This window comes from Flavobacterium sp., assembly GCF_039930565.1.
GTDB lineage: Bacteria > Bacteroidota > Bacteroidia > Flavobacteriales > Flavobacteriaceae > Flavobacterium.
Window position 1 is genome coordinate 1 of record NZ_JBDTTP010000008.1, and the last position, 88,837, is coordinate 88,837.

An 88,837-nucleotide genomic window follows, 5' to 3' on the forward strand; every position below is an offset into this window, starting at 1 on the left:
CCGACCCCCTCGGTGTAAACGAGGTGCTCTGAACCAGCTGAGCTAATCGCCCTATCGGGTTGCAATGTCTTGCGTTATTGCGAGTGCAAATATACGTTAGTTTTTTAGTTCTCCAAAGAAATTGCATTAATAATTTATTTTATTTGAATTAAAATCTATAGTTTATTGGAATTGAATCCATTATAAAAGTAAATTTTTAAGCTTTTTTGATGATAAGTTGGGTTTATTTAACCCAACGGCAGCTCCGCTACAACAAAAGTGCTTCCGCCAACATAAATAAAGTCATTTTGGTTAGCATTTTCTTTAGCTGCTGTAAAGGCATATTCAACAGAGTCATATTTTTCACCAATTAAGCCATGTTTTTCAGCAGCTTCTTTCAGTATTTCAGTTGACAGGCCACGTGATGAATCCGGTCTGCAGAAATAATAGTGTGCTTTTTTAGGAAAAAGAGGCAAAATTGAATCCAGGTCTTTATCATTTACAACTCCCAAAACAATATGAAGATTCTCAAAATTTTCTTTCTGAATCTGATTCATCACAATTGCAAGACCATGCTTGTTGTGTGCCGTGTCACAGATTGTTTTCGGATTTTCTCCCAGTTGCTGCCATCTTCCTTGTAAACCGGTATTTTTGGAAACGTTTAGTAATCCTTTTTTTAAGTCCTCATACGAAACTTTAAATTCATTTTGACTGTTTAAAACGGCGATAGTCTGCTGAACCGTTTTTTTATTGTGAAACTGATAATCTCCAATTAGATCAGATGAAAAAACTTCAGTAATTAAATCGGATGCAAAATAAATAGATGCCTTATTTTCTTCGGCTTTAGCCAAAAAAACAGGCTGTGTTTCCGGAGTATATTCACCAATAACAACTGGAACGTAGGGTTTAATAATTCCAGCTTTTTCGCCCGCAATTGCAACCGGTGTATTTCCTAAAAACTGTGTATGATCTAAATCTATGTTAGTAATTACAGAAACTAAAGGGGTAATAATATTAGTAGCGTCTAATCTTCCTCCCAAACCGACTTCAATAATGGCAATTTCAACTTTTTCCGAAACAAAATAATCAAACGCCAAACCAACAGACATTTCAAAAAAACTCATGTCATTGGATTCAAAAAAAGTTTTGTGTTTAGTGATAAATTTAACAACAAAATCTTCTGAAATTTCCTGACCGTCAATTTTAATCCTTTCCCTGAAATCCTTTAGATGGGGTGATGTATAGAGTCCAACTTTATATCCCGCTTCCTGCAAAACCGACGCCAGCATATGCGAAGTAGAACCTTTTCCATTTGTTCCTGCAACATGGATACACTTTAATTGAACGTGCGGATTACCAAGATGTTCAGCCAACATTTTAATATTAGTCAAATCTTCCTTGTAAGCCGAAGCGCCCTGAAGCTGGTACATCGGTAATTGGTTAAACATCCAATTGGTGGTTTCCTGATAGTTCATTTTTGATTAAAATAGCGGTTAATTGAAATAATTTTCAATTTTATTAGTTTACTATTATAGCGAAAATTATCTTTATTGCAAATTTGAAATATTTTTTAGAATTAATTATTATAAACCAGAATTAATATATGTTTAGCTTCATACAATTACAAACAGATACCATTGCAAACGCATCTAACGTAGTTATCGAAAAAATTGCTCCCGAAACCGAAATTTCCGTTTTAGGGTTCATTTTAAAAGGAGGTTTCTTCCTTATTCCAATAGCAATCTTATTATTTTATACTTTTTACCTGATTATAGAACGTTATTTATACATTACGAAAGCCTCAAAAATTGACAATCGTTTAATGATGGATGTAGGCGATAAGCTTAATTCCGGAAATATTGAATTAGCCAGAACAATTGTAGAAAGAAGTGATACTTCGGCTGCGAATATCCTGAAAGAAGGTGTTTTGGTTATTGGAAGGCCTATTGCAGAAATCGAATCCAACATGGACCGTGCCGCCGATATCGAAATTGCTCAAATGGAAAGCAAACTGGGACATCTGGGTCTAATTGCCGGTATTGCACCAACCCTTGGGTTTGTTGGAACTATTTCTGGGGTAATCAAGATTTTCTACAGCATTTCGGTTACAGAAAACATTAGTATCGGAAACATTTCCGGAGGATTGTACGAAAAAATGATCAGTAGTGGCGCAGGACTTATTGTAGGTATTATTGCCTATAGCGCTTACCACATCCTCAACGGTAAAATTGATGATTTTGCCTTGAAAATCCAGAAACAAATATTAGCTTTTGTCAATATAATTCAAAGAGCATAACGTATGTCTATTAAAAGAAAAAGGAGATTTCATGCTGAGGTGGCGACCTCCTCATTAAGTGATATTATGTTTTTCCTGCTGTTGTTTTTCTTAATTATATCAACACTTGCAAATCCTAATGTCATCAAAATGACGTTACCGAAAGCTAAGGCCAATGAAAAAACGAACAAACAATTAATAAGCTTGTCAGTTACAGAAGATAAAAAATTCTACATCGACAAAGAAGCGGTAGATTTTGAAAACCTCGAAGCACAGCTAATGTCTAAAATTGGAGATGATAAAGAGCAGACAGTTGTCGTTCGTATTCCGTTCAATTTGCAGGTACAGGATTTGGTTGATGTATTGCAGATAGGGGTAAAGAACAATCTGAAATTCGTAATTGCCACAAGTCCAAAATAAAACATTCATTTGGGCGTGACCACAATAAACAAAATGGGCTAATCAGCAAGGTGTTGACTGGCCCATTTTTTTATTCTGGTCGGGCTATACGCGCTACTTCGGTAGCCAGCTGCTATCCCTCACGCGGAAAAAAAGAGAGAGTAGAAGAAAGAGCAAAGAAGAAAGAGGGATGCAGGAAGATAAAAGAATAAGTAGCCATAAAGTATGTCATTTCGACGGGAGAAATCACACTAGAAACTCGCAATTAAAATCGTCAATCTTTGTCGAGTTACGAGTGTGATTTCTCTCTTCGATCGAAATGGCAAACTAGACCAAAAGAGCGAATAAAAAAGGCTTTCTGAAAATCTCCAGAAAGCCTTTTTTATAGTATAAATTTATGTTTTTAATTCAAACTAAAATTATACACAATTTTACCAACCTGTTTTGCAGCAGCATTGCTATCAGGAGACCATTTAGTATTCATTGCAGCTATTTTAGCTTGTTCCAGTAAACAGCTTGCCGTATTAGTCGTTCCTTTTACTCCCGGAGTTGCGCTTATTGTTTTTCCGTTTTGGTCGACTGTAACTTCTACAACTACTTTTCCTTCTTCATTACAGGTGTATTTTGGCGCGGGTTTCGATAATGCTTTTCGGTTGCCTAATGAATATCCTGATCCGCCACCAGAACCTCCTCCGCTTCCGGCTCCGTAACCGCTTCCGGTACCAATGCCGTTTCCGGTACCGTTGCCTCCTCCAGTTCCGCCACCGGAACCTCCAGTGCCATAATAGTCTTTAGAGCTTAAGTTTCCGCCTGCTTTTCCTTTATTGCCTGCTGTTTTATCATCACCATCCCCGCCTTTGTTGGATCCTTTTAAAATGCTGGATAAAGCATCATTGGTAGAATTCGAAACTTTTGGCTTTTGAGGAGCTGGTTTTTCTTCCGGCTTTACAACGGGAGTATTTTTTTTAGGCTTTTCTTTTGCGGGAATTACTATTCTGTCATCGTCAGCTGCTGTATTTTCCTGGGTAAGAATTGCTTCTTCCGGAGTTGCTTTGGCAGTCGCTTGTTTAGCATTATTTTTTACATCCAGTACTTCACTTTTATAATTGGCTCCAGATCCAAAATCACTGTCTCCAAAATTCACGGTTACGCCACCACCGCCACCGCCTGCTGCAAGTGCCGAATTGTTTTCAGGATTATAAGGAGGCCAAAAACGGATAAAAAACAGGAGCAGCAATAATACAGCATAAATAGCTGTAGAGATTAATAATGATTTCCTTTTATCTGAAGAATCGGTAGAATTCATTTGATTCTGAATTTGTAATTGTATTTTAATAAAAACGTTTAAAAGTACTAAAAATTGTTTAGAATGAAAGGAGTGTTGTGATTTTATAGAAGTAGTTTTCTGCCAGATTAGTACTAAATCAGGACAAAAAAAAACGAGCCAAATAAAATTAGCTCGTTAGAAAAGGCGTATAAAAATTATACTAATTGTTTCAGTGCAATCTCAAAAGCAGTTGCACTTATATTTGTTTTCGACGAATTCAAAGCATGAGCTTTTACAATCGCATTTTTTATAATTTCAGATGTATCGTTAAAAATAGCCTCATCAGTCATTTGTACTTTTTTCTCCATAAAATAAGCAAACACTCTCGCCATTCCGCAATTGGATATAAAATCAGGAATCAGGCTTACTTTATGATCCACTTCTTCCATAATAGGACCGAAGAAAATTTCCTTGTCTGCAAAAGGAACGTTGGCACCGCACGAAATAACTTCTAGTCCGTTCACAATCAAACTATCAATTTGTGATTGTTTTACCAATCTTGAAGCAGCACAAGGCGTAAAAATTTCAGCACCAATTGTCCAGATTTTCGAATTGATTTCATCAAACGGAATCATATTTTCGGAGACTAATTTGTTTCCGTCCTTATTTAAAAACAGCGTTCTGATTTCCTCAAAAGAAAACCCTTCTTCATTAATTAATCCGCCGTCACGATCGATTATTCCAATTACTTTGGCTCCCATTTCAGCCAGATAAAAAGCAGCTGCAGAGCCAACATTGCCAAATCCCTGAACAATTGCTTTTTTACCTTTTATATCTCCGCCATAAATTGCATAATAATGACGAACAGCCTCGGCAACCCCAAAACCGGTAATCATATCGGCAACAGTATATTTTCTGGTAACGTCCGGTGAAAACTTAGGATTCTCAATTACCTTGATAACCCCCTGACGTAATTGTCCGATTCTATTGATTTTATCAGCTTCCGTAGGTTTAAAATGCCCGTTGAAAACGCCTTCCTGAGGATGCCATACGCCACATTCTTCTGTCATCGGGATAACTTCGTGAATCTCATCTACATTCAAATCGCCGCCTGTTCCGTAATAACTTTTCAATAAAGGGGAAACCGCTTTGTACCAACGTTGTAATACTCCTTTTTTACGAGGATCATTAGGGTCAAAGTTTATTCCGGATTTCGCGCCTCCAATTGCAGGACCCGAAACCGAAAATTTGACTTCCATGGTTTTAGCCAATGACAATACTTCATTCATATCAAGACCTTTTCTCATTCTGGTGCCTCCGCCCGCAGCTCCTCCACGAAGTGAATTAATTACAGTCCATCCTTCAGCTTCTGTTTCAGAATCTTTCCAGTTAAAAACAATTTCAGGTTCTTTATTTTCAAATTGTTGCAATAAATCTTTCATATTGTTGTGATATATTTATTTTAAACAAATATATAAAAGCTTTTATGAGAAATGTGTATTATGTCTTTTTTTTTATAATTACAGCAGATGAAGGCATCAACTATGACAACTGCTATAAGATTTTGATGAAAACAAAGGAATTGGCATCACAGATTTTTAAATAATTTAGTTCAGTATTCAATCAAACTTCCTGAAAAAAATTTTGTACTATAAACAAAAACGACAGCAGTAAAGATGTTTTTTCTGCTGTCGTTTAATAATTTTTAGTTGAACCTCCTTTTAATAAATACTATAATAGGATTGTATTAATTATACTAAGGAATGTCCCAAAATACTCTTGTTGTTAAAACATCTCCTCCAATGGCAGCAGAAGCATCAGCGAAATTTTTTGAGTTTCTTGACGCTTCAACATCCGGATACGAAAATCTGCGTATAAAACCGCCGTTAAGATTATTGTTATAGCTATTAGGTGCAAGCGCTGGAATTCCAGTTCTTCTAAAGTTTGCAAATGCTTCCATTGAATATCCAAAATTGGATATCCAATATTGCGTATTAATCAAGGTGAGTGCATTAGCAGTATTGTAAGTTACGTTAGGTTGTGCTATATAAGTATTTTGGTCTGCAACTGAAATAGCACCATAACCACCAGGATAAAGCGAATATTGATTCATGCTGGCTATAATTCCAGCCTCATAAAGTGATTGGGCAGTACCTTCTGATGTAATCCAGCCCCTTGCAGTTGCCTCAGCCAAAAGTAATTTGGTTTGAGAATTTGTAACTAAGAATATAGGAGCCAGAGCACTTGCAATGGCATTATAATTTAACTGTGAATAGTTTAGACCACTTCCACTTGTACCTCTGTAATTAGGATTTGTTTTAATGGATTCTGAATCAAATCCAACAGGAAAACCGAACTGATTGGGAATTGCTGTATCAGGATTAGTTGCTAAAACTAAATTTGGATCAGCATATTTGCCTACAAGATACGTTGATCTTGGGTCACTAGTTGCTTTAAACTGATTGACAATTGGTTCAGCAGCATAATATGTGTAGGGGTTTTGGGCTCTGATAGATTCGTTCGGAGGTGTAATAAATAAGGCATTGAATTTTAAAATTGCGTCATCGGCATTAGACTGCATAACACCGCCGGCAATTGCTTCAATGACAATGCTTTTTGCTTTATTTGGATCTAATTTTGAATAGCGCATTCCTAATCTCAATAAAATAGAATTGCCTAATTTTTTCCATTTTGCAATGTCACCTTTGTAAAAAAGGTCGGAAGTAACAATATCTCCTGACGGATTCAATGCTGCTGTAGCAGATTTTATTTCGGTATACAAATCAGCATAAATAGCTGCATCATCATCGTATACCGGAGCATAGTTTCCTTCTAAGTAAGCTTTTCCAGCTTGTGTGTAAGGAACATCTCCATAAGAATCTGCCAAATTCATAAAAACATAAGATCTCCATATACGAAGCATATTGTATAAATTGGCACGTTCTGGCTTACCTTCAATATTAGCAATACTTTGAGTAATTAATTTAATAGATTCAGTGTAAGCATCCCAGGTATCATTGTTTAAGTTATCAGTATCATCATTAAAATTAGCGCCAGATGTAGCCCCGGTATCGTAGGCAAGCACAAACTGCTGCACAATGGTACTTTCTCCGGTCCAGGTACCAACAGGAGTTAGTCTTTGCGATTCTGCAAATAAAAGCGAAGGATCAAGAGTGGTTACAGCGTAAGGATTGGTGTTTAGTTCTTCAAAACCATCATCGCAGCCTGTCATCGCAAAAAATAAAGAACCTATAAGAATAGTTATTTTTATCGTTTTCATAGCAATTACTTTTTAAAATTTAACGTTTAAATTTATACTAAAATTTCTAGTTGTTGGTAGTGTAGCTTGCTCATAACCAACTCTATAATCTCCAGAAGAAGCAAATGCCTCAGGGTCTAAGTCTGGTAGGTCACTTGCAATAAGAAGTACATTGTGACAGGACGCTGCCAGAGTAAGGCCCTGAATAAAATTATTATTTTGTTTTATAAGACTGGTGAGGTCATAGGTAAACGTAATAGTTCGCAACTTAACGAAATCAGATTTATAAATAAAGGGATCTCCAATTTGTCCATTTCTATGATCCGTCCAATACGATCTTGTATCTAATATATTTGTATTGGGCTGGCCCGTACTTTCAATTATACCATCAAGGACAACATTGCCTTCCCGACCATATAAAGACAATTTATTGAGTCCTTGTCTTGCACCGTTTAAAGCCGTAGATGAAATAACTTTTCCTCCTAATTTATAATCAAAAAACACTAAGAGACTCATGTTTTTATAAGAGAAAGTATTGGTCCAGCCACCTGTCCATTTTGGTAATGCACTACCAAAATTCACATATTCAGTTGATGCCTGAACACGTCCGCTGCTGTCAAGAAGAAGCTTGCCATTAGCATCTCTCTTATATGTTTTTGCGGAAAGCTGGTTAAGAGGTTGTCCAACCTGATAAACCAATTGACCTAAGAATTCATTTCCGCCATAACTTTGTACTACCAAATTATTGATACCCGGAGCTAATTCCAATACTTCTGTTTCAACAAAAGTACTATTGAAAGTACTGCCCCATCTAAAGTTATTTGTCTTTACTGGTATAACTTCAAGCATAAATTCGACACCACGATTTTGTAAGGATGCTAGGTTTTGTGGAGTAGAGGTATAGCCAGAAGTGCTTGAGATTTGAACATTTAAAATTTGATCTGTAGTTGTTTTTTCAAACGCAGCAATATCCAAATTTACTCTGCTTTTAAACATTTTTAATTCTAGTCCTACTTCTTTTTCTGCCACTGTAAATGGTTTTAGGTTTTGATTAGGGGAACTTCCATCACCGGCAATAGATCCTAAAACCTGACCATTAAATTGATTTTGGTTGATGCTATAGTTTAGGTTTCCATTAAATGCTCCAATACCATTAGAACTTCCAACTTCTGCATAAGAGGCTCTTATCTTGCCATAACTCAGCCAATCGCTGTTTTTCATTAATTCTGAAAAAATAAAACTACCACCCACAGACGGGTATAAGTAACTATTGTTTTTTGGGTTCAATACAGAATACCAGTCATTTCTGGCAGTTACATTTAAAAAAAACAAGCTTTTATAGCCAAAGTCGGCAAAAGTATATAAGGAATTCACCTGCGATCTTCCGATGCCATAGCTCTGATTTTTAGTAATACCATTTTCTATGGAATAGAGATCTCGCACTGTAAAATCGGTTACAAATTGTCTGGAGTCTGAAGATTTGGTTTTATATATATTGCCCCCGACACTTAAATCAACAGAAAAATCTCCAAATGTCTTATTTGCACCGATTAAGAAATCAGCATTTAAATCTGTGCCTCTGAAATTTCGTATTTCATATGTGCCATTATAACCTGTATTTGCACCATTTCTGGGTGTCGACGAACCTCTTCCGGTAGGAGTATTAAATTCTCTTTCATTATCTGAATAATCATAGTTAATTCTACCCTGAGCATATAACCAATCGGTTAATTCGTATTTTAAAGAAGCTGTCATAAGGAAACGGTCCCTAACATCATTAAAGAATTGGCGTCCCAAATTGTAGTAGGGGTTTATTACGGTGCTTTGAAACCCGGAATTTCTCCATTCCGTTGTTGTTGCGGGGTCTACTACGCTGGTTTTAAAAGCCACTAAAGGAATAGATCCTGCCATCCTGTAAAGAAAGTTCGGAGCTCCTGCCCCCTGAGCACCTACTTCCGGAGGATTAATATTATCTTCATGAGTGTAGTTTAAATTTACTGCTACACTAAGTTTTTTAGAAAGGTTATGGTTTAAACCTAAATTAGCAATTTTTTTAGTGTATTCATTGTCGGGTTGAATACCATCGGCATGCGAATGAGAAAAGGAGGCTCTAAAACTGCCATTTTCACCACCGCCAGAAAAAGCAACTGTGTTGGAAAATAACAGACCAGTTCTGTAAAACCCCTTAATCCTGTTGTTATCATAAGAATATGGGCGTAAAACACCATCGTAATTAAAGGTTGGTAAGCCATCTAATTTAGCTCCAAAACCGTACTGCCCATTTGAAGCGGCATCTGCTGCCGAGGTTGGTTTATTTCCACCAACACCCTGACCATATACTTTTTGAAAATCGGAATAATCTAAAACAGACTGACTTGTAAAATTAGTGGTAAATTCGACCCCTATTCCCTGATTTTTTTTCCCGCTTTTAGTAGTAATGATTATAGCTCCATTTGCAGCCCGATATCCATATAACGCCGCTGCAGTAGCTCCTTTTAAGACCGTCATGCTTTCGATGTCATCTGGATTTATACCTTGTAAATTATCCCCTAAATCGCGTGAATCGTTTCCATTCGCGCCACGGGCATTTTGATCCATAGGAAGACCATTGATCACAATAAGGGGTGAATTGCTTGCTCCGGCAAATGCTGATTGACCACGCAAACGAATTTTTGCACTTGCACCTGCACCTGCAGAAGGAGGTGAAATATCCAAACCCGCAACCTTGCCTTCAAGAGATGCCATCATGTTGGCATTTCTGTTTTTCTGAAGATCATCATTGTTGACAGTTTCAACAGAATATCCTAGTTTTTTTGATTCTTTTTTAATTCCCAATGCAGTAACTACCACTTCGTCCAGAGCAGATTCGCTTTGAGTAAGAGTTACATTTACAACTGTTTTACCAGCAACTAAGACTTCTTTTTCTTTGTATCCCAGATAATTAAATAGCAAAGTTGCATTACTTTGATTGCCAATAGAAATTTCGAATTTTCCATCCAGATCTGTAGAAATACCAGTTTTTGTGTTTTTTAATACAACGTTTACACCGAATAATGGTTCTCCTTTATCATCTGAAACAATACCTTTAACGGTTTGGGCTTGTGTTTGATTAAAAATGCCAAACATAGTGATCATAAAAATAGCTGTTCGAAGGCTATATACTTGTTGCAGAAGATGTTTCGGTTTGCAATAAATTTTAATTTTACTCTTCATAATTGACTTGTTTATTTGATTTGTTTAATAAAAAAGTTGGGGTTAACAAAGCAAATAAATAAATAAAAATCAAAATCAAAATAAAAAGAACAAAAAAATTAATGCATTATAATTTTATTTTCATTGTTATTTTTATGATATGTAAAAAAAAATCAGTCATTTTTTTAGTAATTAATTATTTTTTGCTCATTTGTTCTTAAATTGGGATTTGACCAGAGAGATGATGCAAATGCTAATAAATACGCAGGATTTGGATATTTTTTATTTTTTTTAACAAGTATATATAATTACTCAATCAGCATTAGTATTTTATTTTTTTCTTAAAAAAACAACCTTTAAAAAAATAAAAAACACACCAAAATATTTTTAATTTTTAATAGTATTTAACTTATTTTATTTTTTAATACGTGTGTTTTTTACATTTTTAAATTTTAAAAATTAACACATATAACTCTGATTTTTAATAACATACAATTTGCATTTTGAAACATTTTGATTATGATAAAATAATTTTATTATCTTTTCGAAAAAATTTAATCATAAAGCATATGAAATTTAGAGTAATCATCATAGCCATTTTTGTTATTTTTATTAATTGCAAAAGACATAATTTAGAAAATGACAAACAATCAACTTTAACCTTAAAAGAGTCTTTTAAAAATGAATTTTTAATTGGGATTGCCATAAATGAAGAAATCTCATCCGGAAAAGACTCCGTTTCTCAAAATATTATTCTGAAACAATTTAACTCCATCACTCCGGAAAATGTAATGAAAGCGGAAAGGATAAATCCAAAACCAGGAGTTTATAATTTCACACCTGCAGATGACTTTGTGGAGTTTGGCAAAAAAAATAAAATGTTTGTAATTGGACATACTTTAATATGGCACAATCAAACACCGGATTGGTTTTTTAAGGATAAAAATGGAAAACCTAATACAAAGGAAGCTCAAATGGAACAAATGAGAAAGCATATTGAGGCTATTGCAGGGAGGTATGCCGGTAAGGTACAAGCCTGGGATGTTGTAAATGAAGTGCTTGACGAAAATGGCTCTTATCGCCCAACAACCTGGGTCAATAGTATTGGTAATGGTGATACTTTAGTGAAAAATGCATTTAAATTCACCAGTAAATATGCACCCAACACAGAATTATATTATAACGATTTTAACGTCTGGCGGCCAACTAAAAGAGATGGTATCATGCGTATGGTAAGAATGCTGAAAAAAGAAGGTGTGAGAATTGATGGTATTGGTATCCAGGGGCATTGGGGACTGAATTATCCAAAAAAAGAATATATTGAAGCGGCAATAGACTCCTTTGCTTCATTAGGCGTAAAAGTAATGATTACGGAATTGGATATTGACGTATTGCCATTAACAAAAGAAGGGCAAATTATAGGTACCGGATTATTGCACCCCCAATACGAATTAGAAGAATTTAAAGCATTTCTAGACCCCTATAAAAATGGTTTACCAACAGATATACAACAACAATTAGCCAACAGATATGCGGAATTGTTTGAAATATTTTATAAAAAGCGTGATAAGATAGACCGCGTTACTTTCTGGGGATTACATGATGGGATGTCATGGAAAAATGATTATCCTATTGCAAACAGAACTAATTATCCATTACTATATGATCGCAATAAAAAGCCTAAGCCTGCCTTAAAAGCGATCCTGAATATAAAAAAGAATTAGAAAAAGGCTCTTGTTTAAAACTGCTTTTTCATTTTGATATAAGAATATTTATAATATATTTGTTTAAAAAAGCAATCGATTGCGTAAAAAATAAAAATAATTAATCATCAGTAAATCAATGAATAATAAAAAAAAACTCCGTAGTCAGGAATGGTTTGGCGGGAACGACAAAATGGGATTTGTACACCGTTCCTGGCTTCGCAACCAAGGATATCCAGACGATTATTTTGAAGGAAAACCTGTCATAGGAATTTGCAATACATGGTCAGAATTAACACCTTGTAACGGACATCTTAGAGATGTTGCAGAAATTGTAAAAAGAGGGATTCTTGAAGCGGGAGGTTTTCCATTGGAATTTCCAGTGATGTCACTTGGGGAAACCATAATGCGGCCAACTACCATGCTGTTTCGAAATTTAGCGAGTATGGATGTAGAAGAATCTATTCGTGCCAATCCTTTAGATGGTATTGTGTTGTTAACAGGCTGTGATAAAACAACTCCTTCCACTATTATGGGAGCTTGCAGTGTTGATTTGCCTACTATCGTAGTTCCAGGAGGACCGATGCTGAATGGTCGTTTTAGAGGAGGTACTATAGGATCGGGGTCATTTAACTGGATGATAAAAGAAAAACAAAAAACAGAGGAATTTGATGCTGAAGATATGCGCGAAGCCGAAATTTGTGCGGCACGTAGTATTGGACATTGCAATACCATGGGAACCGCTTCAACTATGGCTACAATGGCCGAGGCACTTGGATTAACGCTTCCTGGGTTTTCATCAATTCCTGCAGCAGATTCCCGAAAAAAAGTAATGCAGCAACTTTCTGGTCGTCGTATTGTAGAGATGGTAAAAGAAGATTTAACCATGTCTAAAATCCTGACAAGAAAGGCTTTTGAGAATGCTATTGTTACCAATGCAGCGGTTGGGGGATCGACCAATTTAATCATTCACTTAATTGCCATTGCACGTCGCATAGGAGTTGATTTAAAATTGGAGGATTTTGATTCTGTTGGCAGTCATATTCCATTATTGGTAAATTTAATGCCTTCTGGAAAATTCCTTATGGAGGATTTCTTTTATGCCGGAGGCTTACCAGTTGTTATGAAAGAATTAGGGAATTTATTACACCAGGATATCATTACAGCAAATGGAAAAACGTTTAGAGAAAACTACGTAAAAGCCAAATGTTATGATGAGGAAGTGATAGCCAAAATAGACACTCCTTTACAAAAAAATGCAGGAATAGCAGTATTGAAGGGGAATTTGTGTGAGAATGGCTCTGTTATAAAACCTTCTGCCGCTACTCCAAGACTTATGAAACATACAGGAAGAGCCGTAGTTTTTGAAAGCATGGAAGATTATCATGAACGTATTGATACACCCGATTTGGATATTGATGAAAATTGTGTAATTGTACTCAAAGGAGTAGGTCCAAAAGGATATCCAGGAATGCCTGAAGTTGGTAATGTGGATCTTCCCGAAAAACTGATTATGAAAGGAATTAAGGATATGATTCGTATTTCGGATGGCCGCATGAGTGGAACAGCTTATGGAACTGTTGTACTTCATGTTTCTCCAGAGTCAACAATAGGCGGAACATTAGCCATTGTTCAAAACGGCGATATGATTACTTTGGATGTGGAGAAAAGATTGCTTCAACTGAATATTTCAGATGAAGAAATTGCCAAAAGAAAATCAGCATGGAAAGCTCCGGAGCCTATGGCAACAAGAGGTTATGTGCGTTTGTATTTAGATCATGTTGAAGGTGCTGAACTTGGTGCTGATTTAGATGTTTTAGTGGGAGGTTCAGGCTCACAAGTAGATAGAGATTTACACTAAAAAATATGATAGTATTTTATCTGTTATTATCCGTTTTGCTTATCATTTTGCTAACAGCTAAATGGAAGGTGCATCCCTTTGTAGCTTTACTTTTAGTAGCTATTTGTTATGGTATTGCTGTTGGCATGCCTTTAAATCAAATCATAGATTCCGTAAACAAAGGTTTTGGAAACACTTTAGGAAGCATTGGAATGATTATTATTTTAGGTGTCATCATTGGAGCTTTTCTGGAAAATTCCGGAGGCGCTTATGCTTTAGCCGAAAAAGTCCTAAAATTTACAGGAAAGAAAAAAATTCCTTTTGCAATGGGAATTATCGGATGGTTTGTTTCTATCCCTGTTTTTGCCGATAGTGGTTTTATGTTATTGGCACCACTAAATAAAAGTTTATCAAAAAAAGCAGGTATCTCATTGTCAGGAACAGCTATTGCGCTGGCACTTGGCTTAACAGCATCGCATACCTTAATACCACCTACTCCCGGACCGGTAGCGGCAGCTCATTACTTAAATGCAGATTTAGGTTTAGTGATGTTGTTAGGAATTCCTATTAGCGTATTTGCTTTAATGATCAGTTTAATATTTATTAATAAAGTTGTTTCAAAAACATATATAGACCCGGATCCGGAAATTACAGATGAAGAAATTACAGAACGCTTAAAAACGGCACCAAGTGCCTATAAAGCAACTATTCCAATTTTTGCACCAATAATCTTAATCGTTATAAAATCATTATTGACCACGGTTTTAGGCTACAAAACGGATGATTATGAATCATTTCCAGCCTTTATAAAAATACTATATTTTTTAGGTGAACCTTTCATTGCTTTATTAATAGGTTGTTTTTTATCTTTTACACTTCCAAAAAAATTGAACAGCGATATGTTTTCAACATCAGGTTGGATTGGTAGTGCCCTGGAAGGTGCGTCATCCATTTTACTGATTACAGGAGCTGGAGGAATATTTGGACAAGTACTTAGGGATTCAGGAATTGCAATTACTTTAGGCGAAGCTTTATCAAACATAAACATTAGTATTTGGTTGCCGTTTTTATTAGCAGCAGCTATAAAAACAGCTCAGGGATCATCAACAGTAGCGTTAATTACAACTGCATCAATTATAGCTCCCATGATGGCTACTCTAGGTTTTGAAACCGAATTGCAAAAAGCTATGGTTGTTATTGCTATTGGCGCAGGTTCTTCTGTGATTTCTCACGCAAATGACAGTTTCTTTTGGGTAGTAACAAGGCTTTCCGGAATGGATATAAAAATGGGTTACCGTTTCCATAGTTTAGGAACATTTATTTTAGGAACATCATCAGCACTATTACTATACATATTATATTTAATTTTAACATAGATGAAAATTTACAACACATCAAAAGGTATTTTAATCGAATCAGAAAATATGTTTTATCTCCATACTAAAAATTGGGATGAATTAATTAATGATGACAACTTATTCGAGAATTTAAAAAGCTTTGTAATCACCAGTACTTCAATAGCTAATGCTCAGAATTTGATTGATAATTATTTAAAAGCACCATTAGAAAATCAAGAAATCTGGGCTAGTGGGGTTACCTATTTTAACAGCAAAATGGCACGACAGGAAGAAAGTAAAGATGCAGGAGGTGCTGACTTTTACGAACGTGTATATCATGCCGACAGACCCGAATTGTTCTTTAAAGCGACAGCACAACGTTCGGTCCCTTCTGGAGGAAAAGTAAATATTAGAAAAGATTCTAGTTGGGATGTTCCGGAACCCGAATTAACATTAGTTATTACTTCAAGCGGAAAAATTATAGGTTACACCGTTGGAAACGACATGAGTTCAAGAAGTATTGAAGGTGAAAACCCTCTGTATTTACCACAGGCCAAAACATTTGATGCCTGTGCGGGTGTAGGTCCTTGCATTCTGGTAACCGAAAAACCGTTACCTTTAGATACCGAAATCCATTTAAAAGTAATTAGAGACTCGGAAGTTATTTTTAACGAAACGACTAGCATTAATAAAATCAAAAGGAAACTTCAAGAATTGGTTGATTACCTTTTTAGAGAATGTACTTTTCCACATGGATGTTTATTGATGACGGGTACGGGTATTGTGCCAACAACTGATTTTACTTTGAAAAGTAATGACGAAATTCAAATTACAATCGATCACATCGGTACATTAATCAATTATGTACGATGATATTAAAAGGTGTTGTTTTTCTTGTCTAATGAAAGCGGACTATAGATTCTCTTGTGAACATATATCCTATGAATTTAGTTAATAGCAACATATTAGAAAAAAGATGGGCGCCCTGACAAAGTTTAAAATAGATTTAGTCAGCTAAAAAATAATAAAAAAACAGAAAAAATGGATTTGACAGGAGGAAATTATATCGCAGGATTATTATCATCAGAAGGGAAAAGTACGTTTAAAGCAGTTAATCCATTTGACGCTTCAGAGTTGCCAACAGATTTTCATGAAGCGACTATAGAAGAGGTAAATAAAGCAGCTACAAAAGCGAATGAAGCATTTGCTGTTTATGGAAAAAAAAGTGGTACTGAAAAGGCTGGTTTTTTAGAGACAATAGCCGATGAAATTTTAAATTTAGGAGATGCTTTAATAGAGTGTTGTTGTGCTGAATCAGGTTTGCCTGTTGGAAGAATCACGGGAGAGCGTGGCAGGACGATGGGACAATTAAAATTATTTGCATCATTACTACGTGAGGGTTCATGGGTAGATGCCCGTATCGATAATGCTATTCCAAATCGGGAACCATTGCCAAAAGTGGATATTCGCTCTATGCAAAAACCATTGGGAGCAGTAGGTATTTTTGGAGCAAGTAATTTTCCTTTAGCTTTTTCGGTTGCAGGAGGTGATACCGCTTCGGCACTGGCAAGTGGGTGTACAATTGTTGTAAAAGGACACCCGTCACATCCTGGAACTTGCGAAATGATTGCTTTTGCGATTAATAAAGCTGCTGAAAAATGCAATATGCCAAAAGGGGTTTTCTCATTAGTTCAAGGACAATCTGTTGCCATTGGTATGGCTATTGTAAATCATCCTTTAATTAAAGCGATTGGTTTTACAGGTTCTAATAAAGGTGGAAAAGCAATTTTTGATGCCGCAAATAATAGGCCGGAACCAATTCCTGTATATGCCGAAATGGGAAGCAGTAACCCTGTTTTTATTTTGCCACAAGCGTTAAAACAAAATGGCAACGAAATTGCACAGGGATTAACAAATTCTGTTACACTGGGTGTAGGTCAGTTTTGTACCAATCCGGGAATTGTATTTTTAGAAAATGCAGAAGTTTTGTCTGGTTTTAAACAAGCTGTTTCTGAACATTTTGAGCAGGTTGAAGCCAATACGATGCTGAATGGCGGAATTAAAAAGGCATTTGATGAAGGCATCGCTTTTTTGAATAGTAAAAATGGAGTGAATTTATTAGCAAAAGGCAAAGTTAATGATGAAGGCTACAAAGGAACATCTTATGTTTTTGAAACTTCGGCAAAAAATTTCATTAAAGAAAATTATTTAGAAGAAGAAAATTTTGGACCTTCAACAATAACTATTACAGCAGATTCTAGAGAAGAATTATTAGCATCAGCCAATAAACTACAAGGACATTTAACCGCAACAATTTTTGGGACCGAAGAAGATCTGAACAATTATACAGATTTAATTCAGATTTTGGAGCAAAAAGTAGGCAGGCTAATCCTCAATAATTATCCAACGGGAGTTGAGGTGTGTCATTCTATGGTTCATGGCGGGCCATTTCCATCAACAACAAATAGTCGTTCCACATCAGTTGGTACAGGTGCAATTTCAAGATTTACAAGACCTTTTTGTTACCAAAATTTCCCTAATCATTTATTGCCAAACGAATTAAAAAATGAAAACCCATTGCAAATTTTTAGAATTGTAGATGGTGAAATAACAAAATAATTCAATTCGAAGATTGTAAGTTAAAAAAATGAGGTTAGAAAAAAAGGAATGTTGCTTCTTTGAGTATATTAAAATGCCAGGTTAATTGATTTACCTGGCATTTTAATTAGGATCTCTTTCAAGAACAAGATTGCATTTAGCACTAACATCTATATATTAAGAATTGTATAAGAAATCATTCATAGACGAGTTCTGTCTTGTTGATTAGTTGTTTTTGCCCAATAATTCTTCCTTCAAATCTTTATCTACAGGATTTTCTGAAAGCCAAATACCAAAGAATGCTTTTTTAAATTCGAAGCTTTCAATTTTTCCTTCGTATTTGTCATTTTTATAAATCCATAATGATCTGTCTAAAGGATTGTAGATTAAGTTAAAACTATCACCTGCTTTTGTAATTTCACGACCTATTAAGGCTTCTAGTTGATCTACTTCCTTTATTAACTTTAACATTCCTTCTTCCCCAACGGATTTTTCCATTCCTTTTGCCAGTGCTTTGGATAATTTTTTAGAAGTAACCAAAGATGATGTTATCTGAATTCTGATTGCCATTTCTATATCACTTTCTAAAATAAGATTTGCATCTTGTGTTAATTGTGATAAATATAAGGCTTGCACATACAATTCTGTAAACATTTTAGAACGTTGCCCAACACCATTTAAGGTCAATGTTTTTCCTTTAAAATCAAGCGTTCTTGGTATAGTAACACCGCCTACTTCCAATTTCTTCTGCGCATTAATTGTAGTGAATTGTAAACTTAAAATAAATGTAAATAGTAGAATCTTTTTCATGGTCTTTCGGATTTTTTGTTTTTGCAAAATTAATGCTAATTTGTTAAAAGAACGCTCTTTAGCCTAATGTTTTTTGTGATATTTTTTATATTTTTAAAATGTATTCGTTTTTAAATCAAAATAGTAAGATTTGGTTTACGTAAATATACGTGTATTTGCAAGCCTTGGTTTTCAGTATTATATAAATTATTAAAGGTTTATGCAGTACTCTTTTTTATCTATAATTTTACTCTTAAATTTTAAAGAAAATGTATTAGTTTTCATCTTTACCAAACTTAAATTCAAAATAATTACGAAAACGTTATAGTATTTTTTAATTAAAACTTAAAATACTATGCATGCATTGTTATTTAATATTTAAAATTTATCTTTGGAAAGCTTTTTTAAACTAAACAGACAGTAGAAAAGCCTTAATAATTAAAAAAATTACTATGGATTTTAATCTTACCGAGGAACATTTAATGATTCAGCAAGCTGCCAGGGATTTTGCGCAAAATGAATTGTTGGAAGGAGTAATTGAACGTGATGAAAAGCAAATTTTTCCAACAGAACAAGTAAAAAAAATGGGAGAACTTGGATTTATGGGAATGATGGTTGATCCTAAATACGGCGGAAGTGGTCTTGATACCATATCTTACGTGATTGCTATGGAAGAAATTTCCAAGGTAGATGCATCTGCTTCTGTAGTAATGTCTGTAAATAATTCATTGGTTTGTTGGGGAATACAGGAATTTGGAACTGAAGAACAAAAACAAAAATATTTGCCGGGTCTGGCATCGGGTGAAATTCATGGTGCTTTCTGTTTAAGCGAACCGGAGGCAGGAAGTGATGCAACCTCTCAAAAAACTTCAGCAATAGATATGGGAGATCATTATTTGGTAAACGGAACAAAAAACTGGATTACAAATGGAAATACAGCATCAGTTTATTTGGTAATTGCCCAAACCCATGCCGAATTAAAACATAAAGGAATCAACGCCTTAATCATGACCAAAGACATGCCGGGGTTTTCAGTAGGTCCAAAAGAGCAAAAAATGGGTATTCGTGGTTCTGATACACATTCATTAATGTTTAATGATGTAAAAGTTCCTAAAGAAAATAGAATTGGAGAAGATGGTTTCGGATTCAAATTTGCCATGAAAACACTTGCTGGAGGTCGTATCGGGATTGCATCTCAGGCGTTGGGAATCGCTTCAGGAGCGTATGAGCTGGCTTTGAAATATTCTAAAGAACGTAAAGCCTTTGGAACAGAGATTTGCAATCATCAGGCTATTGCTTTTAAACTTGCTGATATGGCTGTGAATATTGAGGCGGCACGTCATCTTTGTATGAAAGCTGCCTGGGACAAAGACCAGCATAAAAATTATGATGTAAGTGGTGCAATGGCGAAATTATTTGCATCGCAGGTAGCTATGGATACCGCGGTAGAAGCTGTGCAAATTCATGGAGGAAACGGTTACGTAAAAGAATATCACGTAGAACGTTTTATGCGCGATGCCAAAATTACTCAGATTTACGAAGGGACTTCAGAAATTCAGAAAATTGTAATTTCAAGAGCTGTTATTGCAGGATAAATTAATCAAAAATATAGGATTAAACCCTTTCAGACACTTGTTTGAAAGGGTTTTTTATTTGCTCCTTAAAATTATTACATTTACACAAAGCAATTTGTATGTATGAAGATTTAAAATATTGGTATTTAAGGGATCATAAATTGTTTAGAACTTTGAGTTATAGTCAAATTAAGCAATTGTGCATTATCACAGGTTTTAAAAAAGCATCAAAAGGGGAAATAATTTATTTTTCCTCTTCAGACCTGCCTCGTATATTTTTACTTAAAAAAGGGAATATTAAAATTGTTGCAGTTGATGATGATGGTAACGAAACGATAAAAGATATCATCCAGAAAGGAGATTTATTTGGAGAATTGACTTTGGAAAGTGATTTTAAAAATGAAGAATACGCAAAAGTCCTTTCAGATGATGTTGCAATTTGCAGCTTTCTATTATCCGATTTCGAAGATTTATTACTTAAGAATCCAACTTTGGCTCTTTCTTACACTAAGTTTGTTGGTTTAAAGATGAAACGAATCAAAAACAGTTACGCCAATTTAATTTCTAAGGATGCCAAAACCAGATTATATCAATTCCTTAGAGACTGGGCTGAGCAGGAAGGTATTCGCAACGAAAATGTAGTAAAATTAGAGAACTATCTAACGCAAAATGATATCGCACAAATAATTTGTACTTCAAGACAAACGGCCACACAATTGCTTAATGAAATGGAAAATAATTATCTTTTAACTTACAGCAGAAAAGAAATTATCATTCAGGATATCACCAAAATATAATTATTTTTAACAAAGTGTAAATCAGCTGACATTTTGATTTTTCACAATAAAATAATTTTACATTATCAAATAAGATATAAAATTAAAATTATGAAAAAGCTAATTTTTATTGTTTTTGTCGGTATAACGATGTTCGCCAATGCACAAAACACAATTCCCAAAAACGCAAATGATATTTCTCCGTTACTAATAGGAGAGAAGATTCCAAGCTTTATTTTAAAATCAACTGATAATACAGATGTAAAAGTTTATGATTTGCTAAAAAAGAAAAAAACAGTTCTGGTTTTTTACAGGGGCGGCTGGTGCCCTTATTGCAACATGCATTTGCAGGCATTAGCTGAAGCCGAAAAACAAATTCTGGATTTGGGATATCAAATTATTGCAGTAAGTCCTGATGCTTCTGAAAATTTAAAGATTACAGAAGAAAAAGATAAAGTAAAATACACTTTGCTTTCTGATTCAAAAGGAGAACTAATTAAAGCAATTGGAATTGCTTTTGAAGCTCCTGAAAACTATAAATCGATAATTAACGTAAATTCTAATGGAGCCAATAGCAACATTTTGCCCGTTCCCTCTGTTTTTATTGTAGATACAAATTCCGACATTTTGTTCGAATATATTTCGCCCGATTTTAAACATCGTATTTCATCCCAATTGTTGATTTCAATATTAAAAAACTTAAATTAAACTAAAATGAAAAAAGCAGTAGTATTTTTATTTATACTTGTTTCCGTTGTTTTATATGGTCAAAATGATTCAAAAAGGATAAGTCATTATAATTTAGAAAATAAAATAGCAATTCAGGGATTTGATCCGGTAGCTTATTTTACTAACGGGAAAGCAGTAAAAGGAAAAAAAGAAGTTTCTGCCTCGTATCAGGGAGTAATTTATAAGTTTTCTTCCAACCAGAATAAAGAGGCTTTTTTAAAGAAACCTTCAGAATATGAACCTCAATATGGAGGATGGTGTGCGTATGCAATGGGAAGCACAGGTGATAAAATTGAAATAAATCCTGAAACTTTTAAAATTATTAATGGGAAATTATATTTATTTTACAATGCTTATTTTAACAACACGTTAAAAAGCTGGAACAAAAATGAAACAGTTTTAAAAGTAAAAGCAGATAGTAACTGGAAAAATATAATCAAATAGCGTTATGATAAAAAAGAAATTCATAATCTGGATTTTAAGAATAATAGCTGCAGCTATTTTGTTGCAAACTTTGTTTTTTAAATTTAACGGAGCAGAAGAAAGTATTTATATTTTTTCAACTTTAGGAGTAGAACCTTATGGAAGAATTGGAACAGGAATTGCGGAGTTAATTGTTGTTATTCTGATTTTAATTCCAAGAACAACATGGATTGGGGCATTATGTGGTTTAGTAATAATGACAGGTGCCATTTTTTCACATTTATTGGTTTTAGGAATACAGATTAAAGGTGATGGAGGTTTGCTCTTTGGTCTTGCTGTAATTGTGTTTGTATGTTGTTTAGGATTGCTGCATCATTACAGGAAAATATTTTTTAACTTTCTAAAAATAAAATAATCATGTTAGTAAAATCAATATGCCAGAGTTTGGATGAATTAATTTATATTTTAGATCAGTTATCTGATAATGAATATTCGAAATATTGCAAAGCTTTAAGTAATGCAACAATTGGCGAACATACAAGACATATTATCGAAATGTTTCAATGTCTGGATAATGGTTATGAATTAGGAATTCTAAATTATGATAGTCGAAAAAGAAACGAAAAAATTCAAACAGAAACTACAATTGCTAAAGAATGTATTAACGAAATAAAAACAGGGTTGCGGACAGAAAACAAAAAAATGTACGTAGAACAAGTGGTGAATGGACTTGCGATCCGGATTCAAAGCAGCTATTATAGAGAGTTACTTTATAATCTGGAACATTGTATTCATCATCAGGCACTGATTAAAGTGGCTGTTTTGCAAATGGAAAACATTTCGATTAATGAAAATTTTGGCGTAGCCCGCTCAACCATAGAATATAGAAATAAGTGTGTACAGTAAGTTTTGTAAATAATAATGGAGAAGTCATTTTAACTTCTAACCGGGATGAAAAAGTAATTCGTCCAGGCGCTATTGAGCCAAAAAATTATTTGTTGAACGGTAAAAATATTGTGTATCCAAAAGATCCAAAAGCTGGTGGAACATGGTTTGCAATGGACGAAAACGGAACTGTATTGGTACTATTGAATGGAGGAATTGTAAAACACAATCCTTTATTTTCGTATAGAAAAAGTCGAGGATTAATTGCGTTGGATATTATTTCCGATCAATCACCCAAGGATTTTTGGTCACAAATTAATTTAAGCAATATTGAACCTTTTACATTGGTTTTGTATCAGAGTAGAAAATTATACGAGTTGATATGGGACGGTTTTGAGAAAACAATGAAACAATTGAATGAATTTCAAAACCACATTTGGTCTTCTGTTACGTTATATTCTGATGAAATGAGAAAAAAAAGGGCTTTCTGGTTTCATGATTTTTTAAGAAACAAAAATGAAGTTTCAGCACGGGAAATGTTTAGTTTCCATACTACAACTCAACAAAATGATTCTGAAAACGGTTTGATTATAAACAGAGAAAATACAGTGAAAACGGTAAGTGTTACCCAGGCACTAGTTATCCAAAATAAAGGAATAATACGGTATCATGATTTAGTAAATGCACAAGATTTTTCGACTTCATTTATAAGTATCTAAAAAACAGAGATGAAACTACTTATTCATAAAATCACTAATTGGGAATATTGGCCTTTTCAGGTATTATATGTTCCTATCTATTTTCTTTGGGCCTATTATTCAATCCGGGCCAGATCAATTTTCTTCTTTAATGCGTCAAATCCTAAAATAAAAAATGGCGGATTTATGATGGAAAGCAAAAAGCAGATTTATGATTTGATTCCAAAAGAATATTATCCAAAAACTATTTTAGTTAAACAAAACACTGATTTAAAAAATATCGTGGATGCGATAGTCGAAAACAAAATTTATTTCCCCCTGATTGCCAAACCGGATATTGGTTTGCGTGGCTCTGGCGTAAAAAAAATAAAAACTGTTTGTGAATTGAATACATATGCCGAAAAAGCCAATTTCGATTTTTTAATACAAGATTTAATTCCGTTTAAAAAAGAGTTTGGGATTTTCTATGTACGTCATCCGCTTGAAAAACAAGGAAAAATTACCGGAATCGTTTCTAAAGAATTTTTAATAGTTACAGGCGATGGAAATTCGACAATTGAAGATTTAATTTGTAAAACACCAAGATTTCAGTTACAGCTTGAAGTTTTAAAAGAAGAATACGGTGATCAGTTGCAGCGGGTTTTACAAAAAGACGAAGCGATAAATTTAGTTCCGTTTGGAAATCATGCCCGGGGTGCAAAATTTCTCGATGGAAGTAATTTGATTACGCCAAAATTAACAGCTACGATTGATGAAATAGCACAACAAATTCCGGAGTTTTACTTCGGGCGTTTTGATATTATGTACAATAATTTTGAAGAATTAGAACGCGGGGAAAATTTTCAAATTGTAGAACTTAACGGAGCTGCGAGTGAACCAACACATATTTATGATCCTAACCATTCAATTTGGTTTGCCTGGAAAGAACTGGCCAGGCATATAACATTTATGTATGAAATTAGTATTGAAAATCATAAAAGGGGAGTGCCGTATTTAGATCATAAAGAGGGAATTCGGGAATACAAATTGCATTTGGCTCAGAATAATAAAATAGCAAATTTTTAAATGAAAAAGATAAAGAATATCGCAATAGGATTTCTGGTGAGTTTCATCGGTTCGATTCCATTGGGATATCTGAATTTAATTGGATTAGGGATTTATTCAAAATCAGGACTTCAGGATCTAATTTTCTTTTTATTTGGAGTCATTTTTATAGAAACTTTTGTGATTTATTTTACGCTCATTTTTGCAAAACAACTAATAAACAATAAAAAATTAATTAAGATAATCGATTTCTTTGCAATCGGATTTATGTTTGTTTTGGCTTTTCTTTTTTATTTCAATTTCAATCAATCATCAACTTCTGATGTTGATTTAAATAAATATTTGATCTATTCTTCTTTTGGAATTGGTATAATTTTAAACTGTATCAATTTTTTGCAGATTCCATTTTGGACCAGCTGGAATTTATATTTGCTTAATGGAAAGTATATTATAATAGAAAAAAAGTTAAAATATTATTATATTGCAGGAACTTTAATTGGCAGTTTTTTAGGAATGTTTAGTTTAATTGTAATTTTGCAAACTGTTTTTGAAAAAACAAACCAATTTTCAAAGTATATATTGCCTGTTTTTATTCCGTTATTTTTTATTGTTTTAGGAATTATGCAGGCGTTTAAAATCTATAAAAAGTATTTTAAAAAACCAGCTTTAGAACCTTAATTTCTGGAGCTATTAAAGCTTCAGTAAATGAAAAAACTATATTTTCTTCTTCCATTCGTTCTTTTAAGTTGCAAATCTGCTATATCAACGGTAAATGAAAAATCTAAATCAGGATCAAAACCTGTTGAAGTTGTTTATAAAGTAGATGAAACTGAGGTTTCCGAATTTTTAAAATTTCTTTCTTCTGATGAACTGGAAGGAAGAGAAACCGGAACAAAGGGAATTGAAAAAGCAGCGGTTTTTCTGGAAGATTTTTTAAATAAGAACAATATAAAGCCTTACTTCAAAACCTATCGTGACACACTTACCAATTTTAAATCCCCAGCCTATAATATTGTTGGAGTTTTAGAAGGAACTGATCCGGTTCTAAAAAAAGAATTTGTGGTTTTAAGTGCACATTATGATCATATTGGTGTAGAGAAAAATAAGAATGATGACCGAATTAATAATGGTGCAAATGATGATGCTTCTGGTGTAACGGCAGTTGCACAAATGGCAAAATATTTCAGCAAAACCCAATCAAATAAAAGAAGTATCCTTTTTGTGTTTTTTGCAGGAGAAGAAAAAGGGTTGTTAGGTTCTAAAAGTCTGGTTCAAAAACTGAAAAAGAAAGATTTTAATTTATATGCCCAATTAAATATTGAAATGATTGGTGTGCCAATGAAACGCGATTATTTAGCTTACATAACAGGTTTTGATAAATCGAATATGGCTGAAAAAATAAATCAATATACAGGTAAAAATACTATTGGATTTTTGCCAAAGGAAGCCGAATATCAATTGTTTTACAGATCAGATAATTATTCCTTTTATGAAGCATTCAAAAAACCATGCCAGTCAATAAGCACTTTTGATTTTGAAAATTTTGAATTCTATCATCACGTGTCAGATGAATTTAAGTTAATGGATATTCCTCATATGACTTCTTTTATACAGGAATTTCTACCGGCTGTGACTCAAATTGCGAGTTCTCCAACTGAGGAAATTACGATGAAATAAAAAAACAGTTCGTTTTTACTTGTTTTGCTTATTTTTGCTTTATGAAATTGCCATGATTCCAAATTATAGACAGGAATGAAAGAATGGCGATAGCATATTCCATTAAAAAGCAAATAGGATCTTCGTATGAAAAATATTATTGTTACAGGTACAAGCAGAGGAATTGGTTATGAACTGGCTTTGCAATTTGCTAATGCAGGACATCAGGTTTTGGCTATTTCCAGAAAAATACCGCAGACACTTATAGAACATCAAAATGTTACTTGTTTGTCAATTGATTTGTCTGATGAAACAGCTTTGAGCGAAGTAGATAATTTTCTTTCTTCAACGTGGAAAAAAGTGGATGCCGTTGTGCATAATGCAGGTGCTTTGTTGTTAAAACCTTTTGCAGAGACTACTCAGGCCGATTTTGAAAGTATTTATAAAGTGAATGTTTTTGCAGTTGCCAATCTTACCAGAATATGTTTACCATATCTTCAAAAAGGAAGCCATGTTGTGACAATAAGTTCGATTGGAGGGGTGAGAGGAAGTTTGAAGTTTGCAGGACTTGCAGCTTATAGTTCAAGTAAAGGGGCAGTAATTACGTTAACCGAATTATTAGCAGAAGAATATAAGGAAAAAGGAATTTCGTTTAATGCTTTGGCTTTAGGATCAGTTCAGACAGAAATGTTGAATGAAGCTTTCCCGGGATATCAGGCCCCAATTTCTGCCGAAGGAATGGCAACTTATATTTATGATTTCACTCTTAATGGAAATAAATACTTTAATGGAAAGGTGTTGGAAGTTTCATCCACAAATCCTTAATAATTCATATTTTTAATTTTGAACGAAACACTAGCAAGATATATACCCGAACATGCTGTAAAGCCTGTTTTTGAATTGATTGTTGCCAATCAGGTGCATCTTAAAATCGTTAATGAGCGCCAAACACGTCATGGGGATTACAGACGTGCTCATACCGGAAAACATGAAATTACGGTTAATTCAAGTCTGAACAAATATCGTTTTTTGATTACACTGATTCATGAGATTGCGCATTTGGTAGCGTTCGAAAAGTTTGGACGAAATATTAAGCCACATGGAAATGAATGGAAATATACATTTCAGAGACTTATGGTTCCCTTTATTCGGCCTGAAATTTTCCCAAGTCTGATCTTGCCATTATTAGCCAGGCATTTTAAAAACCCGACGGCAAGCAGCGATACTGATACAACTTTGTCCCTGGCACTAAAGCAATATGATAAGGAAAATGATAAAAATTATGTTTTTGAAATCCCGTATGGAAGTGTTTTTAGAATCAAAAACGGAAAAATATTCAAGAAAATTGCTGTTAGAACAAAACGTTTTGAATGTCTTGAAATAAGTTCTGGGAAATTGTATCTTTTTAATCCCAATGCAGAGGTAGAATTGATAAAATCTAATTAAAAAAATTCCAAATTCCAACTGTAAAAGTTGGAATTTGGAATTTATATTTTTGGAATTTAAAAAGGTTTTATCCTTTCAAATACGCTTCTCTCACTTTTTTAAACAGATTCGAAGAATAAACAAACTTCACAATATCTTTATTATCAGTTCTGAAGATTTCTTCTTTTGTTCCCTGCCAGGCTTTTAAACCTTTTTTCAGGAAAACTATGTTTTCACCAATTTCCATTACCGAATTCATATCGTGCGTATTAATTACGGTCGTGATATTGTATTCTTCAGTAATCTCCTTAATAAGGTTGTCAATCAGTGTTGAGGTATTCGGGTCAAGACCTGAATTGGGCTCATCACAAAATAAATATTTGGGATTGTTTACAATCGCACGCGCAATCGCCACACGCTTTTGCATACCTCCCGAAATTTCAGAAGGAAGTTTTTGGTGTGCATCAATCAAGTTTACTCTTTCCAGAACAAAGTCAACACGTTCTTTGATTTTGGCTTTGTTATCATGGGTAAACATCCTTAGGGGAAACGCTACATTTTCAGCAACCGTCATCGAGTCGAATAAGGCACTTCCCTGAAAAACCATTCCGATTTCAGTTCTTAATTCCCTCTTTTCATCTGGGTTTAATTCAGAATAAATGCGTCCGTCAAACTCGATAGTTCCTGAATCCGGCGCATGAATTCCTAATAGCGTTTTTAATAAAACGGTTTTCCCGGATCCACTTTGTCCAATGATCAGGTTGGTTTTTCCGGATTCAAAAACTGTCGAAACACCTTTTAAAACCTTACTGTCACCAAATGATTTTTCTATGTTTTTTACTTCTATCATTATCCTAATAATAATTGAGTTAGTATATAATTAAAAAGAATGATACAAACCGATGTCCATACAAATGATACTGTACTTGCTTTACCAACCTCAAGGGCACCACCTTTCATATAATAGCCATGAAAAGAAGGTATTGTTGCTAATAACATAGCAAAAATTAAAGTTTTGATAAAAGCATACGCGATATGAAAAGGAATAAATTCCATTTGAGCCCCCTGAATAAAGTCCTCACTAGTTGAAAATCCACCATATGCGCAAGCAAGCCAACCGCCAAAAACACCCAGGAACATACTAATTCCAATGACGAAAGGATAAAGCATGAGGGCTGCTATTTTTGGAAAAACGAGATAATTTAATGAATTAACACCCATAACTTCTAAAGCATCAATTTGTTCTGTAACCCGCATTGTCCCGATACTCGAAGTGATGTAAGAACCCATTTTTCCGGCCATAATAACGGATATAAAAGTGGGGGCAAACTCCAGAATTACGGATTGACGTGTGGCAAAACCAATTAAGTATTTTGGTATTAACGGATTCGTTAAATTTAGGGCAGTCTGGATTGCTACAACCCCTCCTATAAAAAAGGAGATAAAGCAAACGATGCCAAGAGAGTCAATAATTAAATCGTCTATTTCTTTGAAAATTAATTTTTTCATCACAGGCCATTTGGTCTGTTTGTTGAAAATTTCTTTCAGCATTAAAAAATATCTTCCTAATTGAGATAAATAACGAATTAGCATCATAGTTTTTGAAATATTGGCTAAGGTAAAAAGAAGTTATGAGTTTTGGGTTATGAGTTGTTGTATTTCGGTCGATTTCTCAATCAAATTAACTTTTCTTTCATCTTTTGAAACCGATAATTCCTGATAAATTTAGCTTGTTCCGGAGTAACCAACAAAGGGGTTTTGGCATTTTTGGCTTTCAAAAAACCATTTATATAATCAAAAAACAGCAAAGGTTTTTTCTTTAGCATCGCCAGTTTAGCAGAGGCAATTGCAGTAATCCAAAAGCCATAACCTAATGTGTAAAAGGCTTCGCCTTGTTTGTAACGTGCGGTTTTATTATAATTAGCGCCTGTTGGTTTGAGGTGCTTTACATGCAGTGATGAATCTGTAACTATTTTCCAACCGTAATATTTACAAAGCAATTCGTCTACTGTATCCCATCCCATTGCGGGTTTTAACCCTCCAATTTGATTAAAAGCTGCAGAACGATAAGCTTTCAATGCCCCACGAATATGATCTTTATCGGTTAGGTTTTCTAAAACCCAGTCGCCATTTTTTTCTATGTAACAAAATCCACCTGCCATTCCGATTTTAGGGTCTGATTCAAAATGTCTGATTATGGTTTCAAAATAATTAGGAGGGAAAATCAAATCGCCATCTATTTTGACAATAATATCATAATCAGCATCCAGGGTTTCAAAACCTTTTTGAAAAGCCTGAATGACTTTGCTTCCGGGCATATGAATCGCATCTGAAGTTTTGTTTACTACAGAAATATATGGATTTTGTTTAGCAAAACCCAAAACAACTTCTTCGGTTTTATCTGTTGAATTATCGTTTACAACAACAACTTTTGATGGCAAAACAGTTTGTAAAACTAATGAATCTAAAGTTAAACCAATAAGACTCTCTTCGTTGTGGGCGGGAATTACAATATAATATTTCATAAAATAATTGCGAGCTGTAAATTATTAATTATGAATTTTTTCTGCGTAAACAATATAATATCTATTGGTAAAACTGCGTAAAAAAGGACGTAATCCAAATTTCTTTACCGGATTTGTCCATTTTTGTCTGTCGATGATTTTCCAGCCTGTTTTTTCCAGAAGCCAGTCTAATTGCCAGTCTTCAAATTCATGGTAATGTCTGTCCCACATGTCTGTTTTGGAACGATAAGCCGGAGAAAACCACAAACGCATCGGAATCGAAATAAAGAGTTTGTCTGATTGGATTTCGTTTAAGATTGTAAAAGGATTCAGTAAATGTTCGAAGATCTCGAAAGCGGTCACCACATTTTGTTTGTCATTTTTTAAAAAATTCTGATCCAAATCCAAATCTTCGCCAGTGGTATTATTTACTGGAAAACCCGCTTCTTTCATGATTTTAGAAAAGGGATTTTCAACTCCTAAATCAAGGATTGTTTCAGATGTAGTGATGTGTTTTTGCAGAAACTCTAAAGTAAGTTTGAATCTTTTATTGGGAAACGTTTTTTCGTACATAATCATTGCGAGGAACGAATCAATCTTTCGTTCTTAAATTTAATTAGGTTGCAAATGTACAAAGATATCTTTTGTTTTTTGGTGTTTTTTAGCCCAGATGGAAATGAAAAGCCCACGACTTATAGAGTGTAGTTTTTGCAGGATTAAAGAAGCGACTAAAAGAAGCTTTTTTAAGACGTGAAAAAACACATTTTATAAGTGTGGACTTGTAATGTACAGCTGGAATAGCTACTTAATAATTTAATATCTGTATACAAATGCGTTAACGTTCATTCCTGCTCCGACAGAAGCAAAAATAACTACATCTCCTTTGTTTATTTCGTGATTTTCCAATTTTCCCTGAATTAATAAATCATAAAGGGTTGGTACGGTTGCAACGCTGCTGTTTCCTAAATCATGAATGCTCATTGGCATAATGTTTTCGGGAGCTGTTTTATCGTATAGTTTATAAAAACGGGCAATAATTGCTTCGTCCATTTTTTCGTTAGCCTGATGAATCAAAATCTTTTTTACCTGATCGATTGCAATTCCGCTTTTATCTAAACAGGTTTTCATTGCGCAAGGAACCTGGCTTAAGGCAAATTCGTAAATTTTGCGGCCATACATTTTGATGTATTTGATATCCGGATTCAAATCGGGATTATATGATTTGCCGAAGTATAAAAAATTAGCTTCATCATTGGCATATGTAGCACTTTCGTAAGATAGTAAACCAGTTTCATCATCATCTGAAGCTTCTAAAACTGAAGCGCCGGCACCATCTGAGTAAATCATCGAATCACGATCATGATCATCAACTACTCTTGATAAAGTTTCAGCTCCAATTACCAGAACTCTTTTTGCCATTCCGGATTTTATGAAAGCGTTCGCTTGCAAAACACCTTCAATCCAGCCCGGACACCCAAAAAGGATGTCATACGCTACACATTTTGGATTTTTGATGTCCAGTTTATGTTTGACGCGTGTCGCTAAACTCGGAATCATATCAGACTGATGGGTTCCTGATTTTACATCGCCAAAATTATGTGCAAATATGATATAATCTAAAGTTTCTTTGTCAATATTTGCGTTTGCAATTGCCTTTTCAGCAGCAAAAAAAGCTAAGTCAGAAGTAGTGTGATGGTCTTCGGCATAACGTCGGTTTTCTATTCCGGTAATACCTTTAAATTTTTTTATTACAACTTCGTTAGGGTATCCAAAAGGAGTTCCGTCATCATTTAAAAAAACATGTTTATCAAAGTCTGTATTGCTAACTTCTTTATTAGGAATATAACTTCCTATACCTATTATTTTGATTTTCATTATTCCTTAATTATCCGATAAATTTATGGCTAAATTATAAATAATTTTATGATAACTGTCATAAAAAATACTATGCATGCATATAATTATGAAATAACAATTTTTTATGGAATATATTGTTTATTTTTTAATGAATTTTAACTTTTTCCGAGATTTCAAACGTTTGAATTAAGACATGTATTAATTTTATTTTCCAAAAGAATGATATATTTTTTCGGTTTTTATGTTTTCTAAATGTACTACTTTATAACAACTAATAAAAAAGGCTGTCCTTACTTTTCGGACAGCCTCTTAAAAGGTATTTTTGAAAATAAATTTATTTGGTCAAATTTAAGGAATCTTGAATTCGAACAATTCTTAGTTTTCCATATAAGCTTCAATAGGAGCACAGCTGCAAATTAAGTTTCTATCACCAAATGCATCATCAGCTCTGCGAACAGAAGGCCAGAATTTGTTTTCGGCAATATAGTCTAAAGGGAAAGCAGCTTGTTCTCTTGTATATGGGAAATTCCACTCTTCAGTTGTTAGCATCGCTAAAGTGTGAGGAGAATTTTTCAATACGTTATTATTGTCTTCGATAGTTGCAGCTTCAATTTCTTTTCTGATTGAAATCATAGCATCACAAAAACGATCTAATTCTTCAAGGTTTTCACTTTCAGTTGGCTCGATCATTAAAGTTCCGGCAACCGGGAAAGAAACTGTTGGTGCGTGGAAACCGTAATCCATTAAACGTTTTGCAATATCGGTAACTTCGATTCCTTTTTGTTTAAAAGGACGGCATTCCAAGATCATTTCGTGGGCTGCACGGCCCATTTCTCCGGAATATAAAGTCTCGTAATGTCCGCTTAATTTTTCTTTGATATAGTTGGCATTCAAGATTGCATGTTCGGTAGCACTTTTCAATCCTTCAGCACCCAACATACAAATGTACCCGTAAGAAATCAGACAGACTAAAGCAGAACCCCATGGAGCTGCAGAAATAGCCGTAATAGCCGTTTCTCCTCCTGTTGTAATTACCGGATTTCCTGGTAAAAAAGGAACCAATTGAGGTGCTACACAAATAGGACCAACACCCGGACCTCCGCCGCCGTGAGGGATTGCGAATGTTTTGTGTAAATTTAAGTGACAAACATCAGCTCCAATGGTAGCTGGATTTGTTAATCCAACCTGAGCGTTCATGTTTGCACCGTCCATGTAAACTTGTCCACCATTATCGTGGATCAATTTTGTAATTTCCTGAATTGCACTTTCAAAAACTCCGTGAGTTGATGGATACGTTACCATTAAACAAGATAAATTATCTCTGTGAAGAATTGCTTTTTCTCGTAAATCATCAACGTCGATATTTCCGTTTTCTAATGTTTTAGTAACCACCACTTTCATTCCGGCCATTGCTGCAGAAGCAGGATTTGTACCGTGAGCTGATGAAGGAATCAAAGCAATGTTTCTGTGATCATCCCCACGGGATTGGTGATAAGCACGAATTACCATTAGTCCTGCGTATTCTCCTTGTGCGCCAGAATTTGGCTGTAAAGTAGTTCCTGCAAAACCGGTAATTACGTTTAACTGCTCCTCTAATTTCTTCAACATTTCCTGATATCCCTGCGCTTGCTCAAGTGGAGCAAAAGGGTGAATGTTGTTCCAGTTAGGGTTGCTTAACGGCAACATTTCTGCAGCAGCATTCAGTTTCATTGTACAAGAACCTAACGAAATCATCGAGTGGTTCAAAGCCAAATCTTTACGCTCCAACATTTTGATGTAACGCATTAAAGCAGTTTCCGAATGATATTTATTGAAAACATCATGTATTAAGAAAACAGAAGTTCTGTTTAATGAATCCGGAAAATGATTTGTTTCTGTTAATTCAGAAACAGTTGTAGCATTTCCAGAAAGCGCAGCAGCAAAAATGTTTATAATATCATTTACATCAGAAACACTTGTAGTTTCGTTTAATGAAATTGAGATGGTGTTTTCATCAACATAGTAAAAGTTTACTTCGTTTGCTTCAGCAACCGCTTTTACTTTTTTAGCATCAGCTTTCACTAAAATAGTGTCAAAGAAAGCTGAGTTAATTTGCTCAACACCTAATTTTTTCAATTCGTTTGCTAAAGTTGCAGCCGCAGCATGTACTTTGTCAGCAATATATTGTAAACCTTTTGGACCGTGGTAAACCGCATACATTCCTGCCATTACAGATAATAAAACCTGTGCTGTACAAATGTTTGAAGTTGCTTTATCACGTTTGATGTGTTGTTCACGAGTTTGGAGCGCCATACGCAAAGCTCGGTTTCCGTTGGTGTCAACAGTTACACCAATAATACGTCCCGGCATGCTTCGTTTGTATTCATCTTTTGTTGCGAAATAAGCAGCGTGAGGTCCACCGTAACCTAACGGAATTCCAAAACGCTGAGTTGTTCCAACAACAACTGCAGCTCCCATTTCTCCGGGAGGTATTAATTTTGCCAAACTTAAAATATCAGCAGCAACCGCTACTTTAATTTCGTTTGCCGCCGCTTTTTCAATAAAAGCAGTATAATCGTAAACTTGTCCATATTTCCCAGGGTATTGTAAAATAGCTCCGAAGAATTCAGTAGAAAAATCAAAAGTTTCATGGTTTCCAATTACTAATTCAACGCCAATTGGCGTTGCACGAGTTTGCAAAACTGAAAGTGTCTGAGGAAGAATTTCTTCAGAAACGAAAAATTTATTTACGTTGTTTTTCTTCTGATCACGAGAACGAACGTCCAGCAATAATGCCATAGCTTCAGCAGCAGCAGTTCCTTCATCTAATAAAGAAGCATTAGCAATTTCCATTCCGGTCAATTCGATAATGGTTGTCTGGAAATTCAAAATCGCTTCAAGACGGCCTTGTGCAATTTCAGCCTGATAAGGCGTGTAAGCCGTATACCATCCCGGGTTTTCAAAGACATTACGCTGAATTACAGCAGGAACAATCGCCGCGTTGTAACCTAAACCAATGTACGTTTTAAAGATTTTATTCTTATTACCTAATTGTTGAATATGGTTTGCAAACTCATATTCTGTCATAGCCGGATCTAAGTTTAAAAGTGCTTTTAAACGAATATCATCCGGAAGGGTTTCATAAACAAGTTGTTCAATCGATTCCACTCCAATAGTCTTTAACATGTGTTGAAGATCTGTTTCTCTTGGGCCAATGTGTCTTAAAGCAAAAGCATCTGTTTTCATTTGTAGCTATCTATTTTTTAAAAAGAAATGTAATTTTCAGTATATATTCTTCGGTTCAATGAAGTTTTATATATGTTTATTACATTTTACAGTAAATGTGTTGTTTTTTGTGGCGCAAAATTAAGTATTATTAATAATTTAATGGGTATTTTTAACTTCAATTTTTATGAATTTTTCAACTAACAAGTTGATTTATTAACAATTGATTAGATTTAAGAGATGAAACTATTGAAACAGATCTTCAATTTTTACTTAAATAGTAGTATTCACGTGGCTTTATCGTGTTATGCTTTGGTACAAATTACGTTTCATGTATTTTATATTCAGTATGATCAGCCCATGGCGTTGTTTGTTTTTTTTGGAACAATTGTAGGGTATAATTTTGTTAAATATGATGCCTTGGTTAGGGTGAAAAAAAATCCAATAAGCAGTCAGTTAAAAATTATTGCTGTTTTAAGTTTTATTTCGGTGATTTTAGTCGGTTATTGTTTTTTTCAATTAAAACGGATTACTCAAATAGCCTCTTTTGGAATATTTGCGATAACGGCTCTTTATACGTTGCCCTTTTTTCCAAATAGAAAAAATGCCCGAAATTGGGCAGGTGTGAAAATTTACATTGTGGCACTTTGCTGGGTTGGCGCTACTCTTGTTTTGCCTTATATAAACGCTGAAATTCCCTTTACGGCTAACTTTTTTATAAAATGCATTCAGCGCTTTATATTGGTTTTTGTCCTGATTTTGGTTTTTGAGATTTTGGATTTGGCCAATGATGATCCGCATTTAAAAACTGTTCCACAAACCATCGGCGTAAAGCGCACTAAAATTTTAGGGTTTTCACTTTTGGTTCCGTTTTGGATTGTTGGAATATGGACTTTTAGTTTTCATGAACTCATCATTAATCTTATTATGGTAGTCATGTTGATGTTATTTATATTTTTTGCCAATCCAAGCCGTTCTAAATATTATACTTCTTTCTGGGTCGAAAGTGTGCCAATTCTTTGGTGGCTGATGATGGTATTACTGTAAAGTAAAATTATTTTTGGGCGTGTCCCAAGGGCCGGGCTATGCGCTGCAAGTCCTCGCTCTTCCTCCGTCAGGCTGCGGGCTATCCGCTTCTATCCCTCACGCAAATCGTAAAACAAGATAATTAGTTTTAAAAGAAATTATTTTACTTAAATTTAAGCTATACTATTTTCAGAAACCTCTTTTAAGGTCTTATTTCTTTCCAAAAGAAACCGTGTCAGGTGTTTTTTGAGAAATAAAACGTCAAATAGTTCGCCAAAAATCCTAAAAGGCGTTTCATATTGCAATTTATCTTTCATAATTGTAAAGCCATTTACTTCTTCAAAAAAATGTTCGTGTCTGAAAGATTTGAATTTGCCGCGTTCCATTTCATCCACAAAATAATCATAAAAATTCATAGCGGTAATTCTGCTTTTATGCGTGAGATAAAACCCGAAATGTTTGCCTCGCCAGGTTACCGTTTCATTTAAATTGATTAATCCGGATGTTATTCCTGTTATAGCTTTTTCATTTGTAGGACTTGCAGATTGCTGATGAATGTCTATGTTTCTTGAAGCATCGAACACGATTTTTTTTGATGCGTTTATTTTGGTGATTAGATGTATTGTTGTCATGATTTAGTTTTCACTTCTTTGCTTGATTACTTTTAAAATATTGTTTTGAATATCCTTCATAATCCATTTTCCCCAAATACCTGCGTAGGAATTAAATGTAGTTTTCATTGAGAAATTACTATACAGAATCAGCTCGTATTGTTTGTTCGAAATTTTCTTTAATTCATAAGTACCATTTAGCATGTCAAAATATTCTCCACCGATAAGAATATGTTCGTCTAAAGTTGTCGATGGAATGTCAAATGTATTTGCTTTAATTTCAAATTTCATTAATTTTAAATCCTCATATTCGGTTACAGTTTCGTTAAAAATAAGACCTTTTTCAAAGATTGCTTTTCGATAACCTCCAACTTCCAATTTGTCTAATTCGGCTTTTATTGGTTTAGGAAAACCTAACCATTTAGTTAAGGCTGATGAATCTTCTTTTTTCTTTATCTCTTTTACCGAGGTCACATTCTTCCATATTTTAGTTTCATCACTATTAATTACGATTGAAGTATAAGTTTTAAAAATTTCTGGATTTGTTGGAATGCTGTTTTCAATTGGACCAATTATAAAAGGAAGCAGCACAAGTATCGATAAATTTAAATTCTCCTGTTTTTTAGACCTCTTAACTTTAAAATGTCCAGCTATTCCCCCTCCAATAGACCCAAAGATTAAAAATAATGGAGAAATCATTATCCAGCAAGCCCATCCTTCCAAACCAATTAATATAGTTAAGAAAATAACTAATACAATGGGTAACCAAGGTGCAAAAATTCTATAGGTTATTGATTCCGCTTTTTCAAGACTTGAATAATATACCGTAAGTGCTCCGATAGCAACAGGAACCAATATGAAAAAAGTCCAGGTCATTACCGATAAAAAATCATCAAAAATAGAGGCTCCAAAAATAATACGAAGCAAAAGGGCAAATAGAATCGGAATAAAAATAATTTTTAAATATTTCATGGTCATCTTATTTTATTAAATTTTTAAAAGTCTTCTCAATAGTTTCAAACTTAAACTTAAATCCGTTTTCAATAAGTCGTTTCGGAATCACATTTCGACTTTTCAAAACTAATTCAGATTGTGTTTGAATCAATACAGCGCCAAATTTTAATAAACTTTCACTGATCGGAATTCCAAATGGAGCACCAACAGCTTTTCTCAACAAAAACATGAATTCATTATTATGAATTGGTTTAGGAGAAACAACATTGATAACTCCGATTATTTCTCTTTGAAGAATAAACTCCACTGCATTCGCAAAATCTTCTTCGTGAATCCAACTGATAAATTGATTTCCTTTTCCCTGTTTTCCACCGAAACCCATTTTTGCCAAAGTCTTCAACGGAATAAAAGCACCGCCGTTTTTTCCTAAAACGATAGAGGTTCGTAAAGCCGTTTTTAAAGTGTTTTGAGTTTCAGTTTTAAAAAATGCTTTTTCCCAGGACTGAGCCACATTCATAGAAAAATCATTTCCTATTTCTCCGTCAGTTTCATCCATTTGTTTATCCAAAGAAAAACGATAAATAGTAGAAGTTGATGAATTCAGCCAATGCTTAGGCGGATTTTTGCACTTTAAAACGGCTTTGTTTAATATTTTGGTACTTTCAATTCGAGATAGTAAAATCTCTTTCTTGTTTTCATGCGTATAACGGCAATCAACTGATTTTCCTGCGAGATTAATTAGAACGGTTGCGTTTTCGAGTTCGTTTTCCCAACCAGAAAAAGTTTTGGCATTCCAGTTTACATATTTAATTTTGTCAATTGTTTGAGATTTTCCCCTTGTCAGAATTACAATTTCTTCAAATTTATCTTTGAAATGATTTATTAGAACCTTTCCTAAAAATCCTGTTCCGGCTGCGATAATGAGTTTTTTCATTTTATAAATTTAAAATAAATAGTAAAGCAATAATTCGATAAAGAATCCAGGTAAAACACAAATAAAATGGAAGTTTTAAAACTTTAACCCTTCTAAGATGTTCGGCAAACATAATGAAAACGGTTATTCCAAACCATCCCAAAACCAGAATTACTGGAAGATTAATGAATTGATTCAGAATTAAAATCGGAACTAAAATCAAAGATCCCATTAAAGAAACGGTCATTACATTTCCGGCATAGTTGATTATGGTTTTTTTATTGAATTTTAAAAGGAATAAACTTTGAAAGACAATTTGCCCAAATGCTAAAATGATTTCTCTTGAAATGTTTGATTTTGGTAAATTCGGAATCAAATTAGAATATCCGGATAAAACAAAACTTGTCAATGTTAATGCAAATCCGATGAAAATAAATCTGTATTTATAATTGAAATCAGGCGTGCATTGCAATTTGTTTTCTTCGTTTACATTTCCGGGAATAATCACTTTTCGGTTGTAAGAAACGAAAGAATACAGTTTTGTCAGTATAAAATGAATAGGTTTAATCATCGCTATTTTTTCAATTATTGGAAATGAAAAACTTATAACTTTTATTAAGCTGTCAATTCCATAAATAACCGTTTTGTTTTTATTATCAATCAAGGCAATTTCGTTTGGCGCACGATTTAAATCCACAAAAATTTGTTCATCTACTGATAACTGACAATATGATTTTCTTCCATTTTTATCTAACATACCGCTTTTTACAAAGCCTGAAGTGTACAAATTGCAAAGCGGACAATCTTCATCATAAAGTAAGGTTTGGTTTTCGAGCGTTTTCATAATAAATGATTTTTGTTTTGACTAATAGTCTTTTGTAGTAATTTTATTCTCTGTTTTTAGTTTTCTTTTTTTATTACGGATCGTGTAAGTCAGGAAGAAAACTAAAAATATTGGAAGCAGAAACAGCCAATCTATAGTATGTTGATCCCAAATCAAAAAAAACAGAATAACTAAGCAGAAATAGATATAGATTAATTTGTTTCTTGGAAATGTTATCAAAAATAAAACGGCAGCCAAAACTTGTAATGCTCCTGTGAAGGGTAATCCATATCCGCCGGCCAAAAGGAATAATAATGCAATTATATTAATGATTTTAATTATTTTAAAAGGCACTTTCATAACGTATGGTTTTTTTGTTTTCCACTTTAATTTTTGATCCTTTAGCCAAAATAACCGATATAGGCTTTGCATTTTGTAAAACATCAAAATCATTACCGTAATTTCTTTTAAAATCAACTTTAATCATGAAGTTATTAACTTCCAGTTGTTGCCATCTTGGGTGTTTTACTTCATATTCAAAAGTGGTAGTATCCTTATATTTTGTATAGCCAAAATAATGTTCCGTTATAAATTCAGCTTCAGAACCTAATTCAATTTCTTTAGATTCTTTTTGGGTTTCCAGTTTAATAGTGTTCCATTTACCGTCAACTTTCCATTGATAGTGAAAAATTTTGGTATTTTCTTTTTCAATGATTTTATGTCTCATTTTGAGAGTTTCATAATGTTCATTATACAAACTGTTCGCAATAAAGGTGATCGCTTTTTTAGGAACTATTTCTTTAATAAAAACAACACCCCGTTTCCATTCTCCGTTTTCAAAACGTTTTACATAAAATCTAAGGTTCACTTCTTCAAAATCGATATGAAACGGAATCTTAATTCCCAATACTTTGGTCTCTTTAAACAGAAAACCTACTAAACTGACATAGCATTTGCCATTCCAGATATCCAATTCTGTTCCTGCAGGAAGATATTTCTCTACTATTTGAGCATCAATTTCATAATTTATTAATGCTAAGTCTTTCCATTGTGCGTTTAAGAAACTCATGATTATTGTTTTTTATAGATTATTACTGAGAGGTAAATCGCAATTACAGGAGGAATACCAAATAATGTATAGTTTAAAAAATCATATAACTCCATTTTACAGATGACAATAAGTGAAATGAAAAACAGCGCTACACTTGCTGCATATATTTGAAGGCTTTTATTATGAGGTTCATCGATTAACATTTTTAACCCAATAACAACTTGAAATATCCCTGTGAGAATTGTTGAAAGCATTGCATACGATAAAAATCCAATGTTAATTATTGCTATTAAGCAAAAGAATATTGGTAAGCCAATAAAAAAGTAATTTAGGTAGTTTAAACTTTTCATACTTATTGATTATTTTAAACTTTCAGAAAAAAATGAAAGTTTTGATTAAATTTTTTTATTTCATGATTTTAAGAACCAAACGCCCTAACCAGTTTTCATTAAATTCCGTCATTTTATCCAACATATTATCTGCTTTTAAAACGAAATCATACAATTTAGAAGTCTGTTCCACAAAGTGTTTTTCTTCTGCAGAATCTTTTGCTTCAATAGTCGAAACTTCTTTTAAGATTTTAAGGGCAGGTTTAATTTCTCTTTTGCTTCTTTCTCTTGAAATTTTAACGGCCAATTCATCTAAATCTTTTTCAGCAGTAAAAAATTCCCTTCTTTCCCCGGCTTTGTATTCTTTGTAAACAATTCCCCAATCCATCAAAGCTCTTAGGTTCATACTTGCATTTCCACGTGAGATCTGCAATTCTTCCATCACTTCTTCCATCGAAACAGCTTCGTTCGAAACCATTAATAAAGCATGAATCTGAGCCATGGTTTTATTGATTCCCCATTGAGAACCTAACGCTCCCCAGGTTTGTACAAACTTATTTTTTGCTTCTTTGAATTTCATTTGTAGATTTTATTGTTTTTCAAACGCTCAAATGCAAATCGCATAAATGCTCATTGTCATGCAACAAATGTAAGTAAAAGTTTTTAAACTTTCAAAAATAAATGAAACTTATTTTAAAACAGCAGGAATAAGTAGTGCGGCTGTTTTTCTATCGTTTATCTTCTTTTGAATAATTGGACTCTCCATTAATATCAATTGGATTACCTAAAAAGTGCGGTTCTCGATTTCTCAAAACATCACAAAAGGACTTGAATGTAGAAAAATATTCTCTGAATTTTACATATTGATAACCGCTGTATTCCCCTTTGTTAGCCGAATAGCCTGCAGTTTTTATACCAAGATTTCTTCCGATGTAAACCGCCCTGTTTAAATGATATTTCTGCGAAATTAAAGTTACTTTTTTGATTTTAAAAATATGTTTTGCTCTGTACAATGTTGAATAAGTATCAAAACCGGCATAATCAATAAATATTTTGGTGGTGTCAACGCCATGTTGGTAACAATAATTTTTCATCACAGTCAATTCATCATATTCTTTACTTCCATTGTCTCCTGAAAGCAGAATTTTATTAATTCTCATGGCTTTGTACAATAAAATTCCGGCATCCAATCTGTCTTTTAAATATTTGCTTGGCTTATCTCCGTTAATTCCCGCACCAAAAATAATTCCGACATCATTCTTTGGGAATTTTCTCAAAGAATAGTGAACATACTTTTTGGTCGATGATGTTACATGAAGGTTTACTGCTATGATAGCAACCAAAACGAAAATAGAAATGTAAAGGGATATTTTTAAATACTTTTTCAAGAGAATACTTTTTATGGTTAAGTTTTAAGTTAGAGCAAAAACTGTGACAGAAACTGAAAACTGTTTTACTATTATAGCAATCCTGCGCGTTTCAATAAAGCTTCCGGTTTTGGTTCCTGACCTCTAAAACGTTTGTATAAAATCATAGGATGTTCAGTTCCTCCTTTAGAAAGGACATTTTCTTTGAATTTCTTAGCGACTTCCGTATTGAAAATCCCTTTCTCCTGAAAATATTCAAAAGCATCTGCATCCAGGACTTCGGCCCATTTGTAACTGTAATATCCTGAAGAATATCCTCCTTGGAAAATATGTGAAAAAGCGGTGCTCATAGCATTTTCTTTTACATCTGGATACAATTGTGTATTGGCGAATTGTTCTGTTTCAAAAGTTTTAAGATCGGTAATGGTTGTCGGATCCTGTCCGTGCCACGCCATATCTAATAATCCAAAACTCAACTGGCGTAAAGTTGCCATTCCTTCCTGGAAACTCGCACTTTCCTTAATTTTCTGCACATATTCAATCGGAATAATTTCTCCCGTTTCATAATGATTCGCAAACAAAGCCAAAGCTTCCGGTTCGTAACACCAGTTTTCCATAATCTGACTTGGTAATTCTACAAAGTCCCAAAATACAGAAGTTCCTGATAAACTCGGATAAACTGTATTTGCCAGCATTCCATGTAATCCGTGACCAAACTCGTGGAATAAAGTCGTTACTTCATTAAATGTCAATAATGATGGTTTTGTTTCTGTTGGTTTTGTAAAATTACAAACGTTCGAAATATGTGGTCTTTCGTTAACGCCGTCTTTTAAATATTGTGATTTGAATGAAGTCATCCAGGCACCGTTTCGTTTTCCTTTTCTTGGAAAAAAGTCGGCGTAGAAAATTGACACTAAATTATTCTCAGAATCTGTTACTTCGTAAGTAATAACTTCTTCATGGTATTTATCGATATCAAAAACTTCAGTAAACGTTAATCCGAATAATTTGTTGGCTATTGTAAACGCACCTTCCAATACTTTTTCTAACTGAAAATACGGTTTCAGTTTTTCATCATCTAAATTAAAAAGCTGTTGTTTTAATTTCTCAGAATAATAAGCGCCGTCCCATTTTTCCAGTTGTTCGGTTCCGTCTAATTTTTTTGCAAAAGCTTTTAGTTCTTCAAACTCTTTTTTGGCTGCAGGTTTTGCTTTTTCCAATAAATCATTCAGAAAAGTAAAAACTTTATCCGGGCTTTGCGACATTCTTTCTTCCAGAACAAAATGGGCGTGCGTTTTATAACCTAATAAATTAGCTCTTTCGAAACGCAGTTTGGCAATTTTCAGCACATTTTCCTGATTATCGAATTCGTTATTTTGAAATGATCTTGCACCAAAAGCAATCGCCATTTTTTTACGCAGTTCACGATTGTCAGCATACGTCAAAAACGGAAGATAACTTGGATGGTCTAAAGTAAAAATCCAGCCTTCTTTTTCCTTTTCTTTTGCTAATAATCTCGCAGCCTCGATAGTTCCTTCCGGTAATCCTGCTAAATCTTTTTTATCAGTCAAATGCAATTCGAAAGCATTCGTTTCTGCCAGAACATTTTCTCCAAACTGCAGACTCAATTTTGATAATTCTTTGTCGATTTCTCTTAATTGGTCCTTTTTGTCTTCTGGTAAATTGGCTCCGTTTCTGGAGAAACTTTTATATTTTTTATCTAAAAGTGTAGTTTGTTCCGGAGTCAGGTTCAAACTTTCTTTTTGGTCGTAAACGGTTTTTATCTTAGCGAATAGAGCAGCGTTTAAAGTAATGTCATTTCCAAATTCAGATAATAAAGGAGAAACTTCCTGAGCGATTTTTTGCATTTCGTCATTCGTTTCTGCCGAATTCAAATTAAAGAAAATACTCGAAAGACGATCTAAAGTATCTCCGGCAAAATCCATGGCAACAACCGTGTTCTCAAAAGTGGGTGCTTCCGGATTATTTACGATGGCATCGATTTCTGCTTTAGCCAAAGCAATTCCTTCCTTAAAAGAGGGAACATAGTCTTCAATTTTAATTTGCGAAAAAGGGGCAGTATTATGTTTGGTAGTAAATTTTGAAAGTAAAACGTTCATTATGATGTGATTATTTTAGTATTTGAAGTGGATATTTTTGAATTCCAAAGATAGCAATTTATGAAAATCCAGCGACCTAAACAAGATTGATTCTCACTATAAATTTCTCTTAAAATGTGTTATAGATATGTTATTTATTTCTTTAGGCGACTTTAAATGCGTAAATTCAAAAAATGCGATTTAGCATTATAAAATGCCAATCATAATTGTAAAAATAAAAATGATGAATTATCAAGTTGTAATAAAGAATATAGATACGGTGAATGAAGTGAATGGATATTGGTCTGATGAAGATTTTGTTCAGTTATTAGAAAAATTCAATTATCCGGATGGAGCAACAGCGGAAAAATCCAGTTTACCGGAATTATTGGAAATGGCTATTTCGGATTACGAACCCAATGAAGCTGCCGCAATAGTTTTGAAATACAAATTGGGCGATGAATTAAACGATGGCCAAATTGAGCAGATATCGCATAATATGTTAATTGATAAAGTGTGTGAGGAATACCCGGAAATACACATGCAGGGAACTTTGTTTCATGTAAATCAGCTGCTTTTTAAAGCCTACAATGGAAAATTTCCAAACGCAAAAGCGTCTATAGTCGATTTTTCTTTAACTCCAACGGATGGAGAATCACAAAAACTGACTGCAGAAAACGTTTTGAAATTATTGAATAACGGTTTGTCTGACAGAAATCTTATTAAAAGATTATTTGAAACTCAAATATCTCAAAATATTCCGTTTCCGGAAGCGGAAAGTATTGTTTGGGAATTGACAACAGCAGATAATGTAAATTATAGTCTGGTTACTTCAGAGAATTGGATAAATAAAGAAGATATAACGGAATATGAATTTGAATCTGTTCTGGAGCAAATTGAAGATGAAGTGTAAATTTCAAAACAGTACTATTTTAGACAACAAAGGCTTCGCGTAATGTGAAGCCTTTGTGTTTATGTGTTTTTTTATTTTTTCAATCCTTCAGCCGCTTTATTAACCGCAGCTTTTAGTTCTTCTTTGTATGAAATAATCGTATCAAGTACTTTTTTATCATGGCTTCCGATGATTTGCGCCGCTAAAATACCTGCGTTTTTTGCTCCGTTTAAAGCTACAGTTGCAACCGGAACACCACCCGGCATTTGAAGAATCGATAAAACCGAATCCCAGCCATCAATAGAATTGCTTGATTTTACAGGAACCCCAATTACAGGCAGCGGCGACATTGAAGCCACCATTCCAGGTAAATGTGCAGCGCCACCAGCTCCTGCAATAATTACCGAAATGCCTCGGGTATGTGCATTTTTACTGAAATCAAAAAGTTTCTCTGGCGTTCTGTGTGCCGAAACGATATCAACTTCTGTTTCGATATTAAATTGTTTTAGTATGTCGATGGCATCCTGCATGACTGGCATGTCTGAGATACTTCCCATTATGATGGCTACTTTGCTCATGTTCTTTATTTTTAAATCTTTTTTAATTATTCAATTTCAGGAATTATATTCCAAATAGATACTTCAAATTCTTTTTCTAAACTTCTTATGAATTTAAGCGCAGATATATTTCCTTGAATTACTTTCTGAAAATATATTTCGGGAGTTTCATAATGCTTTATTAATTCCATTGTTAGCTCAATATACTTTCTTCTTTCAACAGATAAATCGTAATCGTCTAATTTTAATAGTTTGACTAAATGCATTGCTTCATTATCATTTTCGTCAGTTGCTTCAAAAAGTTTTAATTCTTTGTTATATGATATTCTTTTTTCAAAATCAGTATTTAATGGAGACAAGGCAGGTTGGAATTTATTCCATTTATTTGATTTTTCTTTGTTCCATTGTGATTTACAAAGAAAGAGATTCAAGTAGCTATTCCTTTCTGAATAATCTTTTAATGGATTAAAATGGTCAATATCTTTTTGGTCGGTTCTGCCTAAGTATGTTTCAGTATAGGAGCAAAATCCTTTTTGTTCTTTGAAAAGTATTTCCCGAAGAACCGAATTATCTCCGTTTTTTATGTATTCAATACTTTTAGCTAAAGAATTAGGAAGTTTAATTTGCCTTTTCATTAAAATTTATAATCATTAGCCAATTCTAAAATTTCTTTTAATAAATTGTCTTTTTTAATTTCATCTTTTTCAGAAGCAATACTCTTTTTTAATTTTTTAAATCGTTCAAAAGCAGCTAGTCCTTTTTTGTTCATTAAGAATTCAAGTCCAAAGTCATTTTTGAGCATATCATTCGGGTCGTCTCCAATAGGAGATTCTCCTCTTCGAACTGCAACTTTTCCTTCTTGATCAAAATATAAAATAAAACGCTCATCCGGTTCAAATGAAGCTGCAATAAAAGGAGAATGTGTTGCAACAATAAATTGAGCTTCAGGAGCAAGATTTTGATAATGATCCATTAGATCCATTTGCATGTCTGGATATAAGGATCGTTCTGGTTCGTCAATTACAATTATTGAATCTTTGGTATCAAGTTTGAAAAGCAATAAAGCGGTTAGAAGAAGTTGTTTTGTTCCAGTACTTGTATTTTTAATTGGAATGTTGTCACCAGATATTTTATGATGTAATGGCGTAATGTTTCCCGTATTTACTAAATCGACCTCCAAATTTATTTTTTCTAAAATAGAATTAAATTTTTCAGAAAATTCAATTAATGGATTAATGTTATTGCTTTTCCAATTCTCAACTTTTATTTGAGATGAGCTGTCTAACATTTTTCCACTATTGATTAATTCTGATGCAAATTGCAGGAATTTTTGTAAATAATTTATATTCTCTTCCAATAATCCAATCCAAATAGCATCTTCAACTTTTTCATCAAATGTTAATCTATAGTAGTAATTGTCTTTTATTTTTTCTTTTAAACTCTTGTATCGTTCTATTAATATAACAGTCTCTTCTTCAAAAAGTTTAATGTTTTGTTTAGATAAGATTTCGGCAGTAAAGTAGAATAGTTTGTTTTTATAATTTATGACATCTTTTTTAATACCATCATTATATCTTCCTTCGTAAAAATTAAATTTTTTATTGTCAATTTCAATCGAGTTTTCTTTATGCTTATAAATAGAGAAATCGGCTTCAAAATCTAATTCAATTTTATAAGGTAAAAATACTCCTGTATCTATTATTTCTATCTCATTTATAATCCTTAAATCAAAAAAAGAATCTATAGTCGACTTAATCAACTCCAATAAACTAGTCTTCCCAGTAGCACTCTGTCCAATAAAACATATCCTATCTAAAGGTTTTCCTCTTTTTTCTTCAATATGGAAATCTTCAGGATAAGTAAAATCAAAATCCAGATTTTCTAAATGTCTAAACTGATCGATATGTAATTTTGAAATTTTCATGAATTGAATTTTTACAAAGCTAATTAAAAAATCATAGGTAAATTGGTATCCGACTAAGGACTAATTACTAATCACTAGGTACTATTTACTAAGCACTAATCACTCTAATAGTATTCTTAACTTCCTCCGCAATTCGTCTCGCCTCCGCCATATCTTGATTTACAATCGTAACATGCCCCATTTTTCTAAACGGACGTGTCTGTTTTTTACCGTAAATATGAGGTGTAACACCATCCCAGCCTAAAATGGTTTCGATATTTTCATACACTACATCTCCGGAAAAACCTTCAGCACCCACTAAATTTACCATAACTCCGGCAACTTTGCTGTCTGTGTTTCCTAACGGAAGATCTAAAATAGCGCGCAAATGATTTTCGAATTGTGATGTATAACTGGCTTCAATAGAATAATGACCCGAATTGTGCGGACGAGGCGCCACTTCGTTTACCAGGATTTCATCATCATTGGTTTGAAACATCTCAACTGCCAAGAGTCCGACATGATTGAATTTCTCCGAAACATTCAAAGCAATTGCTCTGGCTTTTTCGGCCACTTTTTCGTCAATTCTGGCTGGGCAGATTACATATTCAACCTGGTTGGCTTCGGGGTGAAATTCCATTTCGACAACCGGATAGGTTTTAATTTCGCCTGATGGATTTCTGCACACAATAACCGCTAACTCATTTTTGAACGGAACCATAGTTTCTGCAATACATTCCACATTGGGCAAATCATCCATGTCAGAAATCTGACGTATCACTTTTACGCCATTTCCGTCATAACCAAATTCAGCACATTTCCACACGAAAGGCAATTTTAGATTTTGGATTTTAGATTTTAGATTGTCTAAATTTTCAAATCTTTCAAAAGGTGCGGTTGGGATAGTATTGTCTGCGTAAAATTGTTTTTGAATTCCTTTATTCTGAATTCCTTTTAAAGTTTTTGGAGAAGGATACACTTTTACGCCTTCATTTTCTAATTGCGTTAAAGCTTCCAGATTCACGAGTTCAATTTCAAAAGTCAGAACATCGACTTGCTTTCCAAAATTATAAACCGTTTCATAATCCATTAAGTCGCCCTGAAAGAATTTATTGCAGGCAATTTTACTCGGAGCTTCGTCACTCGGATCTAAAACATACGTTTGTATGTCAAATTTTCTGGTGTCAGACAAAAGCATTTTACCTAGTTGTCCACCTCCTAATATTCCTAATTTAAAATCAGAAGAAAAATAATTCATTGTTTTTATAGTGTATTTAGAAATTGATCTGGTGTGAATACATTGATTTCAGAAAATTTAAAGTCTTTCAAATCTCTCGTTACAATACAATCCATATTGTGAATTGATTGGGCCGCTGTAATCTGAATAGCATCTTCAAAATCTTTATGGTTTGATTTTAAGCTCTTTTTGATAATGTTTACATCAATGGGAATTATTTCTATATTTTGTGTAATTTCATCCAAAGCCATTCTTATTTTTTCTTCAGCAATTAACCTTTTTAATAAATAATGAAGCGTAATAACTGTATTGGAAGTAGAAAAAAGTTTGATTTTTTTATCGACTCCCAAAGTGTATATCTTTAATGAATTATGCACGAAAGGTTGTCGATTTGCGAAAATGTCCATTAGAATATTAGTGTCGATAAATACGTTTTTCATATACCGTATTTTTCTCTATAATGTTCTTCTCTTGCTTTTTCTTCATCAAAGTCATCTGGCAAAGTAACTATTCCAATCAGTTTTTTAACTTTTGGATGAATGTCATCGTATATCTGTTCCTTTTCAGTCAGATTTTTAAAATAACTTTCTACCAGTTCAGATAAGCTTCTGCCTGTTTTTTTTGCATACGATTTTGCCTGCTCGATAACTTCTTTTTCCAGAGATAAGGTGAGTTTAGTGTTCATATACGTAAAGTTTTTACAAATGTACGTAAAATAATTATTTTAAGAAATTTAGATTGAAATAAACATATTATCTATTTTAACAAAAGTTACACTATTTAATAATTTTTAAAGAAATGAACCGCAAATTTCGCAAATTAGCACAAATTAATTTACTGGAACAAAAATCCAAATTTGATGTAATTTCCAGGCTATAATTTGCGAAAATTTGTGTAATTTGTGGTAAAAGAAATCACTTCATTTTCTTCAAAACTTCCCTCGCAACTGCTTTATAAGCGGCCGAATGCTCGCTATAATCTTTGTCGAGAATTACTTTGAGTTCAGGATGAATCCAGTCGTAATGATTTCCTAAAAGAATAAAGTTCTTATGGAATACGCTTTTGTAGCTACTTTTACATCATTGATGAGCCAGTCAAAAGAGGCTTCGATACAATCCTGAAGATTTTTTTCAGAAAGTAAAATTCCGTCCTCTTCTTTTTGATAATGTGATTTTACTAATAGCTGCAAAACTTTTGCAATGGGACGAATCGAACTTTCATCTTTCAAAATTTTTAAATTTGAACAAAAAAAATCCAAATGTGGCTGGAGCCAAATCAATTCTTCATAAGATACAAACTCTAAAATCCAGCAGGCCTTATGGTTGTTTTTATCAGATGGGGAAAAACAAATCGAAACTAATTCATGAAATAAGGACGGATTTTCTAAAATATTTTGTGCAGCCAGGAGCCGATTTTCACGGTAAGCGTTTACGTAATCAAGTTTGATTTGCAGTTCAGATAACATGTTTAATTGTTTAATTTCAGGAAACTAAAATAAATAATTTAATGAAACTGATCCGTAATAATTTACAGGAAGTCCCGGATAATAATATCTCGGTAAAGCATTTCCAATAGCTACTGCATTCGGCAAAATTAACGAAGCGTATTTTTCATTGGTCATATTATTTATTCCTGCTGCGATATGGGAGGATAAACCATTCATGATTTCAAATCGATAGCCGGTTTTTAAATTGATAATAGTATAAGAATCTGAAAAAGCGGTATTGGCATCGTTCATCGGAATTTCATCCACAAATTGATAATCGGCATTCAAATAAATCCCTAATTTTGTATGGAGAACTAATCCTGCATTGACTTTATTGGCAGCAACTCCGGTTAATTTATTACCCGAATAATCATTTCCGTTATCCACAAATTCCTTGAATTCATAATTTCCCAAAGAACCCGCCAAATAAGAATTCATAGAAAAAAACCGATTCATCTGCCAGTTATGGTTTAAGGTTATTTCGATTCCTTCATGAAATGTTTTTCCGGCATTTATGCCTTCGTATTGATCATCGCCAATTCTTTTCGCAACCAGTAAATCTTTGATTTCCATTCGGTACACCGCAATTTCGGTATACAATTTTCTGTTGAAAAAATAGAATTTTCCACCCACTTCAAAATTATAACCGTTTTCAGGTTTTATATCGGTGTTAATTGTGCCTTCACTCGTTAAAGTTTCTTCAGTTGCCGGTAATGAGAATCCACGGCTGGCGGAAAAATAAACAGTCTGTTGCGTATTTGGCTTGAAAAGTAAAGATAATTGCGGAGAAAAAATTCCGTCATAACTATATTTCTGACTGGAACTGTCCGTAAAATTGATCAGTTCAAATTGTGTTTTGTTGTAATTGAGTCCCGCCTGAATTTCAAATTGCTGTGACAATGAAGTTCTCAATTGAGAAAATATATTATAAAAATGTCTTTTCTGATCTGTTTCGGTCAGCTGATTGCCTTGTAAACTTCCCAATCCGTTATTCTGTTGGTATAAATTCTCAAAAGTATTACCACTGTAATTATCCCCAAAATATTCAATTCCGGCAATGAAATTATTATCTGTTTTTCTAATTTTAAAAGCACCAGAAAATTGTGTTCTCGCTCCTGCAGCAAAAGTATATTGGCGTAATACATCAAAAGGACGTGGTTCGTTACTGTCTTTATAATTAATAAATACAGAAGTAGAATTATTCAGATTCTCATTGATTTTAAAATCATAAGCCAGTCCGCCCAAAGTCGATTTGTATTCCTTATATCCTTTTGAAGCAACCCAGGTTGGCGCTCCGGATTTCGGATTGTTATCAAAAGCGGTTTTGTTAATTGAACTCGGAATAAAAGCTTTCAAATACGTGTAGTTGGAAAAGTACGTCAGTTTGCTGTTTTGTCTTCTAAACAATTCTCCGGCAATTGTAATTCCCTCGCGTTTATAAGCGCTGTTTTCCCTCCAGCCGTCAGTTTTTAGATTGTGATAACTAATATTCAGGCTGCCTTGCTTTTCATCCAGACTATAATTCAAACTATTTTTCAATAATCCATAAGAACCAAAAACCGAACTTACGCTGGCACTTTGTCCGTGATCTTTAGAAAGCTGAGGTGAAATCAAAATTGCGCCACCCAAACCTGCGCCATAAATACTCGAAAGCGGACCTTTTATAATCTCAATCTGGTTGAGGTTTTCCAAATCAATATCGTCAATAACGGTTTCACTATTTCCCGAAGTCAACGGAATACTGCCATAAAATGCCCGGATTTTATTGGTGCCATAAGTTGTTCTCGCTCCAATACCGCGAATCGAAATTCGGGTTGTAGTAAAGTTGGAAGATTGCATAAAAACACCCGGAATAATATTCAACACCGTAGTGATATCTGCAGCGTTATTTTGCAGTAAATCTTTCTTGGAAAGGACTCCGATAGAAGCCGGTGCGTTTAATAAATTTTCATCTATATGAAGTAGACTGATTACTACTTCTTTCAATTTTTCTGTTTTAACAGAATCAATAGATTTGCTTTCTTCTTCTTGGGCAAAAGTGTTTTGGAAAACAATTATAGCAAGAAGAAAAAAGAAATATTTTTTTAAAAGCATAAAGGATAGTTTTTTTTAAGCGTAATTTTTTAAACACATAGAGACATAGTTATGGTTTGCGTATAAAGGTGTTTCACTTGCTAAAACGCACAAAGCTATGTGTTTTAGCAAGTGAAACGCTTTTTTTAAGTTCCCACAATCCTATGATTCTATGTGTTTAAATATTTGCGTAAAGTTAGGAATTTTACTTGTTCGCAGTCACTTTCCAAATCGTATTCCCGCTGTCGTCATTCACCAAAAGTGATCCGTCATTCATAACCGTAACCGCTACCGGACGTCCGTAAACTTCAGCCTTGTCTGCATCTGAAATAAAACCGGTTAAAAATTCCTCCGGTTTTCCGGAAGGTTTTCCGTTAGCAAACGGAACAAAAACTACTTTATATCCTGATATGTTGGCGCGGTTCCAGGAACCATGCTGTCCTACGAAAGCACCATTTTTATATTTAGTCGGGAATTTGTCTTTGGTGTAAAAAGCCAGTCCTAAAGATGCTGTATGGGCACCAACAGAAACATCCGGAACAATTGCTTTTGCAGCCAGATCTTTGCGTTCGCCTTTCATTCTCGGATCCAAAATATTCCCGTAATAAGAATACGGCCATCCATAAAAGCCATCTTTTTTGACGCTTGTAATGTAGTCGGGAACCAAATCGTCTCCCAATTCATCACGTTCGTTTACTGCTGTCCATAATTCTTTATTTGCCGGATTCCAATCCATTCCCACCGGATTTCTAAGTCCGCTTGCGTAGATTTTTTCCCCTGTTCCGTCTGGATTGATTTCCAAAATGGCAGCCCGGCGAATTTCCTTATCCATTCCGTTCTCTCCAACATTACTTCCTGAACCTACAGAAACATAAATTTTTGAGCCGTCCGCATTGGCCAGTAAATTTCTTGTCCAGTGATTGTTGTAACCGCCTGCAGGAAGTTCCAGGATTTTAGTTCCCTGCGTTTCTAATTTCAACGGATTGTTTTTATAAGGATAACGGTACAATCCATCGGTATTGGCAATGTAAAAAAAGTCTTTCACGACCAGCATTCCAAAAGGTCTGTTTAGATCCTTAATAAATACTTCACGGGTTTCAAATTTTCCATCCTTGTCTTTGTCGCGGAGTACTATAATTTGGTTTTTACTGGTTCTCGTACCGCTTTCCACAACAAAAATATCCTGATTAGGAGCAATATAAGTCCAACGCGGATTTTCAAAACCATCTGCAAATTTTGTAACCGTAAAACCTTGTGGTGCTTTTGGCGTTTTTCCTTCCGGCCATCCAATAACTTTGCTGTTTTTAGATTTAGATTCGGTGGCGTATGGCGGTGGTAAAGTAAGGTCTCCAACCGCTGTTTTTACAACGTTGGCGGGTTGTTTTGCCAAAGCTTCTTTTTCTTCTTTTTTTACCTGTCCGTTGCAGGCTGTTATTATTGCGAATAAGGATATTGAAAATAGTTGAGTAGCTGTTCTCATTTGAGTATTTGATTAAAAGTTTATGAAACAACAATTTACCAAATTTTAAAATAGCCTGAATAAAAGTTCTGTAAATATTAAGTGATATTTAACAGTTTTAAAAAAGTGTTACTGCAATACAATTTCTTACTTACAATTTGGTTGTAATTCTGTATCTTTGCGCATTATTTTAAACGTAAAAATAATGATACAATTGCACGATAAACAATTTGTTCCGTTTATTTCGGCCAAGGAAATTGATTTTGCCTTAACAAAGATAGTGTCTCAGGTTGAAGATGATTTTGCAGGCGAAACCCCAATATTTATTGGCGTTTTAAATGGTGCCTTTATGGTTGTTGCCGATTTTCTGAAAAAATATAAAAATCCGTGCGAAGTGTCATTCATAAAAATGGCCTCATATGAAGGAACGGAAAGCACCAATTCCGTTAAAGAATTAATCGGTATTAATCAGGATCTGTCAGGAAGAAGCGTTGTCATCATTGAAGACATCATCGATACAGGAAATACAGTTGAAGAATTAAAAACAATGTTTAAAGCTCAAAATGTAAAACATTTTAAAGTTGCCACTTTGTTTTTTAAACCCGAAGCCTATAAAAAAGACATAAAAATTGATTACATCGGCATCAGGATTCCAAATAAATTCATCGTTGGCTACGGTCTCGATTATGATGGTTTAGGAAGAAACCTTCCAGAAGTTTATAAATTATCAGAATAAATAACTAACATACAACTATTCATTAAAAACTTCTTCAAAACAAGAAGTCACACAACTCACACACATTATGATTAATATTGTTTTATTTGGAAAGCCGGGAGCAGGAAAAGGAACTCAGGCAGAATTTTTAAAAGAAAAATACAAATTAACACATCTTTCAACCGGAGATATTTTTCGTTTTAATTTAAAAAACGATACAGATTTAGGTAAAAAAGCAAGAGTTTTTATGGATAATGGGGAGTTGGTTCCATGTGAAGTAACGACAGCAATGTTAATTGACGAAGTAAAAAAACACCCGGATACAGCAGGATTTTTGTTCGATGGTTACCCAAGAACTTTAGACCAGGCTGAAGCTCTTGATAAATTTTTACCAACAATCGGATCTGAAGTTACAGCAACGATTGCATTAGAGGCAGATGACGAAATTCTGGTAGCACGTTTGCTGGAAAGAGGAAAAACAAGCGGAAGACCAGATGATCAGGATGAAGAAAAAATCCGTGTGAGATATCAGGAATACAACGAAAAAACAGCACCATTAATTGGTTATTATAAAGAACAAAATAAGTTTCATGCCGTAAACGGTATCGGAACTATTGAAGAAATTACAGAGCGATTAACGTCAGTTATAGATAATTTGTAGAAGCATTTTCCAGCTGTACGTTTCAAGTCCTCGCTAAAAAAACTATTTTTCCACTCCATAAAACGAGCTTCCGCCGGTCGCTGTTTTCCGGCAGGAAAAAATTAGTTTTTTTAGCTCCGGGCTTTTCTCTTCCATCTGGGCTATAACACGATTAGGTTGCAAATTACATTAAAGCGGACAATTACATAACGAATAACCCACAAATTGGAAATACTAATAATATTTTTTCTGATACTATTAAACGGAGTTTTCTCCATGTCAGAAATCGCATTGATTTCGGCCAGGAAAAACAGACTGGAAACGGCTGCAAAAAAAGGCAATAAAAGCGCCAAAATTGCACTGGATCTGGCTAATTCTCCAAACAAATTTTTATCAACTGTACAAATCGGAATCACCTTAATCGGTATTTTGACAGGTATTTACAGTGGAGACAAAATAACAATGGATGTCGAAGTTTTTGTCAAAGGATTTGAAGTTTTAAAACCGTATGCCCATTCGGTTGCAGTTGGGATTGTAGTAGTGGTTTTAACGTTTTTCTCTCTGGTTTTAGGAGAATTGCTTCCAAAACGTATCGGTTTGAATTATCCCGAAGCAATTGCAAAAATGGTAGCGTTGCCAATGAAAATTGTTTCAATTGTAACAGCACCTTTTATTTGGTTGTTAACCACTTCTACAGAATTTTTATTAAGAGTATTACAAATAAAACCTTCCGCTGACGGAAAAGTAACTGAGGAAGAAATTAAAGCAATCATCAAAGAAGGAACTGAAGGCGGGGAAGTTCAGGAAATTGAGCAGGACATTGTGGAGCGTGTTTTTCACATTGGAGACAGAAAAGTAAATTCTTTAATGACACACCGCAAATCGGTGGATATGTTACCGCTAAATGCAGATAAGGATAAAATAAAAGAATTGGTATTGCACGATCTCCATACGATTTATCCTGTTTACAGCGATAATTATGATGATATTGTCGGAGTTGTAACACTTAAAAATATTTTTGCCAATATCGAAAAAGACCATTTCGATTTATCGGCAATAATGACAGACCCTCCGTATTTAATGGAGCAGACAACAGCTTACAAAGCATTGGAAAATTTTAAAAGAACAGGCGTTCATTACGCTTTGGTTTCTGATGAATACGGCGTTTTCCAGGGAATTATTACGCTGAATGATATTTTGGAAGCTTTGGTAGGTGATGCATCCGATTTCTATAAAGATGAATTCCAGCTTATCGAAAGAGAAGATGGTTCCTGGCTGGTAGATGGACATTATTCATTACATGATTTTCTAACCTACTTTGAGCTGGACGAATTGACAAATGATTATGAGGTAAATACAGTAAGCGGAATGATTATGACTGAGCTTTCCCATATTCCGAAAGAAGGCGAAAAACTAATCTGGCAGAAATTTGTGTTGGAAGTCATCGATATGGATGGCGTAAAGATTGATAAAGTGCTGATAAAAACACTAAAAGAGTAAAGAGAATTTGTTTCAGGTTTATTATGCTTCAGGTTTCAGGTTAAGTGCGTTGCGCCAACTTGAAACCTGAAACTTTAAACTTTAAACTATACATAAACAAAAAGAAAATGACAGAAGGGAATTTTGTAGATTATGTTAAGATATATGTTTCTTCCGGAAAGGGAGGAAAAGGATCTACACACTTGCACAGGGAGAAATTTATTGAAAAGGGAGGGCCGGATGGTGGAGACGGTGGTCGTGGCGGTCACGTATATTTAGTTGGAAATAAAGGTTTGTGGACATTATTTCACTTAAAATTTGCCCGTCATATTAAAGCAGGTTATGGTGGTGATGGAAGCGGGGACAGAAGTACTGGTGCAGATGGTGAAGATAAATATATCGAAGTTCCGTTGGGAACTGTTGTAAAAGATAAAGAAACAGGTGAAACCTTATTCGAAATCACAGATGATGGCGAAAAAAGAGTTCTTTGTAAAGGAGGAAAAGGCGGATTAGGAAACTGGCATTTTAGAAGTTCAACTAATCAAACGCCACGTTACGCGCAGCCAGGTTTGCCGGGTGTAGAAATGGATGTTATTCTGGAACTTAAAGTTTTGGCAGATGTTGGATTAGTAGGTTTTCCTAATGCGGGAAAATCAACGTTATTGTCTGTATTGACTTCGGCTAAGCCAAAAATTGCCGATTATCCTTTTACAACCCTAAAACCAAACTTAGGAATTGTCGCTTACAGAGATTATCAATCTTTTGTAATTGCTGATATTCCCGGAATTATTGAAGGTGCTGCTGAAGGTAAAGGGTTAGGACATTATTTTCTTCGCCATATCGAGCGTAACTCAACTTTGTTGTTTTTAGTTCCTGTTGATACTCCGGACATCAAAGGAGAATATGATATTTTGGTAAACGAATTAACCAAATATAATCCTGAAATGCTGGACAAAGAACGTCTTCTGGTTATCTCAAAATGTGATATGCTGGACGACGAACTTAAAGCCGAATTAAAAGTTGAATTGGATGTTGCTTTCAAAGACATTCCATATATGTTTATTTCATCAGTGGCTCAACAAGGTCTGACTGAATTGAAAGACAAGCTTTGGAAAATGCTGAATGACTAATATAACGACTATTTTATATTAAAAGATGCTCTGGAAACAGAGCATCTTTTTTGTTTTAATACTATTGAATTCGTAATAAAATGATAAAATAACATCTGTGAAATGTATTTTCAATACCAATTGATTGATGTAATTATGAAAATGAATTATCTTCGTAATACTAATTCAATTTATTATATGAAAAAAATAATCTTATTTTTCGCGATGTGCCTGATGGCATTTCCGGTAAGAGCCGACGAAGGAATGTGGTTCTTAATGTTTATCGAAAGGCTGAACCACAGAGACATGCAGAAAATGGGTCTGCAATTGACAGCCGAAGAAATTTACAGCATCAATCACCATAGTTTAAAAGATGCGATTGTGCAGTTTAACGGAGGCTGTACTGCCGAAATCGTTTCTAAAAGCGGACTGGTTTTAACGAATCACCACTGCGGATATGATGCAATAGCAGAACTTTCATCTGCAGAACAAAATTACCTGAAAAACGGTTTTTGGGCAAAAGAAAAAAGTGCTGAGATGAAGCCAAAATCGCTATACGTTCGTTTCTTTGTTCGTATGGATGATGTTTCCAAAAGAATTTTATCAAAAGTAAATGATCAAATGACAGAAGCTGAAAGAAATAAAACTATTCAGCAGGAAATTGCTTTGATCGAAAAAGAAAATAACGAAGGCGGAAAATATACCGTTTCGGTTCGTCCGTTCTTTCAGGGAAATGAGTATTAATATTTTGTTTACCAGGATTATACAGATGTTCGTTTGGTAGGAACACCACCTGAAAGTGTAGGTAAATTTGGAGGAGACACAGACAACTGGGAATGGCCGCGTCAAACCGGAGATTTTTCTATGTTCAGAGTGTATGCTGATAAAAGCGGTAATCCTGCCGAATATTCTAAAGATAATGTGCCTTTACAGCCGAAACATTATTTGCCGGTAAGTATTAAAGGAGTTAAAGAAAATGATTTTGCTATGATTTTAGGTTATCCGGGAAGAACAAATCGTTGGATGCCGGCTGGAGGAATTGAGCAAAACGTAAAATTCTCTTATCCTGCGTGGGTGGAAGGTGCAAAAACCGGAATGGATCAAATGAAAAAGCATATGGATAAAGACGCAACGGTTCGCTTGCAATATGCTTCTAAGTATGCTTCTACTGCCAATTACTGGAAAAACCGCCAGGGAATGATTGATGCCTTGACTAAAGCAGGAACAGCTGCAGCCAAAGCAGAGCAGGAAGATAAATTCTACGAATGGGCAAGCAAACCGGCTAATAAGGAAAAGTACGAAAATGTACTTCCGACGATTAATGATTATTACAGGGAAACCAATATAAAAGCAACTCATGATAATTACTTGATGCAGCTTTTGCGTACTTCGACTTATGCAACAGGTCCTGCAACTTTAGGAAATGCATTAATTGCCTATTCTAAGGAAAATGATGCTAAAAAAGCGGAAATGCTGCCTAAAATCAATGCATTGGTAGATAATATTTATGGTGAATTTTATGCTCCATTAGAAAAAGATGTTTTAACAGCACAATTGAATTTATATGCTTCAAAAGCAGCTGAATATGGTTTAGCACCGCAAATTGCTAAAATGAAAGCAGCGAATAACGGCGATTTTACTGCTGATGTAGCAAAAGCAACTGAAACAAGTTTTTTTACCTCTAAAGAAAAAGTGTTGGCTTACATAGCAGATCCTAAACCGGCTGCGCTTCCACTTGATCCTTTGTATGTTATTTCTAGTGACTTACTAAATAAATATCGTGCTAAAACAGATGATCAGGCAAAAGCGGATGATGGTTTTGCAATTGCTTACCGAAAATTGGTGGAAGGTTTAAGAGAATCAAAATTAAATGCGGTTCAGTATCCTGATGCGAACTCAACTTTGAGACTGACTTACGGAAAAGTTCGTGCTTTGCCTGCTGATCCGCGCAACGATGCTACAATCAACAACTACACCACCATGGAAAGTATGGTGAAAAAGTACAAAGCAGGTGATGAGGAGTTTGATTTGCCGGCGCGTTTATTAGAATTGAACAAAGCAAAAAATTATGGACAATATGCTGATAAAGCAGGATATATGCCAGTAAACTTCTTAACAGATAATGACATTACCGGAGGAAACTCAGGTTCTCCGGTTCTTAACGGAAAAGGAGAATTAATCGGTATTGCTTTTGATGGGAACATTGAAGCGATGGCGGGAGATGTTATTTTTGACCCTAACTTACAAAGAACCATCAACGTAGATATTCGTTACGTACTTTGGATTATTGACAAATATGCCGGAGCAAAAAATATTATTGATGAATTGACCATCAAAAAATAATTGTATATAATTTATGCAAAACCCCATTTCATTTTTGATGAGATGGGGTTTTGTCATTTATGAGAGTTTTAATCCCGGTAAGTATCGAACAGCATTTGAAGTGTTTCAGGAATGTTATTGGCTTTAATGGTGGGATATTCAATATCCAAATTAAGCCATTTTTCTATAATCTGATCAAAATTATCTTTGACATCATACATAACCGGCACACCTAACTTTTTCAAAGCGGCAGCATTACATTCCTGTTCATAATGATCCCGAATAGGAATACTAAGAATCTTCTTTCCCAAAAACAATGCTTCTGACGGTGTCTCAAATCCACCACCTGTAATGATGCCTTCGCAATCAATCAAACTTTGATTGAAAAAATCCTGATTAACGGGAAAATAGGTGATATTGCCAATGGTGTGTTCAAATTTCACATCATATAAAAACCAGTGAAAATGAACATCTTTAAGTTTGTTGATCGCTTTTTCCAAACACTCTTTTTGAAACGATGGAAGATAAACCGTTATATGTTTCAGGTTTTTCGGTTCTGCATTTACAATTTGATCCTTGATTACCGGAGGATAAATAAACGAATCATATTTTTCAAAATGGAGTCCAATATTTTTTGGTGAAGGCGCATAATGTTTCAGAATCATTTCTCCCATTATACTCCTCTTTTCCGGTCTTGGTGTAGCTTTGGATATAAAACTGGCCTGATGTCCAAACTGAACGGAATGTACCTTTTGCAGTTTGCAGGAAAGTGATGTAATCGAATCGAAATCGTTAATTACAATGTCATAATCTTTCAGGGGCAACGACTTTGCATCTTTATAAATTTGATTGGGGCGTATGTTTTTTACAATATCCCAATAATTCAATCCACCGCATTTACTGTAATGCAAACTACAGCCATTACTTTTGAATTTTACGGGTAAATCAATGTTAAGGCTGGCGTTGATACCGCTTACCATAAAATCTACCTCACCAAATTTCTCGAGATAAGGATATAACTGAGTTGCCCTGCTAATATGTCCATTGCCAGTGGCTTGTATGGCATAAAATATTTTCATTAACGATTGTTCTTTAAATTATCGTACGAAAGTAATCTGACTATGTTACGGCAATGTGTATTTAGTATTATAAAAAAAATCCGCCAATAAATAATGACGGATTTTGAATTTAATTTTTTTATGGAACAACCTTTATCCTAATTCCTTTTGTATGGCTTGAAAATTCCGGCGCATACATACTTTGAATTGTGGTGATGCCGTTTGAGAATTCGCCGCTGTTATTTACCCTGATATCGTATTCCAAGACATAAGTTCCTTTATTGATTTTGTCAAAAAAGAAATGTGTTGCAGCGTCTTTTGTACTCATATAATATCCTAATCGATCTTTGTATTGATATTCTGAAAGTACATTTACAGGTTCAAAACATGAAGCTCTCATGTCTTTTAAATGCACAAATTCCATGTCTTCTTTAGCTGAAATAATTAATCGTACGGTAACCAAATCTCCTGTTTTTAAGGAGTTTTTGGATGTGATTTTTTCTAATTCATCTCCTGTCATAGTATTCTTTTTTAGATATAATTCTTTTGCCACTGATAAAACAGTACCCGAATTAGTTTTTATTTTATCCAAATCTTCAAAATACTGCCAGTAAACACCACCAAAACCAGGAACTTTCGATTTGTTCTGAATATTGATGGTAGCCATTTCTTTTTTAATTTCATCAGCTTTCCAGTTCAGTTTGATGTAGCCTGTTTGGGCTTCTTTTTCGTTTTCAGAAAGTTTTTTGGTTAAGATTTTTTCATCACCAATTTTAATAATTGTATTGTCATTTACAGAAAGCCAATCATTTCCTTGCATTAATAAGGCATAAATGGCTTCAGTAGTTGATTTTGTGGTTGGCCAGTTTTTGGTTTGTTTGTTTTTTAACAGCCAAACTTTCATCGCATCGACAGATTTGGTATCCTGACTCACTTCGGCGAAAGCCTCAATCAATAAAGACTGAGTTTCTATTGGCGCCTGATACCAATACCAGCCTGATTTATTTGATATCCAGTACATTCCCCAATCTTCATTATTGGATGAAGTTTCTTTTAAACTTTCAATAATTTTATTAGCCGACTCCCTTTCTCCAAAACGATTTAATGTCAAAGCTGCTAATCCTTTTTCGTAAAGTGAATATGAAAGCCAATCCTTTTTAGCTGTTTCCAGATATAATTTTGATGCTTTTTTTAAAGTGTCTGAAAGCGGATATTTATCTAAATAAAAACTTCTCGTGTATAAATAATGCAAATCAGTATACGGATTGATCCACATTAAATTGGCTGTTGTTTTTAAATTTTTTGTTCTTGCTTTATGATAAGTTAAAAACTTCTGATCTAAAAACGGAATCCCACTTTTGGCAATCTGGTCAATTTGTGAAGTATTATTTTTAGACAATTTTGACAAATGCCCTAAACCTGCCAAAATATGTCTGGTAATGTATTCGTTTTCATCATTTCCGTCAAACCAGGCAAAACCTCCTGATGATTTTTGCTTTTGTTTTAATTTATCAAAAGTTGCTTCCTGAGAACTTTTCATTTTCTCCAAATCGAATAAAAGTGCCAGATTCTTTTTCTTTTCGTCTTCACTTTGAGCATCATTCAGCCAAGGCGTTTCAGCAAGAATAATCGATTTTAATTCTTCGTTTTCCTCTAATTTAGAATTTAGTTTTCCGTTTTTTCTCCAGTCTTCAAAAACCGTTGCAATTTTCGGATTACTTGAAATGATTTCTGATGCTAAGGCATTTGCATAAAAACGGGCAAAAGTCTGTTCTGCACATTCGTGCTCATATTCCATTAAATAAGGCAGAGACTGAATGGCAATCCAAGCAGGATTAGAGGTGTATTCCAACGTAAACTGATGATTTTTTAATGAGGTTGAAGTATTGATTTTCAAATTCTCAAACGCATATTCTTTTGTGGAATTCTCCCGAACCCAAATTGGGATGCTTTCTGTAACCAGCATATTGTTTGTTAAAATGGGAAGTATGTTTTCTTCTCCATCAGAAAAATTACCTGATTTGGCTAGAATTTTATATTGAACTCCCTGAAGACCTTCAGGGATCGAAATTGTCCAGTTTGCTGTTGTATTTCCAAAGGCATCAACACTAAAGTTTCTAATGTTGTCAGTATTCAGCATTTTGGCATCAACAGATTCAATGGTTGTTGCATCAAAAAATTGTAAAATGGCCATTCCTGTCTTGGCTTCACTAGTGATATTCGAAATTTTGGTACTAATAACAATGGTGTCTTTTTCTCTTAAAAAGCGAGGAAAATTTGGCAAGACCATCAGCTCTTTTTGTGTTATAACACTTTTTTCCAAATAGCCTGAAACAGCGTCTTTGTTATGTGCCATCAAACGAAGTTTCCAGGCCGTCAAAGCTTCCGGCGAAGTAAAACTAAAGCTTATATTTCCTTTCGAATCGGTTTTTAAACTGGGTAAAAAGAATGCCGTTTCAGACAAATTTTTTCTGGCTTTTACTTGCGTTAGTTCTTTTATTGCGTTTTTGGTGGTAATAACAATTACTCCGTTTGCAGCTCTGCTTCCATAAATCGCTGTAGCTGATGCATCTTTTAAAACATTCATCGAAGCTATGTCCGCCGCATTTATATTGTTGATGTCAGTGATGATTTTTCCATCGACCACATATAAAGGAGTTGCTCCATTGATACTCGAAGCCCCTCTAATTTGAATTCCGGCAACTTTTCCTTGCAGTGCACTTTCAATTCCATCTACACTATAAACACTATTATCTTCGGGAATGAATTCTCTTTTAATGGTTGTTACTGCCCCAGTCACGGATTGTTTTTTCATTGTTCCATAGCCAACAACTACAACTTCATTCAGGCTATTCTGATCTTCCTCCAGAACCACATCAATAGTTTTTGTGTTTACAACTACAGCAGATTGACTTTTAAAACCGATATAACTAAAAATAATTTCTTCGTTTTTGGCAGCCTCAATTTCATAATAGCCATCAAAATCAGAAGTTGTACCTCTTTGTGTTCCTTTTATGGATACAGAAACACCAGGAAGAGGCAGCTTCGATTGATCTGTTATGATTCCCGAAATCATTTTTGCATTTAAAGGCTTGATTGCCTTTTTGCTAAGTTGTTTCTGATATTCCCTTTGCAGGTAAACAGAATTATTCGCATTATTAAAATCAAAACCAAACCAGATCAGTTTTGCATTTTCGTCGTGTAATTCTACTCTGTTTTTAGGAGTATTTAAATTTTGAAGATAGCTGGATGTTTTGTCAAAGCCCAAACCTGATTTTATATTGTTACCATTATAATGATAATCACTAAAACCTAAGTTAGCCCAGTTTTGCGTTGTGAATTGGTCTAATGAACTATCATACATTGAAGCCAGAATTTCGGCTTCTTTAGTTGTGTTGGCTGACTTTAATTTAAAGGACCAGTTTTCGCTGATTCCCGGCTGAAGTTTATTTCTAAAGGTTTCAATACTGAATTCCAATTTAGGAACTTCCTTTTTTAGAAATACATCTATCTCATCATGGAAAGCAGCATTTTCAAAAACACACTGAAAACCTATTTTTAAAGATTCTTCAAATTCTTTTTTCAATGGAATTTTAATGATACTTTCATTATTTTCCAGATGGATATTTTTTTCAAAAAACACTTTGCTTTCATAGTTACCCGTAACTGAAAAATAAAGCTCAGGAATTAATGAAGTTATTTTTAATGTAACAAAACCATCTTTTTTAGCGTCCTCATTGACTTGTTTGATCGTTAATAAAGTACTTGTATTGAACTTATCTTTGCTTTGTACAATTTGAAAACCGGTTGAAGATTCGATGGCGTTTTCAAAACTGTCTTTTGCTGAAAATAGGACTTTGTAGTTGCCGGATTTATAATTCGAAATAAAATCCAAAACAATTTTTTTGTCTTTTTCAGTATCAATTTTTTTGGTAAAAACTAAAGTTCCTTTTGTTGTATCAATAGTTGTTTTTTTGTTTTGTTCGTACGGAAATAATTTTTCAAATTCCGATTTATTTATGGTTTCAAATTCCGGATTTGGCCATACTCTCGGTTTGAATTTATCAGAAAACGGGCTATCATAATACATTTTGATTTCACCTTTTACAGCTAAAAATTCTCCGTTTAAGTTGGTGCTCGTTAGCAGAATTTCGTTTTTGTCTTTCGTTTTAATTTGATTGGGAAGGGAAGTTCCAAGAACTAAATCATGATATCCTACTTTTACAATAGTTTCAGCATCATGTGTTTCTCCATTAATATCAGTAACGGTAACGTTAATTCGATAATTAAAAACAGGCAATTGCTCTTTTTTACTGTTTTTTGATGGAGTTGCTGTAAAGTCAATACTAAATTTTCCTGAAGCATCCGTTTTAATTTCGCCAGTATTTAAAGTTTCATTTTCTGGTTGTTGGTCATAGTGATTTCTGAAATAACTGGTATATCGGGTAACGGTATATTTGACCACGGCATCAGAAATGTTGCTTCCTGCAAAAGCTTTGGCATTTCCTTTTACTTTGATTAACTGATTGATTTGAAGACTTTCTTTTTTAGGTTCAAAAGTAACTTCGAATTTAGGACGTTTGTATTCTTCAACCCTAAAATCAAGTCTGGAATCTTCTAAGTCCGCATTGTCCCAAAAAGCATGTTCTTCTTCATTTTTATCATAATCAATATCTTTTTCATAATCCTCAGGCTCTTCTGCTTCAATTGAAAAGTTACCTGTTAAACCATTTTTTGGTAATGTAAATTCACCAAAGAAAGAACCAAATTCATTCGTAACGACATCAAATTCTTTAAAATCATTACCATCAGCGTCCTGAACAATAATTTTGAATGTTGTTTTAGAAATTACAGTTTTTTCATTGTTCTTTTTTTGAATTGCGATTCCTTTGTAGTAAACAGTTTGCCCCGGACGATAAATAGCACGGTCTAAATAAAATTCTACTTTTCCTTTAAAATTAATATCATTTTGATCTTCGCCTGAATAGTCATTAACATAATTGATGTAGTTTTTTTGAATTAACGTAGTATCATTTACACTTGATAATTCAACATCATTGTTGTTGTTAATAAATTTCTTTTGGTTGTAAGATGCAATACCATTTTTATTTGTTTTTAGATTAAAATGTTTCGATTTAATACTCACATTCTCTATAGGCTTCCCGGTTTTTCTGTCCAGTACCTGAAAAGTTTCTCCACTTTGATTTTGTGAAGCCAAAACAGATAAATTAGAAACAGAAATGGTTTGATAAGCAAAAGCTTGTTTGTCTTTTGTATCGGAATCACTTTCAAAATAAACCAGATAAGAACCAGTTTTTAATTGTGGTAAAAGCACTTCGGTAGTATATTCAAAAAAATCATTTTTATTTATTAATGAATATGTTTTTGTAGCACCAATTTGACTTTTCCGTATAATTGCGGATACCAAAGTGTCTTTTTTGGGATAGGTATTTCTGAAATCCAAAAGCTGTTTCTGATTGATTTTATAAAATGAAACTTTTAATTGGGTAACATTTTTGTATCGAATAAAAGCTCTTGTATTTTCGTCCGTGTAAATATACTTTTGAAGTTCAATATTGAGGGATTTAGAAATAATATTGTCTTTTTGCTGTACAGCCAATTTGTAGGCATTCGATCTATTATTTACAGAGATAATACTGTCTAATAACGAAATTGCTTGTATGTTATAGTCCGGATGAGTTTCTTTTAAAGCTTTTTGAGAATAAAAAAATGCTTTTTCCAGTTGAATCTTCTGAATTAAAATGGCATCTTTTGTTTCTTTTTGAAGATTGTTTAATGCAGGTAAATAATCCTCATCAGATTCAAGTAACGTATTTTTGCAATACTGCATGCGCTCCAGCTCATTGTATCCCGAGGGATTGTTTGATTCCTGCTTTTGATATAAAGACAAAACCAAACGCAGATTTTCATTAGTAACAAAATCGAAATCGACTTTTGTAAAATCAGCGGATTTTCCTAAAAGCTGTTTTGTGTAAGGTGTAAAATCACTTTTTGTAAATTCCCATTGACGAACTTTTTGTTTGTAAAAAACTATGTTTTCTCTCAACAGATAATCAGATAAGTTTTCTTTTTTGAATTTTTCCAAAGTAAAAAAATCAAAAATAATTTCGTATTTTTCTAATAAAGTGGACTTTAAAATCGCTTCATTTTCTAAAGTCTTTTTTAGCGCTAAATCAATCTGAGTTTTGAAATTGGCCTCAGTCCAGGTCAAAAAGTTTCCATCAAGAAACGCCATGTTCGTTCTTCGTTGAATTTGGTAGGTATTTCGATTATAATAATCACTCAAACACTTTGCATAAACCAAATTTAAAATCGCTTTTGATGGAATAGAAACCCGATTAATTTCAATTTTCAGATTATTTAAAATCTTGTTTTGTGCATTTTCATCCACAACCTGCAAATATTTGGAATGATAAAAAAAGCATTTTATCATTTGAACTTCATCTTTTTCAGAAACCGCTCTTTTATAAATTTCAGCAACTATTTCATTTGCTGATTTTACTTTACCTTCATTTTCAAAGTCAATGACCTTGTCCCATTTTTTATCGGTTTGTTGTGCAAACAAAGTTGAAGTAAGTAACAAAAAAGCAAATAATATATTTTTCATAAGTTGGTTTTCTTATATAGAGCGTCTTTTTCTAAAAAAGGTTGGGAAGGTTTTAAAATAAATTTCGTACAAATTAGTAATTTATCTCCAAAATCAAATATTCGTTTTATTATTTGCTTATTTTTGAGAGATGAAAAAACTTGTATTCCTTTTTTTATTTGTGCCAATTTGTATTTGGTCACAATCCAATTTTGAAAAAGGGGAGAAATTGTTTCATGCTAAAAAATATAAAGATGCTGAAGTTGTTTTTGAGCTCAATTTAAAATATTATCCTAACGATATCAAAACACTTGAACGGCTTGGCGAAATCACTTCTGAAGAAAAACAGTGGGAAAAAGCATCGGTCTATTATAAAAAATTAACGCAGTTAAAACCTAATGAAGCCGATTATTTTTATAAATATGGAGGCTGTTTGGGAATGAAAGCTATGGAAGTCAATAAATTTAAGGCTATGGGGCTGGTCGGTGATATGAAGTCCGCATTTGAGAAAGCTATTGCTCTAAATCCAAAACATCTTCCTGCCAGATGGGCTTTGATAGAACTGTATTTGCAATTACCCGGAATAGCAGGAGGTAGCGAGTCGAAAGCTTTGAAATATGCAAATGAACTAGCAAAATTATCACCTGTCGATGGTTATCTGTCAAAAGGGAGAATAGATGAATATTTTGAAAGATATGATTCTGCTGAAAAAAATTATGTAAAAGGACACGAAATTGGCAATTCAAAAATTACATTTCAGAAATTATATAATTTATATTTGAAAAAATTAAAAGAGCCTAAAAAAGCCCAGGAATTAAAACAGAAATTTGAATCATAATAATCAAATCTCGAAAAATTAAATTCCCTTTAATTGGAATTTGAAATATAAAAATTGAAATTTTAAATGAAAACACATTTCATCGCTATTGGCGGAAGCGCTATGCACAACTTAGCATTAGCATTACATAACAAAGGATATCAGATTACCGGAAGCGACGATGCTATTTTTGAACCTTCAAAATCAAGACTGGAAAAAAAAGGAATTCTTCCTGCTGAAATGGGTTGGTTTCCTGAGAAAATAACAACTGATATTGAAGCTGTAATCTTAGGAATGCACGCCAAAGCAGATAATCCGGAATTATTAAAAGCACAGGAATTAGGTTTGAAAATTTATTCGTATCCGGAATTTTTATACGAACAGTCAAAAAATAAAACCCGTGTGGTTATTGGTGGTTCCCACGGAAAAACAACCATTACTTCAATGATTTTGCATGTAATGCATTATCATAATATTGAGGTAGATTATATGGTAGGAGCACAGCTGGAAGGTTTTGATACGATGGTGCATCTTACCGAAGAAAATGATTTCATAGTTTTGGAAGGTGATGAGTATTTGTCATCTCCAATTGACAGACGTCCAAAATTTCATTTGTACCAACCCAATATTGCTTTGATTTCAGGAATTGCCTGGGATCATATCAATGTTTTTCCAACGTATGAAAATTACGTAGAGCAGTTTGAAATTTTCATTGGAAAAATCACCAATGGAGGAATTTTAGTGTATAACGAAAATGATCCTGAAGTAAAACGTGTTTCAGAAGCTGCTGTAAATCCAATTCGTAAATTACCCTATTCTACTCCGCAATATACTGTTAGCCAAGGTATTACTTTGTTAAAAACCCCGGAAGGCGATATGCCAATCGAAGTTTTTGGAGCACATAACCTTAATAATTTAGCAGGAGCAAAATGGATTTGCCAGAATATGGGCGTTGACGAAGCTGATTTTTACGAAGCTATTGCCAGTTTTAAAGGAGCTTCAAAACGATTAGAAAAAATTGCTGAAGCAAAAGGAAAAGTAGCCTACAAGGACTTTGCACATTCACCAAGTAAAGTGGCTGCAACAACCAAAGCAGTAAAAGAACAGTATCCAGACAGAACTTTGGTTGCATGCTTAGAGTTACATACTTACAGCAGTTTAAATGCAGAGTTTCTTAAAGAGTATGAAGGAGCTTTAGAATATGCTGATATTGCAGTTGTCTTCTACTCTCCGGATGCTGTAAAAATCAAACAACTGGAAGAAGTGACTTATCAGCAAATTGCTAGTTCTTTCAATAGAAAAGATTTGATTATTTATACCAATCCTGTGGAATTCAAAGAATATTTATTCAATTTAAATTTGGATAATTCTGCTTTGTTGTTGATGAGTTCAGGTAATTATGGAGGTTTGAATTTTGATGAGGTTAAAGGTTTGATTAATTAAATAATTAGTCAATTAGAAAATTAGATAATGTGCCAATTGCTTTTAAGTAATTGGCATTTTTTTTAAAATTATCTAATTGACACATTCTCTAATTCTCTAATTTAAATTTTTGTAGCTATAATGTCCCACAATTTTATATTCAAACAAACAATCTTCCAAAACCTGTCCACCGCCAACGTTATGAACAATAAGGTTTCGTTTGCCGTCTTCTGATTTTTTGTTTGTTATAATTCCAATATGAGGTAACTTTCCGTTAATCATCCAGGTTACAATTTCTCCAGTTTTATAATCTTTTGGATCTTCAGAAACGGGTAATTTAGTACCTCTTCTTTCAAAGAAAACTTCTAAATTAGGCACTCTTCGGTGGTCGATATTTGTATCTGTTTTTGTCATTCCCCATTTTTTTAAATTTGGATACTTAGAGAAGTTGACTATCATATCTTCATGCACTTCTTTTTGCAAATCAATATCTAATTTTCGATAGGTACGAATCACAACATCTGTGCATACACCTTTATTTGGCGGAATATCTCCATTTGGATATTTTATAGAAAAATAGGCCGGGTCATAATCTATTGAAGGATCAATAATCGATATTGCTGCTTCGGATAATTTATCTTCAAAAGTTTTTACAGTCTTTTCATCGGCACTCGTAAAGGTTAATTGGTTGTTTTCTTTATGATTGCATGAAAAAAATAATACTATAAATAATGCGATGCAGGCTAGTTTCATTTTTTCTTTTAAAATTAGTCATTATCAAATAACAAAGTAGTTTTTAGTGAATGATTTTTCTTATTTTTAACAAATTTATTTATAATTGTAAACCGGATGAATAAAAGTGTAGAAGTTGTAAAGACAACAAGTGAAAATCCGGATTTTATATTTTTATACAAGACTTTCGATACTTTTTTATGGGATCGTTACCCGGAATTAAAAACTGAGTATTGGGGTAATAACCTAATTGAATTTAACCCAGATGTTATTGTAGTTTATGTGAATGAAAAGCCTGTAGCTTGTGGTTGTATAAAAAAGTATAATAAAAATACTGCTGAGTTAAAACGAATGTTTGTTATGCCTGAAGCAAGAGGCTTGGGCTTGGCTCAGTTAATTTTAAGAGAACTTGAAATAGAGTCTAAACAAAAAGGCTTTTCTTTTTTGATTTTAGAAACGCTCTATAAACAAATTGAAGCAATTAATTTGTATCAAAAATTTGGATTTGAAGTAATTGAAAACTATGAACCGTATGCTGGCCTGACAAATAGTATTTGTATGAGCAAAACATTATTTAATAAATGATTAAAATGGAATCAACACATTTTCCTATTACAAATTGGTCAGAAGACGACAGGCCTCGTGAAAAATTAATGCTGAAAGGTAAAAACGTTTTAAGTGACGCTGAATTAATCGCAATTTTAATTGGTTCAGGAAGCCGAAATGAATCGGCAGTTGATTTGAGCAAAAGAATTCTGGCAAGTGTTGATACCCTAAATTCATTAGGTAAAATGTCACTGGCACAGCTTACTAATTTTAAAGGGATTGGAGAAGCAAAAGCTATTGCCATAATTGCAGCTTTAGAATTAGGAAGAAGGCGCAGGGCAGAAGATGCTGTTGAGCTGGTAAAAATAACATCAAGTAAGTTAGTGTTCGAAATGATGCAGCCAATTATTGGTGAGCTTCCACATGAAGAATTTTGGGTGCTTTTTCTGAATAACTCCAATAAAGTAATTTCTAAATCACAACTCAGTAAAGGAGGTATCTCCGGAACCATTGTAGATGTTCGTCTAGTGTTTAAAATGGCATTAGAAAATGGTGCAACTGCCTTGATTTTATGTCATAATCATCCGTCAGGAACATTACAGCCGAGTGAAGCTGATAAACAGATTACAAAAAAATTGAAGTTAGCAGGGGAAAGTCTAGATGTTAAAGTTTTAGATCACTTGATTATTACTGAAACAAAATATTATAGTTTTGCAGATGAAGGAATTTTTTAAAATATGAAAACCCACATTACCGATATTTTTTTTGATTTAGACCATACACTTTGGGATTTTGACAAAAACTCCGAAATGGCTTTTAGCAAAATTTTTAAAGATAAATTTCCGGAAATCTGTTGTAATGATTTTATTGAGAAATACATACCAATAAATCAGGCTTGCTGGAAATTATATCAAAATGATAAAATTTCACATCTTGAATTGCGTTATAACAGATTGAAGTTTTCATTCGATGCTTTAAATATTAGTATTTCGGATGAGGATATCAATCAAATTGCAAATGACTACATTGAGTGTTTAACAGATAACAATCATCTTTTTGAAGGAGCTATTGATGTTTTGGAGTATTTGAAACCAAAATATAAATTGCATATCATCACAAACGGTTTTGCAAATATTCAGGATAAGAAATTAAATAATGCATTACTCTCAGGATATTTCAGTACGATTACAAATTCTGAATCGGCTGGTGTAAAAAAGCCAAATAGTATTATCTTTGATTATGCTGTTAATTTGGCTAAGGCTTCAAAAGAAAATTGCATTATGATTGGTGATTGCCTTGATGCCGATGTTAACGGTGCTTTAAATGCGGGTTTGGACGCTATTTTTTTTAATTGCAAAGAATTGGAAGCTCCAAAAAATATTAAACAGATAAACAATTTATTAGAACTTAAAAAATATTTATAATTATGAAAATTAAATTTTTATTACTAATTCTATTCACTTCTTTTATAGGTTTTTCACAGACTATAAACGACTATAAAGCGGTAATTGTGCCTATTAAATTCGACTTTTCCAAAGGAACAAATCCATACAGATTATCGACGTTGACGAAATCAAACCTAACCAAAGCAGGTTTCGAAGCTTTTTATGAAAATGAACAGCTTCCTGCTGGATTTAGTGAGCGTTGTGAACTTTTATATGTTGATGTAAAAAAAGACAGTGGCTTTTTAGTAAGCAAACTTTACGTAGAATTTAAGGATTGCTTCGGGAAAGTGATTTACACGTCTGAAATTGGTAAAAGTAAAGAAAAAGAATATGATATTGCTTACAGAGAATGTCTTGATATGGCATTTTTGTCTATATACAAACTCAATTATAAATACAATGGTAAAACTGTTGCTTCTGCAGCTAAAGCAGCTCCTGTGGTATCTACAAATGCTTCAGTAACTCAATCTACAGTTGTAACTACCGCAAACACAACTCCTGTTGCGGATATAACCGATCCAAATTTATTGTATGCTCAGCCAACTGAAAACGGTTTTCAGCTTATTGATAAAACGCCAAAAGTAGTAATGAAGCTTCTTAAAACATCCCGACCTGATTCTTTTATAGCAATCAAAGATGGAATTCAGGGAACTTTAAATGCAAAAGACAATCAATGGTTTTTTGAATATTATCAAAATGACAAATTAGTTTCCGAAAAAATTTCGGTCAAATTCTAAATATAAGATTTGGTTTAATAACCATATTTATCCTTCCAACGGTTCTTTAAAAATTCACGATTGCTATTCTCTCTCGAATTGCTTCCCGGATTATAAAGAACCGTTTCTTTTATGGCATCGGGCAGGAATTCCTGATCCGCGAAATTATTTGCATAATCATGCGAGTATTTATAATCTTCCCCATATCCCAGTTCTTTCATCAATTTTGTTGGGGCATTGCGTAAATGTATGGGCACTGGCAAATCACCTGTTTGCTTTACGAGTTGTTGTGCAGATCCAATAGCCATGTATGAAGCATTGCTTTTTGGAGAAGTAGCCAAATAAATAGCACATTGACTTAAAATGATACGGCTTTCCGGATATCCAATAGTTGAAACAGCCTGAAAAGTATTGTTCGCCATAATAAAAGCAGTAGGATTTGCATTTCCGATGTCCTCACTCGATAAAATGAGCATTCTTCTTGCGATAAACTTTACATCTTCACCACCTTCAATCATTCTGGCCAGCCAATACACCGCTCCATTTGGATCACTTCCTCTAATCGATTTTATAAAGGCAGAAACGATGTCATAATGCTGCTCACCAGTTTTATCATATAAAACGGTATTTTGCTGTACCAATTCAAAAACGCGGTCATTTGTAATTATAATTTCTTCATCTGCCGATGCATTCACGACAAGTTCAAAAATATTCAATAATTTTCTTCCATCTCCGCCAGAAAGACGTAATAAAGCTTCTGTTTCTTTAAGAACAATATTTTTAGAGATTAACTCAGTATCCGTTTTCATAGCTCGCTGTAGTAAACTCTCTAAGTCATCTTTACTAAAAGCATTCAATATATAAACCTGACAACGGGACAATAATGCCGGAATGACTTCAAAACTTGGGTTTTCTGTAGTAGCACCAATAAGGGTTATCCACCCTTTTTCGACCGCAGCTAAAAGAGAGTCTTGCTGAGATTTACTAAAACGATGAATCTCATCAATAAAAAGAATAGGGTTTTTGGTTGTAAATAATCCACCACTTAGTTTCGCTTTTTCAATTACATCACGAATGTCTTTCACGCCTGAATTTATTGCACTCAAGATATAAAACGGACGTTTAGATTCCTGTGCAATAATTTGTGCTAAAGTTGTTTTTCCTGTTCCGGGAGGTCCCCAAAATATTAATGAAGGAATGATTCCTTTAGAAATTTGTTGTGTCAGCGATCCGTTTGGTCCAACCAAATGACTTTGACTAATATAATCCTCTAATTTCTGTGGGCGAATACGTTCTGCTAAAGGTGCTTCCATTTTACAAAATTACGAGTTTCAATTTAAATTTAATTTTTTAAGGAGCTAATTCCTGCTGTCCACTATATCTTTTTTGGTAAAAAAAACCAAAAAAGGATGCCGTTCCCATCAGGGCTAAATTGGATGCAAAAATGATATTTCAGTTTAGCTGACAAATTATCAGTAAATTGTATTTGGATAGTTTTTTGATAGTATACAATTTACAAAATATACACGATATGAATGACCATCAGTTTAAATTTTCTAACGCAGTTATTGGACTTCCAGTATTTTTTGTCCTTTTCTTGTGGATTTTGTACTGGTTTCAGATTCGTTATGATTTTGATTTTTACAAAAATGGAATCTACCCAAGGGATTTTTCAGGGCTGCAAGGTGTTTTGTTCAGTCCTTTTATTCATGAAAATCTAAATCACCTCTACAATAATTCAATTCCTTTATTGGTGTTATTAGCAGCTTTGCAATATTTTTATCCAAAACAATCCATTAAAGTTATTATATTCGGAATTCTGTTTTCCGGATTAATTACCTGGATAATCGGCAGGCAAAACTATCATATAGGAGCCAGCGGTCTGATTTATGTTTTGGTAAGTTTTATTTTCTTTAAAGGTATTCAGACCAGATATTACAGGTTAGTAGCACTTTCTTTATCTGTTATATTGCTTTATGGCGGAATGATTTGGTATGTTTTTCCGGAAATTGATAATACCATTTCCTGGGAAGGTCATTTAGCCGGTTTTATAACCGGATTTGCTATGACCTTATTTTATAAAACTCCCGAATATACGAAGCCTGTAGTTTACGATTGGCAGAAAGCAGATTTTAATCCTGAAAATGATCCTTTTATGAAACACTTTGACGACAACGGAAATTTTATCAATACAGAAATTCTTACAGATGAAGGAGAGGATTTTAATCCCTATTTTAATTCAAATTTTTTAGTAAATTATACTATCACAAAAAGTGAATCCCCAATTGAAGATAATTCAATTGATAAAAATTGAGGTATTTAGCTTCTCTGACGAACCGCTTCATATAAAAAAGCACCACAGGCAACAGATACATTCAGTGATCCGATTGTTCCAAACATTGGTAATTTTGCTTTTTCATCAACAATTTTAAGAACAGAAGGATTGATACCTCTGTCTTCAGATCCCATAATTATGGCAACAGGTTCATTTAATGCTATATCGTAAATATTTTGTTCTGTTTTTTCAGTTGCGGCAACAGTTTTAATTCCTGATCCCTGCAAATAAAATATAGCATCTTTAATGTGTTCCACTTTACAAATAGGAACATTAAAAACGGCTCCGGCTGAAGTTTTTACAGTATCACCATTTACAGGAGCAGAACCGGCTTTTTGAACAATAATCCCGTTTACCCCAGTACATTCTGCAGTTCTGATAATGGCACCAAAATTTCTTGCATCAGAGATCTGGTCTAAAATCAAAAATAAAGGTTTTGAACCTGATTCTATAGTAGATTCTACTAAATGCTCCAAATCTATAAAGCCAATTGGTGATATTGTTGCTACAGCTCCCTGATGATTATTTGGAGTTAAGCGGTTTAGCTTCTCTACGGGAACATAGGAGAAATTAATGTTGGCACGTTTCATTACCTTCATTAAATCTTTCATTAGTTCACCTGAAATTTCCTTTTGTATAAATACTTTGTCTACTTCTTTACCTGCTTGTATCGCTTCTATTATGGCTCTTATTCCAAATATTTGATGTTCTTTTTCCATGGCGCAAATATAGGTATAATGTTTATATAAAAAAAAATGAAGATTCGATGCTGAATCTTAAATTTATGGGTTTTTAATTTTTGCTACATAAAAAAACCGTCTAAATTTTTAGACGGTTTTAATTATTTTAATAAGTAAAAGTGTTTTTTACAAATCCCACCATACTTTTGTCAATAATGTAACATAAGGAACCGGGATTCCAGGACCTGCTTGTAAAGAAGCGCGGTTTACATTAATTTCCTTTTGAGGATATGGCAATCTTCTTGGAGTTACTCCGCTTGTACGATTAGTCACTGGTATAGTTAATGCTGGAAATCCTGTTCTTCTCCAGTCAACAAAAGATTCAGCCGGAGCTTGAAACATTGTAATCCATTTTTGTTCCATTATTCTTGCCAAAGTACCATCATATATTACTGCTGGTGTAGCTATATAAGTTGCTGAGCCAGTTACACCTAATGCAGTAAAATCATTTGTGATTGCTTTGTCATAAGCTATTTTTGAATTTACTAAATCATTAGCTCTATGATAAACTTCTGCTTTGATAAATTCTACCTCTGCAGCACTTACAAAAATCACTGGAGAATCTATTGATGCATACGCTGGTCCAACACGGGAAAATAAATTTTCACCTGAATCATCCAAATCCTGACCAGGAAGATTTCCTAAAAATTGACCAGCTAAACCATTTCCATTATTTTTAACAGGCAAAAAGAATTTATCAATTCTTGGGTCATTTAATGATTTCATTTTATCAACTATAGTATTTCCTACTGCCTGATCTTTTCTTCCTGATAAAACATCAAATTGATATATAGGGTTAGCATTTGTTGCTGTGTTTCCAAATGTTACTTTTGCATTGTCTGCAGTTGTACTAATTAATATTGGATTAGTTTGTAAAAATGTTAGTGCTTGAGTAGGATTCTTTTTACTAATATGATTGTATAATCTTAATTTTAAAGAATTGGCGAAAGCTTCCCATTTAACAATATTGCCACCGTATACTAAATCAGCAGCTCCAGGTTTAATACCGATATTTGATTTTAGATTTACAATTGCTTCATCTAATAAAGTAATTAAAGCAGGGTAAATTGTCTCTTGTTTGTCATACGCAGGTGTGATATTACCTGCCCCTTTTAAGCTTTCGCTGTATGGAATGTCTCCAAAAAGATCTGTAGTTATGCTAAAGGTATAAGCCTGAAGAACTTGAGATATACCTAAATATACATTATCCTTGCTAATTCTTGTTTGGTCTTCAACAGCTCTTAAGTCAATTAAGATGTCATAAATGCTACCCCATAATCCATCTGTATCTGCTGATGTTATGTTGTATTGTCCATAATTCATAGGTTGCCCTCTGTGTCCTGAATAATACTGTACTATTGTAGCAGGCATTCTTGTTCCGTCTCCTCCAATAGTATACGCCAAGTTTACTTCTGCTGCTGATAATAATGAAGCTACAGGAACTACTGTTGGATTATTTGGATCATTATTTATATCAAGTTCGTTTTCACAAGATACAAATACTGCAGCTAATGTAATTAAGCCGAAATAAAATATTCGCTTAAAATTATTATTAATATTTTTCATTGTTATTAATTTTAGTTTAGAATTGAACTTTTAGATTGAAACCAAATGTTCTTGTTGTAGGAAACGCAAATCTTGAAACACCCTGCGCATTACCAGTTCCAAATGAACTTGATTCAGGGTCAATATGAGGAATGTCTGACCAAATGAATAAATTACGGCCATATAATCCTAAATCTAAACTACGAATGTATGCATCTTTTAATTTGAAGCTGTATCCAATAGTAACTTCTCTTAGTTTAACCCAATTATTCTCGTATACATATTCTTCATTTGGATATGCACCTGCACCATACCAATTGGCATCACGTTTTACAATTACGTCATTAGGAGTACCAGTTGTAGCATTTACACCCGGGTAAATAAAGTCATCATTACGTGTTAAAGTTTTTTCACTAACACCGTATGTATCCAACAATTCTTCTGTTCCACTATACATGTAACCCCCTTGTCTTGTTTCTAAAAGTGCAGTTAAATAAATATTTTTGAAATTAATTGCTGTGCTTACACCACCAGTCCAGTCTGCTTCAGTGTGTCCAAGTACTTCTCCATCAAGAACTAATGGGAAACCATCGTCATCAACTAAAACATTTCCGTTTGCATCTCTGTCGTAAGCAGTTCCAATTATTGTTCCTAATCTCTCTCCTTTTACTGCATATATTGCAGGATTTCCATCAAAACCACCCAAGTAAACTCTGTCTACGCCAGGGTAAGTTTCGTCAACATTCGATCTGATTCTTGTGAAGTTGAAAGTTACATCCCATTTAAAATCTTTTGTTTGAATAGGTGTTGTTCTCAACATAAGTTCAATACCATTAGAAGTTGTTTTTCCACTATTGATAATTGTAGCATTTGCTCCGGTAGCAGGAGAAATATCTAATGGAATAATACCATCAGTATTTATATTTCTGTAGTATGAAGCATCAAAACCAATTCTGTCTTTAAATAATTTTAATTCAAGACCAACTTCATATTCTGTTGTGAATTCTGGTTTTAAACTTCCGTTGCTTATTGTGTTTTGGATAGTATAACCAGCTAAATTATTAAATGGAAATTCAACTCCATCAGTAAAACCATCAGAAAATATTGCTTTTCTATAAGCAGGTTGTGTTAGATAAGGATCTGCATCTCTACCTGTTTTAGAGGCACCTAATCTTAACTTTCCATAAGTAAGAACGTCTGACTGTATTTTGAAAGCGTCTGTAAATATTACAGATGCACTTACTCCAGGATAAAAGAAGCTTCTATTGTCTTTTGGCAATGTAGAGCTCCATTCATTTCTTCCAACTATGTTTAAGAAAAGGTAGTTATCATAACTAAGGGATAAATCTCCAAATACACCAAATAAGGTTCTTCTACTGTTATAAAGGTATGCAGGACTGAATGTTTTGATGTTATTAGTGTTAATAATTCCAGGTAAAATTAATTCTGTTCCAATTACCTGAGACTGTTGAAATGTTCTGTTATTGTAATCCTGACCAGCAGTTAATGTTGTCTTGAATTTTTCAGTAATATCTTTATTGAAAGTAGCAATCAATGTAGAAGTCGTTTCTTTACGCGCAATATTATCGTAAGTTAAGTTTCCTAAAGGATTTCCGCCAGTGTTGATGTCTTTAAAAAGTGTTCTTTCATCAGATAAAAAATCATTACCAAGACGGTATGATAATTTCAAATCTTTAGTAACATCAAAGGCAAAGTTTAAACCGGTAATATATCTTTGGCTATCAGTACGTGCTGAGTTTTTGTAAGCACTCCAGTATGGGTTATCAAATGCTCCACCTCTAAAGTTAATTTGAGTTCCATTTGGTCTTTGGTAACCGTATCCTTTTAAGTCCCATGAAACAGGAACGTGAGATAATGCAAAGATTGGATTTCCTCCATCTTGTCCTGCATATGAAAGATCACCTTCTGATGCATTATAACTTAAGTTTACACCTGCTGAAAATTTACTGCTAAATTTATAGTTTGTGTTAAAACGGCCATTAAATTTTTGATAACCCTGGTTTGGTACAATAGACGTTTGTTTTGATTGTCCAATTGATACAAACATATCATAATCCTCTTTAGAATTTGAAAGTGATACGTTATTATTATATGTGATACCAGTTTGTAAGAAATCCTTTCTTGGGTCAAATACTTTTAATTGGATTTGTTGTGGACCTAATCCTTTAGCAGCTCCAGCTGCAGCACTTGTTACAGTTTGCCCGGTAATTTTTGGACCATATGATCTTGATCCTCCTTCTGAATATACGCCATTTGCTCCTTGCGCATATTCAGTTTGATAGTCTGGTAACACTAAAGCATCATCCACTCCTATTGAACTTGTAAATTCAATTACAGGTTTTCCTGCTTTGTTAGATCCTGTTTTTGTCGTAATTAAAACAACTCCATTAGAACCGCGATTTCCATATAAAACTGCTCCAGCAGCGCCTTTTAATACTGAAATGCTTGCAATGTCATTTGGGTTGATGTCAGAAGCTCTGTTAGGGCTATTGAAACCTGTAACAGTGTTTCCATTTCCATCATTAGAATTACTTATTGGTATTCCGTCAATAACATATAGAGGTTCGTTATTTCCAGTTAATGATTTATTTCCTCCTCTGATTACTAATCTGCTCGCTTGTCCTGGTGCTCCACCTGATGCAGTTACCTGCAATCCTGATACTTTTCCGCTAAGAGCACTTACAAGGTTCTGATTGTTTCCTCTATTAACATCATCTCCGGATACTTTTGTTGTGGCATAACCTACTGCTTTTTCAGATTTTTTAATTCCCAAAGCTGTTACTACTACACTTTCAAGTTCAACTGAATCATCTCCTAATTTTACATTTAAAGAAGATGAGCTAGCTGAAATTTCCTGGGTTTTCATCCCAATGTAGCTAAATACCAATACTTGGCTTGTTGCTGCTTTGATAGAAAATTTTCCATCAAAATCTGTTTGCGTTCCTGTTTTAGTTCCTTTAACTAATACACTCACACCTGGTAATGGCATTCCTGAATTGTCGGAAACTGACCCAGAAACAACTCTTTCTTGCGCAAAAGTAAGTTGCGCGACTAGTACTAATAATAGCACTAAGAATCCATTGAACTTTAGTTTCATTTTTAAATATTTTGAATTAGTATCGCAAAACTCTTAATAATTTGTTAACTATCCTAATATATGCTATACTTTTTTTAGTTAAATTATGAATTTACAATAGGATATTGTTTTTTTAATGTTAAATTTCATATCCCAATTTCATATTCGTAATTTATTTGTTTAAATGTGATAATAATGGAATATATTATATTTAGTTTCAATGTTAAATTTTCTTACTTATTGTTTGGCGGGTTACATTTTTATAACTTTTAAACAGAAAAACCACCTGTTTAGGTGGTTTTTAATGTTGCTATATTTTAATTATTTATCCCAAAATATCTTTGTAGTTAATTTATCACCGCCAATTGATGTTGAAGCGGCGTTATAATTTGTTGCATTCAAGGTTTGTTCTCTAATAGGATATGCCATTCTCGATGGGACTTGACCTGCAGCAGCAGCATCTGCATTTGCTGGTGGTGCAAGAACAGGGAAGTTTAATCTTCTTGTAGATGTCCATCCTTCAAAGCCTCTATTGAATAATGCATACCATGCTTGTTCTCCTACTTTTTGTTCCCATGTTCCTGTTGCAGTTGCATAAGCTACTGTAGGTTGAAGTAAATAAGCGTCTGCTTCTTCTGATGAAATACCCCAATCCGCCATAGATGCTCTAATTGCAGCTTCGTAATGTGTGGCTATATCACCGCTTACAGCAATTCCTCTTCCGGCAGCTTCGGCACGTAAAAATTCTACTTCTGCATAGTCTAATAAAGTACCGCTAAAGTCTGGAGCTTTTATTTTGTCGCTTGCATGTGTAAATCTAGATTGGCTATTTTTAGATCCAACTATTCCTCCTTTGTAGCCTGTAATTGTAACTAAGTCACCATCTGCATTAGTATCCTTATAAGTTGGTCTGAAATAGGCAGTTTTTCTTGGATCATTTAGAGTAACTAAAGCATCAACAAATGGTTTAGCAACAACAAAATCATTTCTTCCTGAGAATACCATGTCTACATAAAGCGGATTGGTATTAGGTAGATTTACCATGTATGGTAATTTAGCATTGTCAGCATTAGATGTAAATGCACCTGTAGATCCAGATATGATTGCAGCATCAGCAATTGCAGATTCTAAACCAGAAGCTTTGAGGTTTACTCCTAATTTTAATTTAATACTATTTGCAAATTTAATCCATGCATCTAAATCATCTTTATAGATAACATCAGCATCTCCAAATGCAGATTTTGAAACATCTATGTTAGTGATGTCATTATTTAAACGAACAAGCAGGTCTTTATAAATATCTACAGCTTTATCATATTTAGGAAGGTAATTTCCTGATCCTTTCAACGCTTCAGAATAAGGGATATCGCCATATGTATCTACTAATATTTGATAAGTATATACAGATAAAATATCAATAAGGATCAATTGGTTTTTTTTGATAATGGTTTTTTGTGCAAATTCAGGATCTGTAGAAATGATTACCTCTTTGTCTATGAAATCTTTTGCTTGAGCCAGTTCGGCTAAACTTCCAGCGTACAGTCTGTCCCAGTGATTGTCAGAAATTTTACGAGTTACCCAGTTATATGTAGATTCATCCAGATAAGTAGTCTCTGTCCATTGTTGGTTAACTAATCTAAATATGTTCTTGTTTACATTGGTATTAACAAGTTGTTCTGTTAAGCTTTTTTCCGCATTAGTGAATAATGTGCTTGCGGGTACTACAGAAGGGTTTTTTACATCTATATTTAAGTCTGTTAGGCTATTATCATCACATGAAACTGTGAGAATCATAATTCCTAAAGCATATATTATTTTTTTCATTTTTACTGTATTAAAATTTGAATGTTAAGTTAAATCCAATATCTCTGGTTGTTGGTAATGATCCAACTGAATAACCTCTAGAGCTATTTCCTGAAGATAATCCGCTTTCTGGATCTGCATAAGGTAGATTTTTACTGATTATCCATAGATTCGATCCTACAAGACTTGCTGAAGCAGAGCTTAAAAATGTATTGTCGAACATGTTTTTAGGGAAGTTGTAAGTAATAGATACTTCTCTTAATTTTACGAAAGAGGCATCATAAATAAATGTTTTGTTTGGGGCAGCTTGATAACCTAAGCTATTTGCGATTGATCCTCCTTTTGTTTTTACGGTGTTAGGAGTTCCGTTTGGCGCTACTCCAATGTTTAATGTTCCATTTTCTCTAATGTCGCCTACAGCAGTTTCTTTATATAGTCCTGATGCAAGACCATAATACATATCTAAAGAATAAATGTCTCCACCTTTTTGAGTGTCAATTAAAAAACCAAAAGTTAAATTTTTATAACTAAATTTATTTCTAACACCACCAATCCAATCTGGAGTTATGTTCCCAATTGTATTGCTTGAGTTTGTTGATATTAAATACTTTCCTGTAGCTTGATCTATTGTTGGCTGTCCATTTGTGTATATGTAATCAGTTCCTTTTAATGCTCCATAAGCTTCTCCAGGGGCTGCGTTAACTGTAACTCCTCCTTGGAAAGATCCTAATTGAAGGTTGTCTAAGCCGTTTGGTAAAGAGATAACCTTACTTTTGTTATTAGACCAGTTTACAATAATTTCCCAGCTAAAATCTTTTGTTTTAATTGGAGTTCCGCTTAATTGTATCTCTAAACCTGTGTTTTCTATATTTCCACCGTTAACTAATCCGGCAGTGTAGCCAGAAGCAGAAGAAACTGCTGCTGAAACGATTTGATCTACTGAATTTGTTTTGTAGTAAGTAATGTCAAATCCTAATCTTCTGTCTAATAAACTTGTTTCTAATCCAACTTCGAAAGATTTTGTTCTTTCAGGTTTAAGATTGGGATCTTTGTTGATACTACGGAATGGGAGTAGTAATGAGTTTGTGTAAAGAGGTTGTCCCTGAAAGTTTGAAACTCTTGTGTAAGTATTGTTTAGTTGTAATGCATCTGCATCATTTCCAACTTCAGCATAATTCACTCTGAATTTTCCAAGGTTCAACCAGTTTGCTTTTACTAGATTTGAGAATAAAAATGATCCTGAAACCGCTGGATAAACATATGAATTATTATCGTCTGGTAATGTAGATGAAATATCTCTTCTTATAGAAGCATCTAAGAAATAGGTGTCTAAAAATCCTATTGATCCTTGCGCATAAATACCATTAACACCCGAAGAAATTTTTGCTTCTTTTGGGAACGGTAAGTCTAAACGAGAATTTGATAATGCGTATATTCCGGGAACAACTAAACCACCAACTGTTGATGCTAGTACATTTTCTCTGTCATTTCTTCTTACGTTTGTTCCTATAACTCCATTAACGCTTATATCTTCGCCAAATTTTTTATTAAAATTTAACATAAAATCATAATTAATCTCTTGAAAATTTATGTCATTTCTTTGGTAGCCCGATGATTCGTCAACTGGCGAAAGACCAAATCCTGAAGCGATAGATCCAATTGCTCTTCTTTCTTCTTGAAGTTGTTTGTAAGTATCTAATGAAACTCTTCCTAAGGCACTTAACCATGGAGTGATTTCATAGTTCAGAGATGCATAGCTAAACAAGCGTGTTCTGTCATCGGATGAGTAATTTTGATAACGAGTAAAATAAGGATTATCCCAATAAGCAGGTACTAAACCTGATGGATCAGTAGGATCAGTCCAGTTCCATGTAACGTTTTGACCACCTGATGCAAAATAAACATCTTTTAGGGCTTTAACATCTGTATTTGTTTGCCACCATTGTCTAAAATTACTCATGATGTTGTCATTGTATCCAGTTGAGTTTCTACCCACTGTGCTTTGTAGTGTAACAGAAGCGTATGCGTTAGCAGTAAGTTTGTCAGTTACTTTTTGACTGAATCTTGCGCTTATTTGGTTTTTCTTCAGTTCACTATTTGGTAAAATACCAGTTTGGTTTGTGTTCACATACGTTAACGATAAGCTTGATCTTTCTGTAGACTTTTCTAAAGATATGCTGTTAACAAATGTGTGAGCATCATTGAAGAATTCTGAAGGACCATTTTTTGCAGCTGCCCACGGAGTAGCTTTGCCGTAATTTGGCGAAAATGGTGTAAAAGCGTCCCATTGGTAAACTGGTTGGTTGTCAAATGCATCTCCATCTGATGCGTCATTTGATGTGTCTACTGTGTCAGGTGTTCCTGTTCCTAAAAAAGATGATCCAAAACCATAACCAGATCCGTATTTGTTTTGGTATTCAGGAAAAGTTTTTTTGTCAATACTTCCATTGGTGAATCCGCTTGAAAAAGAGAATCCTATTTTGTTATCGTTTGATTTTCCTTTTTTAGTTGTTACCATTACAACACCATTGGCAGCTCTTGAACCGTAAAGTGCTGTTGCAGCAGCGCCTTTAAGAATGTTAATGCTTTCGATGTCTTCCTGGTTGATGTCGGATGCGTTATTTCCGTAATCGTAACCTCCGCCACCAACTTGTTGAGAAGATGCATTTGAATTCGAGTTATCAATTGGTACCCCATCAATTACCCAAAGAGCTTGATTATTTCCTGTAAGAGACTTGTTTCCTCTTATTACTACATTTGTAGATCCACCAAAGTTGTTATTTCTTTGAACTTCCACACCTGCAGCTTTACCAGATAAAAGATTAGCAACGTTAGCATTTCCTGCTCCTCCATTGATGTCTTTTCCGGCAATTTGTTGAGAAGCATATCCTAAAGATTTTTTTTCTCTTTTAATACCCATGGCAGTTGTTACTACAACTCCTTCAAGTTGTTGTGCGTCTCCTGATAATTTTGTGTTAACTTGTGATGAGCTAGCTGGGATTTCTTGCGATTTCATTCCAATGTAGCTAAATACTAAAACTTGACTAGGTGTTGCTTTGATGGAATATTTACCATCAAAATCAGTTTGTGAGCCATTTTTTGTGCCTTTAACTAATATACTCACACCAGGTAGGGGCATGCCTTCGTCATCGGTAACAATTCCCGAGACCATTCGTTCTTGCGCAAATGTAAGTTGCGCGATTAGTACTAATAGTAGTACTAAAAATCCATTAAACTTTAGTTTCATATTAACAATTATTTTGAATTAGTATTGCTAATCTCATAATAATTTGTTAATGATGCAACTTTTTTTTAGCAATTTTTTATAAAAAATCAAAATTTAACATTGTAACAAATTGTTAATATACTGTTATGAAATTTTATTTCCTCATTTTGAGTGTCTCCATTAGCGATTTGTATTTTTAAAAGACCATTATTTGTTAGTAGTCCTAATCCGATACCAAAAGATAGTAAATTTCTTATTTTTATAGAATTAAGAGCAGTTGATTTATCTTGGTATATTCCGTAATCAAGAATAGTGTGTAGGTATAAATTTGAAGTGGTCAGGTATCTGTACTCGGTAATAAGTAAATTGTAGTGGTTTGCTTGTAAACTGTTTTCTTGAAAACCTCTTATGGAATTAAGGCCGCCAAACCGAGACAATTCGTTTGATATGTAATTGTTGCTTTTCAAAAAATAATTTTGCGAATTAAATAAAATAAAATTCTTGTTGTTTAATTCAAAATTATAAGATAAATTTAAAATTGTAAAAAATTGCTGGCTTGAATCCACTGTTTCGAGACTTTTGTTGGTATTCCTTTTTCCGTAGCCCAATGTGCAATTTAGTAGTATTTTTTTAGGAAATAAATTGCTGTTTTCTGGCTTTTTGTATTCATAAGTTGAGGTCATGTAGGAGTTCTTAAAATCACTAATTGTTAAGTTGTTGGTGTTTTGGATGTCACTTGATTCTGTAGATTGATATCCTAAATATATTTTCGAATTATAATTAATATAGTAGCCTAAGTCAATTGCTGTTTTAGAGTTTTGAAATGTACTGTCTTGTTTAAAAATATTTAATTGAGCTTTTATTCCCAATGAAGATTTGAATATGTATGGAATTTCTATTTTTGCATTAAAAGTTGTTTGTTTGTTGCCGTCACTTTTCCAATACAATGAAAATTGTTCTCCAGCTTTAAGAGTGTTAATTAGTGTTATGTCTAAATATCCATTAAGATTTATTTTTTTGTTTTGATCATTTGTAAATCCAATGTAGCCATCGAACGTGTTTGCTTTTTTTTTATCCAGATAGGTGTATATTTTTGTTGAATCTTTGGTAAACAATATTTCTGGATATTTTGTCTGTGTGATAAATTCATAATTGTTCAGATCAGTATATAGTTCTTTAACCGTCTCCTGATTAAAAACTCTGTTTGTGTATTTTTTATTCAGTTGTTTTAAATGTCCTTTGGGAAAATTATCCTTACGATTGGCATTTGTATAATTTATAATAACGGAATTTATATTGCGTTTTTTTTCGGTATTAAAATTTAAACTGGCATAAATTATTGAATTCTTTCTCTGAATGTTTTCAAGTTTTATCTTAGTAAGTGCAAATCCTGATTTTTCAGCTTTAATTATTATTCGGTTTAAATAGCTTTCCGTTTGTTCATACGGAATTTTTAAGGTGTCGTTTTTTATTTCTGACGGATCCAAAAAAGCATTATTTATACCTATATATATATGCATATATTTTGTTCTTTCTTTTAGGTTGATTATGGCTAGATAAGTGCTATCGTTTATTCTTTTGTTTTCTAATAAGTTATTGTCTAAATATCCCTTTTTGGAAAGTTTTACTGATGAATTATATATCTCTTCAAATAAGGATTTTAAGTTTGGATGTTTTGTTAAGTAGTTTAATGAATCAATTATTTTAGTTTCCGTTATATTAGTTCCTCCTATTTTTAAATAAAAATTTTGGGCATACGTGTTTAGGGCAACACTAAGAAATAATATGTATAGGGTTGGTTTCAAATGTAAATAGTTGATTTATTAAATATATTGCAAATATCTATTATTTGTTTGTAAAACTTTAAGCTTAAATAATGTTATTGAAAATTAATAGTTTAACGTTTGTATAGTGAAAAATATTTTATACATTTGCAACCCCGTAAAAAGCGGGAATTTAATATACATAATAAATTTTTAGTATTAATTATGCCAACAATTCAACAATTAGTAAGAACAGGAAGAACTCAGATCACTAAGAAGAGTAAATCGGTTGCTTTAGATTCTTGTCCTCAAAGAAGAGGGGTTTGTACGCGTGTTTACACTACTACACCAAAAAAACCAAACTCTGCAATGCGTAAAGTTGCGCGTGTACGTTTGACAAATGGTAATGAGGTGAATGCTTACATCCCTGGAGAAGGACATAATCTGCAAGAGCACTCGATAGTATTAGTGCGAGGTGGAAGGGTAAAAGATTTACCAGGTGTTAGATATCATATCGTTCGTGGAGC

Annotated in this window: 74 protein-coding genes and 1 pseudogene; 34 read left to right on the forward strand and 41 right to left on the reverse strand. The window is 33.8% G+C overall.

Annotated elements, in window-relative coordinates; genetic code table 11:
- Positions 1 to 227 precede the first annotated feature (227 nt).
- Positions 228 to 1,454 carry a folylpolyglutamate synthase/dihydrofolate synthase family protein gene (locus ABI657_RS03725; protein ID WP_348095897.1) on the reverse strand — a complete coding sequence of 409 codons (1,227 nt, stop codon included), beginning with the start codon at positions 1,452 to 1,454 and terminating at the stop codon, positions 228 to 230.
- Between the two features lie 128 nt (positions 1,455 to 1,582).
- On the opposite strand from ABI657_RS03725, the gene ABI657_RS03730 reads away from it, so the two are divergent.
- A complete protein-coding gene (locus tag ABI657_RS03730; RefSeq protein WP_348095898.1) occupies positions 1,583 to 2,275 on the forward strand; it encodes a MotA/TolQ/ExbB proton channel family protein in 693 nt (230 codons plus the stop codon).
- A 3-nt stretch (positions 2,276 to 2,278) separates the two neighbouring features.
- Positions 2,279 to 2,674 carry a biopolymer transporter ExbD gene (locus tag ABI657_RS03735; RefSeq protein WP_348095899.1) on the forward strand — a complete coding sequence of 132 codons (396 nt, stop codon included), beginning with the start codon at positions 2,279 to 2,281 and terminating at the stop codon, positions 2,672 to 2,674.
- Between the two features lie 382 nt (positions 2,675 to 3,056).
- Here ABI657_RS03735 and ABI657_RS03740 read toward each other — a convergent pair whose 3' ends face one another.
- The 4 genes from ABI657_RS03740 to ABI657_RS03755 all read right to left on the reverse strand — a co-directional run bounded on the left by ABI657_RS03740 (position 3,057) and on the right by ABI657_RS03755 (position 10,314).
- Positions 3,057 to 3,959, reverse strand: coding sequence for an energy transducer TonB (locus ABI657_RS03740; protein WP_348095900.1), 903 nt, complete (start codon positions 3,957 to 3,959; stop codon positions 3,057 to 3,059).
- 176 nt (positions 3,960 to 4,135) lie between these two features.
- A complete protein-coding gene (locus tag ABI657_RS03745) occupies positions 4,136 to 5,362 on the reverse strand; it encodes a Glu/Leu/Phe/Val dehydrogenase dimerization domain-containing protein (protein WP_348095901.1) in 1,227 nt (408 codons plus the stop codon).
- Between the two features lie 314 nt (positions 5,363 to 5,676).
- Positions 5,677 to 7,200 (reverse strand): SusD/RagB family nutrient-binding outer membrane lipoprotein, encoded by a 1,524-nt coding sequence (locus tag ABI657_RS03750; RefSeq protein WP_348095902.1) that lies wholly within the window; start codon positions 7,198 to 7,200, stop codon positions 5,677 to 5,679.
- 12 nt (positions 7,201 to 7,212) lie between these two features.
- Complete coding sequence (locus tag ABI657_RS03755; RefSeq protein WP_348095903.1) at positions 7,213 to 10,314, reverse strand: SusC/RagA family TonB-linked outer membrane protein; 3,102 nt, start codon at positions 10,312 to 10,314, stop codon at positions 7,213 to 7,215.
- Positions 10,315 to 10,940: 626 nt separating this feature from the next.
- Between ABI657_RS03755 and ABI657_RS03760 the strand changes: the two genes are divergently transcribed.
- From ABI657_RS03760 to ABI657_RS03780, 5 genes are all read left to right on the forward strand, one after another.
- The gene (locus ABI657_RS03760; protein ID WP_348095904.1) at positions 10,941 to 12,095 is read left to right on the forward strand and encodes an endo-1,4-beta-xylanase; all 1,155 of its coding nucleotides are present in this window, start codon (positions 10,941 to 10,943) and stop codon (positions 12,093 to 12,095) included.
- A gap of 118 nt (positions 12,096 to 12,213) precedes the next feature.
- Positions 12,214 to 13,935, forward strand: a complete 1,722-nt coding sequence (locus ABI657_RS03765) for an IlvD/Edd family dehydratase (protein WP_348095905.1) — start codon at positions 12,214 to 12,216, stop codon at positions 13,933 to 13,935.
- Positions 13,936 to 13,940: 5 nt separating this feature from the next.
- On the forward strand, positions 13,941 to 15,290 hold the full coding sequence (locus tag ABI657_RS03770) for a gluconate:H+ symporter (RefSeq protein WP_348095906.1): 1,350 nt from the start codon (positions 13,941 to 13,943) through the stop codon (positions 15,288 to 15,290).
- On the forward strand, positions 15,291 to 16,124 hold the full coding sequence (locus ABI657_RS03775; protein ID WP_348095907.1) for a fumarylacetoacetate hydrolase family protein: 834 nt from the start codon (positions 15,291 to 15,293) through the stop codon (positions 16,122 to 16,124).
- A 168-nt stretch (positions 16,125 to 16,292) separates the two neighbouring features.
- Positions 16,293 to 17,870 carry an aldehyde dehydrogenase (NADP(+)) gene (locus tag ABI657_RS03780; protein ID WP_348095908.1) on the forward strand — a complete coding sequence of 526 codons (1,578 nt, stop codon included), beginning with the start codon at positions 16,293 to 16,295 and terminating at the stop codon, positions 17,868 to 17,870.
- A 204-nt stretch (positions 17,871 to 18,074) separates the two neighbouring features.
- Here the strand turns inward: ABI657_RS03780 and ABI657_RS03785 are convergent, their stop codons facing one another.
- Positions 18,075 to 18,659, reverse strand: coding sequence for a chalcone isomerase family protein (locus tag ABI657_RS03785; protein WP_348095909.1), 585 nt, complete (start codon positions 18,657 to 18,659; stop codon positions 18,075 to 18,077).
- 431 nt (positions 18,660 to 19,090) lie between these two features.
- On the opposite strand from ABI657_RS03785, the gene ABI657_RS03790 reads away from it, so the two are divergent.
- The 12 genes from ABI657_RS03790 (at position 19,091) to ABI657_RS03845 (ending at position 27,869) form a co-directional block, all read left to right on the forward strand.
- Positions 19,091 to 20,233: an acyl-CoA dehydrogenase family protein gene (locus tag ABI657_RS03790; RefSeq protein WP_348095910.1), complete on the forward strand. Its 1,143-nt coding sequence runs from the start codon at positions 19,091 to 19,093 to the stop codon at positions 20,231 to 20,233.
- A gap of 98 nt (positions 20,234 to 20,331) precedes the next feature.
- A complete protein-coding gene (locus ABI657_RS03795; RefSeq protein ID WP_348095911.1) occupies positions 20,332 to 21,009 on the forward strand; it encodes a Crp/Fnr family transcriptional regulator in 678 nt (225 codons plus the stop codon).
- A 90-nt stretch (positions 21,010 to 21,099) separates the two neighbouring features.
- A complete protein-coding gene (locus tag ABI657_RS03800) occupies positions 21,100 to 21,696 on the forward strand; it encodes a peroxiredoxin family protein (protein WP_348095912.1) in 597 nt (198 codons plus the stop codon).
- A gap of 6 nt (positions 21,697 to 21,702) precedes the next feature.
- The gene (locus tag ABI657_RS03805) at positions 21,703 to 22,161 is read left to right on the forward strand and encodes a YHS domain-containing (seleno)protein (RefSeq protein WP_348095913.1); all 459 of its coding nucleotides are present in this window, start codon (positions 21,703 to 21,705) and stop codon (positions 22,159 to 22,161) included.
- Positions 22,162 to 22,165: 4 nt separating this feature from the next.
- Entirely contained in the window at positions 22,166 to 22,555 is a 390-nt protein-coding gene (locus tag ABI657_RS03810; protein WP_348095914.1) for a DoxX family protein, read from the forward strand.
- Between the two features lie 2 nt (positions 22,556 to 22,557).
- Complete coding sequence (locus tag ABI657_RS03815) at positions 22,558 to 23,046, forward strand: DinB family protein (protein WP_348095915.1); 489 nt, start codon at positions 22,558 to 22,560, stop codon at positions 23,044 to 23,046.
- Entirely contained in the window at positions 23,034 to 23,744 is a 711-nt protein-coding gene (locus ABI657_RS03820) for an NRDE family protein (protein ID WP_348095916.1), read from the forward strand. The genes ABI657_RS03815 and ABI657_RS03820 overlap by 13 nt, the downstream gene beginning before the upstream one ends.
- Positions 23,745 to 23,753: 9 nt before the next feature.
- On the forward strand, positions 23,754 to 24,788 hold the full coding sequence (locus ABI657_RS03825; protein WP_348095917.1) for a D-alanine--D-alanine ligase: 1,035 nt from the start codon (positions 23,754 to 23,756) through the stop codon (positions 24,786 to 24,788).
- Positions 24,789 to 25,445, forward strand: coding sequence for a hypothetical protein (locus ABI657_RS03830; RefSeq protein ID WP_348095918.1), 657 nt, complete (start codon positions 24,789 to 24,791; stop codon positions 25,443 to 25,445).
- A 27-nt stretch (positions 25,446 to 25,472) separates the two neighbouring features.
- Positions 25,473 to 26,444, forward strand: coding sequence for a M20/M25/M40 family metallo-hydrolase (locus tag ABI657_RS03835; RefSeq protein WP_348095919.1), 972 nt, complete (start codon positions 25,473 to 25,475; stop codon positions 26,442 to 26,444).
- Between the two features lie 126 nt (positions 26,445 to 26,570).
- Positions 26,571 to 27,248 (forward strand): SDR family NAD(P)-dependent oxidoreductase, encoded by a 678-nt coding sequence (locus ABI657_RS03840; protein ID WP_348095920.1) that lies wholly within the window; start codon positions 26,571 to 26,573, stop codon positions 27,246 to 27,248.
- Between the two features lie 18 nt (positions 27,249 to 27,266).
- Complete coding sequence (locus tag ABI657_RS03845) at positions 27,267 to 27,869, forward strand: SprT-like domain-containing protein (protein WP_348095921.1); 603 nt, start codon at positions 27,267 to 27,269, stop codon at positions 27,867 to 27,869.
- Between the two features lie 67 nt (positions 27,870 to 27,936).
- Here ABI657_RS03845 and ABI657_RS03850 read toward each other — a convergent pair whose 3' ends face one another.
- The 6 genes from ABI657_RS03850 to gcvP form a co-directional block, all read right to left on the reverse strand.
- A complete protein-coding gene (locus ABI657_RS03850) occupies positions 27,937 to 28,698 on the reverse strand; it encodes an ATP-binding cassette domain-containing protein (RefSeq protein WP_348095922.1) in 762 nt (253 codons plus the stop codon).
- Positions 28,698 to 29,444 carry an ABC transporter permease gene (locus ABI657_RS03855; RefSeq protein WP_348095923.1) on the reverse strand — a complete coding sequence of 249 codons (747 nt, stop codon included), beginning with the start codon at positions 29,442 to 29,444 and terminating at the stop codon, positions 28,698 to 28,700. The genes ABI657_RS03850 and ABI657_RS03855 overlap by 1 nt, the downstream gene beginning before the upstream one ends.
- An 80-nt stretch (positions 29,445 to 29,524) precedes the next feature.
- Entirely contained in the window at positions 29,525 to 30,373 is an 849-nt protein-coding gene (locus tag ABI657_RS03860) for a glycosyltransferase family A protein (protein WP_348095924.1), read from the reverse strand.
- Between the two features lie 24 nt (positions 30,374 to 30,397).
- Positions 30,398 to 30,925, reverse strand: a complete 528-nt coding sequence (locus ABI657_RS03865; RefSeq protein WP_348095925.1) for a methyltransferase — start codon at positions 30,923 to 30,925, stop codon at positions 30,398 to 30,400.
- A 240-nt stretch (positions 30,926 to 31,165) separates the two neighbouring features.
- Positions 31,166 to 32,227, reverse strand: coding sequence for a ketoacyl-ACP synthase III (locus ABI657_RS03870; RefSeq protein WP_348095926.1), 1,062 nt, complete (start codon positions 32,225 to 32,227; stop codon positions 31,166 to 31,168).
- 357 nt (positions 32,228 to 32,584) lie between these two features.
- The gene (gene gcvP, locus ABI657_RS03875) at positions 32,585 to 35,434 is read right to left on the reverse strand and encodes an aminomethyl-transferring glycine dehydrogenase (RefSeq protein WP_348095927.1); all 2,850 of its coding nucleotides are present in this window, start codon (positions 35,432 to 35,434) and stop codon (positions 32,585 to 32,587) included.
- A gap of 219 nt (positions 35,435 to 35,653) precedes the next feature.
- Between gcvP and ABI657_RS03880 the strand changes: the two genes are divergently transcribed.
- A complete protein-coding gene (locus tag ABI657_RS03880) occupies positions 35,654 to 36,460 on the forward strand; it encodes a hypothetical protein (RefSeq protein ID WP_348095928.1) in 807 nt (268 codons plus the stop codon).
- A 152-nt stretch (positions 36,461 to 36,612) separates the two neighbouring features.
- Here ABI657_RS03880 and ABI657_RS03885 read toward each other — a convergent pair whose 3' ends face one another.
- The 10 genes from ABI657_RS03885 to ABI657_RS03930 form a co-directional block, all read right to left on the reverse strand.
- The gene (locus ABI657_RS03885; RefSeq protein WP_348095929.1) at positions 36,613 to 37,071 is read right to left on the reverse strand and encodes an SRPBCC family protein; all 459 of its coding nucleotides are present in this window, start codon (positions 37,069 to 37,071) and stop codon (positions 36,613 to 36,615) included.
- A 3-nt stretch (positions 37,072 to 37,074) separates the two neighbouring features.
- Positions 37,075 to 38,022: a hypothetical protein gene (locus ABI657_RS03890; protein ID WP_348095930.1), complete on the reverse strand. Its 948-nt coding sequence runs from the start codon at positions 38,020 to 38,022 to the stop codon at positions 37,075 to 37,077.
- Positions 38,023 to 38,029: 7 nt separating this feature from the next.
- Positions 38,030 to 38,938: a TIGR01777 family oxidoreductase gene (locus ABI657_RS03895; protein ID WP_348095931.1), complete on the reverse strand. Its 909-nt coding sequence runs from the start codon at positions 38,936 to 38,938 to the stop codon at positions 38,030 to 38,032.
- A gap of 1 nt (position 38,939) precedes the next feature.
- Positions 38,940 to 39,761, reverse strand: a complete 822-nt coding sequence (locus ABI657_RS03900; protein ID WP_348095932.1) for a hypothetical protein — start codon at positions 39,759 to 39,761, stop codon at positions 38,940 to 38,942.
- Between the two features lie 21 nt (positions 39,762 to 39,782).
- Positions 39,783 to 40,100: a hypothetical protein gene (locus tag ABI657_RS03905; RefSeq protein WP_348095933.1), complete on the reverse strand. Its 318-nt coding sequence runs from the start codon at positions 40,098 to 40,100 to the stop codon at positions 39,783 to 39,785.
- Positions 40,084 to 40,809, reverse strand: a complete 726-nt coding sequence (locus ABI657_RS03910) for a DUF2071 domain-containing protein (RefSeq protein ID WP_348095934.1) — start codon at positions 40,807 to 40,809, stop codon at positions 40,084 to 40,086. The genes ABI657_RS03905 and ABI657_RS03910 overlap by 17 nt, the downstream gene beginning before the upstream one ends.
- A gap of 2 nt (positions 40,810 to 40,811) precedes the next feature.
- Entirely contained in the window at positions 40,812 to 41,141 is a 330-nt protein-coding gene (locus ABI657_RS03915; RefSeq protein WP_348095935.1) for a hypothetical protein, read from the reverse strand.
- A 55-nt stretch (positions 41,142 to 41,196) separates the two neighbouring features.
- The gene (locus ABI657_RS03920) at positions 41,197 to 41,700 is read right to left on the reverse strand and encodes a transcriptional regulator (RefSeq protein WP_348095936.1); all 504 of its coding nucleotides are present in this window, start codon (positions 41,698 to 41,700) and stop codon (positions 41,197 to 41,199) included.
- Positions 41,701 to 41,848: 148 nt separating this feature from the next.
- Entirely contained in the window at positions 41,849 to 42,508 is a 660-nt protein-coding gene (locus tag ABI657_RS03925; RefSeq protein ID WP_348095937.1) for an ElyC/SanA/YdcF family protein, read from the reverse strand.
- Between the two features lie 71 nt (positions 42,509 to 42,579).
- Positions 42,580 to 44,607 (reverse strand): M3 family metallopeptidase, encoded by a 2,028-nt coding sequence (locus ABI657_RS03930; protein ID WP_348095938.1) that lies wholly within the window; start codon positions 44,605 to 44,607, stop codon positions 42,580 to 42,582.
- 193 nt (positions 44,608 to 44,800) lie between these two features.
- On the opposite strand from ABI657_RS03930, the gene ABI657_RS03935 reads away from it, so the two are divergent.
- Positions 44,801 to 45,499 (forward strand): hypothetical protein, encoded by a 699-nt coding sequence (locus ABI657_RS03935; protein ID WP_348095939.1) that lies wholly within the window; start codon positions 44,801 to 44,803, stop codon positions 45,497 to 45,499.
- A gap of 71 nt (positions 45,500 to 45,570) precedes the next feature.
- Here ABI657_RS03935 and purE read toward each other — a convergent pair whose 3' ends face one another.
- The 9 genes from purE to ABI657_RS03980 form a co-directional block, all read right to left on the reverse strand.
- Positions 45,571 to 46,056: a 5-(carboxyamino)imidazole ribonucleotide mutase gene (purE, locus tag ABI657_RS03940; RefSeq protein ID WP_089049736.1), complete on the reverse strand. Its 486-nt coding sequence runs from the start codon at positions 46,054 to 46,056 to the stop codon at positions 45,571 to 45,573.
- Positions 46,057 to 46,082: 26 nt separating this feature from the next.
- Positions 46,083 to 46,670, reverse strand: coding sequence for an HNH endonuclease domain-containing protein (locus tag ABI657_RS03945; protein WP_348095940.1), 588 nt, complete (start codon positions 46,668 to 46,670; stop codon positions 46,083 to 46,085).
- Positions 46,670 to 47,959, reverse strand: coding sequence for an AAA family ATPase (locus tag ABI657_RS03950; protein WP_348095941.1), 1,290 nt, complete (start codon positions 47,957 to 47,959; stop codon positions 46,670 to 46,672). The genes ABI657_RS03945 and ABI657_RS03950 overlap by 1 nt, the downstream gene beginning before the upstream one ends.
- An 88-nt stretch (positions 47,960 to 48,047) precedes the next feature.
- Positions 48,048 to 49,196: a 5-(carboxyamino)imidazole ribonucleotide synthase gene (locus tag ABI657_RS03955; protein WP_348095942.1), complete on the reverse strand. Its 1,149-nt coding sequence runs from the start codon at positions 49,194 to 49,196 to the stop codon at positions 48,048 to 48,050.
- 5 nt (positions 49,197 to 49,201) lie between these two features.
- A complete protein-coding gene (locus tag ABI657_RS03960) occupies positions 49,202 to 49,615 on the reverse strand; it encodes a PIN domain-containing protein (RefSeq protein ID WP_348095943.1) in 414 nt (137 codons plus the stop codon).
- On the reverse strand, positions 49,612 to 49,860 hold the full coding sequence (locus tag ABI657_RS03965) for a DUF6364 family protein (RefSeq protein WP_348095944.1): 249 nt from the start codon (positions 49,858 to 49,860) through the stop codon (positions 49,612 to 49,614). The genes ABI657_RS03960 and ABI657_RS03965 overlap by 4 nt, the downstream gene beginning before the upstream one ends.
- Before the next feature lie 345 nt (positions 49,861 to 50,205).
- A complete protein-coding gene (locus ABI657_RS03970; RefSeq protein ID WP_348095945.1) occupies positions 50,206 to 50,640 on the reverse strand; it encodes a hypothetical protein in 435 nt (144 codons plus the stop codon).
- Between the two features lie 24 nt (positions 50,641 to 50,664).
- A complete protein-coding gene (locus tag ABI657_RS03975; protein ID WP_348095946.1) occupies positions 50,665 to 52,755 on the reverse strand; it encodes a TonB-dependent receptor in 2,091 nt (696 codons plus the stop codon).
- A gap of 184 nt (positions 52,756 to 52,939) precedes the next feature.
- Positions 52,940 to 54,214, reverse strand: coding sequence for a sorbosone dehydrogenase family protein (locus ABI657_RS03980; protein ID WP_348095947.1), 1,275 nt, complete (start codon positions 54,212 to 54,214; stop codon positions 52,940 to 52,942).
- A gap of 184 nt (positions 54,215 to 54,398) precedes the next feature.
- On the opposite strand from ABI657_RS03980, the gene hpt reads away from it, so the two are divergent.
- The 5 genes and pseudogenes from hpt to ABI657_RS04005 all read left to right on the forward strand — a co-directional run bounded on the left by hpt (position 54,399) and on the right by ABI657_RS04005 (position 60,479).
- Positions 54,399 to 54,929: a hypoxanthine phosphoribosyltransferase gene (gene hpt / locus ABI657_RS03985; protein ID WP_348095948.1), complete on the forward strand. Its 531-nt coding sequence runs from the start codon at positions 54,399 to 54,401 to the stop codon at positions 54,927 to 54,929.
- Positions 54,930 to 54,996: 67 nt separating this feature from the next.
- Positions 54,997 to 55,569, forward strand: a complete 573-nt coding sequence (locus ABI657_RS03990) for an adenylate kinase (protein WP_348095949.1) — start codon at positions 54,997 to 54,999, stop codon at positions 55,567 to 55,569.
- A 204-nt stretch (positions 55,570 to 55,773) separates the two neighbouring features.
- Positions 55,774 to 57,048, forward strand: coding sequence for a hemolysin family protein (locus tag ABI657_RS03995; protein ID WP_348095950.1), 1,275 nt, complete (start codon positions 55,774 to 55,776; stop codon positions 57,046 to 57,048).
- Positions 57,049 to 57,155: 107 nt separating this feature from the next.
- Positions 57,156 to 58,157, forward strand: coding sequence for a GTPase ObgE (gene obgE / locus ABI657_RS04000; protein ID WP_348095951.1), 1,002 nt, complete (start codon positions 57,156 to 57,158; stop codon positions 58,155 to 58,157).
- Positions 58,158 to 58,334: 177 nt separating this feature from the next.
- Positions 58,335 to 60,479 (forward strand): annotated as a pseudogene (locus ABI657_RS04005) (S46 family peptidase).
- Positions 60,480 to 60,547: 68 nt separating this feature from the next.
- Here ABI657_RS04005 and ABI657_RS04010 read toward each other — a convergent pair.
- Positions 60,548 to 61,537, reverse strand: a complete 990-nt coding sequence (locus ABI657_RS04010; protein WP_348095952.1) for a glycosyltransferase family protein — start codon at positions 61,535 to 61,537, stop codon at positions 60,548 to 60,550.
- Positions 61,538 to 61,655: 118 nt separating this feature from the next.
- The gene (locus ABI657_RS04015; RefSeq protein ID WP_348095953.1) at positions 61,656 to 68,144 is read right to left on the reverse strand and encodes a carboxypeptidase-like regulatory domain-containing protein; all 6,489 of its coding nucleotides are present in this window, start codon (positions 68,142 to 68,144) and stop codon (positions 61,656 to 61,658) included.
- Positions 68,145 to 68,274: 130 nt separating this feature from the next.
- Here ABI657_RS04015 and ABI657_RS04020 point away from each other — a divergent pair, with 130 nt between their 5' ends.
- Both ABI657_RS04020 and ABI657_RS04025 read left to right on the forward strand, forming a co-directional pair.
- Positions 68,275 to 68,961 carry a hypothetical protein gene (locus ABI657_RS04020; protein WP_348095954.1) on the forward strand — a complete coding sequence of 229 codons (687 nt, stop codon included), beginning with the start codon at positions 68,275 to 68,277 and terminating at the stop codon, positions 68,959 to 68,961.
- Positions 68,962 to 69,027: 66 nt separating this feature from the next.
- Positions 69,028 to 70,383: a Mur ligase family protein gene (locus tag ABI657_RS04025; RefSeq protein ID WP_348095955.1), complete on the forward strand. Its 1,356-nt coding sequence runs from the start codon at positions 69,028 to 69,030 to the stop codon at positions 70,381 to 70,383.
- A gap of 96 nt (positions 70,384 to 70,479) precedes the next feature.
- Here the strand turns inward: ABI657_RS04025 and ABI657_RS04030 are convergent, their stop codons facing one another.
- A complete protein-coding gene (locus ABI657_RS04030; RefSeq protein ID WP_348095956.1) occupies positions 70,480 to 71,115 on the reverse strand; it encodes a DUF1287 domain-containing protein in 636 nt (211 codons plus the stop codon).
- Positions 71,116 to 71,211: 96 nt separating this feature from the next.
- Here ABI657_RS04030 and ABI657_RS04035 point away from each other — a divergent pair, with 96 nt between their 5' ends.
- The 4 genes from ABI657_RS04035 to ABI657_RS04050 are packed head-to-tail and all read left to right on the forward strand — an operon-like array spanning position 71,212 to position 73,822.
- Complete coding sequence (locus ABI657_RS04035; protein WP_348095957.1) at positions 71,212 to 71,679, forward strand: GNAT family N-acetyltransferase; 468 nt, start codon at positions 71,212 to 71,214, stop codon at positions 71,677 to 71,679.
- Between the two features lie 5 nt (positions 71,680 to 71,684).
- Positions 71,685 to 72,374 carry a DNA repair protein RadC gene (radC, locus tag ABI657_RS04040; protein WP_348095958.1) on the forward strand — a complete coding sequence of 230 codons (690 nt, stop codon included), beginning with the start codon at positions 71,685 to 71,687 and terminating at the stop codon, positions 72,372 to 72,374.
- 3 nt (positions 72,375 to 72,377) lie between these two features.
- Complete coding sequence (locus ABI657_RS04045; protein ID WP_348095959.1) at positions 72,378 to 73,064, forward strand: YjjG family noncanonical pyrimidine nucleotidase; 687 nt, start codon at positions 72,378 to 72,380, stop codon at positions 73,062 to 73,064.
- A 2-nt stretch (positions 73,065 to 73,066) separates the two neighbouring features.
- A complete protein-coding gene (locus ABI657_RS04050) occupies positions 73,067 to 73,822 on the forward strand; it encodes a hypothetical protein (protein ID WP_348095960.1) in 756 nt (251 codons plus the stop codon).
- 14 nt (positions 73,823 to 73,836) lie between these two features.
- On the opposite strand, the gene ABI657_RS04055 is transcribed toward ABI657_RS04050, so the two are convergent.
- Positions 73,837 to 75,114 carry a replication-associated recombination protein A gene (locus ABI657_RS04055; RefSeq protein WP_348095961.1) on the reverse strand — a complete coding sequence of 426 codons (1,278 nt, stop codon included), beginning with the start codon at positions 75,112 to 75,114 and terminating at the stop codon, positions 73,837 to 73,839.
- Positions 75,115 to 75,332: 218 nt separating this feature from the next.
- On the opposite strand from ABI657_RS04055, the gene ABI657_RS04060 reads away from it, so the two are divergent.
- A complete protein-coding gene (locus ABI657_RS04060) occupies positions 75,333 to 76,115 on the forward strand; it encodes a rhomboid family intramembrane serine protease (RefSeq protein WP_348095962.1) in 783 nt (260 codons plus the stop codon).
- A 5-nt stretch (positions 76,116 to 76,120) separates the two neighbouring features.
- Here ABI657_RS04060 and rlmB read toward each other — a convergent pair whose 3' ends face one another.
- The 6 genes from rlmB to ABI657_RS04090 all read right to left on the reverse strand — a co-directional run bounded on the left by rlmB (position 76,121) and on the right by ABI657_RS04090 (position 88,352).
- Complete coding sequence (gene rlmB / locus ABI657_RS04065) at positions 76,121 to 76,855, reverse strand: 23S rRNA (guanosine(2251)-2'-O)-methyltransferase RlmB (protein WP_348095963.1); 735 nt, start codon at positions 76,853 to 76,855, stop codon at positions 76,121 to 76,123.
- A gap of 147 nt (positions 76,856 to 77,002) precedes the next feature.
- Positions 77,003 to 78,442 (reverse strand): SusD/RagB family nutrient-binding outer membrane lipoprotein, encoded by a 1,440-nt coding sequence (locus tag ABI657_RS04070; protein WP_348095964.1) that lies wholly within the window; start codon positions 78,440 to 78,442, stop codon positions 77,003 to 77,005.
- 16 nt (positions 78,443 to 78,458) lie between these two features.
- Entirely contained in the window at positions 78,459 to 81,539 is a 3,081-nt protein-coding gene (locus ABI657_RS04075; RefSeq protein WP_348095965.1) for a SusC/RagA family TonB-linked outer membrane protein, read from the reverse strand.
- Between the two features lie 300 nt (positions 81,540 to 81,839).
- Entirely contained in the window at positions 81,840 to 83,342 is a 1,503-nt protein-coding gene (locus ABI657_RS04080) for a SusD/RagB family nutrient-binding outer membrane lipoprotein (RefSeq protein WP_348095966.1), read from the reverse strand.
- A 10-nt stretch (positions 83,343 to 83,352) separates the two neighbouring features.
- Positions 83,353 to 86,568, reverse strand: a complete 3,216-nt coding sequence (locus tag ABI657_RS04085; RefSeq protein WP_348095967.1) for a SusC/RagA family TonB-linked outer membrane protein — start codon at positions 86,566 to 86,568, stop codon at positions 83,353 to 83,355.
- Between the two features lie 86 nt (positions 86,569 to 86,654).
- Positions 86,655 to 88,352 carry a hypothetical protein gene (locus ABI657_RS04090; RefSeq protein WP_348095968.1) on the reverse strand — a complete coding sequence of 566 codons (1,698 nt, stop codon included), beginning with the start codon at positions 88,350 to 88,352 and terminating at the stop codon, positions 86,655 to 86,657.
- A 183-nt stretch (positions 88,353 to 88,535) separates the two neighbouring features.
- Between ABI657_RS04090 and rpsL the strand changes: the two genes are divergently transcribed.
- The coding region (gene rpsL, locus ABI657_RS04095; RefSeq protein WP_348095969.1) for a 30S ribosomal protein S12 at positions 88,536 to 88,837 on the forward strand (302 nt) is incomplete at its 3' end.

Bases quoted from the DNA above. Each gene is read 5' to 3' on its own strand.
- ABI657_RS04010 (WP_348095952.1), bottom strand. From the start codon at position 61,537: ATGAAAATATTTTATGCCATACAAGCCACTGGCAATGGACATATTAGC.
- ABI657_RS03955 (WP_348095942.1), bottom strand. From the start codon at position 49,196: ATGAATTATTTTTCTTCTGATTTTAAATTAGGAATATTAGGAGGTGGA.
- ABI657_RS03765 (WP_348095905.1), top strand. From the start codon at position 12,214: ATGAATAATAAAAAAAAACTCCGTAGTCAGGAATGGTTTGGCGGGAAC.
- ABI657_RS03885 (WP_348095929.1), bottom strand. From the start codon at position 37,071: ATGACAACAATACATCTAATCACCAAAATAAACGCATCAAAAAAAATC.
- ABI657_RS03755 (WP_348095903.1), bottom strand. From the start codon at position 10,314: ATGATCACTATGTTTGGCATTTTTAATCAAACACAAGCCCAAACCGTT.
- ABI657_RS03890 (WP_348095930.1), bottom strand. From the start codon at position 38,022: ATGAAATATTTAAAAATTATTTTTATTCCGATTCTATTTGCCCTTTTG.
- ABI657_RS03930 (WP_348095938.1), bottom strand. From the start codon at position 44,607: ATGAACGTTTTACTTTCAAAATTTACTACCAAACATAATACTGCCCCT.
- ABI657_RS03850 (WP_348095922.1), bottom strand. From the start codon at position 28,698: ATGATAGAAGTAAAAAACATAGAAAAATCATTTGGTGACAGTAAGGTT.
- ABI657_RS03840 (WP_348095920.1), top strand. From the start codon at position 26,571: ATGAAAAATATTATTGTTACAGGTACAAGCAGAGGAATTGGTTATGAA.
- ABI657_RS03905 (WP_348095933.1), bottom strand. From the start codon at position 40,100: ATGAAAGTGCCTTTTAAAATAATTAAAATCATTAATATAATTGCATTA.
- ABI657_RS04030 (WP_348095956.1), bottom strand. From the start codon at position 71,115: ATGAAACTAGCCTGCATCGCATTATTTATAGTATTATTTTTTTCATGC.
- ABI657_RS03725 (WP_348095897.1), bottom strand. From the start codon at position 1,454: ATGAACTATCAGGAAACCACCAATTGGATGTTTAACCAATTACCGATG.
- ABI657_RS03980 (WP_348095947.1), bottom strand. From the start codon at position 54,214: ATGAGAACAGCTACTCAACTATTTTCAATATCCTTATTCGCAATAATA.
- ABI657_RS04080 (WP_348095966.1), bottom strand. From the start codon at position 83,342: ATGAAAAAAATAATATATGCTTTAGGAATTATGATTCTCACAGTTTCA.
- rlmB (WP_348095963.1), bottom strand. From the start codon at position 76,855: ATGGAAAAAGAACATCAAATATTTGGAATAAGAGCCATAATAGAAGCG.
- ABI657_RS04045 (WP_348095959.1), top strand. From the start codon at position 72,378: ATGAAAACCCACATTACCGATATTTTTTTTGATTTAGACCATACACTT.
- hpt (WP_348095948.1), top strand. From the start codon at position 54,399: ATGATACAATTGCACGATAAACAATTTGTTCCGTTTATTTCGGCCAAG.
- ABI657_RS03825 (WP_348095917.1), top strand. From the start codon at position 23,754: ATGAAACTACTTATTCATAAAATCACTAATTGGGAATATTGGCCTTTT.
- ABI657_RS04075 (WP_348095965.1), bottom strand. From the start codon at position 81,539: ATGAAACTAAAGTTCAATGGATTCTTAGTGCTATTATTAGTACTAGTC.
- ABI657_RS04035 (WP_348095957.1), top strand. From the start codon at position 71,212: ATGAATAAAAGTGTAGAAGTTGTAAAGACAACAAGTGAAAATCCGGAT.
- ABI657_RS03780 (WP_348095908.1), top strand. From the start codon at position 16,293: ATGGATTTGACAGGAGGAAATTATATCGCAGGATTATTATCATCAGAA.
- ABI657_RS04060 (WP_348095962.1), top strand. From the start codon at position 75,333: ATGAATGACCATCAGTTTAAATTTTCTAACGCAGTTATTGGACTTCCA.
- ABI657_RS03915 (WP_348095935.1), bottom strand. From the start codon at position 41,141: ATGAAAAGTTTAAACTACCTAAATTACTTTTTTATTGGCTTACCAATA.
- ABI657_RS03730 (WP_348095898.1), top strand. From the start codon at position 1,583: ATGTTTAGCTTCATACAATTACAAACAGATACCATTGCAAACGCATCT.
- ABI657_RS03900 (WP_348095932.1), bottom strand. From the start codon at position 39,761: ATGAAAACGCTCGAAAACCAAACCTTACTTTATGATGAAGATTGTCCG.
- ABI657_RS03790 (WP_348095910.1), top strand. From the start codon at position 19,091: ATGGATTTTAATCTTACCGAGGAACATTTAATGATTCAGCAAGCTGCC.
- ABI657_RS03950 (WP_348095941.1), bottom strand. From the start codon at position 47,959: ATGAAAATTTCAAAATTACATATCGATCAGTTTAGACATTTAGAAAAT.
- ABI657_RS03775 (WP_348095907.1), top strand. From the start codon at position 15,291: ATGAAAATTTACAACACATCAAAAGGTATTTTAATCGAATCAGAAAAT.
- ABI657_RS03970 (WP_348095945.1), bottom strand. From the start codon at position 50,640: ATGTTATCTGAACTGCAAATCAAACTTGATTACGTAAACGCTTACCGT.
- ABI657_RS03805 (WP_348095913.1), top strand. From the start codon at position 21,703: ATGAAAAAAGCAGTAGTATTTTTATTTATACTTGTTTCCGTTGTTTTA.
- ABI657_RS03760 (WP_348095904.1), top strand. From the start codon at position 10,941: ATGAAATTTAGAGTAATCATCATAGCCATTTTTGTTATTTTTATTAAT.
- ABI657_RS04015 (WP_348095953.1), bottom strand. From the start codon at position 68,144: ATGAAAAATATATTATTTGCTTTTTTGTTACTTACTTCAACTTTGTTT.
- ABI657_RS03770 (WP_348095906.1), top strand. From the start codon at position 13,941: ATGATAGTATTTTATCTGTTATTATCCGTTTTGCTTATCATTTTGCTA.
- ABI657_RS03895 (WP_348095931.1), bottom strand. From the start codon at position 38,938: ATGAAAAAACTCATTATCGCAGCCGGAACAGGATTTTTAGGAAAGGTT.
- ABI657_RS03800 (WP_348095912.1), top strand. From the start codon at position 21,100: ATGAAAAAGCTAATTTTTATTGTTTTTGTCGGTATAACGATGTTCGCC.
- ABI657_RS04055 (WP_348095961.1), bottom strand. From the start codon at position 75,114: ATGGAAGCACCTTTAGCAGAACGTATTCGCCCACAGAAATTAGAGGAT.
- ABI657_RS03880 (WP_348095928.1), top strand. From the start codon at position 35,654: ATGAAACTATTGAAACAGATCTTCAATTTTTACTTAAATAGTAGTATT.
- ABI657_RS03750 (WP_348095902.1), bottom strand. From the start codon at position 7,200: ATGAAAACGATAAAAATAACTATTCTTATAGGTTCTTTATTTTTTGCG.
- ABI657_RS03910 (WP_348095934.1), bottom strand. From the start codon at position 40,809: ATGAGTTTCTTAAACGCACAATGGAAAGACTTAGCATTAATAAATTAT.
- ABI657_RS04050 (WP_348095960.1), top strand. From the start codon at position 73,067: ATGAAAATTAAATTTTTATTACTAATTCTATTCACTTCTTTTATAGGT.
- ABI657_RS04025 (WP_348095955.1), top strand. From the start codon at position 69,028: ATGAAAACACATTTCATCGCTATTGGCGGAAGCGCTATGCACAACTTA.
- gcvP (WP_348095927.1), bottom strand. From the start codon at position 35,434: ATGAAAACAGATGCTTTTGCTTTAAGACACATTGGCCCAAGAGAAACA.
- purE (WP_089049736.1), bottom strand. From the start codon at position 46,056: ATGAGCAAAGTAGCCATCATAATGGGAAGTATCTCAGACATGCCAGTC.
- ABI657_RS03860 (WP_348095924.1), bottom strand. From the start codon at position 30,373: ATGAAATATTATATTGTAATTCCCGCCCACAACGAAGAGAGTCTTATT.
- ABI657_RS03745 (WP_348095901.1), bottom strand. From the start codon at position 5,362: ATGAAAGATTTATTGCAACAATTTGAAAATAAAGAACCTGAAATTGTT.
- ABI657_RS04020 (WP_348095954.1), top strand. From the start codon at position 68,275: ATGAAAAAACTTGTATTCCTTTTTTTATTTGTGCCAATTTGTATTTGG.
- ABI657_RS03785 (WP_348095909.1), bottom strand. From the start codon at position 18,659: ATGAAAAAGATTCTACTATTTACATTTATTTTAAGTTTACAATTCACT.
- radC (WP_348095958.1), top strand. From the start codon at position 71,685: ATGGAATCAACACATTTTCCTATTACAAATTGGTCAGAAGACGACAGG.
- ABI657_RS03960 (WP_348095943.1), bottom strand. From the start codon at position 49,615: ATGAAAAACGTATTTATCGACACTAATATTCTAATGGACATTTTCGCA.
- ABI657_RS03830 (WP_348095918.1), top strand. From the start codon at position 24,789: ATGAAAAAGATAAAGAATATCGCAATAGGATTTCTGGTGAGTTTCATC.
- ABI657_RS03865 (WP_348095925.1), bottom strand. From the start codon at position 30,925: ATGTACGAAAAAACGTTTCCCAATAAAAGATTCAAACTTACTTTAGAG.
- ABI657_RS03810 (WP_348095914.1), top strand. From the start codon at position 22,166: ATGATAAAAAAGAAATTCATAATCTGGATTTTAAGAATAATAGCTGCA.
- ABI657_RS03855 (WP_348095923.1), bottom strand. From the start codon at position 29,444: ATGATGCTAATTCGTTATTTATCTCAATTAGGAAGATATTTTTTAATG.
- ABI657_RS03975 (WP_348095946.1), bottom strand. From the start codon at position 52,755: ATGCTTTTAAAAAAATATTTCTTTTTTCTTCTTGCTATAATTGTTTTC.
- ABI657_RS03965 (WP_348095944.1), bottom strand. From the start codon at position 49,860: ATGAACACTAAACTCACCTTATCTCTGGAAAAAGAAGTTATCGAGCAG.
- ABI657_RS03990 (WP_348095949.1), top strand. From the start codon at position 54,997: ATGATTAATATTGTTTTATTTGGAAAGCCGGGAGCAGGAAAAGGAACT.
- ABI657_RS03935 (WP_348095939.1), top strand. From the start codon at position 44,801: ATGCCAATCATAATTGTAAAAATAAAAATGATGAATTATCAAGTTGTA.
- obgE (WP_348095951.1), top strand. From the start codon at position 57,156: ATGACAGAAGGGAATTTTGTAGATTATGTTAAGATATATGTTTCTTCC.
- ABI657_RS03735 (WP_348095899.1), top strand. From the start codon at position 2,279: ATGTCTATTAAAAGAAAAAGGAGATTTCATGCTGAGGTGGCGACCTCC.
- ABI657_RS03795 (WP_348095911.1), top strand. From the start codon at position 20,332: ATGTATGAAGATTTAAAATATTGGTATTTAAGGGATCATAAATTGTTT.
- ABI657_RS03945 (WP_348095940.1), bottom strand. From the start codon at position 46,670: ATGAAAAGGCAAATTAAACTTCCTAATTCTTTAGCTAAAAGTATTGAA.
- ABI657_RS03740 (WP_348095900.1), bottom strand. From the start codon at position 3,959: ATGAATTCTACCGATTCTTCAGATAAAAGGAAATCATTATTAATCTCT.
- ABI657_RS03870 (WP_348095926.1), bottom strand. From the start codon at position 32,227: ATGAAAATCAAAATAATAGGTATAGGAAGTTATATTCCTAATAAAGAA.
- ABI657_RS03835 (WP_348095919.1), top strand. From the start codon at position 25,473: ATGAAAAAACTATATTTTCTTCTTCCATTCGTTCTTTTAAGTTGCAAA.
- ABI657_RS04085 (WP_348095967.1), bottom strand. From the start codon at position 86,568: ATGAAACTAAAGTTTAATGGATTTTTAGTACTACTATTAGTACTAATC.
- ABI657_RS04070 (WP_348095964.1), bottom strand. From the start codon at position 78,442: ATGAAAAATATTAATAATAATTTTAAGCGAATATTTTATTTCGGCTTA.
- ABI657_RS03920 (WP_348095936.1), bottom strand. From the start codon at position 41,700: ATGAAATTCAAAGAAGCAAAAAATAAGTTTGTACAAACCTGGGGAGCG.
- ABI657_RS03815 (WP_348095915.1), top strand. From the start codon at position 22,558: ATGTTAGTAAAATCAATATGCCAGAGTTTGGATGAATTAATTTATATT.